We start from the raw sequence: 115,343 nt of genomic DNA on the forward strand, positions 1-115,343 counted from the left end.
TTGCCAGCCAAACAGCTTTCGCTTCTGATGAAACACAAGAATTACGCAAAGTAATTGAACAACAACAAAAAGTCCTTAAAGACTTAGAAAAGCGTCTGCAAGTGACCGAACAACGCGTTGAACAAACGGCAGATGTTGTTGATTCCAGTTCAACAAAAAGTGCAACAACCATTGGCGGCTATGGTGAACTGCATTACAACAACATTTCAGACAATCAAGACAGCAGCAAAGATAAGAAAGAGTTCGACTTCCATCGCTTCGTTCTTTTCGTCGGCCATGAATTTAATGACAGCACTCGTTTTTTCTCAGAACTAGAAGTTGAACATTCAATTTCGGGTGAAGGTCAAAATGGTGAAGTTGAACTTGAACAAGCTTACATCGAACATGATTTTAATCACATGTTCAGCGGTAAAGCGGGTCTATTCCTCATGCCAGTCGGTATTATTAACGAAACTCATGAGCCACCGGCTTTTTATGGTGTTGAGCGTAACCCTGTTGAGAAAAACATTATTCCTGCAACTTGGTGGGAAGGGGGTATTGCTTTAAATGTTAAAGCAACTCCAGGTCTTGCCTTCGATGGTGCGATTACCAGTGGCCTAGCTGTCGATACTACAGGTAGCAAGGCTTATAATATTCGTACAGGCCGTCAAAAAGTCTCTAAGGCGCAGGCTGACAATCTTGCCTACACTGCACGCGTTAAATACACCGCAATCCCAGGACTTGAGCTTGCTGCAACAGCACAATATCAATCAGATCTGACTCAAAGCGCTACTGGTGTAGATACTGCTTCAGCTGTACTACTTAGCACTCATGTTATCTACAGCATTAAAGGTTTCACCGTTAAAGCATTATATGCCCAGTGGGATATCGATGGTATTGAAGCTGAAAACCTAGGGCGTGATGAGCAAAATGGTTGGTATATTGAACCATCCTATCGCATCAATGACAGCTTAGGTCTATTTGCACGTTATAACGAATATGACAACGAAGCTGGAAGTCATGCGGACACAGAAGTCACTCAAACCAATGTGGGCATTAACTACTGGCTGCATGAAAATGTCGTCTTTAAAGCTGACTATGAAACTCAAGGCGGCACTAAAGACACTGACGGCTTCAACTTAGGCGTCGGTTACCAGTTTTAATGCAATAGTAATCACCTGATCTCTATTGAAAGATCATTCATACCCAAACAACTTCGGCATGCTCAACACTGCATTTTGACGTCGTTTGGGTATATACTCAAACGATGAAACCTAGGTTATTTGAGTATATATTCAATCGATAAATGGCAGACGGTACGGTTAACCAAATGAAAAAAATAACGAAATTAATCATTAGCTTTTCCTTCGCACTGAGCTTTTCTGCTGTCGCTCAAAGCCTATATCAAGCGCCACAAGCATTTATTAGCCAAGCCTTCAATACATCGCCTCCTAAAGCTAAGGTATTTTGGCTCGACGACGAGGCAATTGCCGTGATTGAAGAGATTTTATCCCATCGATTTAACAAAATGCGTGTCCGCTATTGGCAGCAACAAGGTGAAACGGTATGGATACTCGATGAAATTGGCAAAGAAGCCCCTATCACGGTTGGCATTCATGTAAAAGACCAGCAAATCGCCGACACTAAAGTATTGGTATATCGAGAAAGCCGCGGTGATGAAGTGCGTCATGACTTCTTCACCGATCAATTCAAAGCCGCCAAACTCAATGCAGATTTAACACTCGATAGACACATAGACGGCATCACAGGTGCTACGCTCTCAGTCAGGGCATTGACCAAATTATCACGTATCGCACTCTGGTTAGATTCACGGGTAACCAAAAGCTAACCGTTAAAATTCAAATAGCAGGTATCGTTAATCTAATATGGTTGTTATGCTATTAACTAGAAAAAATCACTCTCTATTACCACAAGAATAATCATGGCCAATCCCCCTTCCCACAAAAAAAATCTCAGCTTCTCCCTCAAGAAACAACTTCGTTCTTGGCACAGAGGCTTGGGGATATTCAGTGCTATCTTTGTCCTACTACTTGCCATCTCTGGCATACTGATCAATCACAGCCACCAATTCGCTATCGATAACACACACGTCGAACAAGCTTGGTTACTGGACTATTATGGCATCAAGCCTCCCAATCAAATCAACATCTATCAAACCACAGCACCACGACTCGCCAGCTCAGATAATCTTATCTGGGTGGATAAACATCTCGCACTCGAAGCTGACTCACCCATTAATGGCATCGTCACTTTTGGTGATATGCTCATTGCAATCGATAGCGACAACCTCTACCTCATGTCGGCAGCAGGCGAAATGCTTGAAAAACAAGATATCACCACCGGTCTACCCGCTGGATTAAGCGCAATCGCCAATGATGGTCACATCTGGCTAAATGCTGATAATGGCAGTTATATGGCCGATGATGATCTGATTGAGTGGACTCAAGCCATGACGTTTGCGCCATTACCTTGGGCTCAACCTTTAACTGAAACTGTGACTGTGGTCATCGATACTCAAGACATAACACAACTTGCGCGCTCACACCATTTAAGCTGGGAGCGGGTACTGCTCGATGTCCACAGTGGCCGCTTCTTCGGCCCCTTAGGCCCTTGGTTCATGGATCTCGTTGCCTTAGCCTTAATCATCATGGCATTATCTGGTGTGTATTTGTGGGTACAGCACAAGCCTAAGAAAATAAAACGAAAGTAAATTCGTTTTATCCATTAATGAGTAGCTTCTACTTGTCGGATAATAAGTTTCAAATCTCTTTTGTGTTGGGTTCATTTGACAGGTTTGGTATTAGATTAGCCTGCTGATGACCAAAGTTTCATTGGTGTTTATTGCTTGCAGCAGGCTGATGTGCAGATACTCCTGCGGCACGCTGTGAATACTTCCATGTAAGCTCGACGATGGCATCCATGCCATCAACGGCCGCAGCCGAATCTACACCCGTCATTTCAAGCAAGTGTGTTTCTTCGATTGACCATTACAGGGTGAGTTTACTAAATTATTTATGCCCCCTTTATTGGCTAGAACTCTTACGCATTCATAATTATCAATGTTCGTTTAGTCTATATCCGTCGAGCCTGCTTTTTGCATACTTATGCAAAATCAAAACTCCTACTCTGCAACTAAAATTAATAAGGCCATTTCGATAGCAATACAGGAGAATACTATGTGGACGAAAAAAGGCCATTTTACTGGGCAGAAAAAACCATTAAAACTTGATGATATATGGCGGATCCGTACCAGACTGGAGATAGAAGGCAATGTAAAAGAGCTGGCATTATTGAACCTTGCCATTGACTGTAAGCTACGCTCATGTGACCTATTGAGAATGAAAGTCAGAGATATATCTTCAGGTGGTGTCATTCACAGTCGAGTCCTATATCGACAGAGTAAAACAGGAAGGGAAGTTCAATTTGATGTTACCTCTCGAACCGCTCAGACATTAACACTGTGGCTGACGCAAAGCTGCTTAACAACATCGGATTACATTTTTCCTAGTCCGCGTAAACAAGGTAAATCGATGAGTTACAGTTGTTATGCAACCATTATTCGCCGTTGGGCTGCTCAGTTAGGCTACGACCCATATTTATACGGTACTCACTCAATGCGTAGAACCAAGGCTACCATGATCTATGCCCGAACAAAAAATATCCGAGCTGTTCAGCTATTACTTGGGCATGTCAAATTGGATAATACTATTCGTTACCTAGGTGTCGAGATTGAGGATGCGCTAAATATCTCTGAGGGTATAGACTTATAAATTAGCTGAACGGTTAATTAATTAGGAGGTTGACTAATGCCAACATCTTAACTAATCAAATCAATACATATGGTTAAGGTGTTAACTTAATTTATTTTTGTCGTATTTACACTTGATTTCATGCCGTATTTATTCCTATTGACCTTGCGTTCAGTTATACTCATTTTATCGCAGAGTAAGGAGGTTAAAATGACAGCAGCTGATTGTATTTATCAAAAAGTAAAGCGTTCAAGACGTTACGTCTTTGAGCGTAAAGACTTTGATGGTATTGCTAGCTATGACCAAATTGGCCGCGCCCTTAATCAGTTAATTGATCGGGGCGAGATAATGAAACTTGGTTATGGCCTATATACTAAAGCGCGTGTAAACAGCCTTACTGGACGTTTAATGCCAACCAACCCAGGTGGCAGTGATGCGCTTATGCGTGAAATCCTAAAAATGAACGGTGTTGATTTCGTGATGGATAGCCTGTCCTTACAAAGCCTATCAGGTGAAAGCACTCAAATCCCATCATCTGTCCATTACTCGTGGGATCCCAAACAGTTCAATCGCAAGTTGGTTGTAGGTAACAGAGTATTGAACACACCAAGTTCACGATGAAAAAACTAAAACAACAGTTCTTAGAGGTTTCCGATGCATTAGCGCTCGGAAACCCCGCTATTATTGAAAAAGATTACTGGGTGGTCACACTACTCGCTGAACTCGAAAAGCTAATATTTGACACTCATCAAATGGTTTTCTCAGGTGGCACCGCGCTTGCTAAATCCAATGTTAAAATACTCCGCATGTCAGAAGACGTGGATATTAAACTCATCCCTACGGAGATATTTCAGCTTCTTAGTCTAAGCAAGAAAAAAACATCCCGTAAAGCCTTGGTTGAACACATTGAGGCCGCCATTATTCAATCAAGTTACTTTACCATCGAAAAAAAGCAGGTTCGGGATGAATACCGTTATATTGAGTATGAGCTAAAATACCCACAACAATTTAGCCAAGTCCCCTGTTTACGGCCAATCATCAAACTTGAACTGATGAAAAACATTCCGCTCGATGTCGTGGAAGAACGCACAATTCAATCATTGGTATCAGAGCTTTATAAACAACCACAAGAAGTGAATGCATTCGCTTGTATTTCTATTAATGCTACTTTGGTAGAAAAGGTACTTTCTATATTGCGCCGCACTATGTTAGTTAAGCGTAGTGAAAATCGTAAAGATGATACCACCTTGGTTCGTCATATCTACGACGTGCATTGTATCTATATTGCGCAGGATCTTGATATCGAGTTATTAGTCCCACTATTTCGTACAGTATTACAAGAAGACGTTAAGCGCTTTGGCAATCAACATGTTGAGTTTGTCGCAGATCCTGTACACGAGTTGTGTCTTGGTTTACGAGAGTTAGAAGATAACCCTGTGTTTCGTCAGCGCTTTAGTGACTTTGTTACCCCGATGGTGTTCAATCCTCAACCATACGATTTTGATACCAGCTTTGCTTCATTTAAGAAAATAGCACTAAATCTTATTGAATCTTATTGAAGTGGCCAATTACACCAAACAAACATATAAAAATTAAACGGAAGATCACCGATGACAAGTACTGAACAACGTAAGGCACTCCAAAATCAAATCTGGAAAATAGCTAACGATGTTCGCGGCTCAGTAGACGGTTGGGACTTTAAGCAATACATACTTGGTACCTTGTTCTATCGCTTTATCAGCGAAAACTTTGCCAATTATATTGAAGGCGGCGACGATAGCGTTAATTACGCTAAGTTGAGCGACGATATCATCACTGACGAGATCGTCGAGGATGCGGTAAAAACCAAGGGCTACTTTATCTACCCAAGCGAGTTGTTTGTAAATATCGCAGCTAATGCAAATAAGAATCAGAATCTAAATACCGATCTGGCTAACATTTTTAAATCGAATAAAAATCCCCGTGGCAAGCCCTCTCGCTTTGGCTCGACTTCGCGGAGCGAAGCGGGGTATTAATTGTACTGAAAGACTAAAAGCCTACGCAGCAAGCTGCGGGGAATTAAACCCGCAGAGATTAAAAACTCAGCTAATGGCTATCCGTCAGAGGCCGATATTAAGGGGTTGTTTGCTGATTTTGACACCACCAGTAATCGCCTAGGAAATACGGTAAAAGATAAGAATAGCCGCCTAGCATCGGTACTTAAAGGTGTTGCTGGGCTCAATATTCGTCAATTTGAAGAAAATGAAAACGACCTCTTTGGTGATGCCTATGAGTTCTTGATCTCTAACTATGCCGCTAATGCGGGTAAGTCGGGAGGGGAATTTTTCACGCCGCAAAATGTGTCTAAGCTGATTGCTCAACTGGCCATGCACAAGCAAACCAGCGTGAATAAAATCTATGACCCTGCCGCAGGCTCAGGCTCTTTGCTACTGCAAGCGAAGAAACACTTTGATAACCATATCATCGAAGATGGTTTTTTTGGCCAGGAGATCAACCACACCACCTTTAACCTTGCACGTATGAATATGTTTTTGCACAACATCAACTACGACAAGTTCAATATGCAATTGGGTAACACGCTGACTGAACCACACTTTATTGATGACAAGCCCTTTGATGCCATTGTGTCTAATCCACCGTATTCAGTTAAATGGATTGGCAGCGATGACCCAACTCTGATCAACGATGATCACTTTGCGCCAGCAGGCGTACTAGCACCAAAATCTAAAGCTGATTTTGCCTTTGTACTTCATGCGCTCAATTACCTATCTAGCAAAGGGCGTGCGGCCATTGTTTGCTTCCCTGGCATTTTTTATCGTGGTGGTGCAGAAAAGAAAATTCGTCAGTACTTAGTTGATAACAATTACGTAGAAACGGTTATCTCGCTTGCTCCTAACCTGTTCTTTGGCACTACCATTGCGGTAAATATCATGGTGCTGTCTAAAAGCAAGACAGATACCAACATCCAGTTTATTAACGCTAGCGGTGAAGAGTTCTTTAAGAAAGGAAAAAACAATAATGTATTAACAAATAAGCATATCGAACAAATTATGGTGATGTTCGATAGCAAAGCTGATGTTGAACACGTGGCTCAATCCGTTAGTTACGAAGTAATCGCAAACACGGATAACGACTATAACCTCTCTGTAAGTGCTTATGTTGAAGCTAAAAATACTAGTGAACAGGTTGATATCACTCAGCTCAACAGCGAAATAACTACAACGGTTGCCAATATTAATAGATTGCGTATAGATATCGATACCATCATTGCTGAGATTGAAAATGCGGAGAGTGAGGCATGAGCAAGTTGAGCTTTATGGCAAAACTTCTTGATGGTGCAGAAGTTGAATTGAAGCCTCTTGGTGAATTCGGTGAAATTATTCGTGGCAATGGCTTGCAAAAAAAAGACTTTGTAGAAATAGGCTTTCCTGCCATTCATTATGGTTAGATCTATACTAAATTCGGTTTATCAGCAGACAAAACGTTTACTTTTGTATCAGCTGAATTAGCTACTAAATTGAAGAAAGCTAATAAAAACGATCTATTGTTAGCAACAACCTCAGAAAACGATGAAGATGTTATCAAACCGCTAGCTTGGCTTGGTGAAAAAGCCGTTATTTCTGGTGATATGATGCTGTTTAGACATGAGCAGGATGTTAAGTTCCTAGCTTATTTTTTTCGAACAGCTGAATTTCAAACGCAGAAAAAGCCATATATAACCGGGGCAAAAGTTCGCAGAGTTTCAAAAGACAACTTAGCTAATACTAGTGCCAATCCCATGCCCTGAAGACCCTGAAAAATCTCTGGAGATCCAAGGTGAAATCGTTCGAATTTTGGATGCATTTACCGAGCTTACAACCGAGCTTAATGCACGCAAAAAACAATACAAATACTATCGCGACCAATTGCTAAGTTTTGAAGAAGGTGAAGTTGAGTGGAAGACACTAAGCGAAATATCTGAGTATTCCCAAAGTCGTATTATCTTTGAGGAGCTTAATAAAAATAACTATGTTGGTGTTGAAAACCTGTTGCAAGACCGAGCTGGAAAAACAGACTCAAGCCGTGTTCCAGAAAAAGGAAATCTAACTAAATACATCAATCAAGATATATTAATCGGTAATATTCGACCGTATTTGAAAAAGATATGGCATGCAGACCGTACTGGTGGAACAAATGGGGATGTACTTGTTATGCGCACCACTGACTCAGCAGTGAGTCCTCGATTTTTATATCATGTTTTAGCTAATGATAAGTTCTTTGAATACAACATGCAGCATGCCAAAGGCGCTAAAATGCCACGAGGCAATAAAGCAAAAATAATGGAATACCAATTCCAATCCCATTTCCTAGTAGTCTAGAGAAATCAATCGCAGAACAGGAACGTATAGCGACCATTTTGGATAAATTTGACGCGTTCACAAATTCAATCCGCGAAGGCCTACCTCGCGAAATTGAATTGCGCCAAAAGCAGTATGAATACTATCGTGATTTGCTACTTAGCTTCTCTAAAGCAGATGTGACGGAGGCAGTGTAGTATGGGCAAGCCACTAGCTGAAATTGCACAAGACCTCAAAGCATCGACACAGAAAGTACAGTTGATCTATGCCTTTAATGGCACAGGTAAAACTCGTCTTTCAAGAGAATTCAAAAAAGAGTTAGAAAAGGAAATCGAGGCTATAGATGATGATTCATCAGAACTGTCTCATAAGAATATTCTTTACTATAATGCCTTCACTGAAGATTTGTTTTATTGGGATAACGACTTAAATGGTGATGAAGATAGAAAGCTAAAAATCCACCCGAATAGATTCACTAAATGGATTCTTGAAGACCAAGGGCAAGACCAAAATATTATCGAACACTTCCAGCGCCTTACTAGTAGTACGGTGATGCCTGCATTTAATGCTGAATATACTACCAAAGATCAGAATGACCAAGATGTTGTGGTTAAGGCATTCTCGGAAGTAAGCTTCTCGCAAGGGAGCGGAGAACAAATTTTTACAAAAATCAAGATTTCCAAGGGGGAAGAAAGTAACCTAATTTGGAGTGTGTTCTATAGCTTGCTGGAGCAAGTAATAGAAGAGCTTAATACTCCAGATCCTATCGATAGAAGTACAGAGTCCTTTGATAATCTGAAATACGTCTTTATTGATGATCCAGTTAGTTCTTTGGACGAAAACCATCTTATCCAGCTGGCCGTGGATTTAGCTGAGTTAATTAAGTCTAGTGACTATACTGGCGAGCGAGGCCTTAAGTTTATTATTACCACGCATAACCCTCTTTTTTACAATGTGTTGCACAATGCGCTTAACCTCAGCAAGCGCAATAGAAAGGACGGTTGCTACCTACTGGAACGTTTTGAAGATGGTACCTTTGATCTGAATGTTAAGTTTGGAGACTCCAATAAAAGCTTCTCCTATCACCTACACCTGAAACGGTTGCTAGAGCATGCAACAGAAAATAATCAGGTGGAACGTTATCACTTTATGTTGCTGCGTAATTTATACGAAAAAACAGCGAGTTTTTTGGGCTTTCCAGAGTGGGGAGACTTATTAGAATCTGCACCTGGCGATAAGCAAGGTTATTTAAACCGTATCATTCAATTTACCAGCCACAGTACGATTTCAAACGAAGCTATTGCGGAACCAACCCCTCAAGAAAAGCAGATGGTTAAATTACTACTCGATAATTTGGTTAATAACTATAGCTACTGGAAGCTGGAAGCCCAAAATGACTGATTACAAAACCATTGCAGAATCAAACAACTTTATTGTCCTAGATAAGTACAACAAAGAGTGGCAAGTCAATGAATGCTACCAGAGCGAAGCCGATCTTGAGCGTGAGCTGGTTGAAGACCTTCAAAATCAAGGTTACGAATATGTCCCTGGCTTAAATAGCCCTGAGAAGATGCTAGCTAATGTGCGCAAGCAGCTAAAAGCACTTAACAATGTGAGCTTTCTTGATGGAGAATGGCAACGATTTGTTGAGCAGTATTTAGATAACCCTAGTGATAACATCGTCGACAAAACCCGCAAAGTTCATGACGACTACATCTTCGATTTTGTGTTTGATGACGGGCATATTGAAAACATCTACTTGGTGGATAAGCAGAATATTGCTCGCAATAAAGTGCAGGTTATAAAGCAGTTTGAGCAAGCTGGTAGTTCAGCTAATCGCTACGATGTGACCATTTTGGTCAATGGCTTGCCATTGGTACAAGTTGAGCTCAAGAAGCGTGGTGTCGCTATTAGAGAAGCCTTTAATCAGGTACACCGTTACAGCAAAGAGAGCTTTAATGCTGAAAACTCGCTGTTTAAATACCTTCAGTTATTCGTGATCTCTAACGGCACGGATACTCGTTACTTTGCCAATACCACTAAGCGTAACAAAAACAGCTTTGATTTCACCATGAACTGGGCACAGTCGGATAACTCTTTAATTAAAGATCTCAAGGATTTTACGGTTACGTTCTTTCAGAAAAATACCCTGCTTGATGTATTGCTGAATTATTGTGTATTTGATGTAAGTGACACATTATTGGTGATGCGCCCGTATCAGATTGCCGCAACTGAACGCATTATGTGGAAGATCAATAGTTCATATCAGACTAAAAGTTGGGCTAATACTGAGAGCGGCGGCTACATTTGGCATACCACAGGCTCTGGTAAAACACTCACTAGCTTTAAAGCTGCGCGTTTAGCTGCCGAATTAGATTTTGTTTAGAAGGTGTTCTTTGTTGTCGACCGTAAAGATCTCGACTATCAAACCATGAAAGAGTATCAACGCTTTTCTCCTGATAGCGTAAATGGTTCTGATAGTACTGCTGGGTTAAAACGCAACTTGGATAAAGACGATAACAAAATTATCGTGACCACTATTCAAAAGCTGAACCACCTTATCAAGAGCGAAAGTGGCCTATCTATCTTCAATAAGCAAGTGGTGTTTATTTTTGATGAGTGCCACCGTAGCCAGTTTGGTGAAGCGCAGAAGAACATTAAGAAGAAGTTCAAAAAGTATTATCAGTTTGGTTTTACTGGAACGCCAATCTTCCCTTTGAATGCATTAGGCGCAGAGACTACAGGCGACGTGTTTGGTCGTCAGTTACACTCCTACGTAATTACAGATGCAATCCGTGATGAGAAGGTGCTGAAGTTCAAGGTCGATTACAACGATGTTCGCCCCCAGTTTAAGGCGATTGAAACTGAAACCGATGAGAGTAAGCTAACCGAACTGGATAAAAAGAAAGCCTTTTTACACAAAGATCGTATTCGTGAAATCTCTCAGTACATCTTAAATAACTATCGTCAAAAGACGCATCGATTACAGGCGGGCGGTAAAGGCTTTAATGCGATGTTTGCTGTCAGTAGTGTTGATGCAGCTAAAGATTACTACGAGCGCTTTAGTGCGCTACTGAGCGAAGGTGAAACGGGCAAAGCTAGTAAGCACCCACTTAAGATCGCTACCATTTTCTCTTTTGCTGCTAACGAAGAGCAAGATGCGATTGGTGACATTGCTGATGAAAGCTTTGATGTATCTGCAATGAATAGTAGTGCTAAGGAGTTTTTGGGCGTAGCTATTGATGACTACAACACTCACTTTAGAACCAATTTTGGTGTAGACAGCAAAGGATTCCAAAACTACTACCGTGATTTAGCTCAACGAGTTAAGAATCAGGAAGTAGATCTATTGATTGTGGTAGGTATGTTCCTTACAGGTTTTGATGCGCCGAAACTCAACACCCTATTTGTTGATAAGAACTTGCGTTACCACGGCTTAATGCAGGCGTATTCACGTACCAATCGAATTTATGATGCTACCAAGACCTTTGGCAATATTGTCACCTTCCGCGATCTAGAAAAAGCGACCGTTGATGCTATTACACTATTTGGCGATAAGAACACCAAGAACGTCGTGTTAGAGAAAAGCTACCAAGAGTATATGGAAGGCTTTAAAGACATCGCAACAGGGGAAGCTCGTCGTGGTTACAATCAGGTTGTTGCAGAGTTAAAAGAGCGTTTCCCTAGCCCAGATGACATCGTAAAAGAGATAGATAAAAAAGCTTTTGCCAAGCTGTTTGGTGAATATCTACGTATTGAAAACGTTTTGCAAAACTACGATGAATTTGCGGGCCTAAAAGCCCTGCAAAGTGTCGATGTGGAAGACGCAGAAGCGGTTGAGGCATTCAAAGCTAAGTATTACGTCGATGATGACGATCTCAAAGCGATGCAAGCAATTGATGTTCCGCCAGAGCGTGTGGTTCAAGACTATCGTTCAACCTATAACGATACACGTGATTGGCTACGCCGTGAAAAAGCAGTAAACCAACAAAACGAATCGACCATTGATTGGGATGACGTGGTGTTTGAGGTTGACCTGCTTAAATCGCAAGAGATCAATCTTGATTACATTCTCGAATTGCTTTTCGAACATAACAAAAAGCGTAAAGGTAAAGCAGAACTCATTGAAGAAGTGCGCCGATTGATTCGTGCTAGCTTGGGTAATCGTGGCAAAGAAAGTTTGATTGTTGATTTTATTAACCAAACCAATTTGGATTACATTGGTGACAAAGCAAGCATAATTGATGCCTTTTATAAGTTTGCACAAATACAGTTAAAGCGTGAGGCAGAAGAATTAATCTGCAGTGAAAGTCTTAATGAGGAAGCCGCTAAACGTTATATAATGGCATCGCTTAAACGCGAATATGCCAGTGAGAATGGCACCGAACTCAATTCAGCACTTCCTAAAATGAGTCCACTTAACCCGCAATACAAAACGAAAAAGCAAAGTGTATTTCAAAAAATCGTTACTTTTGTTGAGAAGTTCAAAAGGGTGGGTCGACAGGTTTAGTATACAGAGCTCTTTTGACTTAGCTCGGAAACAAGTAGTTGTAGTTATAGTGAAAAGAGCTTGAGCTTGTTTGTATAGACACTGCTTTAGGAAAGGCCAATCCCTTTTTTGACATATGTCACGGATTACTAAATTAAAATGTCTATTTCTTGATTTATTATGCATTTTCGTGTGGAGGAATAATAGATTAATAATCTACGTTTTTACTTACCTGAGAAAAAGCACTAACTGATTTCTGTCCAGCGATGTGTCAGCGGAATGCTGCTGACACGTTCATGCCCCTTTATCCGTTTCGTAATTCAAAAGGCGAGTAAATCTTTGGCTATAGAAAAGCTAATGTGGAAGGTTTTTTTGTATTGTTTATAAAGTTATGACTGTCCCATCTCTTTGTTATCTCTTTCTACTTAAGTCTTAGACCCACAACTTTGAAAATCCTTACCGTTCAACCTTGAACTTTCAATATTAAATGCTACGTTTTATTGGATCTTAATACTCAGTGACAAGGAGTTACACTCATAGATCGGAGTGCCCTTTCTATAATTACGGTGTCCTGCAACTGTTTATACAAAGAGCCCTTTGTTACATATACATATTTATTCGAATCAACAAATGAATAAATATTCACATAAAATAGAACGCAAGGAATAAAATATGACCGCATTGCCAGCAAATCCCTTAGCAAATAATGGAATAATAGTAGGAGATGAAACTTTTCAGATTCATTCACGACATGTTTATTTCCCTTCCGCAGCAAACAAAAATAAGATAGGAGTCAGCATACATATAACAGTCGATGCCATCACAACTCATTCGAGAGAAAATTTCTTAAATTTCTTCGCTTTGCAAGTAAACTTCAATAACAACACTGCGGCGCATGGTGGATTTCAGTCTCATCAAGTAAATTGGGGAGGATTAGCTAATCATGGTGGCGGAGTATTAGATTACAACTCACTTTCATCACTACAAGCCGCTCAGGTCGATATCTTAAAAATTCAAAATGCGCCTGACGAGATTAGAAATCAGCCTTTTGATTATGTAGTAGGTAAAGAATACATATATGAAATTAAAAGATTAGGTCGAGAAAAATTTTCAGCAGGGCAAGAGGTAAAAGTTATTGGTGGTGGTGTTCCAGTCACCCCAACAGTCGAAAGAAATTTGTACGTTTGGGAATTTACTGTCACTCCAGCTGATGGGAATGGACCTTCATTAAGATCTGTGCTGTATAATTCAGCTCCTTGCTTTGATTTCTTTTGTGTGTGGAATGAAATTAGGAATAATGAGGACCAACGTACATCTTGGTCAAACCCAAGTTATACCCAAGAAAATGGAACTGTAGTTACTCCAACAGATTGGTCTCGTTTCTAACGTGAGATAATTGTGAGTTTTAATCAATGGGTTTACTTGTTGGTTTTACCTGATTTATTTATGGTAATTGAGGCCACCAAAAAAACGTAGGTTTTCTTGGTGGCGAGCCCCTTGATCTTATGGTAAATTTTCGCCTTTCCTAAACTCGATATTTTTCATTATTATTCAGTAGGTTATGGCTTTACTGTTAAAGTTAGTTACTACAGTTAAATGGCTGAAACCTTTGCTGTTCATGGGTTTGATTGGGTAAAAGATAGGACAGGCAAGAAAAGAACATAGACATATATGGACGCTCCCGGTTAGTCAAGGTAATACTCATCTAGCCAAGGTATTTTTGACCTTAGTTTCTTTGTTAACTATTACCTCTCGTTACGTGTTTATTGACTGACTCTTTTCGCTTTAAGCGATAGTGCTGACATATATACGGGCTTAACACGTTCTCTTTTTAGAGAAAATGCGCCCCTGATGAATTCCGTACCTACACACCTAAAAGTATTTGAACAGCCAGTCGGGTTATTAACCCTTGTCTCTAACGGGTTTATGTAGGATGAACTGAGTCTTTTGTCATCAATTTAACCACTTCTCTAAGAGGTAGCCTTGTTTCCTAAATCGAGGGAACCTTTTGCCGTTAGCGTGATCTGATCCCTAAAGATAGCTATACGGAAGCTGAAAAGTGGGAAAATCTAAACATAAAATAACCAATTGGTCTCAGTACAATAAGGCGTTGATTAATCGAGGCTCACTCACTTTCTGGATTGATGAGCAAGCAATTAAGTCTTGGTATTGTTGTGAACACCACGGGCGTCGTGGTCGAGGGTTCACTTACTCTGATGTTGCTATTGAAACAGCACTCGTTGTGAAAGGCGTTTTTAACTTGTCATTACGAGCACTTGAAGGATTCACCAACTCTGTATTTCAACTTATGGATGTGCCACTGACCTCACCAAGTTATAGCTGTATAAGCAAAAGAGCTAAGACTGTTGAGATCAACTATCGAGCACCGAGTCGTGGCTCTGCGGCACATGTTGTGATTGATTCAACAGGTCTGAAAGTTTATGGAGAAGGAGAATGGAAAACGCGTAAGCATGGTAAAGAAAAACGCCGTACTTGGCGAAAGCTACACCTTGCAGTGGATAGTAATACCCATGAAATTGTGTCAGCTGAAATAAGCTTAGTTAACGTTGCCGATAATGAAGTATTTCCCACATTACTTAACCCATTAAGAAGAAATATAACTCAAGTCTCAGCTGATGGTGCCTATGACACTAAGGCATGTCATAAACTACTTCAGCGCAAAGGATGCAAGCCAACTATCCCTCCGAGAAGTCATGCTGGATATTGGGAGGATGACCACCCCAGAAATGAAGCAGTAAAAGCACTCAAGGCTAACCAATTAGCGCAATGGAAACAGGATAATGATTATCATCAGAGATCACTATCAGAAACAGCGATGTATCGATATAAACAGTTAATTAGTCCAAAACTGAGTCTTCGGGATTATAACGCTCAGGTAGGTGAAGCGTTAGCGGGTGTTAAAGCAATGAATAAAGTCATAGGGTTAGGAATGCCAGTTAGGAAACACGCTGCCTAATTGGGTGAAACACCTTGGGGTGCTGCGTTTAGAGTCGAGATTTGAGCAACAACGCCCTAAGAGGTGACTATCAAGTGCTCACTACACCCAGTCGGGCTCAGTATCGGCCCTTGTCTTGAACGAGCTTTGCTTGATAGTCGATACCATTAACATTATCAGACGCATGATATTATCTCTGCCGTTTGGCCGCTTTGTGCTTGATAACGTGTTTGTTTTTTTTAATAATATCACATCAGCCTTGCCAGTTTATGTGCTGTCGCTACCGTGGCCTTATTAAAGCCTATTCGCGTTTTTAATTGAGTTATCCATTGGTTGAGTGCGTCATCTTTTTTGTGTGCATGACTAACAACGGTTCTCGCACCGTGGATGAGTTGTTTCCGTAAATAGCTGTCACCACGCTTAGTAATACCATAAATCTGGCTTTTATTTCCTGAGGCATATTGCCTCGGTGTTAGCCCAAGCCAGACAGCGAGTTCTTTAGGGCCATTAAAAGCCTGGCCTTTGTCGATACAAGCTTCAAAAGCGGAGGCTATTACATGACCAATACCCGGTATGCTGAGCAGTATCGGTCCTGTTTCGGTTTGCTCTACCTTCTGTTTTATCAACTTATTGAGGTCTTTGAGTTGCTTAGTTATTTGCAAGTATTCATCATAAACTTGGTTGAGGAGATATCTGAGTAAAGGTCTCTGCTCACTGTCATTGATAATATCCCAGATGTTTTGTTCAAAAGCGGTAAAACCTTGTGGGAAAACAAAGCCAAAATCAACCAATAACCCTCGAATTTGATTGGTGCAAGCAATGCGCTGCTTGATTAACCGGTCTCTTATTCGGTGCATCATCAAGACCTCTTGCTGGGCCTCTGACTTAATTGGCACAAAACGAATATTAGGTCTTGAACTTGCTTCAAAGATAGCTAATGCATCGTTACTGTCATTTTTATTCCCGCGAACAAATGGGGTAACATGTTGAGCGGGTATCAACTTAACGTTATGACCAAATTGTAAACCGACACGGCCCCAATAGTGTGATGAATAACAGGCCTCCATAACCACAGTGCAAGCAGGCGTGTTGCATAACAGCTCTTTAAGCTGATTTCTGTTCAGCCGTTTGTTATAGACTTTCTTAGCATCTGCAGTCATTCCAAGTACTTGGAATACATTCTTTGCAAGATCGATAGCAATAGTGGTAACTTTCATAGTGGACGCTCCTTAATGTAACTGAATGGTCGACATCAGTTTGGCGCATTGACGCCGAATTAGGGAGCGTCCATCTCATCAGCCATCGTTAATTGCACTTCCTATAGCTGTGACTAAAATTTAATCATGGTGATGTGATTGGAGTGAGTTATGCCTCGCCCTAGAAGAACGCTAATCAGTATCGAAGACACGCCTTATTATCATTGTTGTAGCCGTGTCGTGCGCCGCGCATATCTCTGTGGTGATGATAAGTACACAGGGAAAAACTATGACCATCGACGTGGTTGGGTTGAGGCGCAAGTGCTTAAATTATCTGACGTCTTTGCGATTGATGTGGCTGCCTATGCGGTGATGAGTAATCATTTGCATATTGTGTTATATATCGATTTAGATAAAGCCAATGTCTGGTCAGATAGGGAGGTGGTAGAACAATGGCATCAATGCTTTAACGGCACAGCACTCACACAAAAATTTGCTCGAGGTGAAGTGATTGATGAGCACCAAGTGAGTCAGTTAAAACATCTTATTGCGACTTACCGCTCACGGCTGAGTGATATTAGCTGGTTTATGCGATGCCTTAATGAGCCGATTGCTAGGCAAGCCAACTTTGAAGATAACTGCACGGGTCATTTCTGGGAAGGACGGTTTAAATCTCAAGCGCTTTTGGATGAAGCGGCAGTGCTGGCTTGTATGGCCTACGTTGAACTTAATCCTATTCGGGCTAAGATGGCCAATACGCCAGAGAATTCAGACTACACCAGCCTTCAATTGCGAGTCAACGCGGCAATCAATGGAAAGCAGCCTACCAGATTACTTCCCTTTATTGGGAATGAACGACTTAATCAACCCAAAGGCATAAACTTCGCGCTGAAAGACTATCTTGAATTAATTGATGAAACAGGTCGTATTATTCGAGATGATAAACGCGGGGCAATCTCAGCCAATGCAGATAAGATATTAACGAGGTTAAACATTCCTGCTGAAAATTGGCTCAAAATCACCACAGAGTTTGGGCACCTATTTCATGGGCCAGTAGGGACACTGCAAGAGCTAAGTCGCTACTGTGAACACTTAAATAAAAGACGACGGCATTTTTCTACGAGTTGTGAGTATCTGAAAGTAGGCTAGGCGCTGGATTTACGTAATTAGTGCAACAGAGCTCTAATATACCTCCAATAGAATCTTCCTCAGTTTATCAACAGAGCAAATACTCCTTGCCTGAAAATCAACTTTTTACGACAAAAAGCATCATTTTGTTAAGAGCACTCGGTTATATGAGCTTAACATTCCTTCCTTTCATGAGTTGATATTTGCAGAACGTTGAAGGCTCGCGGGGATGTCGGTATGTTATTGATTAATAATGGCTGGCTATGATTTTTATGGCTATGATTTTTATGACGTGCTTCAGTCAATTTTTCTACGGCAGCGGCGATTTTATCCTGCTGCCCCACCACATCAAGGCCATCTTGGCGGTATCCGCCTGATTGAACTCCCCTGCTAACCGACCGATGAAGGCCAGTGTTATGAGTTAACAATTCTCAACAAAGGCAGCTAAATCAAGACAGGCATAGTTAATTGATAAAGTTATGCCTGTCCCATCTCTTTTGTTATCCCACCTTTTCCCCTTTGGGGGCGAGGGTAGACTATAATCATTTTCTAATATTGATTCATCCGAAATTTTATACCCTTTATCAATGTTCTCTTTAGCACAAAGATACAAAATATAGTTTACTGAATCCTGCGCACCATACGGATGAAATTTGAAATCAGCGGAGCAATATCCAACAATATTTCGATCTCTGCTTAACACATCAAGTCTTCCTTCAGCGCACCCGATTAAAAGTGGGAGTAAAGATACCAAGCCATAATGCTTCATGCTATTTCCTTTTTTACATAATGCCACGATAAGAATCGGTTAATAATCAACCGGAATGTTTAGCAAAGCAGAGCTCCATCCACAGCGATTTGATTATGTTGAATAGCTTATGATGTTAATATGGGGCACATTTTTCTTCATAATGTTCATCATTAAAATTGTATATTATCTGAGGGATATTTATGTTCATATTGTTATCAATTAAAACTTGCAATAGACGGCCTCTTTCACTCCAACATAAGTAACCATTAATTATTTCACACCATTCCCAATCTTCCAATGAGACAGTCTCTGTAAAAGTCTCTGTTACTGTTACAATTTTATGATTCTCCCAAAAACGTCCTTTACCTTCTAAACAACGATCACCAGTTGAATCAACCACCTTAATTAAACTAGCCTCGTTATTCAACTGTTTCATATAAGTTGATAGGCCTTTACTTGAACTATCGAGCAACCACCCATCATTTATTAACCTTGCTTCGTAAATGCCATGCTTTAAAATTTGAGCATTCCTAGGAGTAGACTTTAATTCGTTACTTATAAACTTGCTATAACTATCACTACCGTCAAGCAGCATATACTGTTTATTATTTACAAATAAACCACCACCCCAACCTCCAACATTTCGCCAAAAAGATATAGCTTTAATCCAAGGAGAATATGAAATAACCGTGTACCCTTCTCCCTTCTTATTAGCTGAATAAATGAAATATTTTCCATCAGGTGATATGTCACTAAAATATTCGTAAATACGGCCTTTTAGCCATTGGCTCAGTGAAATTTTATTTGTTTTAACGTTCCAACCGTACACCGCTACTTTTGATGCAGAAGCACGCCGAATAACAAGAGCATTTTCACTATTAGAAGGAACTAGAACAAAAACCCTCGGAGGGAATGCTTCAAATTTACTCATCGAATAATACTACCTTTCTAGGAAAAAACATAATGTTCTGCTAACAGACTAAATATAATCAGTTAGAATAATTGATGAAGAAGTGAAAACCAACTGCTATGAGTCCTTTTGAATGACTTACTTGAGCCAATAAACTTTTAAGCACAAAATGATTATCATGCGTTGCAATAATTTTGGATTTGGGATGACTTTTTTATCTTTTGTACTAGCTAGAGGCCCAAAACCATATCGCTCAACTCCAACCTATCGATATAGTTAGGTTAAATGTATATTTTTGACGCCATAATCGTTAGTTAGCTACTCTTACTTTTGATTCCATCCTTAACAGGAATGACTCACTCAGGCATTGGACAATGATGAAAAAATAATAATACTGAAATTTGATACAGACTCTCCTGCTCTGCTATTAAAAAGGACAATTTATCACTAGCTCAGGTTTGTTCAACACTTATAATTAAGCAACATTTAGCACCATGATAGTTTCATCAAACTCATCTTGCTCAACAACACTAAAATCAAAGCGTTCAAAGAAGCCTTTCATTACATCATGTCCTTCAACGTAGCATATTGAAATAGCTTTATAAGCTTCTCGTAATTTGATTTCATCGAGAGCTAACTTAATCGCTTTCGTACCATAACCTTTCCCCTGATGCTGTACATAAATCATAAATTGGTCAATATAAATTTCATTTGGCTTATCATTTTCATCATTAGGAAAGTACTGAATAAAGCCAACGGGGTCTTCATTAGAATAGATTGCTCGATTAACATAGTGTTCGTTAAATTTAGAACCTGCGATTGATTCGGCATTTAAAGCGACAAACTCTTCTTGCTCTTTTGTAATTTCTAGTAAGATAATATCTTTCCAATTATCTTTAGTTACTTCTCGTAAACTAATTGCCATAGCTAAATAATACTCCTTGTTACCTAACGCCACACTAAGAAAGAAATAATTGCTGGTTAAAATAAGCGATGAAGGAGCAAAAGCTCACTGTTATTTGCCCTGCTTGAGTGGCTTGTTGAACGAAGCCACTGTATAGCTTAATTACGTTTTGAAAGTTCCATTATCCAATTGGTTTCCCAACTTTCACCATCATCTTTAGAAAATGCTTGCTCCCATACAGGAAAATCTGGGTTATCTAAAATCCAAGTAAACCTTATCTTTACTGGTACACCACTATATTCTTCATTTGCATAAAAAAGACCTTTTCCATTTACAAATTCGCCTAAAACTGGTTTATCAATTACATCTGGCATCCGCCCGTCAAGCCACCAGATAGCCCATTTTTTAGAATTTTCATTATATGAGCGAATTGCTTTTGCTCGAAATGAAGATTCTGGAAAATCAATAATATGATCTTCTATATTTCCATTACCACCGAGAGTTTTAATGGCTGATGACACTCCTGAAAATTCAACCCACTCATCGCTACCATTTAGAATATCTTTTAATCGTTTGTGTTTTATGTCCCAATTGCCAACTATAAAGTCAAAATCACTTGATGAAGATGCTAATTCTGATACCACAATAATTCCTTATGTATTGGTTTACTTTATCGTTACGATAACACAAACAACTGTATATTTAAACAGTGGCTTATTTACAAATGAGCTAACACATAGTAATATAACCTAAATATAATAGCCTTCATTCGCAAGCCTCTATAATTCAACTCTTTCATATTTTGTCCAAACAATGATATTGCCGAACAGGGGAACCACCCAAACGGACGTTTGTTGATCCTGATGAATCCGATAATAAAACAGCGCTTCATCACGAATATTATCCTTCCTTATTTCTCGATACAAGTCCATAGCAGATGCACTCACCGTCTCAGGTTTAATGAGGTTTTTTTGAGTTAACTTTACATGAAAAACATCCACCTCTAGCTTATCAAACATTCCTTTATATTGCTCAAACTGCCCACGTATTTGATATTTAATCGGTGTTGTTAAACAATCCTCGTCTGTCATACAGGTAGAAGAGTAAAATTGCCCATTACTTTCCCCTTCGTAAACCAAAGATATTCCCAGATCAGCACGAACTAACAGCTCATTAGCGACAGGGAAATAAATGTCGCCATAGTAATGGTGTTCAACGAATTCAGGCTCTACATCTGTTTTTTGCCCTTGATTTTCAAATGTTACATTCGGTGGTATTAACACTCTATTGTAGCGGATCCTATTTTCCATTTTTTGACTTAATTCAATGAATTTACTCATGTCTAAAGCAGCCGGATCCGAATTAATTGCCGCCAGATTAATCATTTGATCAGCAATACAATGTCCCTCATTATTGGTTGGGCAACTAGCAAAAGAATAATGCTGTCCATCAGTAAATGCGAAAGCATCAAAACGGTCAATGGCAGGAATAGAATTGGTCTCGGGAGCTATTTTTTTTTGCCACATGAAAGGATCCAGTTTATCCACCCCTTTAGGGTAAACAAGCACTGCATTCTCATGGGTGCCTCCTATATTAAGAGAGATCGTTTTATCTGCACGCCATTTACTCACCTCTTGCTTAACAGCAAAATAATCGCTGTTAAGCCAGCCAAACATAATGAGTAAGATAACCACAAATATCCCACAGGCTTTAGCCATTAATGGTACTGCAGTAATGGGCTTTTTTATCGCTCCCCACTTGTTTTTAGCCGCCACCTTTACATCAACATTCACTGAGAGATGCAGTTGATACCCACGTCTAGCGATGGTTTTGAGTTGCACTTCGGGATAAGGTTCTAACTTCTTTCTGAGAGTACTGATACACTGAGTCAAGGAAGTTAACGCTACAACACGATCAGGCCATCCAACCTGCAAGAGTTCGTCTTTATCACAAATGGCATCAGGCGTTGAGAGTAGCCTAGATAGTAAGGCAGATTCAGAAAAAGTGAGCTCTATTCTGGTGCTATTAACATGATCAACAAGATGGTTAGCTTCACAATTTAATGTCAAGTAAGGTGTCACTTCTAACAACGTATACCTCTTTTATCACCCTATGGTCTTTAATTGATATGATTAATCTTTTTTTAGGATTACATGCATTATATATTTCCCCAAATTTTACAATACTTTAACGGTTATTGAGCTGGGTAATGAATGAGTATAAAAGGGTACTCTAACAATGATATGTCTTCAATTAAAATATCATAAATAATGTTTCCATTAAAAACAATATCATAATAAACAATGAGTTATGCATTTAACTTATACAACATATCTTAGAAAAAGAACCCGTTATCTTACCAAGATTAACACTTAAAAATAATCAATACACCGACAGTATGGACAACCCTATATGACAAAGCATAACTTGGGTTTCTTTTAATCGGCGATTAAATTAGAATTGCCGCTATTCACATTCGAACTAAGACTTCAAGGCCTATTCATGAAACTTACAGCCCTCACTCAGCCACTTTTCGATCATCTTTATCGTGACATACTCCAGTTCCGTTCAACCTTTGATTTACCCAGTGAAGATGAAACCACATTGGATGATAAAGCTGACACATTGCACACATCATTGGCCATTGAAGAGCTCACCGAACTTGCCGAAGCTGATACTCGTATCGAGCAAGCAGATGCCATTGTTGACTCAGTTTACGTGCTTATGGGCCGTCTCGTTCACCTTGGCGCCTCACAGGTTAACGATCGCATTGAAATTAGCTACATTATAGATCTGCTGTTAAATGTCGCTAAAAACCGTGAAATTGATTTTTTAACTTGTTGGGATGAAGTACATTCAAGCAACATGAGTAAGGTATGCCGCAACGAAACTGAGCTTGCCGAAACGGTTGAGTTTTACGCTAAACAAGGTGTTGAAATTATAGGTAGCCAGCAAGGTGACTTTATCATTGCTAAGTGCGCAAAAGATGTCGATATGGCAGGTAAAGTGGTACGTCAAGGAAAAGTGCTCAAGTCCGTATATTATCGCCCAGCAGATTTAGCTAAATTAGTACAAGCTTAGGTCGTTCATTTTTGGGTGTACTTATTTTTAAAGGCTTTACCGCCTAGAGTATGCTTTCTTTGTGTTATTGATTGCTGAGATCTAGCACCAAATACAGAGAAAGCACCTCATTTTATAGGGTTAAAATAGCTGGTTAAATTAAAAATTAACCCCCTAATCAGCTAATTTACATTTCATTTGATAGATAATCCCTATAATAAGCTTGGTAAAAGTCACCAAATCTGAACGTAAGATTAACTGTCAGCAAGTGATGGTTCAAACTTCTTCAACAAAAAGTATCGATGATGCCCTTTGGGAATGCCCTCCACCTTCCCTACAACCTCATACCCAAGCTTTGCATAAAACCCTGGAGCCTGAAAAGAAAGGGTGTCTAGCTCAGCTGACATACAGCCTCGTTTCTTGGCCTCAACCTCGGCCTGCTCCATCAACCTACGACCAAGACCTGTTCCTCTGACTTTTTTATCTACCCACACAACGCTAATAAGGTAATGATTAAAAATAGTTTGTCCTGCGACTCCACCAATCAGTTTACCATTTTCGTCATGAGCAACCACTGATAATGGTTTTGATTTTTCATCTCCCATCATCTCAGTGTTGTATTCGCGAACACCTGCGACGAGAGCATCGAAACTAACCTCATCAGTTGCATTAATAACGTTAATTTCCATTTAACTATCTCCAAGATTATTACTTATTGAACTAACATCAGTTGCATTTAATATGAGTTAGCCACAGACATTCACCTGCTCTTCATGACGCAATGTTAATACTTCATATCCGTCAGCTGTAACAGCAATCGTATGCTCCCACTGAGCAGACAGTTTTTTATCTCGAGTCACCACTGTCCACCCATCTTTTTTTAATTTCACTTTTGAGGCGCCTTGATTAATCATTGGCTCAATAGTAAACGTCATGCCTTCCTTAAGCACCTCACCCGTATTGGGAGTTCCATAGTGCATAACTTGTGGCGCTTCGTGCATCTCTCTGCCTATGCCATGGCCACAATATTCACGTACAACCGAATACCCATTAGCTGTTGCAAACTTTTGAATAGCATGACCCACATCCCCTAAGGTCACGCCAGGTTTTACAACATTAATGCCTTGCCACATTGCTTGATATGTTTTTTCAACCAATCGTTTCGCAATCGGTGAAACATCATCGATCATATACATTTTACTTGAATCGGCAATGAAACCATTTTTCTCTAATGTAATATCGATATTAACAATATCACCCGATTTTAAAAACCTGACTTTAGAAGGAACCCCATGGCATACGACATCATTGACTGACGTATTTAGCACAAATGGAAAGTCATATTGCCCTTTACTTGCGGGTCTGGACTTTAACTCATTAACAATAAACTCTTCTGCTAAGTCATTAACTTGCATAGTCGACATACCACGAACCACGAGAGGGTCTAGATACGCAAATACTGAAGCCAATAATTGACCTGATTTACGCATAAAATCTAATTCAGCATTGCTCTTTAACACCACTTTACTCATCAGATGCTCCATCCATGTCGACTTCAGCAAGTCTCAACTGCTCACGTATGATCTCGGTATATGTCATATTGGGATTGGTTTCTGCAAGCATGCCAATTTTAATCCAAAATTCTGACTGTGAATTGATCGAACGAACCATCGCAGCACTGGCTTTTCTAATTTCCTCATGCAGTTCATTGCTAATTTTAACGATACCCATAACAAAACCAATATACAAAACATATACACATCATATACTCCAAGTGTAAAAAATAAAACTAACTTCACACGAATCGTTCATGGAAGTGATTAAAAACTCTAACTCACGCATATTTTAATTAAACAAGGCAGATACTTATAAACATGGGCTTGGCAAGAGCTCATTTTTACGAGAAGATGCATTTGCCTTAGGCAGTGAATAAAACTTAATGCTAGATCCAAGTAATTAAGTTAAACATGGATGTGCCACCACTCCTTAACGCAATTTGTGACCCTCATTTAATTGGGTCCAACTAACAACAACTGATAATGAATATCAGGATCAGCTTATCCCAGTGAGAATTTAAGGAAAAATAACATGAACATAAAAATGAAGTATCTCCCGCTTGCAGCAGCGGTAACCGCAGTGCTAACCTCTCAGGCAGCTTTTGCGGTTGATTTTCATGGTTATATGCGCTCAGGTATTGGTGTGTCCGATAATGGTGACATGCAAACTTACAGCAATCATAAAGTCGGTCGATTAGGCAATGAATCTGAGACTTACGCTGAAATCCAGTTAGGTCAAGAAGTATACAATAAAGATGATATGAGTTTTTACGTTGACTCTATGATTGCAATGGTAGCCGGAGATCAGGGCCGCGATTGGGAAAGCACCGCTGATGGCAGCGCAGATTTCGCCTTGCGCCAGTTTAACGTACAAGCTAAAGGTCTGTTTGGTGGCGATGAAACCACTTGGGCCGGTAAACGATATTATCAGCGCCATGATATTCATATTTCAGATACTTATTACTGGGATGTCTCTGGTGCTGGTGCTGGTGTTGAGAACATTCAACTTGGTGCCGGTAAGTTATCTGTCGCAGTTGTGCGCAATGACCCTAATGACTTGCTTGATAGTGATATTCGATACAATTTGGTTGGCGGTGATTATATATTAGTGAACAATGACGGTTCACCTTTCGATGGTTATCCCGTTACTGAACTCGTTTCTCGCGTCAATACCAATACATTAGATATCCGTTATGCTGGCATCTCACTTTGGAGCGATGCCTCGCTTGAAGTCGGCTACGATTATGCTAAAGCAAATTTGACCGATGAGCAAAAACGCTTTAACTCTGATTACAAAGATGGTCACATGTTCACTGCAGAGCTGACTCAATCTATGGTTGGCGGCTTCAATAAAACCGTTGCCCAGTACTTTATCGACGGACTTGCTGCACAGGGCGTAGATTATGGGTCTGGCAGCGGTAGTGGTTTAAGTCAAAGTGCTGGCAGGGGTGATGGTTTTCGTTTGATCAACTTCGGTGTGTTGGCCGTTAACGATAAAATCGAATTCGGCCATCAAGTCTTATATGCTGAAGCAAATGGATTGGGAGAAGGGATCACCAGTGATGTCACAGATCAAGACACCTTTTCAGTTGTTATACGTCCTATGTACAAGTGGAACGATATCATGAAAACTATCGTTGAGTTAGGATACCATAAAGACAACTCAACTTTTAATGGTGATAACATCAGCAATAATGGTAGTAAATATACCATAGCGCAGGCCTGGTCCGCAGGTCCCGGCTTCATGGCTCGCCCTGAGATCCGTGTATTTGCGTCATACATTACTGCTGATGGTCAATTCCGTCCTGACGAATATGGTGTTTTACAAGACAACGCTTGGAACTTTGGTATCCAAGCTGAAGCTTGGTGGTAACATTTAGTTAAGTAAATTCCTAGTGCCCTTTTATAATAGGGCACTTTTTTGATGTTAAGCAGTAAGGTTTACACAATGAAATATTCCACATTCACACTCATGTTTTTTTTTCTCTTTTAACTGGCTGCGCTTCATTTGAATCAGTAATCGCTCCCACTCAGGCCTACAAAAACCTTCTCGACAGTCGTGAAATGGCGATGCAAGAGTTAAACCAAGCCAGTAATTGCTGCAATGCTATGAGCACATTCCAATATACAGAATTAGCTGCCACGAGTGATAAGCTGATTGCTATCGATAACACTTCACCTGTATTTCAATTTCTAGAAGGAAAAAGTTTTTTTAGCGCTTTTCATCTCCCTCTTCACTCTGGTGATCTACAAATAAAAGTCGAAGGCTTGATGGATAAAACAGTATTCAATCCCAGTGTACTAATGCTAGACAGCCAATTCAACGTCACTCGAACAATAGGCAAGGATGTATTTACCTATCAACCAGCTTATCTCTTGGATGGTGATCGAGTAGAGGCTAGCTTTACCGTTGACCGTTCGTATATAGGTAATCCAAAAAATGAAACGTATATGATTATCTACACTGATTATTCACGATTAGCTGATTCAACTCAAGCCATTAGCCCTTCGAAACAAATGACAAAATCATTAAACGTACAAGATTATGGTATGAAAGATCCATTAGTCCCTCATTCGGCATGGGGACTGCTTAAGGTTTCAAGTGATGATATGGGACTGATTAAAGGAGGAGAAAATTACTATAAACCTGTTTATCAAGCCCCCATCAATGGTGGTGCCAATAAAACTGAAACCGTGATAGTAACCGCAACTCAGATCACACCGACATCAGTGATGCTGACCGAAAGTGAAATCTTATATCAGTCAAAAATTAAACAAGCCGTATTGAACCATGATATCGATAAAGCCATGGCATTAGTTAGTGAAGCAGAAAAAGCAGGCTCAACAACCGCTAAGACCACCTTTATTGAGGCCGTAAAGAGTTCTCAAAAAATTGATGTAAAGTAGATTGGATAACAAATCATTTATTAATTAATGAGAATAATACCTTTATTCTCATTAATTATAAAAGGCCATTTGTTCCAGCCCTATCACCGCGAACTAAGCCATCGATCACCAGCATTATTGGGTCATTAGTCTTCAAGCATCTTTAGGTTAAAGAAATATTTTTGAGGTATTTTTTTAAATGCTTCGGTCATATTATTATTATCGATAATAATTCTCACTCTAGAAGATAGGTAAGCTTTTGTAAATAAAGCCTTATTACTTTTGTGATGTTTAAACAATTCAAAAAAACTGCCATTTTCAAAAGATGTGATAAGCCCTATCCTGACCGCATCATAGAGCTCCCTATTATCATGATTCACAAAAAATAGCCGACCAAATGGATAAATTAAAACGATGTTACTTTCTATTGTAAGTTTACTATTTAATTTTTTATTTTTATATGTTTCAAGTAAATAATGAGCCTCATTGGCTCCTAATGGAAAATAATCAAATCTATTACTATCCAGCATTTTGAAAAGATTTATGATGTTAGGGGCTTCAATAACTTCTAACCCTGCATTTTTTAAAATAGACACATCAGACCAACCTCTGCCTTGCCCTGCTACTTTTTCTCTCAAGTTTTCCATTGTTTTTATTCGGTCAAAAATAGACTGATTATCACCGTGAATGACAAATATTCTCCATCCATTCAATCCTAAATCAATTGGGATATAAATGGGCAAAAATTCACTTTCAAACTCCTTACTAGTACCAAAATCAGCGATACTTACTTTATTATCTTTTATTAATTTTCTTATGCGCAATGGGCTTACGCTGTAGTTACTCACCGTAAGTTCAAAATCAACCCCAGAATTTTCTAATGCCAGTTTTAAAGCTGCATAACCAAATAAATTAACCCCATCACCATTCACATTGGGATAGACAACCATTAGCTTTGCCATAGTTTCAATTGAAAAAAAGCTAATGAAAACTAATAAAAACAGATGCCTTAACCTTAATTTCATTAATTTCCCCCTTCGTAGCCACTTATCATAACCTGCATGCCGTATTGAATGCTGTTATTTTAAAATACGCTTTATAATAAACATAGACTAATTCTGATAAAATAAAGTGTTATCATCAATCCACTTGACTTTTTTTACGCACGAATACTAAATGTTCACACGAACAACCACCATCAACAAAAACATATTGTTAACAACCACTTAGTCATAAATATCAACTAAATCATTAAGATAATTAAGCGATAATAGAAATGAGTGGCGACGACATAAAATTGATTATCCAATAGGATAATCAATTAATTTAACACATATGGAAAATTCGAGAAATAAGATGAATGACAGACTATGATATTGGATTACAAATAAGATTTATTCTCCAAGCATATTTAAATTAAAAAAGTATTTTTCAGGGATACGTTTAAACTCTTCACTCATATTACTATTACCTATATTAATTTGTATCCTATCACTAAGATTAGCCTTTTCAAATAGCGACTTATTACTTTTATGATGCCTAAAAAGTTTGAAAAAACTTCCATCTGAAAAAGATTTAACCAGCCCCTTCCTTACTGCATCATATAATTCAATGTTATTTTTCTTAACAAAAAACAATCTTCCAAAAGGATAAATTAACACAATATTTTTTTCAACAATTAGATTATCTAACTTTTCTTTATTTTTATATGTTTCAAGTAAATAATGAGCCTCGTTAGCGCCTAATGGAAAGTAATCAAATCGATGATTATTTACCATTTTAAATAAATTGATAAGATCAGGAGCCTCAACAACGGGTAAATCTGCACTTCTTAAAATATCAGCATCTGGCCAACCAATACCTTGTCCAGCAACTTTATCAGCCAAAGATTCTATTGTTTTTATCTGATCAAACACTAATTGGGACTCTCTATTGATAACAAAAATTCTCCACCCATTCAGTCCCAAATCAATTGGGATATAAATAGGTAAAAATTCGTCTTCAAAATCTTGGCTAGTTCCAAAGTCGGAAATACTGATTTTACTGTCTTTTATTAATTTTCTGATCCTAAGAGTATTTACAGCATAATCACTAACAACCAGTTCAAAATCAACTCCCGATTTTTCTAATGCAAGCTTTAAAGCTGCATATCCAAATAAATTAATCCCATCACCATTCACATTAGGATAAACAACCATTAACTTTGCCACAGCCACCCTTGGGGAAAAACACCAGATAACTGATAGAAATAAATATATAACCATTAATTTCATTAACTTAAATTCACCTATATTGTCAACTTAATGTACAGCTACCTACAATTCACTACACAATAAATATAGTCCAATTTTAAAAATTAACCTTCAGAAGTCACTCATTGAGCATGCTTAGTGATCAAACACATAACAGCTATATTACTTAAATAACTGATTCTATGATTTAAATGAAAATGACATTGTAATGATAGATCATGATGAACCCAGATAATGTGCCGGATGAAGAGACGAAAAGTGTAGCGTGAAATTTAAACGAAGAGTGTCAACGACCTTGAAAACACCGCTTGTGTAGTCTAGTTATTCTACACCAACGAGCGATAACGCAGTAGAAAGGGTTAACAACAAAGATAAATAATACACTCACATTAGCACAAACACTGTAACAAATGACTGTTAATCATTAATAGAAATACATAAATCTATCGATAAAACTTCCATTAAAATCACATACAAGATAGTTAAGAATATTACCCTTTAAAATATAAAACAATCAGTCTAAACAACTTGAAAATCAATATAAAAATAATGCTTAAAACAAAAAATATACACTTTAACTAGTTATATTACCTACACAAAAAAATCAAGGTAAAATATCACCTATTATCTACAGCACTAATTTACAGGCTCCTATGTAACTAGACCAATAATAAAAAATCATTTAATCAACAAAAAATAAATTTATTTTATAAATTTAGCAACAAATATTATTTACAAGCTTTACGTAGTGTGCTTTTATAGTCGGCAGGACTAAAAAACAAACAATATTAAGCACATTTATTCAAATTATTTATATAATTAATAAGGATTGATATGAAAAGAATGACATTAACTTTGCTATTATTGACCGTGAATTTTTTTCCCGTTAGCAGTTATTCCTATGCGCAACAAAAAAACTCTTCTTTAGATTTAGCCGATATCAGCACAAGCGTCTCTGAAGCTAAACGCCAAATAGCACTAGATCTCAGCCGCCAATACAACAAAATAGCCCCCTTTCTTCAATCTAACATTGATCAATATAGTTTAGCGCTTGATGCTAATGAAATATTTCAATCAAGTGGAATCGACTCCAAGTCGATACGACAAGCAGAATTCACTATTCGTCGAGCTAAAGGACTTCAATTAACTGAAAATATTATTATTTCAGATCCATCATCATATCAATCTCAAACAAAACCCATAGCAAATCTACTCCAATTACGCTTAGCTGATGCCACTATGTTAGCCAGTTGGCAAAAAGGAGCATCTCCACTATTTGCATTTGAACCTGAAGGAAATGATGAACAATGGGTCAATATTGAAGCATACGATATTAATGGTAATGTCCACCTTCTAGATGTATACCAACTTCCTAAGCAACCAGTGTTAATCGTTAGCCTTGATAAACAGCAAGCTACCCGTGAGGGTATAGCAGTAATGAAAAAAATATTTTCTTCAAATCAAACTTTAACAAAGTCAAAATTAAACAAGAATAAAAGTTCGATTCTATCTGATACACAAGTTGAACAACCTATTTCATGCACGGTAATAGAACAAATAAGTCTGAAAAATGATCGCGAGCCTTGGGTGTCTGGCAAAGCTGATATCTATGGTATCGTCACTGGGATTAATCCAACTCGCGATGAGCCAACGCTAGATGTGGTTGATATGCATTATTTAGATTATGACAAACAAGAATATTACCCGAATCAAATTATTATACATTGGGAACGTTATCGCTGGTCAGCTGCAGATTTAGTATTAATGGAGCACGACGATGCGACTAATTACAGAGATTTAGCTACTGCCCTTTTAGTCGCTGCTGGAGATATTTTAAAAACCATTCCGGATCCTGAAGTGCAAAGTTATGCAGCGATAACAAAGATCACTAATGGACTCTTAAATGCAATGCCAGAATCTTGGTTTATTAATGATGATGATTACGTTGATGTCTATTATACACTACAAGAAGGTGTGACTTACTCAAGCCATCCAGGCTCTACTGATAATGCAAATACAACCTTTAAGCCACTGATGATTCAACCTAGATAATAATAAAATGATACCTAAATAACATAAAAATCAACTTAAATCGGTTGATTTTTATGTTATCTAAGGGTCGATTCAACGATGCTATGGTCTACACTTTAGTGATAAAACTATTTTTTGAGCCATAGAAGATGTACCGAAAATTTCAACTAGCAAGTTTATTACTACTGCTTGTCAATGCAATGGCACAAGCAACGGATAAACAAGAAATTACTCTAGCTTATTACGTTGAGCCAAACTCCAATTTATACGGTAAGTGGACTGAACTTATTTATACTGATGCTTTTGCTCGCTTAGACATTGTTTTTACATATCGTGTTATGCCCGCCATAAGAGCAAGCAAAATGGCTGATTTAGGCAGAGTTGATGGCGAAGCTGCTAGGACTTTAACATACGAAGCCGAGCATACTAATTTAGTCCGCATAAAAGAGCCTATTATGCTCACCAACATCAGTGCTTTTACTCATAACCCAGCAATTAGTGTTAATTCATGGGATGACATTAAAAATAGCCAATATAAGGTTGAATATTACCGTGGAGTAGTCATAGCCCATCAGCGTCTATCTAGCCACAGCCATTTAGAAAACGTAACGGATTCATCTGTCCCCATCAACTCATTACGTAAGTTAATTCGTGGAAGAATTGATGTTTACATCGACGTTGCAGCGCTCATCAAAGAACTCTTACTCAGTCCAGAATTCAGTAATGAGCACATCCAAATGGTTACTACATTAGAAGAATTTAAAGTATATGGCTACCTACACAAACGCCATACAGCTCTTGCCATTAAATTAGCAGAGGTATTCCATAAAATGAAGTCAGAAGGCCTATTCGAAGTATATTTCAATCAAGCAAGAGATTTTATCGATAGTCAAAATCAACCATAACAAAGTAATAAAAATAAAAGCCAGCTAATAAGGCAGACAATCCCCTTTGAGCTGATGGCACATTTTGGCCATTTGATAACGAATTAAGTTATAGGTGAGTCATATCCTCCATAGCTCCTACTTTACAAGCTCTGGCAACAGGCTTCTCAACATTAAACGATTACCCAACATATAGTGTTCTACTCACGGTAACCCAATTCTATTTCCAATCGATGCACGTATAAATCTGCTACATCCGTAACAGGATACCTCATCGGCTATATTATTGATGTCAAAACAGCGTATTCTTTGCCGTCAACCCTCTTTACAACTCATATGGCAGCGCTGGTCATCCTTTTCTGATATGTGAATACTTTTTAATTGAACGATTTTATCACTACCCGCCAAGCTACGAATAACCTAATATCGGACATTTTTCTCAAGGGAATTCACCAATGTCGCTCGTTACCTGCCGATTACCACTAATAAAAATCTAGGAAATTGGGCTCACATTCTGCATCATCTAAAAGATCAATCGATCGATAAATCACTAAATGATCGGTATTAGCCTTTTAGTGGCGCTTTTTATGCTTCTCAATACAAAAATTCAGATCGTATAGTTAAAGCCAGGGGTGATATTGATAACTGAGTTGCACAGGATGTCAGTGCCTTATTAGGATAAATAATCTAAATTTGAGTCAGATAACACCTAAGTTGTACTCCACATTCGATTTATGTCGTACAATTAGTATTATTCTAAATGATTTTGAGATAGTTATGGCTGGTAAAGAACGTCAAGTCACGTTAAGGTTTCTGGCTGAGCCTGCAGATGTCAATTTTGGCGGCAAGGTTCACGGTGGGGCTGTGATGAAATGGATTGATCTTGCGGCTTACGCTTGCGCTGCAGCATGGAGCGGTAAATATTGTATTACGGCTTATGCTGGCGGCATACGCTTTGTACAGCCTATTCATGTAGGTAATATTGTTGAGACAAGTGCCAAAGTCATCTATACAGGTCGAACGTCAATGCATCTAGGAATAGATGTCAAAGCCGGAGATCCTAAACAGCCTGAACGTCATTTAACGACTCACTGCATCGTGATCATGGTTGCTGTCGATGAAGAAGGCAAGCCTTGCGAGGTGCCTGAGTGGCAACCTGTTTTTGTTGAAGATATTAACCTTAGGGATTCTGCGATACGTTTAATGGAAATGCGTAAAAAAATAGGGGAAGAGATGGAGGCGCACGTTCAGTAGCTTGTTACCTATTTGTCCTTGCTTAATAAGACGCCTTGATGCGTCTTTTTTATGGCTAAAATTCAGTATTTGCTATTTTTTATCTTAAATGTAAAGTCAACAATAATGTCCTAGTCCATTTGGGGTATAGTATTCTCAAGTTTACCGAGATGCAGGATTCAGTATCTTGAAATAACTTTGGCATCAACTTAATTCAATAGGAATAAAAATGGCAAAAGTTGCATTTATAGGCTTAGGCGTGATGGGCTATCCAATGGCAGGGTATTTAGCTAAAAATGGCCATCAAGTGACGGTGTATAACCGTACTCAAACAAAAGCGGATGCCTGGGTAAAAGAATTTGGTGGTATGTCGGAGCCGACACCACTTGCTGCGGCCAAAGATCAGGAATTTGTGTTTATCTGTGTAGGCAATGATGAGGATCTTCGACAAGTCACTATCGATGAAACAGGGGTGTTAAATGGCATGAAAAGCGGCGCTGTGCTTGTCGATCACACCACTGCTTCTGCTGATATTGCCCGAGAAATAGGCACTTTAGCTGCGCTCAAAGGGGTAGGTTTTCTTGATGCCCCCGTATCAGGTGGACAAGCTGGGGCCGAAAATGGCGTACTAACCGTGATGGCTGGAGGAAATGAGTCGACTTTTGCACAGGCTAAACCTGTTATTAACGCTTATGCTCGTTGTGTCGAGTTACTTGGTGAGGTTGGCGCAGGTCAGTTAACTAAGATGGTTAATCAAATCTGTATTGCTGGCGTCGTACAGGGTCTGGCTGAAGGACTTCATTTTGCTCGTAGTGCAGGACTCGATGGCGAAAAGGTTGTCGAAGTAATAAGCAAAGGCGCTGCGCAATCTTGGCAAATGGAAAACCGTTATCAAACCATGTGGCAGGGTGAGTATAACTTAGGTTTTGCTGTTGATTGGATGCGTAAAGATTTAAATATTGCCTTGAATGAAGCACGTAAAAATGGCTCTCAATTACCGCTTACAGCGTTAATTGATCAATTTTATTGCGAAGTACAAACAATGGGGGGAAGTCGTTGGGATACTTCGAGTCTATTAGCTAAGCTTGAAAAAAATAGGCAGTAATATACACCATTACTCAATAAAAAGGATTGCAACGGCAATCCTTTTTATTAAATGTTAAATCGTTCATTCTGGATCTAGCACAATATGCTCCAATTCAACCGCTGCCACAGTATGCAGTGCGTCCATTGTTGCACCCACGAGAGAGATTTTGCCATTAGCAGATTCGATCAAAACAGCTCGCTTAATTTCACTAAAATCCTGATTGTGTCTTACCATCGTTGACAAAGCCATCTGCATCGGCAACATCGATGGATTAAAAGCAGCATTCTCTGCATAACGGCCGCAATAAGTCGAACCATCTTTGGTTTCAAGTACAACAGCTGCGTAGCTGTTTGTATAAGGTGCATAACTTAAGCTGGCGTGATCCAAGGCTTCGATTATCACAGGATCTGCACTTGCCAAACTTAACTCATGTTGTTGCTTAGATAATAATGGCTCAGTAATGCCAAGATCATGTGGGCCAAATGCGTAAGGTAGATAATAGGCTAAAGGCTGGGCTTTTTGCTCAGGGAGGTGAATAACGATCTTTTGCCCCTCTATCATCTCATTCATAAATTGACGACAATGACCGCAAGGTGAAAAATTAATGACGACAGCTAAGATCTGACGTTCACCACTGAGCCAAGCATGACTGATGGCACTTTGTTCGGCATGCACAGTGTGAAACAGTGCTTCGCTAGAGAGTTCTAAGTTTGCTCCCATGTAAATATCGCCACTTTCTCCTTTAACGATAGCGCCGACACGAAATTCACTAATGGGAGATTGAGCAAATGCAGCGGCAATAGGAAGCAGTGCCAGTAAAAGTTGGTTTTCTTCTAATTGAGTTTTCCTCACAAGCATATCCAGTTGCTGAGCATCAATATGCCCAGCAAAGTCAGCATTAAGGAGAGGGATCAGTGCATGTGCTAATGATGTCGGCAATTGAGCGATGCACGTTATAAATCTATCTTGCATATTCTCGATCCTATTAGAGGCTGTTTATCTTTCGAGCTTGAATGTTGCTCAATCTCAATGAATGTAGTGTAAGGCGTCGGGCGATGAGGCTTAATCGGTTAAGAAAAAAGCCTGCAACACAGCAATAATGTCATTGAATTACATTTCAATGAGAGATTGATTATAAGTTGCTCAGATAATGGCATAAAGCCGTTAATAATTTTTGTTTACCTTCATCTTGTGATGTTTCATTAACCAAGTTTTCTAAGGTGAACATATAATCAGGATCATGGAGTCTCTGTTGACAAAACTCTCGCCATTTCATCGATTCTGATTCATCAAACAATTCAGGGTAATTGCGCCCTCGGTATCTAAATAGCATCTCTTTCAGTCGGCTATCATCAAATTGTAGTTCAAGGGCAGCTAAATTTAACGGTAGTGTATGACGGATGATTTCCATTTTGGCTTTATCAGCTGAACTAAAAAAGCCGCCACTGTAGAGCTGTAAATCAGGATCCGTTGAGCTGGATTCATATTCGACATCAAATACAGCGACTAGTTTTTCTCTTAATTCTGGGTGTTGTTTAAGCCGTTGATACTGTTCCCTAGCGAATGCTTTGTTAATATCAAGTCGCTCAGCATTGTCATCAGTTAATATTTTTGTCGATGCAATAAAGGGGCATTTATTGATGTGTATTTGCTTAACACTGATGGGCAGTTCATCGGGGGCGAGATCGGCCCGTTTGGTGTACATGCGCGCTCTTATTTGTTCTACATCGAGCTCAATTAATGGCGAAATATCCATGGCTAAATTGACACAAATGATGGCATTTTTATTGGTTAAATGATGGGCTACTGGGGCTATGATACTGGTGCAGCCATGGCGTGAATGGATTTTTGAGCTCACATGAACCAATGGTTGCATATTGAGCACGTCAATTAACTTAGACACTTCTTGTTTTTTTCTTAGCCCAAAGAAATAGTCAAACAATTTAGGTTGTTTTTCTTTGACAAGCTTAGCCATATCGATAGTGGCATAAACATCAGACATGGCATCATGGGCTTGTTCATGGTTTAAACCATTAGCCCGTGTTAAGTCTTCGAGCTTAAAACTTGGCGAGCCATCTTCTTTTAGTGGCCACTCAATACCGTCAGGCCTAAAGGCATAGCATGCCCTGATCAGATCGATGATATCCCAGCGTGAATTACCTTGTTGCCATTCGCGTGCATAAGGATCATAAAAATTACGGTAAAAACCATGACGAGACACTTCATCATCGAAACGAATAGAGTTATAACCGGCAACACAAGTATTCGCTTGAGAAAATAGATGATGGATCTTGCCAATAAATTCAGCTTCACAGATCCCTTTTAAGTTAGCTAATTGTGGTGTAATGCCTGTGATTAAAATGGCGATCGGTGATGGCAGATAATCATTGGCAAGCTTGCAATAAAATGTTTCCGGCTCACCAATAATATTAAGATCAAAATCGGTACGGATCCCAGCAAATTGTGAAGGCCTATCTTTGGCTGGATTCGCGCCGAATGTTTCATAATCATGCCAAAATATAGACTCTATTTTATCTGGTTTCATCAACCTTTCACTCCATTTATTTTTTCATCTAAAACAGCTGTATTTACAGTACTTCCCATAAATTTCATTTCAATTCTATTCATTTCGTTTCTTGATGCATCCGAATGTGGTGTACATTTCTGTACAAATCTAGTTTTCTGCAATAAAACTAACAAAAATATATACACAGCGCGTCAACTTTCCTCTGTTTTACAATCAGTTATACGTAATAGTGACTGGAATTGATCCGAAAGTGTACCGTAAAAATCGTAACAGTAATATTGATAAAGTCACTATACTACCAACGATATCGAGTATATTAATGATATGAGCCATCTATTTATCGTTATAAATAGCCATTCCAATAAGCAGTCACGCCATTGACTCTAAATTTAATTTACGTTTTATAAGCGTGACGGTTTCAGTGAGAGTATATGCTTCCTCTATTAATTCCAAAGGTAGTAAATCTACAAGGGTTTCAATTTAATGAGGTTTGAGTTGATTGATCATGTCAAAAGCTTGGGTAGCTTGCATAAAAAATCCGAGACCTAGGACTCGGATTCTGAAGCATCTAAAAGATCAGTCAGTCGATCGATAAATCACTAAATGATCGGTATTACAGCGAACTCGCTGGCTTGTTATTTATATCATCCTGCCTACATAAACAGAACTATTACACCGTTGACTGGAAAATAACTTTACCAGCTTTTTCTGTATAAGAAGATATTTTATCAAAGTTAAGATAACGGTAAGTATCAGCTGCAGTTGCATCTAGCTCTTTAGCATAAGTCTGATACTCATCACTCGAAGGTAGGCGACCTAATAGTGCTGCCACAGCAGCCAGTTCAGCAGATGCTAAATACACATTCGCACCTGTGCCTAAGCGATTAGGAAAGTTACGTGTTGAAGTTGAAACAACGGTTGCACCATCAGCAACACGTGCTTGATTCCCCATACACAAAGAACACCCAGGGATCTCAATACGTGCCCCCACTCTGCCGAAGATAGCATAATAGCCTTCTTCTGTTAGTTGATCACGATCCATCTTAGTTGGAGGTGCTATCCACAAACGCGTAGGTAATGAAGTCGCAAACTTATCGAGCATCTTGCCTGTCGCTCTAAAATGACCGATATTAGTCATACAAGAACCAACAAATACCTCGTCTATCTTAGTATCTTTTACATCTGATAGTAGCACTGCATCGTCAGGATCATTAGGCGCACACAGAATTGGTTCTTTAATATCATTTAAATTAATGTCGATAACGGCTGCATATTCTGCATCATCATCTGCTTTCATCAATTCAGGATTAGCCAACCACTCTTGCATTGCAAGGATACGACGCTCGATAGTACGACGATCTCCATAACCTTCAGCAATCATCCACTTCAACATCACAATGTTGGAGTTTAAGTATTCGATGATAGGTTCTTTATCCAGTTTGATACTACAACCTGCTGCACTGCGCTCAGCAGAAGCATCTGAAAGCTCAAACGCTTGCTCTACTTTCAAACTTTCTAAGCCTTCTATTTCAAGTACACGACCAGAAAAGAAATTAACTTTGCCTTTTTTCTCTACAGTCAAGAAACCAAGTTCTATTGCTTTAAGAGGTATAGCATGCACTAGATCACGTAATGTAATACCAGGCTGCATCTCTCCTTTAAAACGCACTAACACTGATTCAGGCATATCCAGAGGCATAACTCCGGTTGCCGCAGCAAATGCAACTAGACCTGAGCCAGCAGGGAAAGAAATACCGATTGGAAAGCGAGTATGAGAATCACCACCAGTCCCCACGGTATCAGGAAGTAACATGCGATTTAACCAAGAATGAATCACCCCATCACCAGGGCGTAATGAAACACCACCACGGTTCATGATGAAATCAGGAAGAGTATGGTGAGTGTTCACATCAATCGGCTTAGGATAAGCAGCGGTATGACAAAATGACTGCATCGTCAAATCGGCACTAAAACCAAGACACGCAAGATCTTTAAGTTCATCACGCGTCATAGGCCCTGTGGTATCTTGTGAGCCAACCGATGTCATCTTAGGTTCGCAGTACTGTCCAGGGCGGATCCCAGCTACACCACATGCCTTACCTACCATCTTCTGAGCAAGCGTATAACCTTTGCCCGTATCGGCAACATCTTGTGGCAATACAAATACCGTTGAAGGCTCTAGTTTCAAAGTTTCACGAGCACGCATTGTTAAACCACGTCCAATGATCAAAGGAATACGACCACCGGCACGTACTTCATCCATCAATACGTCTGTTTTCAATGTAAATTCAGAGATCACTTCGTCAGTACCATGACGCTTTACAAGGCCTTGATACGGATAAACATCAATGACATCTCCCATATCCATCTTGCTGACATCTAGTTCAATGGGTAATGCGCCAGCATCTTCCATGGTATTGAAGAAAATCGGGGCTATTTTACCACCGAGACAAAAACCACCGCCTCGCTTATTAGGAACATTAGGAATATCATCTCCCATGAACCATAGCACTGAGTTAGTGGCAGACTTACGAGAAGAACCGGTACCAACAACATCACCAACATAAACTAATGGGAAACCTTTCGTTTTAAGTTGTTCTATCTCTTTGATTGGACCTATCAGACCTGATTCATCGGGAATAATACCATCACGAGCATTCTTAAGCATCGCTAAAGCATGCAGTGGGATGTCAGGGCGAGACCAAGCATCCGGTGCGGGTGATAGGTCATCGGTATTGGTTTCACCAGTGACTTTAAATACTGTTAATGATATTTTCTCTTCAAGCTTAGGACGACTTAAAAACCAATCAGCATTAGACCAAGATTCAACAACTTGCTGAGCAAATTTATTGCCAGCTTGCATCTTTTCAACAACATCATGAAAAGAATCGAACATTAATAAAGTTTTTGATAATGCAATAACGGCTAATGGCGCTTGTGCATCATTATCTAACTGGTCAATTAGGGGGGAAATATTATAACCACCCAACATAGTGCCAAGCAGTTCAACAGCACGCTGTGAAGATAGGATAGATGAACTCACTTCACTTTTTGCTACTGCATCCAAAAAACCTGCTTTAACATAAGCAGCTTCATCGACTCCTGGTGGGATACGGTTCTCAAGCAGATCAAGAAGAAACGCTTCTTCACCTGCTGGTGGGTTCTTAATTAACTCAACTAATTCTGCTACTTGTGGGGCATCTAATGACTTAGGGACTACGCCCTCTGAAGCACGCTCTTCGACGTGTTTACGGTATGCTTCTAGCACGGCAATATTCCTCTTATTTGGCGTTCTTACAACAAAACAGCACTGCTCATCAACAAAGCTCACACTTCAGCAGGCTCGACCCTCATTACTCACCGTATTATACTACAGCTTGAGAAAGGTTTGAATCTGATCACACTTTCATGGCAATAAACTGAAAAACACATCTACAGTATAAAAAACAATCACTGCGATTTATCCTATTAATACCATCAAGTTAGTTAAACCATAGCTCAAAAATAGAATTAATACCATTATCAACAATAAGTTACGAATAATAAATTTATAGATATAACTATTTGCTCAAATGAAATCACGCTTAAAAAAGGTATTTTAACTACTTATTTATTGAAAAATAAGACATTAGAAAGTACTACTATTCATCATAATTATACTGAACATATTGGAGACATATGACATCCCCCTTACTTAAAACCGTCATTTTCGATATGGATGGTGCGTTAATCGATTAAGGATCTTAACCGCAAACGACAGAATATCAGACGATGAAAAAATATAGACTTAACATCAGTTACTAGTATAACTCGCATCGATACTAGTTTAATTCGAGTAAATCCCATAGATTACCGTACAAGTCCTCAAATACGGCAACGATGCCATAATCTTGCTCTTGGGGTTCTCTGATAAATTTTATACCTTCAAATACCATCCGATGATAATCACGCCAAAAGTCATCTGTATTTAAAAAAAGAAAAACTCGACCGCCTGTTTGATTACCAACAAAATCATGTTGTTCAGGCTTAGATGCACGTGCTAATAATAAGGTGACACCATTGGAACCTGGTGGCGAAACAACCACCCAACGTTTATTTTGCTCTGGTTGATAAGTATCTTTAACCAGCTCAAATTTGAGTTTGTTTACATAAAAATCAATCGCTTCATCATAATCTTTAACGACGATAGCAATGTGTACTATTGATTGCTTCAAACTTACTAACCCTTAAATCTGTTGAAATTCAATTCTCGTATAAATAGGACATGATAAAAATTATAATCATAGTCAGAGCTTTCGACATCATACTGAAAGCGATTGTTAGCTGATGTTATCGAAACGGGAATAGGGGCGCTCCCATCTATAACGTTCAAGTTTCTCAACACTCGTCAAGATTTATCCCTGACCCCCTTATAATGCTTGGATCTAACTCGGCTTTGTGCCCGATAAGTTCTAACTACTTATTCGCATCATGTTTAGTTGCATTCCTTACGAACACTCATTTTTCTCCATTGTTAATAGTTACGCTAACGGCTAACAAATTATTGATTAAAAACAGGATAAAACCCCTGCCCAGTTATTAACTTCTCGTTAACCTACCACTCTTCAGTGATCAATTCTAAATTAATTATCCTTCATAAACCACAAATAAAAAGAACAAACCAGTGACTTAAAGCGCCCAAAAAAAATAAATAATCTAAGGTAAAGACCTGAGAGATAATTTGCTCAAATGTAGCTAAATTACGCATCCTATTAAAAATATTCTGGAAACTTTTATGCTCATTAACAAATGGCTTTGTCTACTTTTATTACCTGCAACCCTGATTTCTGAAACTGTTTTTGCTGAAAATACACTCGTAATCGATGCTGGCAGCTCAGGTTCTCGTTTATATGATTATAAATACCATTATGATAATTCAGGCTCTGATGAGGGATTACCTATCTTTGATAGTAATTCTAGTCTTTCTATTTCAGGGGGAATTCAGAATGTGAATTTAAAAAATCTTGATACGTATTTAACAGAACTGTTCGTAGAAGTAACAACTGAACCAGATAACATTAATTTTTATTCCACAGCGGGCATGCGCCTAGTTTCACCATCCAAAAGAGAGATAATTAACAATGAAGTAAAAGAATGGATTGAAAATCACTATCCCTCTTCCCACGTCAGCGTCAAAACAATCACTGGAAAAGTCGAAGGTGCTTATGCATGGCTGGCAAGTAATTATCTCAATGATTCACTCAAAAATAAACGACAAACAACGGGTGTAATGGACTTAGGTGGGGCTTCAACACAAATCACTTTCGAACAATCAAGTGATGATTCTATGGTAGTACCTGTCAACGAAAATACATATTATCTATCTTCATATAGCTTTCTTGGGCTAGGTCAAGATCAAGCAATAGTACAATATTTAAATGAATCCTCTTGCTTTCCAAAGGGGTTCTTATTACCAAATGGGAAATTGGGTACGGGAAATTTCACCAAATGCACTAAAAAAGTTAAATCACTAGTAAATAATACCCATTTCATTAATCATTTAGTGAATACAGCTGATACTAAAAATGACTTTTACGCTATAGCTGGATTTTATTATACAGCTAAAACACTAGGGATAACAGACAATTACTCACTTACCAAGCTTTCCAAAGAGGGACAAGATTTCTGTAGCACAAATTGGGATCAATTAAAAAATAAGAGTCCTGAATACCAAAAAGACAAATATCTATACACAGAATGTTTTAATGCAGCCTATGAGCATGCATTAATATCTAAGGGATATAAGTTAAGTGAGGACAACAACATTTTAACTATTAACAAAATAAATGGTCAAAGTATTAGTTGGACGTTAGGTGCTATTATTTCCCCTACCTTATAACATTCATTGATGTTACTTAGATGCATGAGAAAATGACAGTGATTGAAAAGGGAACTTCCCTTGTTACACTTAATTCTTAGAGTCCAAGGATAACCGCTACAGAAATGATAAGGAAAACTCAAGAAGCGTAATAGCCACATTTTAGGGCATATTCCATAACATCTCCCCTAAAGGCATTTATGGGCTCAATATACTATATGGAGCCCATATTATCACTCAAAGTTAACCTAATTAGAACATGATGCTTTAGTGTGTACTCCCAACGTATTTTCAACGACATGTTGTACTGCCAACGCCTCGCTAAAACTAGACAATTTATGTGGTAGCCCAGACAGCATTTTAACTATTTCATCAAGTTGCAGCTGCACAGAACCTTGGCTCATATCCAATTTAAGTTCCTTCCAGCCTTCAATCGTTCCAATACTCACTTTATTCCAATCAGCGTATCGAAGGGCACGCTTATCGCTATAAAGCGTCCATTCATTAATGTCTGGGCCCATACCACCAACACCACCGACAACCTTAATCTCAATATCTCCGGTTCGGTAACTCGCCATGACATAGTCTTCACAGCCCTCAGGAACAGAAAATGACACGTCACTATTCATCAGCTCCATGACACCAAATAAACGATGTTGGAGAAAAGCAAAATGAGAAAATATCTCCCGAAGAAAACCACCTTGCTCTCGACTGGAAAGCCAGGCTGCGGCGCCTGATTGCCAATGCCGTGGCCAGCTACTAAAATGAAATCGCATCTCAACCTTAAGTGCACGCCCTTGCTCAGGCTCTTGCATAAGGGTTAATATTTTGTCCAGAACTGGACTACTTGCCAAAGACAAGTTGACTGCAGCAGCGAGTCCTGAAGCTTCTACTTCCCTCACCAGCTGCTCAGCCTCACTAACATCTACCGATAACGGTTTTTCACACCACAACGCTTTCTTAGCAGAAATAACCTGACGACAATAATCAACATGGGTAGTAGGAGGAGTGGCGATATATACCAAATCAATATTATCCATAGCAAGTAATGCTGCGGAGCTTGGCATGATGATAATTCCTTCGTATTCACCACCAACCAATGACTGAGCATGATTATCCTGTAAAGCTGGATCAAAAACGGCCACAACTTCAAACTCTTGGTGCGCTAACATGCCATTGATGACCAAACGCCCTATGGTGCCAAAACCAATCACCCCAACACGAATTTTCAAGCTTAATACTCCATTTAAGATCGTCATTTACTGACCTTAATAGTACAGGATTAATATCGGAGATAATACAGATGAAAAAGAAGTGGCAATGCCACTAAAAATACTGACATAACAATCTCTAATCACTTTGAAAATGTTAAACAAACTGTTATCCGAATACACTTAATAAGCATGTATGATGCTTTTACTTTTTTCTTCTGTTCAAATAATTAGTGAACTTGATCTATTTTGTGGTGATTATGTGTAACTCGTGCAGTAATACGGTGTGAGGATAGTAACTATAAAACATTAACTCTCGCCCTTTAATCACAATATGTATCACATTGTATTTAAAGGGTAAAATCATTTTTATTAAGAGTTTAAAATGGTAATATTACTTTAGATTCAAACAAATGAATCTAAAGATGTTATTTACAGTGATTACTATTTTATAGGTTCAAAAAGTATATGAATACCAGCTCAAAATCAACTCTTCATTCAATGAACGGTTCAGTGCCCTGTACAATATCAGAGCTTTCTAAAAATGATCCAATGTATAATATTATTGAACAGCACTTGATGAATTCTGCAGTATTGAAACCTATCACTTCTCCTAAAAAAGAAGACGTCAGAATGCTACGAGCACAAGCTTATTTAGATCTTCCTACGACAACCGAAGCACAAAAAACTAGGGCACGACTTCGGCTTAAAGAAGGTGATAGAGGTGGAGCGCCTAGGGTAAAAACTGGCCCGATAAAAATAACTAAAATTGAAGTTATTTCTAATCCTTTTCTTGAACAGCGATATCGTGAATATAAACAAAAAATTACTATTGAAGCAGGACAAAAAACGTTAGAAAAAATAAAACCAACGACGACACATTTCACTCATGGCTTGGATCAGAGTATCGGTGAAGTGTTTCTTTTTCATGGGACATCTAATGATATTGTACAAAAAATTGCCGAAGGTGGATTTAGACCTGATTTAAGTTCAAATCATGGCTCCGCAGAAAAACCTAGATATGGCGCTTTAGGGCAAGGAACATATTTCTCTGACTCAATGGGAAAAGTAATTAGCTATACACAGGACCCCTATCTTTTAGATTATGATAGAAGCTCTTCAGTTGAGTCTTTAGTTGTTATTTCTAGTGTTATTTTAGGCGTACCTAAATTCAGACATCCATTCGTGCAAAAACATGAACATATGCGTAGGGATGGTATAGATAATATTAAGAATAATAGACACTCTGTTGTTAGTCGAGGCGCTCAAGCTTATGGAATCAACCCATTTAAAATATCAAGCGGAACTAATGAGTTTTTATTAAAAAAAGCAGAAGCAATGAATCCGAAATACATTGTACACTTTAAACATAGTCATTAATTATTTTTACAATAACACATAGTAAAATTCAGCATGATATATTTACTATGTGTTACCAGCATTATATTACAAATAAAATTATCATCGTCATTTTAAAATTTATTAAAATTATTTTGTTTTCCTCACAGGCTTGAAAAATAATTAATGACACTGAAAAATCAAAAAATCAGTAGGGATTCAATTATACATAACATTAATATCTACATTTTAAATCTCAAAATGCAGACCACATTCACGCTTCAAACCATTGAAGCGCGTTTCTTCTTCGCTCATCCCTAACTCCAGAGGTTTACTTGAGTGAATGTCCCCTACTGAGACATAGCCTTGCTCCCACAATGGGTGATAAGGCAAGTCATGCAGTGTCAAATATTCATGAATATCTTTATTACTGCAATCTAAAATAGGTAATATTTTAAATCGTGTGCCGTGAATCGCCAAAATAGGCAAGGCTTCGCGAGTGCTTGACTGCGAACGACGCAAACCCGCAAACCAAGTACCAACTTGATTATCACTCAGCGCCCGCTGCATAGGCTCGACCTTATTCATACGGTTATATTGATCTAATCCGTCTAGGCCTTTTTCCCACAGAGCGCCAAATCTAGCCTCTTGCCAAGCTGGGCTAAATACAGCTGAATACGTTTTAAGGTTTAACGTAAGACGCTCAGTTAACTCATCAATAAAACGATAAGTTTCGGGAAAGAGGTAACCAGTATCAGTCAATATGACTGGAATGTCGTTTTTTTGCTTACTCACCAAATGCAACATCACTGCGGCTTGAATACCAAAACTTGACGAAAGAGCATGATTACCCGGTAAGTATTCAAGTGCCCATGCAACACGTTGAGCTGAACTTAACCCTAGCAAAAAAATATTGATCCGCTCAAGCTCAGCTTTTTGCTCGATAGTCGATGCGCTAAGTAATGCTAACAGTTCATCGCAAGAAACAATAGAATCAAGCGCTCTCGATTCAGGCATGACTGCTCTGCTCATGGAAATCCTTAGCGGCATCAATTACCGCGCTCACTGCACCAATACGTACCGTGAAGTTACCAAAGGTTTCTTTCTCTTCTCGCTCCGCCACATAACGGGCAAACAAACTGTCGAGTTCAGATAAAATGTCAGCCTCTTGAATATTTTCACGGTATAACTTATTTAAACGTGTTCCTTCAAAATTGGCCCCTAAATACAGATTATAACGACCAGGGGCTTTGCCCACTAAGCCAATTTCAGCTGCAAATGGGCGCGCACATCCATTGGGGCAGCCCGTCATACGAATAACAATACCTTGATCAAGGAAACCGTGTTTTTCCTGCAAACATTCGACCTTCGTTAAAAAATCAGGAAAATAACGCTCAGCTTCAGCCATAGCAAGCGCACATGTAGGCAAAGCCACACACGCAATAGATCGCCCACGGGTTTCCGTGATCACCTTGCCCATCAAACCGTGACTTCTTGCTAATGCTTCAATTTCAGCTTTATCCTCTTCAGCCACTCTGGCGATGATAAAGTTTTGATTCGACGTCATACGAAAATCGCCTTTATGCACTTTTGCGATTTCTCTTAACCCTGTTTGCAATGGCTGGCCAGGTAAATCTTTAATTCGCCCCCCTTCTATAAATAGGGTTAAGTGCCATTGATTATCAACCCCTTTAATCCAACCATAACGATCGCCGCGATCACCAATAACGACATCACGCTTGGGCTCAAACTTGACCCCTGCACGCTTCTCTACTTCTGCTTTAAACACCTCATAACCATACTTTACAATGGTGTATTTCAACCTTGAAAGTTTACGGTTAGAGCGATTCCCCCAGTCACGCTGAACTTTAAGAATGGCTTCGGCAAACTTTAAGGTATCTTCAGCTTTAACAAAACCAAAATCATCGGCGAGACGTGGGAAGGTTTGTACTTCACCGTGCGTCGAGCCCATTCCACCACCAGCCACTAAGTTAAAACCTATTAGTTCTCCCTTTTCAGCAACAGCAATAAAACCTAAATCATTGGTGTAAACATCGACATCATTATCTGGTGGTACAGCAACGGCCATCTTAAACTTACGCGGTAAATAGGTTTTACCGTATACAGGTTCGACATCATCCCCCTCACTTGTGACGACTTTATCATCGCCCAGCCAGATCTCGGCATACGCTTTAGTGCGTGGGAGGTATCGGTCTGATAACTGTTTAGCCCAGTAATATGCTTGCTCATGCAAACGAGATTCAACTGGATTAGGATTGCACATCACATTACGGTTCACATCACCACAAGCTGCAATAGAGTCCAATGCTTTACTGTCTAAACTTTGAATAAGCGTTCTTAAGTTACGCTTAGAGATCCCATGATATTGAAAAGTTTGACGTGTGGTTAACCGTATACTGTTAGAGCTCGTTAATGTCGAGGAAATCTCGTCAACCCCTAACCACTGCTCAGGGCTGCAAACACCACCAGCAACACGGGCACGCAGCATAAAACTATACAAAGGTTCAAGTTTTTGCTCTTTACGTTCGTTACGTAAATCACGATCGTCTTGCTGATAAAAACCATGAAACTTAATTAGCTGCTGATCGCCTTCACTGAAAGAGCCTGTCACTGCAGTATCTAATCCTTGCTTAATCGTTCCCCGCAAAAAATCACTGTCTGTTTTCAGGTGTTCGTTTACTGATAACGCTTCCACTTTTTGTACACTTTTATCATCTGACATGACCACAGCCTCACTCATCTTTTATTCGTGCAATGCATCTTGGCACTGCATCTTTTATCGGTTTATTGCTAAGAATCGTTCTTAATACACATCTTTTTGATAACGCTTATCGCTGCGCAGCTGTGCTAAAAAATCTTCAGCCTCTGTTGCTGTTTTACCACCAAACTTGACCGTTACATCTAATAAAGCTTGATGAACATCCTTAGCCATACGTTCACCATCACCACAGATATAAAGGTGAGCACCTGCTTCCAACCATTTCCACAACTCCTCACCTTGTTCAATAATACGATCCTGAACATAAATTTTATGCGCTTGATCACGTGAAAAGGCCAAATCAATACGCGTTAAAAAACCCTCTTTTAAAGACTGTTGCCACTCTGTTTGATAAAGAAAATCTTGCTCAAAATGTGGATTGCCAAAAAATAACCAACTGTCTCCCCCAGCCCCTTGCGCTGCCCTTTCTTGCATGAAAGCACGAAATGGAGCAACGCCAGTTCCAGGGCCAATCATTATTACTGGAATATCAGGATTTTCAGGCAATCTGAAATGATTATTCGACTCGACATAAACGTTAATTGCTAGGCCTTCTTTTGCTTGAGCCAAAAATTGTGAAGCACCACCAAATCGGGTAACGCCACCACGATCATCTTCAACAAGCGCGACGGTCAAATGAACTTCAGACTCCACTTCTAATTGACTCGATGCAATGGAGTATAAGCGTGGAGTAATAGGACGTAACAACTCAAGTAATTGTTCAGAGCTAATACTGGCAGGATATTGTAAAATCAAATCAGCAACTTGATTATTTAATATACACTGACGCGTCATTTTTTTATCCGCAGCAATATTAAGCAACTCAGCATCACCGCTTAATTCTGCCCAGCCTTTTACTAACCCTGGATAAAGTTGTGTGAGTTCTTTCTTCTCAATTAAGGCTTGCCTCAATGACAATGAGTCTTTACCAAGCGTCACCTGAGACTCTCCATCAAGAGACAGTTTAACCAAGATTTCATCAACCAAATCGACGCTATTACTAAACCAAACACCTAAAGCATCACCCGCTCGATAAATCAATCCTGACTCACCTAAATCAATTTCAACATGACGTACATCACGATCTGCATCGCGACCCGTCAATTTTTGACTCACTAATAATTCAGCGGCATACGGTTTTTGCTTAGTGAATTGACTTTCGTTAATATTGGCAGAAGGTGAAATTGAAACAACACTGGCCCCTCTAATTTCAATCAAGGGCTTAACCGCTTGCAATACAGCAGACTGCCACAATTGAGCTGACGCTTCATAATCGACATCACACTCTACAAGCGGCTGAATCGCTGTCGCACCAAGACCTGCTAACCTTTCATCAAAATCTTTACCTGTTTGACAGAAAAACTCATAACTTGAATCACCTAGCGCTAATACTGAGTAGTGTAGATGCGCTAAACTAGGCGCTCGCTTAGACGCTAAAAACTTATGCAACTCGATGGCATCATCTGGGGCTTCCCCTTCACCATGAGTACTGACTACAACTAACAGTACCGTTTCCTGCTTAAGTTGGCGTACCTTATACTCACCCATCGATGACAAGTTAACTGCATAGCCTTGAGCTCTGGCTTCATTAGCCAACTCATTAGCCACCCCTTTACCATTGCCTGTTTGACTCGCATACAAGATAGTAAGTGTCTGCGCTGGCGCAGCTTCATCGCCAGTTTGACTGGCTCCCTGCTCCGCAGTAGCAGATAAATAGCCACTTACCCAAGCAAGTTGAACGGTGCTCAGCTCAGAGGTGAGCTGTTTTAATTTTTCTACTTGTCCTTGGGACAAAGGAGAAGCGAACGATGAAAGCTCTTTTAACAACATGGAACAGCCCTATATCTGTGTAATGCCTGTTAGCTTAGCCCCTATGTTAAAAAGCAAAAAAGAATAAAATATGATTTTTAATTCCTTTTTGGAATATAGGATAAAATTGACACATCAAATGCCTGTGTCTTTATGATCACCATCATGGTAGGTTTTTGCTAGATACGATTAAGATACGTTCAAACATTGCACAATATAGAAACATCTGCTTATATAGTGTATTGACATTAATAAATAAGCTAATTATGGAGGGGTGTAAATTCAAATGGATTCAATTGATATCACACCAAGTGCCAATAACAAAAGGTTGGAACAACCGGATAGCGAACAACACTGGCATCTATTGTCTACCGCGCAAATATTTGCATTTTATACATTAACAAAAATTGGCTTCCAGCTTCTTTTTGTTAGACAATCCTCAGATGAAAAACTCGCTGTGGCGAGACAAGATCATAAAATAATAACAATCGACAGCACAGGAGAAATAGACTTTAATCCGGTATTAATACTTAGAGAAAACATTAAACAGGTCTAAAAACACCTCTATTAATAGTTAAGTTACATTAATTTCAGTCGCTTGAGACAACATTATTACCGCGCTTCTCCCCAGAAGAACACTTATCATACGCTCCCCTGCTACACCGAAGGCATTAGCCGCTTTTTCGTAAACTAAGCTTATCGCCTTAAACGAAGTCACATCATGAGTTACGTCACCGCATAAACTAAAAAACAACTTGAGAATCATATATATTGTCTTACTCTCTAAAGATGTTAACCATGAATTTTCAAGTGTATCTAAACTGCTAAAATCGAGTTCATCCAAGAAAAGGCAACTGATTTGAGGATCTAGACATGCAACAAAATTGACTTTATGGGGAAAATGATGACTTATTCCAGTACGGCTTATCCCTGTCGCTTTTGATAAAGTAGTATAGGACATAGCGTCATACCCAAGAGTCAACAATTGTTTGAGCGCCTCATTCATAATATGATTAATCGTTTGTTCTGTTTCTATTTTTGAACGCTTGGCCACCTGATGATCTCCTACTCGTGATATTTTTATGACTTAAAAATAATGAGAATAGATCTTAACAAACCACATTAGGGAATTCTTTAGTAACTTGCTCAATAGACGTACTAATAGAAAAGTGTTCAGCTAAGGTTCAGTTAAAAATGTAAAAAACGAATTTATCATTTTATTCAATACTCTATTAATATTTTACCCGTTATTATTGGCTATGTTTTATCACAATAACGCCAGCTCAGAAACCATTGTTCCTCTATTCCTATACACCCCAAAAAATGGGTTATAATATTCAATCTTATTAGCTTCACACATATCACCTCTACCATTAATGAAGTGATGAATAAGAGTCAAAAACAACAATAATTTTTATTTTTTTGCTCATTGTACGTTAGAATAGCCACCTAACTTGTCATTTCTGAGTTTAACGTGGTCGAAAAAGCTGAATTTTCAAATCATCTGTGTCATCCAAGATACTGGTTGCTCTGGCTAGGTGTCGCTCTTATGCGTCTAACTCAACTGCTCCCCTTATCAATGCAAATGAAGCTAGGGGCAATTATAGGCCGTTTAGCAAAAAAGATGATTGACGACCGAGTCAATACTGCCAAGCGTAATTTAGAATTGTGTTTTCCAAACATGAGTCAGCAAGAGCAAAGTCAACTACTGAACCAAAACTTCGAAGAAACAGGCAAAGCGATTTTTGATACCATTAATGCATGGTGGTGGTCAGATGAAAAAATTAAGCGTCATATGAACATGAAAGGCCAACAGCATGTAGAACAAACACTAAGTGATGGTCATGGTGTTATTTTATTCGCAGTCCATTGCCTCCCGCTTGAGATGGGGGCCAGAATATTTGGTCAATTTCAGCCAGGAGTCGGTGTCTATCGGCCTCATAATAATCCGGTCATCGAATACCTACAGGTCAAAGGGCGGCTTAGATCGAACAAAGCTCTAATTCCTAAACGCGATCTTCGTCAGATGGTTCGTTGCCTTCGTAAGCCAGATGTCATTTGGTATACTGCAGATCAAGATTTTGGTCGTTCAAGTGCTGCTTTTATTCCATTTTTCGCCATGCCGGATGCTGCTACTATTACAGGTGCTACCACCTTAGCTAGACTTGGCAAAGCGAAAGTTTTACCCTTCCGTGTTGAGCGAAATGCTGATGACAAGGGTTATAGTATCGAAATCTCACCACCTCTAGATGACTTCCCAACTAAAGACGAAATTGAAGATGCGAAGCGAGGTAATGATATTATCGAGCAGATAATTAATAAGAATCGTGCCCAATATATGTGGCTACACAAACGATTTAAAACACGTCCACATAAAGACGACCCTTCAGTATATAAGTAACATTATCGAAACATACTGTTATCAACGATAAGTTAGACGCTCATATACACACTAAAAATCGATAAGTTTCAGCCGCTCATGAAACTGCATTAAAATATTATCTAATTGATTATTTTTAAGTGAATCCAGATTAATCACAGCACGTAAGTCATATGAACCTTCTATTTTTAATAGAAAACATCCATTCCCCTCGACACCGTCAATTGGCTTTGTTATTTCACCAATAAGTAACCTTGCATTGGTTATTAATAGCTCTTCAGTTGTTGATAATGAAGACCAAATCAACAATCTATCCTCATGTAAAGAAATATTAATAGGCAGACTATCGTACAATGCTATTTCTATAGTAGAGTGCAAATCAAAATTATTTAAGAGCTCATTTTCAACTCCCAGTTCACTTAGTGCATCACGGACTAAAACAGAGATATTTTGATCAATATTTTGTAAAAATGAAAGTGGATTACGGATCATGCTGCATTTCTTTATTCGTTATTTTTATAACCAGAACATTAATACTAAAGGTGATACTTTTCTATCATAATTAGTTGTAATTTTATAAATAGAAAGTGTTGTCTGCAGCAAGAGGGGGGATAACTTCAGGCTGTTCAAAAAACAAGCTGAATTCAAATGAAAAAATAAATATTTGAATTAAAAAGCAAAAAAAAACTAATTGACGACTGACAAAAAAATGCCGCATGCTCCAAAAAAAACTACAAAAACACAATAAAAAGGTTAATATGACCATCATACCACCACAAATCAGAGTAAAGTTTGGCTTAAATGTATCTACTAACGAATTAAAAAAAATAGAAAAACTTGATGTAAAACATATTAAAAACATTACAACATCTCGATTAAAACAAACATTTCGAAAAACAAATAATATAAATAAACAAAATAGAATACGGACTATTCTAAACAATATTTCTCCCAACGAACTAAAAATAAAAAAGACTTCTTCAAACATTGAGCTATATAAGCTATCGCCTAATATTGAGCTAAACCGATACCTAAATGATAAAGCTAAATTGAACGAAAAACCCTCCCAAGAAATAATAAATAGTCTGGTTCGCGCAAATGCGTCAGTCAATGAAACACGATCAGAACTAAGTAATGGCCGCGCAAACGTACCTAGCTCGTATAGTAACGAAGCTAAAAAAATTAACAATTTTAAACCACATCATGATTTGCGAACATTGCGAGGCTATGCTCATAAGTACAACTCAACCACCTCTGATAACTTACCCACTCGAATAGCAACACAACCAGCGGTTGCTATGCTCGCTAAAACAGGTAATTGCGGTGAGCATGCTCAAGTCGTTCACGCTATTCATGCAAATAAAATGGAAGAAGGAGAGGAAATATATCAGGTAAGTAAAAAAGGGTTTGATCATCAATGGGCGCATTTGTCTACCAGCACGAAAGAACACACTAAAGATGAGAATGGAGTGATGAGAAAAATAACAACTGAGAAAAAAATTGTTATGGATCCATGGGCTTATGGGCCTGCAATTTTATCTGAGGACTCTGCATTTGAAAAAAATAATCCCAAAATAGATAAATTTGATATCATAAAATCTAAAGATGAAGGTCATCAATACAATACTAGAGTCATGGCTCAAAAAAGTAAGATTGAACAGGGAGCTACATTAGCCTACGGGCGTTCTCTACAATCCATGTTGAATGAGCCTGTCTCGACAAAAGATCAGGGATTGAGCAGATGGGCCAAGACCAATCTTATCTCAGAAAAATTTAACCAAAAAGTAAAAAATGCTGAGTTACAGCAGGTTAAAAAGTTAGATCAATTAGGTAAAAAGGATCAATTAGACAAATTAGATAAAGAAAGTAAACAACAAGCCGAACATAAAAAGAATGTGATGAATGATATTCGTAAAGTCGGTGTATTGAGAGAAACTATAGTAGACATGCCAATTAAAATAGCGACTGATAAAAATTATATAAAAAAATTATTTTAATAAATATTATCCCACTTTAAGCTCTGCTGATAAACAGTCTCCTTCTTCCTCCAAAAGGAGACTGCTAATTATCTGTCTAACTGAGCCATTGAAAATTAGCTTGCTAAAACAACTCAATATTTGAAAAATGCTCTATAACTAATTAGTATAACGCACATCAAGATCATTTTATAAGCTCTGAGGGTAAACGTATACCCACCTTCGTTGCTACACCCTGTTCTAATTCAAAAATAATCCAGTACAGGGATTGCCACTCAAACTGATCACCGACGACATGCTCACCCACTAAATGTTCACTCATCAGTTCACCTACTGACATACAAGATGTTTTATCATTTAATGTTAAACCATAAATAGGGGCAAGTGCTGACAATTTAATGTCAACATCTAAGAAAAAGTCACCAAAAAAGCGCGGTAATACTTTAGTCATAGGTGCTTCACTAAATAACGTGCCTAATGCATCGAGATCTTTCTCATGACCTAAGACACATAAGGTATCACCAGAGCCTAATATTGTACTTCCTGAGGGGTGTAACATCTCACAACCTCGATACAATGCGGCAATATGAGTACCACGTGGCATATTCAATTTTCTCAGCGGCTCACCAACACACCATTTATGTTCACTAAGACGATAAACAAACAACTCCCACTCACTCTTACGATAAATTTCAACCCCTGAGCGTGATATAGGACTAGGGATTGGAGGGAGATCCACCTTCGCCAACCTCGCAGCACGCCCTAATGAACATCCCTGCACCAGTAAAGAAACTAATACAACAAAAAAAGCAACGTTAAAAATAAAGCTGTGCATTCTCTAACCCCGCCATCATAGGAAATACCGCCAAAATAATCGGTACTGCACCACGTAAACCAACCCAAGAAATAAACCAACGTTCTTTAGCGCTGAAACTTTGAAAGGGCAGTAAACTTAACCAAACAGAGATAGGTCGCGCAAATAAAATCATACCGAAAGCCAATGATAGTGCAGGAATAGCCACATCTGTCAATTCAGAAGGAGTTAACAGTAAACCCAAAACTAAAAACATACCTATCTGGCTTAACCAGGTCATACCATCGAGTACATTTAATATTGCATGGCGTCCACGAGTTGCATTATTGCCTAAAAGTAGACCCAATAAATAGATAGATAGAATCCCACTCCCCCCTAAGTAATTTGAAGTAGCAAATACAATGAGACCACCACTTAACGCTAAAATAGGGTATAAGCCATCAGCCAATTGAGTGCGATTAATCAACTGCCACAATAACCAACCTCCTCCCGCTCCCATAATAGCCCCGATGCCAAATTGCTTAATAAAGCTGATAGCCATAAAACTAACAGACACATTTTCACCCACACTGCCAAGTATCGCAATCAAAGTCACAGTTAAGAAGACTGCCATGGGATCGTTACTTCCAGATTCAATCTCTAAAGTAGCCCCTACTCGTTCATTTAAACGCTTGCCTTTAAGTAGTGAAAATACAGCAGCGGCATCAGTTGAACCAACAATGGCACCAATCAATAAACCTTGTAGTAAATGAAGATCAAATAGCCAGGCAGCCATCAATCCTGTGAGGCCAGTAGTAATCGCCACACCAAAGGTGGCAAGAGAAAGAGCAGGCCATAAGGCAACACGAAAACTGGAAACCTGAGTACGCATTCCCCCATCAAGTAAGATCACAGCTAAGGCTAAATTACTCACTAAATAAGCAACGGAGTAATCATTAAAAGAAATACCACCTAGACCATCTTCACCAGCCAGCACACCGACACCGAGAAAGACTAATAAAATAGGGACACCTACACGAGATGAAACCGCACTTAACAGTACACTGACAGCAATTAAAAATGCCCCGATAAGAAAAAAATGATTGATAGTCTCTGCATTCATAATGAACTCCCTAAGCTTAATAATCCTCAGTGTTAACGTTAACCCCGACAAAGTTAACCTATCATGCCCTGGCTATTATACATCAACAAACTCAACCACAACTAAGGATAACATTAAATTTAATCAATCTAACCACAAAAAACAAACAAGGACAAATTCATACTAAAAAACAAATAAAAAATCATTTAAAATCAAAGTATAACTTATTTTAAAATACAAAATTATTAGCAATAAGTAATGATATCCTGAAAGTATTCTAGATTTTACAGCTTATATAAGCCAATTTCATTGCCAACGTCTATATTTATCATAGTCTCTGTCATTTACAGTTATTATCAGACACAGTCATAATGACGCTTGGTGTCATTATGACTCAATAAAAACCGTGTCATAATGACGTCAGAAATAGAAATAATTAACAACAATTACTTTAAAGTCATAACTTTAATCTATGGCATAAAAAATGCTTACACTCAATATCACCTAAAATACATAACCGCGTAAAAGAGGTAATATGAGTAAACCAAAATTGACCGTATTCGCACTTATTACCGTGCTAATTGCATCCTTCACTGTACTACTAAGTATAGGCAGCGAGATCTACCGTGAAAAGCCCCCCATTCCAAAGGCATTTACCAGCAGCAGCGGTAAGATTGTCTTTAGCCAACATAATATCGAACAAGGTCAATTAGTCTGGCGATCTATGGGCGGGCATCAATTAGGTTCGATTTGGGGCCATGGCGCTTATGTCGCTCCTGACTGGACTGCTGACTGGCTTCACAAAGAAGCCCAAGCTTGGTTAGATATCACTGCCGATAATAGATACCAGCAACGTTTCCAAGATCTCGATAATGAAACCAAAGCCGGTTTGGAGCAGATGCTTAAAGAGGATATGCGTCATAACAGTGTCATTAAAACCAGTAATGGCGATACCTTCGTCCGCCTATCTAATACGCGAATTGCAGCAATAAATAAAGTATCAGAACATTACCTTTCTTTATTTGGCAATGACCCAAAACTATCAAGTTTGCGTGAACAATACGCAATGAAAGAAGGAACGGTTCCAGATCTCAAACGTCGTGAGCAGCTCAATGCATTTCTCTTCTGGGGAGCTTGGGCCGCCATTACTGAACGTCCTGATGAAACATATACTTACACTAACAACTGGCCCTACGACCCACAAATTGGTAACCTGCCCACATCTGATAATATCGTCTGGTCTATTTTAAGTATTGTCACATTAATCGCTGGCATTGGCGCACTCGCCTGGCATCATGCCAGCGGTAAACACGAGCCTTTGCCTACCCCTTCAAAACAAGACCCACTCTTTTTTAATAAACCCACAGCTTCACAAAAAGCAGTGGGGAAATACTTTTTTACCGCGATAGGGCTGTTTCTATTTCAAATTCTATTGGGTGCGATCACGGCTCACTATGCTGTTGAAGGTCAAAATTTTTATGGATTTCCGCTATCAGAGCTCCTGCCTTATTCAATAACACGAACTTGGCACACTCAGCTAGCCGTTTTCTGGATCGCAACGATTTGGCTAGGCACCGGACTTTATATTGCACCAGCACTTTCTGGACACGAGCCTAAATTTCAACGTATTGGGGTTAATGTTCTCTGGGTAGCTTTAGTGATTGTTGTACTAGGTTCGATGGCAGGAGAGTGGTTAGGGGTTCAACAATATTTCGATCTGGATATGAACTTCCTATTTGGTCACCAAGGTTATGAATATATTGATCTTGGTCGTGTATGGCAGGTATTACTCCTCGGTGGGCTACTTATCTGGCTGAGCCTAGTTACCGCCGCGATGCGTCCTGCACTAAAAATAACAGGAGAATTACGCCCAGTAATTTGGGTACTCTATGCTTCATGTGTCGCCATAGGCTTATTTTATGGTGCAGGCCTATTTATGGGTAAACACACTAACTTAGCCATTGCTGAATACTGGCGTTGGTGGGTAGTACATTTATGGGTTGAAGGCTTCTTCGAGACCTTTGCAACTTCCGTCATCGCACTAATGTTAGTCCGACTTGGACTCATCCGTACTCGTAGCGCCAATGCAGCCGTACTATTCGCTACAGTTATTTTCCTAACGGGTGGCTTAATCGGCACATTACATCATATTTATTTCACCGGTACACCCACATCGGTCATTGCTTGGGGGGCGATTTTTTCAGCTTTAGAAGTTGTACCACTGGCAATTATTGGTTTTGAAGCCGTAGAGAGCTACCGCCTTCGTCAAGCAGCCCCATGGATGAGCAGGTATAAATGGGCTATTATGTTTTTCGTTGCCACTGCATTTTGGAACTTAGTCGGCGCAGGTATATTAGGTTTTCTCGTCAACCCTCCTATCGCTCTCTATTTTATTCAAGGACTTAATACAACGGCTAGCCATGCTCATGGTGCCTTTATGGGCGTCTATGGCATGTTAGGTATTGGACTCATGCTCTTTTGTTTACGAGGTTTATGCGGTCAAATGTTGTGGAATGAAAAACTATTAAAGGGGGCTTTTTGGACATTAAACATCGGTCTTGCCGCCATGATCCTGATGTCTTTATTACCTGTTGGTATCATACAGTTCTTCGCCGTAGTAGAGCATGGGTACTGGTTCGCGCGATCACCAGAGGTGATCCATAGTCCACTCGTAGAGCAACTGGTATGGATGCGTATATTTGGTGATGTCTTATTTGGACTAGGTGGCATGTTACTCGGCTGTTTTTTATTTGACATAATTCAAAAAGCCATAAGCAAGGCTAGGCTAGGCTAGGCGAAGAGTATGCAGCAATATCCATGCAAATTTAATACGATTTGCACCAATATTATGATGTTTGCTGCATCGGTAACGATCAACTCAGGTCCAAATAACCTAATAATAATGACATCAGGATTAAATTTTGGCATAAAACGCAGCCTTCCTTATATTAGGCATATGCTTTGGTTTTTTATCCATAGTCATTATTGTTGGCCTAGGTTTCAGTGTGGTATTTGAGCCGTTTCCTATTTACCATCAAATGATCAAAATAACTGGCGTGATCTACTTATTATATTTAACCTGAGTTATCACCTCCTTGACGCCAAACCGCTTAAATAGCCAAGTCATAAAACCCATGAGCTTTTTATAAGCCGCCCCATTCGTAAAGTCCATCTTTGCAACGGTGAGGCTGGTACAACCCATAAAGTGAAGAGTTGTGCCAGCCGAACAACGACCTAAATTCTGTTTAAACAGCACCACTAGTTAATGATAATGAACAGATTCAATATGGCCTTCATGACGAGTAGAATTGTCTGGGGAAATCGGTTTTTTTTGAGGATATTTCACACTATAAGCACGATTTCCTGTAATAGACTTATTCAAATTTTTGCTATAAACCTCTCTACAAGTCACCATATCCACCTCGTTTATTTCAGGGAATTTAGTTTTAATCTCCTGAAAAAGATCAGCTAAGGTTGCCGCATTTTCTCCTCTTAAAGAACCTAGTGAAGCTGGGACCGTCACAACAATCGGTGGTAATTCACCGCGTAAAGCAATATTACGAATACTACCAACTAATTTAGATTGATCGGTTTTATCAAAATGTGAAAAACGATATTTCCCAACAATGACTTCTGTGGAGGGTGATCTCTTACGCAACAATTGATTTTTACGAAATTCAATTGAATTAACTCCAGTTGAATCTTGTGCAGTCAGTTGGAAACGGTGAGTATTCGATAAACTTTCTAAATCTATTTCATTTTTGGTTGAGTAAGTTTCATACCCCGCTTGATAACCACTATACACTTGAGTATGTGGATGCAAGTGCTCCCTGTTTTCAATAAAATCAGGTATGTTCGGGTTACGTAACAAATAATCATCAGGAGACCAGAAATTAAGTTTCATTCCTTTGGGTACTGTGACCGTCTCTCCTTGCAGTTTTATCGATGAATTGGGATTATTAATATACTCTAGAGCCTCAGCTTCCCTTCCACCGTGAGCATCCAATATCAACCGCTTTGAATTCGCAAAAACAGTCTTATCTGCATCCACATCAAGATTCACATAATAAGTGAATTTTTCAGACTCTATTCTACCAATATTGATACTATCATCGGCGAGATCACCACTTAAGTTATAAATCACATCGCCCTTAATATTATCTACCTCAAATTCTGATATTTTACTCAAATCAAGATTAACATCGGCATTTCTTCTTTCACTGTTTAGCCTAAACTGACTGACAGGATCTAAACCACTTTCTCCTTTAGTCGCATTAGCAATATCTTCAGTCTCTTTATATAACCTTGATGTCGCTTTCACTTTAGAAGTAAAACTCATGGCTTCAGGAATAACTTGAGTCATCAATAAAACACCATCAAAAGCAGCACCTCTAGCGCCTAAATATCGCTCATTTTCTGTGTCACCCGTTATCGCTTTATCCATATCTAAACTCACTTGCGTTGCAGATAAAGCAATACCAAGCGGAATGCCAATTTCAGGCGCAATAAGATCAACAACTGGAAATAAATAAAAAACCGTATTGATAACACCTAAAATATAATCTCGAGTTACCTCATTATTAGATTTAATCTGCACATCGCCATCACTGATAAGTCTTGCTTTCATCGCTTTAGTTCTGGCAACAAATACATCTCCTGTGATTAAAGTTTCATCTTCATTCATCATGATATAAGAGCTATCCCAGTCATCATTCCCCATGGCAATACCATATAGTGCAGTATCAACACCATAAAACGTCTCGCCATTCTGACGATTATATAAGCTAAAATGTTGAGAAAATACAGTCCGAATTAATGGTGATTTTAAAGCCATTTGTAACAGGTGTCTTAATTCACTTTTATGACGAAAAGGAATAAATGGTGTGCTCAAACCTGGGATGTACAATAAACCATTTGTTGCATTTTCATCCGTTGATTCTATAACAATAATATCATTTGATTCATATTCATAAATATCAAATTTATGAATTTTAGCCCTAGAACCATTCTCTACCACTGATCGAGCTAAAAAAACCTCATCTAGATTCAATAGGCCTTTTTTATACATTTCAATAGCATGGAATAAAAATGCATCACGATTAAGTCGCGTGTATTTATCAGCATTTAACTGAAAAAATTCAATAACACTCTTGTCATACAAACTTTGAATGTCGACACGGCTAATGATATCCCATATTACACTAGGTAATATTTGAATTTCATTTAATTCATTATAAAGGCCCTCTCCCTTACCGACTTTATAAATGCCTGTAAGCTGGTCTATCTCTCCTGGATAGTAATCATTGAATTCACTAAAAGCATTGTGTACTGCAGCTTGAGTCAAGGTCATAGAACTGACTAATCCAGAACCTGAATGCTGCCAACCAGTAAATGATTTTGAACTACTAAATGCGCCATTAAATTTATTATAAAATGTAATATCCGGATCAATATAAGCATTAACCATATAGCTAAGATCTAGTTTATTAAATTCAGTTAACATGGCTTTTTTGGCAACCGTATTTGGATTAGGTAATTGAGTTAGTAAATCTGAAAAATCAGCTAAAAAATTTGCCCTCCATTCATTAGTATACTTAACTGACATCGCTGATATGACAGGATTATCATCAAGAGTCACAATAACATAATCTGATCCTATAGGCTCAACATCACCATATTCATATTCATATTCATATTCATATTCATATTCATATTCATTAGATATAGCCTTAGTAACACCAGATGACACCATAATTAAAAAAAATAAAAAAATAAACTTACTCATAAAACTTAACAACTTAATTGCTTATATAATATATTCATATATATTATACTCAAAAAAAAGCTCATCACAATGTTAATTATTTTTTATAATGGTAGATAAAAAGTATAAAAATATTTTATATCTGCTATAGAAACATATAAAAAATGCCGTCAGACTCATATTATGTGTGACGGCATTTTGGGTATAAAATATATTAATTTATAAAAATTATCTCTTTTCCAATCGTTTTTTAAGATTTAGTGCAGCATCTGCTGCTAACAAACGCATAAATTCAGAACCATTACTTTGCTCATTTGCCCCTCCTCCGATCATAATTTCAGGGACTAGCCGACTGTTTCCAAGACTGGAGAACAAAGCTGTTTGAATTTGAATTTCGGCCTTTAATGTTTGATCAAAAACATATTTAGGGTCCAATGCAGCTGATTTTGCTCGTTGACGGGCTTCTGCCAATACATCCATACCGAGAGCCTCTAGGCGTTGCTGTTTCAATATCTCCGCTTGTTCTAATGCTAATTCAGCTTTCACTGCGACACGCTGCTGCGCAGAAATAATCGCGTTAGCTTTTACTCTTTCAGCGTCAATTTGTTCCTTAATTTTTAACTTTTCTGATTCAGCTCTTTGCTTAGCAATTGCTTGTTCACCAAGAGCGACTTCAGTACGTGCCTGTTGCTCGGCCTTTTTTAAATTTTGTCGAGCTAACGCTTCATCCGCCGCAGCTTGTTTTTGAGCTTCAAGCCTAGAATTAACCTTGCTCTCATAATCAATATCAATAATACTGGCATCGACAACCGTGATCCCATAGGCTCCTAAAATAGGAGAGTTACGTAGTTTATTTCCTTCAACATCTTGCTTTATTTTAATCGTTACACGCTGCTGTTTACTTAGATTATTTTGATCTTCTGCTTTCTCATCGCGGTTAGAACCAAATATTTGTTCTGTAACAAAAATACCATTGACGAGTTGATCAGCAAAATCTTGGCTTAATTGACCATTCCCACCTGAATAATGTTGTTCAACTGACATCATTCTAGCTGAAGCCTTCACATTCTCTGTTGTCGCGCGCAGTAATAAATTGGAAATTAATGTATCTTGTGAACCAAATTCTTCATGGATTTTAAGTAAGCCCTTCAATTGTCCTAATTCATTAGCAGGCACATTACCGGGTAGTCTAAAGCGTGCAACTCCTCTGGCGTCACCTGTAGTTGTATCAAGAAAACGAATTGGAACTAATGATACCAGTGCATTCGCAGTAGCACCGATATCCCCCGTAAAATTAATTGATATCACTTTTTTATAAGCTGATACAGTACCGAAAGCTTTGAAATAAGGTCCAGCTTGATTGATCACGGTGAGATCACCGGTAAAGGCCGATTGGTGAACTAGCCGTTCATCAGCTTCATTCCAAGCAATCATTTGTGAAAATAAAATAGCAATCACTACCAATACGGTGATCAATGCAGAAATGACAATAATGTTACGGTACCCAATACGAGTGACTAGGCTGTCTTTTGTCTCTTTTTTAGCTTCTTGTACATAACTATCCATGCTTACAACTCTCCATATTTAATTTCTTTTTCACAAAATAGATGATCTCTTCTTCACTCAACTGAGCACAGAAGCTACCCGAACGGTGCAACTCAATAAAAGTTGCCAGTATGTCTTGTTTACTTTGTATCGTTTTATCTTCATTTTCTTGGTTTTGATTTTTTTCGATAAGCAAAGTGATCAATTCATCCACTATTGTATCTTCATCAAATAGCACATTATATTCTTTCGACTTGGTTATTCGACCTCGATGAATATTGCGATAAATAACATAAATAGCCAAACACAAAATAATAATGAGTACACATAACCCCATGATATAAAAAACATAGTAACTACCCGTATTGCTCTAGATATTCGGCTTTTCCGAATGACGCTACATTAGCGCATAAATATTACAACAACGGCCATTTTACATGTTTAAAATGTAAAAAACAGAAGAAAATGATAACAAAATACAGCTAAACAATACACATAATCAGACCTTCATATCTATACCCGAACGTGTCAGTTATTCTTGAAATTTAGGCAGGAATAACGATATATTTTATTTATCAGACAACAAATTTAAAACCTCTTTTTGATTGAGCTAATTTGACATTTAGTTAGCTTACTGATGGCCATAGCATCATTGATATCTAACGCCTTCTTGGCGAGAAATGGGTTGTTCCCCCTTTGAGACGACACAAGTACATCTGACCAGTATTGGCGGCACAACTCTTTTGCTACGGTGATTAAGGCATCGGATCAGAGACCAGATCCATCAAGTAATTTAGAACATCTTGAGTCGATGAAACCTCTTTGCTCTGGTCTAATTCCCCTGTCAGTCCGATCGATAAGGATACGTCGAGCTAAAGTCATCATCACCAACCTGCGCAACGCTAAGTTTAAGTAACTAAAAGGTTAATAGAGGATGTGCTAAAGCAAAAATATATGACTTCCTGACTTCTAACCGCTGACTTTCTGTTACTCACTTTCTTGTCACTGAATTCGAATAATGTATCTCATTGGTATAAAATATAGAATCAGTTATTATTAAAGTTAAGCCAAACAATGATAGACTGTGAATAAAATGAGTCTTATTAAGAAAGTCCTAACTTATCTTTTTTGTTCATTATTAACTTCAGTGACTTATGCTCAAACTGTCATAACAATTGCCACAGATGAAACATCAGGTAGGCCTTGGATTTGGGAAGCAGGAAAAATATTTAACGAGAATAACCCAGGAGTGGAACTGGAACTATATAAACTTGTTGAAAAAAAACTAGACATAAAGTTCAAATTTTTACGTCTTCCTTGGGTAAGGGCTAAGCTTTATCTTCAATCTGGAAAAATAGACGGAATGTTCCCTACCAGCTTTAAAACTGAAAGAGAATATTGGGCTTTCTACCCAAGAAATAAACCATTCGATAATATAGCATGGTCTAACTTCAAAAAATCACCTGAATTTAAAATGGATAATAATCTCGTTAAAGTACTTGGGGAATTATCTCATAGTAAAAAGACCAGGAATATTGGGTATTATCTATATAAACTTAAAGGCTCTAAAATTGATTGGGATGGTCATAAGTTTTTAAATGTATCTAAATTTGATGAAATTGGTGTCACTACAGGTTATTCGATAAACAGTAAATTAGCAGACATGGGCCTTAAATTATCAAAAACGATAAATCCTATGCAGAGTTTACAAATGTTAATGTTAGGTCGCATAACAGGAATAGTTAATATGGAAACAATAATCGACACAAATATAAGCTTACATAAAGAGCAGTTTTCAAAAATAATTAAAAGCCCAATAATAATACAAGAAAATTCATATTACCTTGCTTTTTCTGAGAGTTTTATGATGAGAAATAGCAACACAGCTGAAAAAATTTGGCAGGGGATTGAAGACATAAAAAAAACAGCAGAATTCTCTATAATATTACAGAAATATTCAACGTTAACAGAGAGTAATTGAATATAGTTAGCCTATGCAATAATGATATTGAAGAGATAGCTAGCATAACTGCTAAGTAGCCATGACTAAAGTTTAATCATGGCGATATCATTAGAGTGAGTTACGCCTCGCCCTAGAAGCACGCTGAAAAATAATCATTAAGATTAATACTTCAAAAAATCCAGCAATAACAAACATCTAAAAGCTAACACATAGTTATTGCTTAACCTCTATGCAATCAACTACCACAGTCATTATATTGCGTGTAATTGAACTAAATTTAGTCTCGTCGATTATCTCTACGATCATCTTGGCGGTCATCTTGACGATCATCTTGACGATCATCTTGGCGGTCATCTTGACGATCATCTTGACGATCATCTTGACGATCATCTTGGCGATCATCTCGACGATCATCTTGACGATCTTCTTGGCGATCATTCGCATTCGCATTCGCGTAAGCTGTAATAGATGAAATTGGAGAAATAGCTAAAATAGCCGCCACAATAATATTTTTAATCATTTTCACAATAAAGTCCTATGTTATTTATATGACGCGGATTAAAATTAAGAAAATCGCTTCATAGTATTTAAACCTGCATCAAACTTAACTCAAAAATCTTGACTAAAAATAAATTATATATAACCAATATATTGGTTATATATTGGTTACCAAAACTTCTTAAGCACTTAACTAAAATTTATCGAATATTTAGACTAATAATTATACAACATGTCTTTTATACTATTTTTTAGCGTCTCAAACGTGATAAAAACATGGCAAGATAGCCATTCATATTTGATCTTTTTCCAGAGTAATTCAATGATATTGAGTCCGGGTGAATAAGCTGGTAAATAGATTATAACAGGCCCTTTTAGTAACCATTTATAGCATTTTTCTTTAAAACACTTAGCGCGATGAAATGAGGCATTATCAAGGTAGACAATCGTTAATTTATCAAGACGTTTAGTCGATATGAAGTGCTCAAAGCTTCTATAATAACCTCGGTATGTAGTGGTCAAGTTATATTGGCCACTACACTCTTTCTACCATTCATCGTACGCCACAACTAGGGCAAAATCCTCTACGCTTACAGCGAAATGCGACTAAAAATTCGTTATGACTTTCAAGCCGGATCCTAAAAAAATTAAGAGTGGCCCTGTAGAGATAAAAACTTAAAAGCAATATAAATAAAAATGCCGATGAGGAGTAATCCACACCGGCATTCATCTAAGCTAAATAAAATTAAGCTACAGAGAAATTAGCCTAATCGAATTTACAATTACGCTAACCTCTGCCGTACAGCCTCAAACAAACAGATCCCGCTGGCAACCGAAACGTTAAGACTTGAAACAGATCCAGACATAGGGATTGAAGCTATCGAATCGCAACCCTCACGAGTTAAACGCCGCAAACCTTTATCTTCGGCGCCCATGGCAATAGCAAGTGATCCCTTAAGATCTGTCTTGTATAGGTCGCTATCGGCTTCACCTGCTGCGCCCACAATCCAGATCCCTTTGTCTTGTAGACTCTTCATAGTGCGCGCTAAGTTGGTCACCTGAAACAAGGGCACGACTTCCGCTGCACCACAGGAAACCTTGCTCACTGTTGGCGTTAAACCAACAGAGTTATCTCGCGGCACAATAACCCCATGCACACCAGCCGCATCGGCATTACGCAGACATGCCCCTAGATTGTGTGGGTCGGTAACGCCGTCTAAGATAAGCAAAAAAGGGGTTTCTGTTTTCTCAATCAAAGCCAATAGATCATTGTCATTGAGCTGTTTAATGGGTTTGACTCGTGTTAACACCCCTTGGTGCTGCCCATTATCAGATTTATCATCTAATACTTTACGCGCGACCTTTTGAACTGAAACACCGTATTCTGCAGCCATTTGAACAAGTGTCGTTAGACGTTGATCATCACGACCCGACTGTATCCACATCTCGATCACTCGCTCTGGACTATGCTTTAATACCGCTTCAACAGCGTGAATACCAAAGGTGATATCTTGTTTTTTCATTTATTTCAGTCTCTATTACTTGCTTGCTTTTACTTTGCGTTTAGCAGGGCTCTTTTTTGCTGAAGACTTTTTAGCCTTCGACTTCTTAGCAGCAGTGCTGGTTTTAACGCCTGACTCTTTAGCTCCACCACTGGTTTTGACTTTAGCTGAATCAAGATTTTTGCCGCCAGCGGCTTTACTCACTCCACTTTTTGAGCGAGAGCCGCGCCTTTTAGGCTTATCGCTCTTTTCCCCTTTCCCTAACTTAGCACCTTCTATATTAACACGATCTCTTGCCGTGATCGGTTTTTTGCCACGGCTTGGACGGGTAGGCTTACCCGCTTCGCTTGCCATTATAAGGTCAATCTGACGATCATCTAAATTAACACCAGCCACTTTCACCGTTACCGCATCACCAAGCTGATAAATTTGACCAGAGGCTTCACCCACCAATCGCTGACGCATGTTGTCGTACTGATAATAATCACTGCCTAGGCTTGAAATATGCACTAAGCCATCGATAAACAGTTTATCCAAACGCACAAACATACCAAAGTGAGTCACAGAGGCGATAACAGCTTCAAACGTATCACCCACATGATCTTGCATAAATTCACATTTAAGCCAGTCATTGACATCACGGGTCGCTTCATCCGCACGGCGCTCAGTTGTTGAACACTCGACCCCTAATAAGTCTAACTCTTCAATTTGGTAATTATAACCCCCATCGGATGTCCATTTTTCTTTGGCTTCACCTTGTTCTTTGGCTAATAAATAGCGGATAACGCGGTGTAAAATTAAATCAGGATAACGTCGGATCGGTGAAGTAAAGTGAGAGTAGGCTTCGAGGGCTAAACCAAAGTGGCCTTCGTTATCAGGCGTATACGTTGCTTGACGCATGGAACGCAGCAACATGATCTGAATCAGCTCAGCATCGGGTCTATCAGCTATTTTTTCCATAATCGCCTGATAATCCTTAGGCGTTGGCTCAAGTCCTCCTCCCATGGTCAAACCACGTTCTTTCAAAAAATCTTTAAAGTTAGTGAGCTTCTGCTCCGATGGCGACTCATGCACCCGATAAAGGACTTCACCTTTATGTTTCTTCACAAATTTGGCCGATGCGACATTGGCTAAAATCATGCACTCTTCAATGATTTTGTGTGCTTGGTTACGATGGCTCGGCACTATACTGTCTATTTTTCGAGCAGAGTTGAACACGAACTTGGTCTCTGTGGTTTCAAATGCGATCGCGCCGCGATCAGCCCGGATCCCATCCAAAATTAAATAAAGCGATTGCAACTCTTTAAGATGAGGAAAAATAGGCTTAAGCTCAGGTGAAATTTCGCCACCTTCAAGCATATCGGCCACTTGAGTGTAAGTCAGACGTCCATGTGAATGCATCACTGCAGGATAGAATTTGTAACCCGACAGTTTACCCGTGGCAGCAATCGTCATCTCGGCCACCATGCACAAGCGATCCACTCCTGGGTTTAGCGAACACAAGCCATTAGAGATTTTCTCCGGCAGCATTGGGATGACTTGTGATGGAAAATACACTGAATTACCACGTGCACGTGCTTCTTTATCTAACGCTGATTCTGTACGCACATAATGACTCACATCAGCAATCGCAACCCATAAACGCCAACCGCCACTTTTTTTCTTTTCAGCATACACGGCGTCATCAAAATCACGTGCATCTTCACCATCAATTGTCACCAGAGGTAACTGACGTAAATCGATTCGGTCCACTTTATCGGCTTCTGGTACCTCATCAGGGATGGCACGCAGTTTTTTCTCAATAAGGCTTGACCAAGTATGCGGTAAATCATAATTGCGTAACGCAATCTCAATTTCCATTCCCGGTGCCATCTGCTGACCAAGCACCTCTGTCACCTTACCAGCAGCCTTTACATAACGTCCAGGTCGACGAGTCAACTCCAGAACAACAATATCTCCCTGACGAGCGCTATTTTTGTCTTCATCTGGGATCAAAATTTCTTGGGTAATTCGCCTATCATCAGCAATGACAAATGCCATGCCTGAATCCAAATGGAAACGGCCTACTAACGCAGCAGCTCTTTGCTGAACCAAGCGAACGATTCTGGCTTCACGGCGTCCCTTGCGATCGACACCCGCTTTTTGCGCCAGCACTTTATCGCCATGGAAATACATTTGCATGTCACGATTATTAATAAAGAGGTCATCCCCCCCCTCTTCGAGCTTTAAGAAACCGAAGCCGTCTTTATGCCCTATGATAGTCCCTGTTAACAGGTCCATTCTTTCAGGTAAACCATAGGCTTGCCCACGAGTGAAAACCAACTCACCATCACGCTCCATCGCACGAAGTCGACGTCTTAAGGCTTCAAGCTGCTCTTCACTTTCTAGCTTGAGTGCTGCCGCAATACGTTCACGGTTTAAGGGGGATGTTTCAGAGCGCAAGTGATCTAGAATATACTCGCGGCTAGGAATTGGGTTTTCATAATTGTCTTGTTCACGCTTTAAATGCGGATCTTTGATCATTCAATGTCTCAAATTTATACCTAGAACGCTATCTAGGCCATACAAATAAAATTGTATTATTTATCGGGATTTCAGGTGTTCCAGTTTAATCCTAGCAATGATACTAGGCGGTATTTTTTGCTCAAGCACCTTCAATAATTTGTAAGCTTCTTGTTTCGTCGCCTCATCGCTAAATACGTCGTTATAAAGCCAAAGGTATCCCAACTCAAAATCTCTATAGCTGCCATACCCTTCACCAAACAATCTGACTAACAGCATACGCGCAGGCAGATCACCACTTGCCGCAGCAGGCAACACATACTGAACGGCGCGATCTTTATCTTGAAATACAAACGTACCATGATAATAATATTCTGCAACCCTTACCATCGCCTCAGCACTGCCCTGAGCCACGGCATCTCTCAACAAGCTCATTCCTCTTGGAGGGTTGGCTTCGACACAAATACCATAGTTTAACATTTCGGCCCAAAGATATTGATATAGAGGCTGTTTCAGCACCTCAGCTCTCGCTTCAATATCTTGAACGAGCTGACAATCATCCTCTTTCACACGGGTCAGATATTGTTTAGTGCGAATAAGCCCAATTAACTGCTCTTGGCTATAGATATCTACCGCTTGATCTTCAATTTGTGCTTGGACTTGGCTAGACAAAGAAGCAATAAGCACAAAGCTCATGATAAAGGCTGAGCTGGGTAAATTAGCTATAAAGTTCATCAAGTCTTTTTTTAGCATAACTTTTCTCACCAATATTTATCTGTGATAAGTAGCGATGAGATAAAATACTCGTCAATATTAAGTATTTTATTTCATCCATACTTACCTTTCTCTATTCATAATAGGTCATCGGCAGTATAGCCCATTTCTTAAGGGCCATTAAATTTACCTCCTCAAAATAAAAAGGCCGCTAATGCGGCCTCTGTAATATTAACTAAACGGATTCACTAGAATCATGGTTTCGTTTCTATCTGGGCCGGTTGAAATAATGTCAATGGGCGTTTCTAACAGCTCTTCAAGACGTTTAATATAATTCAACGCTGCTTGGGGTAGTTGCTCTAGAGAAGTGGCCCCAAAAGTGGTCTCACTCCAACCGGGCATGGTCTCAAGTACTGGGGTTACTTGCTCATAACCTTCAGCGGCAAGAGGTGTCACTGTCGCCACGGTACCATCTGGGTACTGGTAACCAACACAGATTTTCACTTCTTCCAAACCATCTAATACATCAAGCTTAGTCAGGCAGAACCCACTGACACTGTTGATCTGTACTGCACGCTTCATCGCCACAACATCTAACCAACCTGGACGACGTTTACGACCTGTGGTGGCTCCGAACTCGTGACCTTTAGTGCCTAAGTAATCACCGATCTCGCACTGAAGCTCAGTTGGGAACGGACCTGCACCAACACGTGTGGTGTAAGCTTTCATGATCCCCAACACATAATCAAGATGACGAGGGCCGAATCCTGAACCTGTCGCAACACCACCAGCGGTAGTATTTGAAGAGGTTACAAACGGATAAGTACCGTGATCGATATCAAGTAATGTACCTTGTGCGCCTTCAAACAGAATTGGCTCACCCGCTTTACGTGCCTGATCCAGAAGTTCTGTTACATCTACACACATACTTTTCAAGTAGTCAGCAATGGCAAGTGCATCTTCCAATGTCTTTTCATAATCGACCGCTTCACACTGGTAATATTCAGTCAACATAAAGTTGTGATAACTCATCACCTCTTTTAGTTTTTCTGCAAATAGCGCTGCATTAAACAGATCACCTACACGAAGACCGCGGCGTGAAACCTTATCTTCATAAGCAGGACCAATACCACGGCCCGTTGTGCCAATCGCTTTATTTCCGCGCGCTTTTTCACGGGCAATATCTAGAGCACAATGGAATGGAAGAATGAGTGGACATGCTTCAGAGATCAGTAGACGTTCCTCTACAGGAATGCCACGCTCTTTCAGCATATTGATCTCAGTCATCAGTGCATCTGGTGCAAGTACGACACCGTTACCAATAATGCATTTAACATTATTGCGTAAGATCCCTGATGGAATTAGATGAAGAACGGTTTTTTCGCCATCGATAACAAGCGTGTGGCCGGCGTTATGGCCACCTTGATATCGAACAACATATTTTGACTGCTCGGTAAGTAGATCAACTATCTTACCCTTTCCTTCGTCACCCCATTGGGTGCCAAGAACTACGACGTTTTTGCCCATGATTTGCTGCACGGTAGTGGTTAAAACGGGATTTTAGCAGATCAATAGGGGCGGTAGGCAAGTAGTTTATGAAAAAATAATCAATAATGTAACACCTGCGGTTACTAAAGCACCACCTAATCGTTGCAGAAGCTGTTGATTTTGATTAGAAATATCTTTTAAATATGCCCTCCAACGATGAGGAAACAAAAGCGGGCCTATTCCTTCAAGAATAAGCACAATTGCTAATGCAAGCATGATGAGTTGAAAAGTCATTAAGTCAGTTCCTAATAATCTATGCCCCAAAAATAGGCTTAGAGCAATATTCAAAAAAGATGAATTTCATCCAATAAAAAACCCAGCATAAGCTGGGTTTTTTGTATTCTGAAAGCGAAAATTAACGCTTAGAGAACTGTGGTTTACGACGTGCTTTACGTAGACCAACTTTCTTACGCTCTACTTTACGAGCATCACGGGTAACAAAACCAGCGGCACGTAGAGATGGACGTAGTGATTCATCAAGTTCCATCAACGCACGGGTAATACCGTGACGAATAGCACCAGCTTGGCCAGTGTTACCACCACCCTTAACAGTGACATAGATGTCTAACTTGTCAGTCATTTCAACTAGCTCAAGTGGCTGACGAACAACCATGCGAGAAGTTTCACGACCAAAATATTCATCTAGTGGTAGCTGGTTAACAAGGATTTTACCAGTTCCCATTTTCGCGAATACGCGAGCTGTAGATGTTTTGCGACGGCCAGTGCCGTAGTACTGAGTTGCAGCCATTAGCTTAATCCTGTTTTAAATATCAAGAACTTGAGGTTGTTGTGCAGCGTGGTTATGTTCTGTACCCGCGTAAACTTTAAGTTTACGGAACATGGCACGTCCTAAAGGACCTTTAGGCAACATACCCTTAACCGCTTTCTCAATAATCATTTCAGGCTTATGCGCTTGCAACTTTTCAAAAGTGATTTGCTTAATACCACCGATGAAACCCGAGTGCGAGTAGTACACTTTGCCTTTCGCTTTATTACCAGTAACAGTAACTTTCTCAGCGTTGATAACAACGATGTAGTCACCTGTATCGACATGAGGTGTATACTCTGGTTTATGCTTACCACGTAAACGTGAAGCTATTTCAGTAGCGATACGACCCAAAGTTTTACCTTCAGCGTCAACAACAAACCACTCGCGAGTGACTGTTTCTGGTGTAGCAGTAAAAGTAGTCTTCATTTTACAAAAACCCAATGTTAAATTCTGTCTCAAATGCTCTACCAATTATTTGATAAAACACAAATAGTGCCATTCCCCGCCCCTTCGAGCAAAGAATTAGGCTTTACAACTTCCGTCATATCGACGGAGTAACGAGGGCAGGTGGCGGATTATAGTCAAAGCTGGGCTAAAAATCACCTAATTTTTACAATCTAAGCAATTTAAATCGATACATCCCCATCACTGGCGCAGGTTAAATCCCAAAACCAGCGATATTAACGCTTATGGAAGGTGTTCTAACGCAAGATAGTCATGAGATTGCATCTCGATTAAACGTGAGCGGCAACGCCTAAACTCAAAGGTTAACAAACCTTCAATATAAATATTATCTAGTGAAACCTCTGCTGATATAATCAGTTTGACATTTCGTTCATAAAATTCATCTACCATGGCGAGAAAACGTCGGGCAATATCGTCCCCTGTTAATTTATCCCCCATTTGCTCTACACTACTGAGCAATACTGTATGATATAAACAGGCAAGCTCCATATAATCACGTTGACTTCTTGGACCATCACAAAGGTCCCTAAAATTAATAAACAACACACCTTGAGCTTGTTGTCTAATGGCGATATTTCGTCCATCAATTTCGATGTCAGCTGTCGATAATTCAGACTCTGGCGCTAATCTATCAAAATAGGTCAATAAATTAGTATCGGCCTGTGTATCCAACGGAAAATGATAAATCTCCGCCTGCTCTAATGTACGTAACCGATAATCAATACCAGAATCAACATTTAAGATTTGACAATGCTGATTAATCAGTTCAATCGCTGGCAAAAAGCGCACCCGCTGCAAACCATTACGATACAATTCATCTGGAATAATATTCGAAGTGGCGACAAGGCATACTCCTTCTTTAAACAAAGCTTGAAATAAGGTGCCCAGTAGCATTGCATCGGTAATATCCGAGACAAAGAACTCATCAAAGCAAATCACTTGATACTGCTCTGACATCTGCTTAGCGATAATAAGCAGTGGATCCCTTTGCCCTTTTAAACCATCGAGATCGAGATGAACTTGATGCATAAATCGATGAAAATGAGCCCTTAGCTTGTTATCACCTGGTAGTGAGTCATAAAAAGTATCCATTAAGTAGGTCTTGCCACGTCCTACCCCACCCCACAGGTACAAACCTTTGACCGTTTGTTTTTTAGCAACAAGAAAAGAAGACAACTTAGCAATACCTGTCGGTTTGCTGTTTAGCTTTTGGATCTCATCAAACACCCGTTGCAAGCTTTTTACAGCCAGCTCTTGCGCCGGATCATGAGAAAAATCATCTCGAATTAGGTCTTGCTGATAATGTTGCCATGGCGTTAGATGGGGCACGTCTAATGATCTCTTCTATCTTTAAAATTCATCTAAATGGTATCATGTCAGGAATCACCAATGTACTATTGTTTTCATCATGACCTTCAAGGTTAAATATAGAGGATCCGTATATGGAATGGCCGTTAGTTGTTGCCACTTTTGTGCTTGGCGTTGTTTTAGGTTATGTGATCAGATCTATTTCCGCGAGAAATAATGAGTCAAATAACAGAGATAAAGTGCTGGAACAAACCAGCTTAGAACTGAGCCAACACAAGCAGGAAGTCACAGATCATTTCGAAGTTCATTACCAACAACTCTCAGAATTAACCGAGCAACTAAATAAAGTCAATCGCCAATGGAATGAAGCAGCAAATATGTTAGCGCCAAAGAACAGCGTTAAACCCTTAGCAACGTTCAGCACTGACAAGACTGAACACATCAAACAAGATAATTGTATTTTAGCCAATCAAGAACCTAAAATGCACAGTCAAGAAACCGAAAGTATCATTATCGTAAATAAACACAATTAACCTTTGTTAATAATAGTGAACTTTCATTACATTTTTTCGGTCGGACTCTGTAACAATTGATTTGTGATCACCTCTTGAATAAGCAATGATATTGCCCAATTATCATTAAGTGATTATATTTCTATATTCGACATTGGAGCCATGAATTGATGAAAACGAAATTAAGCTTACTCTCTGCCGCCCTATTAACGGCATCCCTTAGCTTGACTCCAGCCATATCACAAGCAGCGATCCCAATGGCTGTGAATAGCGAGGCAATTCCAAGTCTTGCGCCTATGTTGGAACGCACAACACCTGCAGTGGTTGCTGTTGCGGTTAAAGGAACACATGTTTCAAAACAAAAAGTACCCGATGCATTTCGATACTTTTTTGGCCCTAACGCACCCCAAGAGCAAGTGCGTGAACGTCCTTTTAGAGGCCTAGGATCAGGGGTTATTATTGATGCTAAAGAAGGGTATATTGTCACCAACAACCATGTAATTGATGGTGCTGATGAGATTTTAATCGGTCTATCTGACGGTCGAGAAGTCGAAGCTAAATTAATTGGCACTGATGCTGAGTCTGATATTGCACTTGTGCAGATTGAAGCGAAAGATTTAGTCGCGGTTAAACGTGCTGACTCAGACAAGCTAAAAGTCGGTGACTTTGCCGTTGCTATTGGCAATCCTTTTGGCTTAGGCCAAACCGTCACCTCTGGTATTGTTAGTGCCATGGGCCGTAGCGGCTTAGGTATCGAAATGTTAGAGAATTTCATTCAAACCGATGCAGCGATTAATAGCGGTAATTCAGGGGGCGCCTTAGTCAACCTTAATGGCGATCTTATTGGTATTAACACTGCTATTGTAGCACCAGGTGGCGGCAACGTCGGGATTGGTTTTGCAATTCCAGCTAACATGGTCAATAACTTAGTCGATCAGATCATTGAACATGGTGAAGTTCGCCGTGGTGTACTCGGCGTATCAGGCAGAGATTTGACCAATGAACTTGCAAAAGCATTTGGACTTAATACTCAGCATGGCGGTTTTGTCGATCAAGTAATGGAAGGTAGCGCTGCCGATAATGCCGGTATTAAAGCCGGTGACATTATCATCAGCGTCAATGACCGTAAGATTAAAACCTTCCAAGAACTACGAGCAAAAGTAGCCACTATGGGTGCCGGTGCCAAGGTTAAATTTGGTTTAATCCGTGATGGTGATTCAAAAACGGTATCTGCAACACTTGGTGAGAGCAGTCAAACAAGTGAAGCTGCCGCTGGTGCCGTTCATCCAATGCTTGCTGGTGCGACATTGGAAAATAACGATGATGGTGATGGTATTGAAATTACTGACATAGAACAAAATTCACCTGCTGCTGCCAGTGGATTGCGAAAAGGTGACATCATTGTCGGCGTCAATCGCAACGCAATTGACGATCTTAATGAACTTAAAATTAAGCTAAAAGAGCAACAAACGACGGTGGCATTAAAAATACTGCGTGGTCATAGCAGTCTTTTCTTAATCTTAAGGTAAGTCACGCCCAGTAACAGCATGAGAGGGGATAATCCTCTCATGCTTATTAACACCAATCGTGTTAATCTAATCCAAATTTCGCTAACACTTTCATCTATGGCTATAAAAGACACACTTTTATATATCGGCAAGGCAGTCACCTTTGGCCTAATAATGGCGGCTGTCTTTATCATTATCACCTCTTTAATACCCAATAATGATGCTTCAAGCATGTTTTTTCAAAAACGTGGCGATAATAGATTCGAACTCTCATTTTCTACAGCAGTAAGACGAGCAGCACCCGCTGTTGTGAACATTTATAGTCTTAGCGTCGATCGTGATCAACCATTAAATTCAGGTTCGCTTCAAGGGCTAGGATCTGGTGTTATCATGAGTGAGCAAGGCTTTATCTTAACGAATTATCATGTGATAAAAAAAGCAGATGAAATTGTGGTCGCATTACAAGATGGGCGTAAATTCACATCGGAAGTGGTTGGTTCAGATCCTGTAACTGATCTTGCCGTGTTAAAAATTGAAGGAGACACACTCCCGATAGCCCCCATTAATTTAGCAACACCAGCTCAAGTTGGTGATGTTGTTTTAGCCATTGGCAACCCCTATAACTTAGGCCAAACAATTACCCAAGGGATCGTCAGTGCCACAGGACGTAATGGCTTAAGTTCCGGCTACTTAGATTTTTTGCAAACTGATGCAGCGATTAATGCAGGCAATTCTGGTGGTGCACTTATCGATACCAGCGGGCAACTTATCGGGATAAACACCGCATCTTATCAAATCAACGATGAAGGTGGTGGCCATGGTATCAATTTTGCCATTCCCATCAAACTCGCTCATAGCATCATGAGTAAATTGATCAAAAATGGCCGCGTTATCCGTGGTGAACTAGGGATAACAGGTAAACCGGTAGAGCAAGTCACCGCACAAATCTTGAATTTACCGAACCTAACCGGCATTGAAATAACTGAAGTAGACCCTAAAGGGCCAGCAGCAAAAGCGCAATTACAAGCTGGAGATATTATCACTCAATTTGAGGGTGAGCGTGTACCTGGAGTGGAGATGCTGATGGACAGAATTGCAGAGTCAACACCGAATGAGCAAATCATTATGACCGTCATACGTCAAGGCAAGATCCACAATGTACCCGTCACTATCCGTGAAAAATCGATTCAAGAAACCAAGTAATATTGGCTAAAACTAACGGCCTACATAATGTAGGCCGTTAGTTTAACTAAGGTGAGGTATAGATTAACTTACACGCACAATTTGCCCACCTAAGCCTTTAAACTTATCTTCAATATGTTCATAACCGCGATCCAGGTGATAAATACGGTCAACAATCGTGATGCCATCCGCCACAAGACCTGCAATAACCAGACTCGCTGAAGCCCTTAAATCTGTCGCCATTACCTGTGCACCATTCAGTCTCTCGATACCCTCAATAATACATGTATTGCCTTCAAGTTCCATTTTAGCCCCCATACGAATAAGTTCAGGAACATGCATAAATCGGTTTTCAAAAATCGTTTCAGTGATCCTTGATGTCCCCACCGCTAATACATTCAACAAACAAAACTGCGCTTGCATATCAGTAGGAAAACCTGGATAAGGCACTGTTTTAATATTCACAGCTTTAGGTCGCATGCCTTTCATATCCAATTCAATCCAATCGCTGCCTGTTGTAATATGCGCTCCGGCATCTTCAAGCTTAGCCAACACAGCCTCAAGAGTGGATGGATCAGCATTAACACAACGTATCTTACCCCGTGTTACTGCAGCAGCAATTAAAAAGCTGCCAGTCTCAATTCTATCTGGCATAACACGATAATGACCCCCTTGCAGAGATTTAACACCTTGAATACGAATAGAGTCTGTCCCAGCACCTTCTATTTTTGCTCCCATCGCGATTAAACAGTTAGCTAAATCGATCACTTCAGGTTCACGCGCAGCATTCTCAATGATAGTCTCACCATCAGCAAGTGTTGCAGCCATCAATAAGTTCTCTGTTGCGCCAACACTAATCATATCCATAAAGATATGGGCACCTTTCAATCGACCATCAACTCTTGCCTTGATATAGCCTTCTTTCACTTCAATCTTTGCCCCCATCAACTCTAAACCATGAAGATGAAGATTCACTGGGCGCGCTCCGATAGCACAGCCACCGGGTAATGACACATCAGCGGTACCAAAGCGGGCCAATAAAGGGCCCAAGATTAAAATTGATGCCCTCATGGTTTTCACCAAATCATAAGGAGCACAAAAATTATTCAATGAACGGGTAGAAATGTGCACTTGACTGTTATCACTACGGCTCACTTCTGCACCAAGGCAGCGCAGTAATTCGCAACTCGTGTTTACATCTCGTAGATTTGGTACATTACTAACCACAAAATCGGTTTCAGCTAAAACACTCGCCATCAAAATAGGCAGAGCTGCGTTTTTAGCGCCCGATATGACGACATTACCAGCAAGCGCTTTACTCGCCTCAATCTTTAATTTATCCACTTTAACTCTCAAATTACATGTTAAACACTTTTTCACGCTTCCATTGTGTCGGCGTGAACGCATTAATGGTTAGTGCATGCAATTCACCACTGGTAATTCGCTCCATTAACGGTCCATAGATTATTTGTTGCTGCTTTACACGTCCCATCCCATCGAAACATTCACCAACAGCAACAATCTTATAGTGAGTTCCAGCTTGAGTGACATGCACTTCATCTAATGGAAGCGCATCGAGTAAAACCTGCTCTATTTCTTTAAGTTTTGCGGTTTCTTTGTTAACTTGTTCTGTCTCGTTAGCATTCATGAAGCTATTTACCTTATCTGGCTTCTTCAATGAAGAAGCATTCTAAATCATATAAATCAATGAGTTTTGAGATTTGCTCTGAAGGAGAAACAAAAAACAATGTCCGTTTTTCAGCTTTTGCCAAGCTCATCAACTCCAAAATAAAAGCGATCCCAGCACTGTCTGTGTATACAAGCGCAGAGAGATCGATGACCTCAATGTCTTCAGCTAGCAGCGAGCGTCTTTGCCGCCACAGTGCTGGCACTTCAACTTGAGATAAACGCCCCTTGATATGACATACTGCCCCTTGTTGAATAAAATCTGCCACTTAAGCCTTCTTATCCGTAGAAGCACGTTTGATTGAAGTTTTAGTACGATCTTCAAGTTCAGTGATCACAGTCTCAATTCCCTTTTGACGGATAAGGTTTGATATTTCTGAACTTTTTGATGCCAGTAAACTGACCCCTTCAGCGACTAAATCAAACGCTTTCCAGCTATCATCTTTCAGACGACGAACTCTAAATTGCAATTTAATCGGTGGTCGACTGCCATCAACAATCTGTACCCCCACATCTACTATTTTTTCTTTGCTGAAGTCAGCAGATTGAGCAAACTTCACTTCTTGATCTGTGTATTCAGTAAATGCCTGCGCATAAGTGGAAATGAGATACCCCTTAAACGCGCCGACAAAACGTTCTCGCTGTTCTTTGCTTGTTTGCCTTAAATAGCTCCCCATTACTTTATAAGACGCATATTTAACATCGATATAAGGCATCAACTCATCGGAGATTATCACTTTAAGATGGTCAGGGTTAGCCTCAATAATGGCAATATCATGATGAAATCTGTCAAAAGTATTATTAGCTACAGTTTCCACCATAACATAGGGATCCATGCTGTTCACTTTTAACTCTTCACTGTGAACCACCGCGCTCATCAACACCAATAATCCCGACGCTACCCATTTATGCATGTAATTGACCATTATTATTCCTTACTTCTCTGATGCACTATACAAAAATTGACCGATTAATTCTTCTAACACGAGCGCTGAGTGAGTATCATCAATACGATCGCCATCAGCTAGCATCCCGATATCATCGTCGACAAAGCCGGGGGTTAATCCTAAAAACTGCTCACCTAATAAACCTGCAGTCAAAATAGACAGACTGCTGGTTTCTGGGAATTGGTTAAACTTCTTATCAATCGATAACTTGACCACGGCAACTAATTGAACAGGATCTAGGCTAATATCACTCACTCGCCCAACCACAACGCCACCAACTTTCACCGGAGAGCGAACTTTAAGGCCACCAGCATTGCTAAATTTAGCATATAAGGTGTAGTGACTACTGCTCGAACTCACTTCAACATTGGCGACATTAAACACCAACACCAGAAATGCAGCTAAACCTGATAAAAGAAACAGGCCAACTAAAACCTCTATTTTTCGTGTCAACATACTTATTTTTCCATTCTTTAATTGCGTATCTTATTTAATGTTAGCTGCCAAACATTCATCTCGTTAACGGCCAAACATCAGCGCTGTTAACAGGAAGTCTAACGCCAACACTGCCAAACTAGACTGAACCACTGTTTGTGTTGTTGCTTTGCTTATCCCTTCAGGGTTGGGGATCACTTGATAACCACGATACAAAGCTATCCAAGTCACCACAATCGCAAACACGACACTTTTAATTAAACAGTTAACGATATCTTGACGCCACTCGACAGAAGCCTGCAAAATTGACCAGAAACTGCCACTATCGATGCCTTTCCATTCAACCCCAACGATATGCCCACCATATATTCCCACCGCAGTAAAAATAAGCGCCAATAGAGGTAAACTCACCACTCCAGCCCAGAAACGTGGTGCGATGATCTGGCGCAATGGGTCGATAGCCATCATCTCCAAACTTGAAAGCTGCTCAGTACTTTTCATCAAGCCTATTTCTGCAGTCAATGCTGATCCTGCCCGTCCAGCAAATAGAAGTGCTGTCACTACCGGTCCTAGTTCTCGAAGCAAGCTTAATGCCACCATCGGCCCCAAACTTTCTTCAGCGCCAAATCCGATAAGAAGCTGATACCCTTGTAGCGCAAGCACCATGCCGATAAAAAGTCCTGACACAAATATCAGCAACATTGATTGCACACCGACAACATACAATTGCTTTACAAATAAAGAGAAATCTTTTGATCTTGGCTTGCGGGCTATCGCCCCCCACAGCATTAACCCTGCACGTCCTAAACCTGTTATCAGATCAATGCTAGCACGACCTACGTCAGCTATTTTATCTATCAAACTCATTTTATATTCCACACCATAAACGATCAGTGAAGCTTATTAAGCATAAATTAACGTTAATCATCTTATCCCAATAAATCCTGTTGATAGTCTTTGGCTGGAAAGTGAAAAGGCACAGGCCCATCTGGCTCACCACCGATAAACTGTTTCAACTGCTCAAGTTCAGAAGCTTTCAATTCTGCCGGGGTTCCTTGGGCAATCACTCGTTTATCTGCCATCACATAAACATAATCGGCAATACTCAGCACTTCTTGGACATCGTGAGATATCACCACTGACGTCAATTTCAATGCTACAGATAACTCACGAATAAGTTTAACCAGCACCCCCATAGAGATAGGGTCTTGCCCTGCAAAAGGTTCATCATACATCACCATTTCAGGTTCAAGTGCAATGGCCCTTGCTAACGCAGCTCGTCGTTGCATTCCGCCAGAAAGCTCACTCGGCATCATAAATGCTGCACCACGCAGCCCAACAGCTTCAAGTTTCATCAATGCAATTCGCTTAATAATGGGCTCTGGTAACCCAGAATGCTCACGCAAAGCAAAAGCAACATTATCGAATACATTCATATCGGTAAAAAGTGCGCCGCTTTGAAATAACATGCTCATGCGTTTACGCAACGTGAACAATTCATCTCTACGGCATTGGTGTACATCAACACCATCAAATAACACCTGGCCAACATCAGGCATTAGTTGCCCACCCATCAATTTAAGCAGTGTGGTTTTCCCTATTCCACTCGGCCCCATGATAGCGGTCACCTTGCCTCTAGGAATAGACAGGCTAATATCATCAAAAATTACATGTTCACCACGACTAAAACCCAAATTATGGATTTCAACCAATGATTTTGGCTCAGCTAACGCCTTACTATCCATCATCATCCATCCCACGAGAGTGAATTAACTGCCCAAAGCAACAGTCTACCCAAACAAAAGAAGCAAATTGTACGTAATTGACCTATTCGGTACAACTGAATCGACACTATCTTGTCGCAATACTTTCAATTTGGCTCAATTACAGCGAAAATGCCCATATAACTCCTCACGGAAGTCATTTAATGTTATTTAATATTTTTATGCTTATCGCCGGATTAGTCGCCTTAGTATGGAGCGCTGATAAATTTGTTTATGGCGCTGCAGCTTTTGCCAGAAACTTAGGCCTTCCGCCTATGTTAATCGGATTAACCATTGTCGCTATGGGCAGTTCGGCACCGGAAATGTTCGTTGCAGCCACCGCTTCAATGGAAGGAATGACCGATACCGCCATTGGCAATGTCTTAGGATCTAATATTGCCAACATTACTCTCATTTTAGGCATTACCTCCTTACTTGGTGCCATCGCCGTGAGTTCACAAACCTTAATACGTGAAATCCCTCTGATGTTAATAGCCACAGGGATCGCAGGTTACTTCCTCCATGATGGCATACTGACACGCATAGAAGGATTTATCTTATTAGGTCTTTTCTTCATGCTAATGGGCTATTTAATCTGGCATGCTATCACCAATAAAAAACCTGATGTACCGGTAGATGAAGCTAACGATGTCATCCCAAAAGATGTTCCAACATCGAGGGCGATAATATGGCTGGTGATAGGCATCATATTACTCCCTCTCTCAGCAGATTGGATGGTTCAAGGGGCTGTAGGGATAGCGAAAGCCTACCATTTATCAGACTTAGTCATCGGCTTAACCATTATCGCAATAGGCACCAGTCTTCCAGAGCTGGCTGCGTGCATTTCAGGTGTGTTGAAAAAAGAGGATGATCTGGCCATAGGTAATATTGTCGGCTCAAATTTATTCAATATTTTAGCTGTATTAGCAATCCCTGCTATCATCGCGCCTGGCGCTGTCGATACGGCTGCTAGTACTCGTGATTTTTACATGGTCATGGCAACCAGTAGTGCTCTTGCGGCATTTATCTTATTAAGTGGTCGAGCAAGATCTTTAAAACCCTGGCATGGTGTGATATTACTTGGTACTTTTGTCGCATATCAGTTAGTCCTATTTCAGATCTAACTTAATCGTATTTTATGGTATTAATAAACTCACAAACTTGGTTAAATTAATACATATTGCCTTGAGCAAATAGAGAGAGAAAAATGATAGATGTAACCCAACTTCGGCAATGGGGCAGGAATGTTATCGACATCGAACGCAATGCCCTCGATAACCTATATCAATATGTCGATTCAATAGAGTTCACACAAGCCTGCCAATTAATCCTTAATGGTACCGGTAAAGTGATAGTCATGGGCATGGGTAAATCAGGTCATATCGGTAATAAAATATCAGCAACATTAGCCAGTACTGGCACGCCCGCTTTTTTTGTTCACCCAGGTGAAGCAAGTCACGGTGATCTCGGAGTGTTAAGTGAAAACGATATTATTATGGTTATTTCTAACTCAGGTGAGGCAAGTGAGATCTTAACCTTAATGCCTGTCATCAAGCGTATGGGTCTGCCTATCATTGCCTGTACGAGTAACCCTAATTCAAATATGGCTAAACTGTCTGCAGTTCACCTTTGCATTGAGGTGCCAGAAGAGGCTTGCCCTCTGGGCTTAGCACCAACTTCCAGTACCACAGCCACTTTAGTCATGGGTGATGCATTAGCCGTCGCGCTACTACAAGCCAGAGGATTTACCAAAGATGATTTTGCTCTTTCACATCCAGGTGGTACGTTAGGGCGTAAATTATTGCTTAAAGTAAGCGATGTGATGCATAAAGGTAAAGAATTACCTTTGGTCAGCCATGATACTTGCATTACTGATGCGCTTTATGAGATCTCTAAAAAGGGGTTAGGAATGACCGCGGTCGTCGATAATGACCATAAATTAGTCGGTGTCTTTACCGATGGTGACCTAAGGCGAGTTATCGATAGCGAAGCCAATTTACGCACCACCTTAATTAGCGATGTGATGTCTCGAGACTGTGCTACTGTGTCTGCGAATATTTTAGCAGCAGCAGCACTCAACGTAATGGAAAATAAAGATATCAACGGTTTGATTGTCATTGATGAACATCAACACCCGGTAGGCGCCTTGAACATGTTAGATATGGTGAAAGCTGGCGTTATCTAATCAAAAGTTTAAGGGGATTTCCCCTTACATGGAGTCAGCTTAGATAAAGATGAGCAGCTTCACTAATGCAAAGCGACAATGGAGATGATTAAATATGGCACATCAAGGCTTTTATGGTCCTATAGAGGATAATATTTGGATCAAAGCGAGCAAAATTAAACTGCTCATCTGCGATGTCGATGGCGTATTTTCAGATGGTTTAGTCTATATGAGTAACACTGGTGATGAGCTCAAAACATTTCATACTCGTGATGGTTATGGCATTAGATCTTTGCTCACCAGTGGTATATCCGTCGCTATTATTACAGGAAGAAAGTCAAAAATAGTTGAAGAACGAATGAGTGCATTAGGTATTTCTCATATTTATCAAGGGATTGATGACAAACTAGTCCCCTATCAAGCACTATTATCACTTCACAATGTGACTCCTGAAGAAGTCGCTTATATTGGAGATGACATGGTCGACTTACCGGTGATGAAACAAGTTGGATTATCAGTCTGTGTTGCTGATGGTCACCCTTATGTCAAACAAAATGTCGATTTTATTACTCATATTATAGGAGGTCATGGTGCATTACGTGAATTGACTGATCTCTTACTTCTGAGCCAAAATAAATTCGAAACTGCTCATGGGATGAGCATATGAATAGAGTGACTCTGGCCATTACCGTCTTTTTTGGCACCGCGCTATTGCTTTACTGGCAGGTACAGTTGAAACGAGGAAATACCGAGTTAACTCTTGATGCGCAATCTCGACCAGATTACATTGTAGATAACATAAAAAGCGTTCAATATAATGAATTAGGTTTAGTCAGTAATCGACTCAGCGCCAAACATATGGAACACTACGAAGATAATAATACCACCCTATTTACTGAACCAATATACCTGATTTACCCCGAGAAAGGCCAAGGCCAAGCTCAATGGCAAGTTCAGTCAGCTAAGGGCATAATGAATAAAAACTCAGGTAAAGTCATACTCGAGGATAATGTGATTATCAACGCCATAGATACTAAAGAACCAATACAGACTGTCACCACCAGCTATCTAGAGTTAGATCTCAATACGAGAATGATGGTATCAGATAGAAAAGTTTATATTACCGGTAGTGACTTTGTCATTGAAGGATTAGGTTTATATGGCGACCTCAATGCTGAAATTGTAACATTAACCAGTCAAGTTCATGGCACCTATGAACCACAGTGATGGCGATCATTTTGTCACCGTAAAACCGGACGACACACGCATCATTAACATCGTCAAATTGAAGGGCTTTATGAAAAAAAATATCAGTATAATAACAGCTTTACTCTGCTTTATCAGCACTCCTAATTTAGCAAAAGTCAATGATTTAACACAGGAAGTCAAAATATCTGCAGCAAGTCAGGAAGCAGATATAAAAAATAATCAAATTATATTTAATGGCCCAGTTGAAGTCACACAAGGCTCTGTCAAAATTAATGCTGATAAACTGCGGGCTTTCACTGAAGAAGGCACCAGCGGACGTATTTTAATCGCGAGCGGCAATCCGGCAACCTACTCACAGATAATGGAAGACGGCAAACCTGCATCGGCAAATGCACAAGAAATCCGCTATGAGCTATCTAAGCGTACCCTAACTTTGAACGGTAATGCTACGCTCGAGCAAGATGGAAGTCAGGTCACAGGCGATCAGATCTTATATAATCTCGCCGAACAAAAACTCATCGCGAAAAGCACAGGCGATGAACGGGTGATCACCATCATCCGACCTGAAAATTACCAACAAGAATCTAAACCTCAAACCAAACCTGAGCAGCCAATTGACCCCATTGACCCGGCATTAAACAGTCAGGAACAAGAATGAAAGATTTGACATTAAAAGCAATCAATCTTGCTAAAAGTTATAAAAATAGAGCCGTAGTACAAGATGTGAGTTTACGTGTTAAAACAGGTCAGATTGTCGGGCTATTAGGCCCAAATGGCGCCGGGAAAACAACCACTTTTTATATGGTCGTAGGACTGGTGCAAAGTGATAAAGGCCGGATATTCATTAATGATGATGATCTCACTTTAGATCCTATCCATCTTCGCGCCCGCAAAGGCATAGGTTATCTACCGCAAGAGGCCAGTATTTTTAGAAAACTGTCTGTTCGAGACAATATTATGGCCGTATTACAAACTCGAAAAGAACTTAATCGTAATGAACGTGAAGTGCAATTAGAGCACCTTCTTGAAGAGTTTCACATTACCCATATTCGCGATAGCCAAGGCATGACACTCTCTGGTGGTGAAAGAAGACGAGTAGAAATCGCGAGAGCATTAGCAGCCAATCCAAAGTTTATTTTACTTGATGAGCCTTTTGCAGGTGTCGATCCTATTTCTGTTATTGATATAAAAAAAATTATTTTACAACTCAAGAGTCGCGGTTTAGGGGTACTCATTACAGATCACAACGTACGAGAAACATTAGACGTTTGTGAACATGCATACATTGTCAGTCACGGAAATTTAATTGCCGAAGGAACGCCTGCTGAAATCTTAGACAATCAACAAGTTCGAGCAGTGTACTTAGGTGAGCAATTCAAGCTATAGTTAATCAAAGGAGAGATTTACGCTAATAAATACGTATCAAATAACATCATGAGTGATACTAATGCAGTGTATTTAGGGAGATGAACTCCACACATAACTCCAGCAGGCTTTCTCATTTTATCAGTACCAAGAAGGGAATAGCAGTACATGAAAGCGTCACTCCAGCTAAAAATGGGTCAACAGTTAACCATGACTCCTCAGCTACAACAGGCTATTCGTCTCTTGCAGCTGTCGTCACTGGAACTACAACAAGAGATCCAGCAAGCATTAGATTCAAATCCGCTACTTGAGTTGGATGAAGAACAAGCCAATGTAAAAAACGACAATGAATCAGATTTAAACAACACTGCCGATACTGACACTGAAGCTGAAAAAGATAACTCCACGCTTGACACGTCCGATGCCCTCACTCAGGATTCTATGCCTGAAGACCTGCCTATGGACACAACCTGGGATGAGGTTTACACCGCCAGCCAAAACTCCAGTTCAGGGGCCATGCGTAATGATGACCTTCCTTTTCAAGGCGAAACCAGTGAAGGGTTATATGAGCATCTTGAGTGGCAAAAAAATTTAACCCCTTTTTCTGATAATGACTTGGCTATTGCTACTGCCATTATCGATGCGATTGATGAACGTGGTTACCTCACACAAAGTACTGACGATATATTAGAAGCGATGGGTGATCCTGACATAGAGCTTGATGAGATTGAAGCCGTGCTTAAGCGTGTGCAACATTTTGATCCTATTGGCGTCGCAGCTCGCGATCTCAGTGAATGTCTATTTATCCAGCTCGCTCAGTATGCTGATACGACTCCTCATATAGACAATGCTAGGTTACTGATTAAGGAATATTTAGATCTCATCGCAGGTCGAGACTTCCGCCTCTTAATGCGAAAAACAAAATTAAAAGAAGATGATTTAAGACAAGCAATAGCGTTGATCCAAACACTAACACCGCGCCCTGGGCTTGCCATTACACGAAGCCGTGATGAGTATGTTATCCCCGATGTCACTGTTACGAAGAAGAAAGGTCGCTGGGTCGTCGAGCTAAACCCAGATCACATGCCAAAAATAAATGTTAATCAACATTATGCTTCCATGGCTCGCAGTACTAAGAGTCAAGTCGATAGTCAATTTATCCGTGGACACTTACAAGAAGCCAAGTGGTTTATCAAAAGTATAGAAAGTCGAAATGAGACTCTTCTTAAAGTCTCTAACTGTATTGTTAAGTTCCAACAAGGCTTCTTTGAATACGGTGAAGAAGCGATGAAACCTATGGTGTTAAATGACATAGCTGAAGAAGTCGAAATGCATGAATCGACTATATCTCGTGTCACAACGCAAAAATATATGCACACTCCTAAAGGCATATTTGAGCTAAAATATTTCTTCTCAAGCCACGTGGGGACTGATGATGGTGGCGAATGTTCATCAACCGCGATTCGCGCCTTTATTAAAAAGCTAGTTGCAGCAGAAAATCAGCAAAAGCCATTAAGTGATAGTAAAATGGTACTATTATTAGCTGATCAAGGTATCAAGGTAGCGAGACGAACCATCGCCAAGTATCGAGAAGCGATGCTAATCCCGCCATCAAATCAAAGAAAGAGTTTATAGAGAATTAACATATTGAGGTTAATCATTTAGGCATATTATTTAATGCATAAATAGCAATATTCACCTCAAGGTAACGAGCACATTTTAACATAATCGAAACTGGAGGAGTATTTCTATGCAAATAAACGTCACTGGGCATCACATTGAAATTACTAAATCATTACGTCAATATATTGAAGAAAAATTTTCAAAGCTTGAACGACATTTCGATCAGATCAATAATGTGCACGTTATTTTAAATGTTCAGAAAATGCAGCAGAAAGCAGAGGCTAAACTCCACCTTGCTGGTGGTGAAGTTTTTGCAACCTCAGAACACACTGACATGTATACTGCAATCGACTCCCTGATAGATAAGCTCGACCGTCAGGTTATTAAACACAAAGAGAAGCAAATAAAACATTAACCATGGAATTAAGTACCATCCTGCAGCCGGAGTGCACAACTTGCGCCACTCCGGGCAGTAAGAAAAAAGTACTGGAACTCATCAGCGATCTTATTGCTGCCCAGTACCCTAGCCTTTCCTCTCAAGAGATTTTTGAAAGTCTTTTAACGAGAGAGAAAATGGGCAGCACAGGTATAGGTAATGGTATAGCGATTCCACATGGAAGGTTAACCAATATTAGTCACCCCGTTGCAGTATTTATTAAATGCGAGGAGCCAATCCCTTTTGATTCAATTGATAATCAGCCGGTAGATATATTATTTGCACTACTAGTGCCTGCTGATCAATGTGAACAGCACTTAAGCACCTTGTCTGCTATGGCGCAGAAACTGAACGATAAAGTAATTTTAAAACAATTACGAAAAACACAAGATGGATCAGAACTTTATCAGGTGATAACACAATGAAACTGGTTATGGTATCCGGCCGTTCCGGATCGGGTAAATCTGTTGTCCTTAGGGTATTGGAGGATCTAGGCTACTACTGTGTCGACAATCTTCCTCTAACATTGATGGACAAGTTACTTGAACAGCTCAAAGGAAGCACTGAGCTTGTCGCTATTAGCGTAGATGTTCGTAATATACACGAGACTGAATTAAAGACACAACTTTCAAAGTTACCTGAGGGCACTGAACTGTTAAGTTTTTTTCTCAATTCTAGAGATGATATTCTGCTTAAACGTTACAGTGAAACTCGTCGCCTCCACCCGCTATCGAGAAGTAAAACATCACTAAAGGAGGCCATAGATCAAGAACGAGTATTATTGGAGCCCGTCTCTAAACTGGTTGATCATTATATCGATACCTCAAATCTCAATATTTATGATCTGAATAATAAAATAAGAGAAATTTTATTAGGTTACGTAGATAAAGAGTTGGTGATCAACTTTGAATCTTTTGGATTTAAATATGGCATGCCAGTAGAAGCGGATTTCATGTTTGATGTCCGATTTTTACCGAATCCACATTGGGAACCCGATCTCAGACCAATGACGGGACTCGATGAACCTGTGCAGCTTTTCTTAAGTCAACAACCGACAGTGAATAAGTTTATTTGGCAGATTGAAAACCTGCTGGAAACCTGGCTGCCACACCTAGAACGCAACAACCGTAGCTATCTCACGATTGCCATTGGATGTACCGGCGGTCAACATAGATCTGTCTATGTCACTGATCAGCTAGCTAAACTCTTTAGTAATAGTAAACATACAGTCCAAGCCCGCCACCGTGAATTAAGCAATGACTAAACTAGAGCGTCAAGTCACAATATGCAACAAATTAGGGCTTCATGCCCGTGCGGCGACTAAACTTGCCATACTGGCATCAGAATTTGATGCCCAAGTAACCATAATACAAGGTGATAAAAAAGCCTCCGCAGCAAGTGTATTGGGCTTATTAATGTTAGAAACAGGCATAGGTAAAACCATCACCCTAATCGGAGAAGGTCGAGATGCCAATGCAGCACTCGATGCTATATGTGCTCTGGTTGATGCCAAATTTGATGAAGCCAGCTAAATAGCAGCGGTACTTTTACTGCCCAAACAGACAGCTCTAGGGCCTATTATTATGCCAATTGAAATATTAAACAATGAGCTCACGGATCACCGACTAAACCAACTCACTAAAGCACTAAGCAGCGGTATGTTTGTCCACGTCAGAAATATGCTCCATGCCATGGCAACCTCTGACATTGCTTTTATTCTGGAATCATCACCACCTAAAACACGCCAGGTTTTATGGCAACTTATCGACCCAGAGCAAACGGGTGAAGTGCTCGATGAACTTGGTGAAGATCTCAAAGATAACTTGATCAAACAGATGAGCCCTGAGCGTCTTGCAAAAGCAACCGAGGGGATGGACACAGACGATCTCGCCTATATTTTACGTAGTCTACCCGACAGTATATTCAATCAAGTACTTCACTCAATGAGTAGCCAAGATAGGGATAGAGTAGAGCAAGCACTTTCTTATCCCGAAGATACTGCTGGCAGCATCATGAATACCGACACTGTCACACTTAGGCCCGATGTTAATATCGATGTGATCTTACGGTACTTAAGGATCAGGGGAGAACTTCCTGACGCCACAGACACCTTATATGTGGTCGATAAGCAAGACAGGTTACTAGGCGGAGTTAAGCTATCGGCCCTGCTAACCTGCGATCCAAATTCATCAATAAAAGACGTTATGGATGCCAAACACGAAGCAATTCATGTTGATATGTCAGATACTGAAGTCGCACAACTCTTTGAACGCCATGATTGGATATCAGCCCCAATTATTGATTATAATAACAAGCTATTAGGTCGTATAACCATAGATGATGTCGTTGATGTTATAAGAGAAGATGCTGAACATTCAATGATGGGCATGGCAGGTATGGATGATGATGCGGACACTTTCGGTCCGGTACTAAAAAGTACATTTCAACGCTCACTGTGGCTTACCATTAATCTATTTGCCGCGCTCTTGGCTGCCTCTGTGAGTAATATATTTGAAGCTACTTTAGAGCAATTTGCTACCATTGCAGTATTAATGACCATAGTGCCAAGTATGGGCGGTGTGGCTGGCAACCAAACTTTAGCACTCGTCATACGCGGAATTGCCTTAGGACAAATAGGCCCAAGTAACTCGCGATGGTTGATTGGTAAAGAACTTGCTATCGGTTTCCTTAATGGCCTTCTCTGGTCAGTATTTGTCTTTATTGCTATTTGGGTGTGGAAAGAAGATCTAGCCTTAGGTGCACTTATTGGCGGTGCCATGTTAATCAATATGACCATAGCAGGCTTTGCAGGTGCATGTATTCCTTTACTGCTTAAGAAAATGAATATAGATCCTGCACTTGCTGGTGGCATGGCACTCACCACCGTCACCGATGTCATTGGTCTATTTGCCTTTCTAGGATTAGCTACACTTTTTTTGCTTCATTAAAGAGTTAAAAAAGCTATCATCAGACAGCTTTTTTAACGCAGAAAAACATAACGCTTACGTCAGTGGGCTAAGCACAATTTCAACTCGACGATTTTTAGCCCTTCCCTCTTCGTTAGCATTAGAGGCTATAGGTCTTGCTTCACCCACACCATCTGATTTAACTCTAGAATATTCAACCTTTTGAGAAACTAAATAATCTGCGACTTCCACTGCACGTACTTTAGATAGCCTCAAATTATAAGACTCAGAACCTGAGCTATCAGTATATCCAAGTACATTTAAGCGTGTTTCATCGTATTCTTTAGCAACAAGAGCGACACTATTTAGTACATTTTTAGCCCCAGCGCTCAGATTCGTTTCATCAACACCAAATGTCACTTCATTGGGCATGTTTAGTACGATATTATCGCCACTGCGCGTCACGCTGACACCTGTAGATTGAAGCTTCTTTCTTAATTCGGCTTCTTGAGTATCCATGTAGTAACCAATACCCCCACCTAATGCAGCACCTGACGCTGCGCCGATTAATGCCCCTTTACCTCGGTCACTCTTACTCGAAGAGGCTACACCTATCGCAGCCCCTGTGATCGCACCAATAATACTACCGTTCATCGCTTTCGCATTTTGCGATTCATTAGTGTACGGGTTTGTTGTCTGGCAACCAGGCAACGCGATAAGTGAACACGCTAACACAGCCTTCACAGCAAAATAATTTTTAGAAATAAGCATGTATACTCCAAGCCTACCAGTAATTAACTCTGGTTATCAAAAGACATAAATAGCCATATAGCCTAACCCATTTAGGCTATAGCTAGCCTAGCATTATCTCATATCGACTGCCTATTACCAGTAATACCAATCAATCTATACATTCCTAAATACCAGATAGTTTGCGCCAACCCAGTTAATCACCAACCCTGATAATACACCTAGTGCCAGATAAATAGGGCTGGTCAATGCCGTCGGTGGGCTCCACTCACTCAGTAAATAAAAAACACTAAGGTTAATCAAGCCAGCGATACAAGCAAGAATAAGCACAGTGATAAATTGCTTTCTTTTGGGGAGTTGCTGCCGATAAGAGAAAGTAAATAATCGGTTCCCCAACCAAGTTAACGTCAAAGCAGCACCAAAAGCGACCAGTCTGGCTTCCACAATAGGAAACCCAAGATATTGATACATTAAGATAAATATCAACACATCAACAATAAAACTCGCTCCACCTACCATTAGGTACTTCAATTGCGTCAAAGTCAGCCACCTTCTCACCTTGGTTGATATCCCTTCTATGTACCGCATAAAAGTAAACGCTTGTCAGTAACTTTCTTGGTCATCGCGCATGTAGAAAACATCTTTAAATCATTCAGATTTTCTGTTTTCACCACTAAATAGAAAGGGGCATCAGACACTTTTGTCAACTCGTCTTCAGTCTTCAATACAGCAGCTTTTCCCTGACTATAGAATCTTGATGAGAAGCGATTTTCTCGCCAATAATACGTCGCAATATGATTCATCCGCTGAGCGAGCAACCATTTATCACTCTTCTGCTTTACAGGCCCAAGATTGAGTACAACAACAGCCACGAGCATCAATACACTGACACATAAGCCAATGACCTCAAGCTGAGGGATCCTTTCATCACGCCATCCATAAGCTAAGAGCAAGCCCATGCCCGGTATTCCCGGTAACACGTAGGCGGGTAATATATTACCAGCAAACGTAAACAAAATAAGTGGTGATAACATCCAGCAAATAAAGAACTTAGTTTGCTTATCAAACCCTGGGGTTACTTGCCATAGGCGCCATAATGCCCTTGGAATAAATAAAGACCATGGCAAGGCCGATACGATAAAGAATAACCAGATTGTCCCTCTCACTTCGTCATGAGCAGAACCATAAAGATCACCCTGCCAGCCACTATCAACAAACCTTAGCCAGTGCTCTCCAATGATAAAATACTGTAAAAAACCCGGTGTAGCCTGCTCAGCCATAAAAAACCAAGGTAAACTTAATAGTAACAAAAGCACAGTCCCGCTAAGCAGTGGAACCCTTAGATACAGTTGCTTCCATGGCTTAACTAATCCATATTGCCATATTAACCAAGGCCCTACAGCCAATCCCATTAAGACCAAAACAACCGGCCCCTTGGCCAATAAACCGATAGCTAAGCCAACAAAACCTAAGTAACCCCAAGCATACCTTCCCTGCCAGCACAGATAAAAACCAACCATAGCTAAGGTCATGCCTAAAGTCAGTGCCATATCGGTCATAACAGCACCAGCACTAACGTAAAAAACTGAGGTTGTCGCCAGTAAAATGGCAAGCTGTATAGCCGATATTTTCATTTGTTTAGCAAAGTAGCCAAGCAAAAATAATACCGCAATCGCCGCCAACCAATGAGGTGAGCGCACAGCAAATTCAGAGAGGCCAAATAGCTCAATTCCCAACGCACTCATCCAAGTATGTAAAGGAGGCTTGCCCCAAAAAGGTGTTCCGTAATCAAACAAGGGAGTGAGCCAATTACCAGTCTCCACCATCAATCTGGCCATTTCACCGTATCTCGCCTCTGTCGTATCCATCAGGGGATATAGCCCAAGCGATATCAAGCGTGCACATAAAACAAACAATAAAACAATCAAGGAATGATGAGTCAAGGATAGTGATTTTACATGTCTTATCATCGCATCGATTCCAGATAGCTGACGTTCTGCGGTGAACGATCCTTGTGGCAACTGAGTTGTTGTTCCACTTCGCTTATTAAGTAAACAGGTCTACGTTTTACCTCCATAAATACTCTTCCCAAATACTCGCCAATTAGACCTAACGCTAAGAGTTGAACACCAGCTAAAGCGACTTGAACTATCATTAATGAAGGGTAACCAGCAACAGTCTCCCCCCACAAAACTGTCTTCAAAAAAACCCAAGCACCATAGGAAAATGCAGACAGTGCAGTCAACACTCCAGCCCAAGTGGCTAACCTCAGCGGCTTGATACTGAAAGAGGTTATACCATCCATAGCAAGCCCAACAAGCTTGCTGTAATTCCATTTAGTGCTCCCCAAATAACGAGGATCACGATCAAACAATATTTCGGTCTGAGAAAACCCCGGCCAACTCAAGATCCCTTTCATGAAGCGGTTTCTTTCAGGTAAAGCCGTAATGCTGTCTACGACTTGTCGACTGATCAATCTAAAATCTCCCACATTCTCAGGTACAGGAGATTCCGACATTCTATTAATGATTCGATAAAAAACAGCAGCAGAGAGACGCTTAAACCAGGACTCCCCCAAGCGTTTTCTGCGTTTCATATTGACCACATCAAAACCTGCTCTCCATGCCTCTATCATCTGCGGGATCAACTCTGGTGGATCTTGTAGATCGGCATCAAGTAAGATAACGGCAAGCCCTCTTGCCTGCTCTAAACCAGCAGTCATGGCGGCCTCTTTACCAAAATTCCGGCTCAAACGAATACATTGGTGCTCACTGTATGAGGCAGGTAACTGCTGTAATAACTCCCAAGTATTATCGCTACTACCATCATCAATAAATACAATTTCAGAAGACTCTGGAATATTTGCTAACACTTGGCTTAAGCGAGAAAATAGCGGCTGAAGTACTTCAGCTTCATTGTAAACAGGAATAAGAATTGAAAGACAAATCTGGCCATCATTACTATGTATTGACTTTGACTGTGTCATACTAAGAAACCTTCAGTAAAAAAACTAAGGTCAATATACTGCTCACGATGTGAATTTATTGTCATCGACATTTTTTCGACATCATAATGTTGATAATTAAATCCATACTCAAGCCACCTCGCCACAGGCGTAATCTTGTATTTGACCGTAGTTTCGAGATAACAATAAACAGAGAAAGCAATGGCACTCACACAACTACTCATTATTGAAGATAGCCCTGATGTCGCGGGGATACTGGCAGATTTTTTTGAGGCGCAGGGAGTTGAAGTCGATTTTGCATCTAATGGTGAGCTCGGCTATAAGTTGGCACTCGAAGGATGTTTCGATGTCATAATCTTAGATCTCATGCTGCCTAAAATGGACGGCTTAACAGTGGCCAAAAATCTTAGGCGCATGGGCTGTACAACCCCTATTGTGATGTTAACCGCACTGAACGATAAACAGGATATGTTATCTGGTTTTTCTTCTGGAGCCGATGACTACCTCGCCAAACCCTTCGACTTAGATGTACTCAATGCAAGAGTAACTGCTTTAATTAACCGTCATCAAGGCAAAGTAGCTCAAGCCGTACTGCAATTTGGCTCACTAACACTCGATACCGCGACCCATCAAGTGCATCGCAATGGCAAAAAGCTCGTACTCACACCTACATGCTATCAAATATTACAGTACCTTATGCACAAAGCACCTAATATCGTGAAACGCGAAGCACTTATCGAAGAACTATGGGGCAATACGCCACCAAGTAATGACATTTTACGTAGCCATATGTACCAGTTGCGAAATCAGATCGATAAGCCTTTCGATACCCCAATGCTGATGACAATCCCTAAGGTTGGGTTTAAACTAGAGGCAGCAGAATGATGAAATTTTCAAGCCAGTCAGACAAACGCTCTGTCAATACCTTAACGCAAAAAATCAGTCTTTATTTTGCCACCATTGCCATTGTCGTGGCCGCGCTACTGTTTATCTTTAGCCAATCGGTTCTATCTTGGTTAGAAGATGAATTAAATAGAAGAGTATTAGAAAAAAGTGCTGATCCGATCATATCGCAATTTATTAAAGGAAAAAAATCACCTTTAGTCGTTGCAAATAATATAACCGCTTACAATAATTTACATTTCTTGCCCGCTGAATATGCTTATTTAACACAATATCCGGTGGGCTTTCTCGACGAGATAGAAAATAATGACAGCCACGGCTTATTTATCTATCGCACTGAATACTTAAATAATCAGCAGCTCACTCCACTTCTTTTACTCATGGACGCTGAACAAGCTGAACTTTCAGACACTGAATGGCGTAATATTAACCTCGCCTCTATTTTAGTGATGTTACTGCTTTTCATCCTATTTGGTTATGCTATTGCCAAGCTCACCAGACGCTTAATTACACCTGTTAATCAATTAAGCAAGCAACTAAAATCAGAAAATAGTAGTCACCCATTTTCAGTACCAACTGGCTCTGTGACTGAATTTAAAGAATTAGCCTCTAGCCTTAACTATTATCGCTCTCAAAACGAACTGTTAATTAGTCAAGAACAAGCCTTTGCTAAATATGCTAGCCATGAACTCAGAACCCCATTAACCATTATTCAGGGTGCGACTAAATTACTTGAATTGAAAGGCGATGCCGACTTTAATACGAGGCAAAGAAAGAGAATAGCTAAAGCTGCCACTGATATGAACCACACCATCGAAGCATTGTTAAGCTTAGTCAAGCATGAGCAAGGCAATGAATCGAACAGTAACCGAATATTTAAGCAAACAGAAATTGAACACATCATTGAGTACATACAACCTTTAGCTGATTCCAAATCAATCTCTATTACATTAATTTTAAACGCTGAACCAAGTATTCAACCGAGCATAGCTGTCATGCGCATGTTACTTAGCAACTTACTCAGCAATGCCATCAACGCCAGTGATTCAGGCGAAATTATCATTGTCATTAATAAGCATGATATCAGTGTCCTTGATACGGGTAATGGCCTCAATCAAAATGAAAACCAAGAAGGTCATGGACTCGGCTTATTAATTGTTGATGCCTTATGCCAACGCTACCACTGGAAATTTAAGCTATCGTCAAAAGATCCCATAGGTTGCATTGCCAGTTTGAGTTTTTGAGTCTTGAGATTAGCAGCTATGATTGTTGACGTTTGAAATGATGACCATTAAATTGCTCATACTCAATGAAACAAAATGATCCTAAATTGGGACAATAATTGTGCCTCATCCTGACGTCCATATTTAATCAATATGTCATCTTTACCATCCTCATTAAGATCAAATATAGTGAGCATATCTCCCTCTTTTGGTAAACGAACGTCAAGCTCATCACTGCGTTTTTGTAATAATGATTGTTCACCCGTTCCTAGGAATATGTTCAAGCTCCTGTCACCTTCTGACAACAAAATATCTTGTCGTTCATCACCGTTAAAATCGGCAAATTTAACAACAGGGCTACCACTGTGACCAGAGCTTAAACTAAAATTTAATTCAACTTGTTTGACAATATTCGGTTTTTTAGTAAAACGATCTTGGTTATTCATCTTAAATAGGTAAACATCTTGATCTATACTCCCTGATAGCAAAGCCCCAATAATTTGAGCTACACCAATATCAAATCCAGCAACCATCACCTCTAATTTGCCATCATTATCAATGTCAATAAACTGTAAATCTGTTAATGTCCCCTCTGCGTGAATAACACTACTGGCCTTCTTTGGAAAAACCAGTTTCCCTTCTTTTTCCTCACCGAGCAGTATTTCGTAATCATTGACTCTATCTAATACACCTGTACTTTTTGTGTAGCGTAATACTAAATCTGTAAGTCCATCATGATTAATATCCCTGATCGTTTCAACTTTTCGATAGGTCAGTTCACTTTGATCTAAAGATTCACCAAACGCATCACGTTTTAACCACCAATCGATACCGCTAATCGCTTGCCTAATGGGAAAAAAGGTCGCTATTTCTTCGAACATACCCTCCTTAGTTTGCCGATAAATCTCTAACTCACCTTCGCCAATGTTAATAATATCGCTACGGCCATCTAATGTCATATCAGCAATATAAAGAGTAGGATTGGTATAACCTATACTATCTTGAAACATATTAACGTCAGCTTTTATCATTAATTTTTGTTGTTTAAACCCTCCGTCCTCTTTGGCCATAAAGACCCTAGCATGATCAAAATCCCCCACTAAAATATCGGCTAGACCATCACCATTTAAATCACGCACAAAATCAATATGGCGAAGATAATCAGTCCTAGACTGTTTGATGATCGAAGCAACATCGCTAATGACTTTAAAAGGAATTTCTTCATTCCTTGGGGTGTACTTAAAAACTTGCTCATTTGATAAAAAGTACAGTGCCTGTGCTCCCTTAATATCTTTAACTTCGTCACTGAGATCAAATCCATAAAATGAAGCAGGGATCGCCACTTTATGGGCTAAGATATATTGTTTTTTTACGCCATCAAAAGCATAAACTCCTAACCATTTTTGCAGGCGTTCATCAATACCAAAAACGATCAACTCTTTACCTTGAGTTGAAAGTAGATCTGCTGCGAGCAAGGAATGTGTCAACTGAAAAGGCGCTTGAATAACTTGCTCTACTTGCATAAGATCGCGCTTACCTGAAGCAGCATCTAGCTCACAAGAAAAAATGACCATACCAACCAATATCGAATATAAGAAGGATAAATAAGATAGATTCATTTATTCACCAAGCAAAATTTACACTTTCCAAGCACGTGTCATCTCCCTTCTCCCTAATACTCCAGGGTAAGCTTTCACAGTAAAACCCGATGCCTTTAAATTGCGTTTAAATTGTCCGTTTGCACAATAAGAAACAAACAAGCCACCTTGCATCATCATTGGATAAAGTCGTTCAAAATTATCTGCCTCCCAAATTTCCGCTTGCTTATTCGGCGCAAAACCATCGTAATAAACAAGATTAATACTCTCTTGCTCGCCAATAAAGTTAGCTAACTTGCCATCCACCTTATGCAAAGTAAAACCGGGAATGATTTCTACATCACAATCCCAAGGAGCTTGATGGAGTAAATCAAATAACTTGCCCAAATAAGGAGTAAATTGCTGTTTATAATTTAATTGCTCAATTATCACACTCGACAAAGGAAAAGCTTCAACAGAGGTGTAATGTATAGGCCGTTCGATTTTCCCCGTTGATGCCAGTGCACTTTCTAGGGTCAAAATAGCATTCATCCCTGTACCAAAACCAAGTTCTAATAAATTAACCTGTCGAAAATCTTTCGATAAATGTTCTAAACCTGCTTGTATATACACGTACCTAGATTCACTCATCGCACCATTATGCGCGTGATAACTATCATCAAAAAGAGAACTCATTAAGGTATGAGATCCATCACTTGTCATTAACACTTGGATCTTATTTTCCACTCTATACCCAACCTCTTTTTATACTTAGTCACTATAAACTTACTATCGCCACATACTTGAAAAGGTGCCTATAGAATATAGGCTACTTATGACAGTTTCACTGCCAATTGTTAAATGCAACAAAATATTATTCACAAAAAAAATCAATATGCCACAAATTATTTTCAAGCAGTACCATGGTTAAAAATAATTCACTTTATAACCCATATAGAGTGATCACGATCACATTCTTATCCCTTTTTCAGTGAGAGAATGCGCGCCTTTAAAATAGACCACTTTAATTCAAGTTAATTTTTTATGCATTCCACAACATCAAACTCGACATCGTCTTCATTTAAAGGTAACGCAATCGCTGCCTTCTCATTTTTGTTATGGGGTTTGATGCCGCTCTATTATCAATTTCTTCCCAATGCTAATATTAATGAATTATTGGCATTTAGAATATTATTCTCCGTCCCCTTTATGGCCTTAGTGTTTTTACTTCTAGGGCGTGGTATACCGTCACTTAACGAAATTAAAACCGACAAAACCTCCGTCTTACTATGTGGTATCGCCGCCCTTATCATGTGTATTTCTTGGTATAGCTTCACTTGGGCAATCACCCATGAGCAAGTATTAGCCGCCAGTTTAGGTTTTTTTATTAATCCCCTATTCGCTATTGGACTCGGCGTCCTGTTTATGGGTGATAAATTAACTCCAGCCCAGAAAGCAGCAGTCATTCTCGGAGCAGTAGGGATTAGCTACATGGTCTATAACTATGGCGAACTGCCGTGGCTCGCATTAAGCATGGGCGTTTTTTTTGCCCTTTATGGCCTATGTAAGAAATTTATCCGCTTCGATTCACTCACCTCTGTGACACTGGAAGCCATCTTATTGATGCCATTTGCCACAATATATCTGATCTGGTTATGGAGTACAGAGCAAAGTGTTGCATTATCAGGACAAACATCGATATTACTGCTTTACATTGGTACAGCACCTTTGACTCTGCTGCCTTTAATTTTTTTTGCTCTGGCAGTCAGGGCCACCAGTTTATCCATGATAGGTCTCATGCAATATATTGAGCCTAGCTTACACTTTCTCTTAGCCGTTATATTGTTTAATGAACATTTCGATCATGTTAAAACCGTCAGCTTTGCATTTATCTGGACCGGACTCTTGCTATGTTCATTAGAAGCACTCCCTGCACTCAAACACCGATTTTTAACCAATAGGCAAGTTCAGTAGTAATATCAATTATAACAAGAGATATCTGTTATTATGCGACCTTATTACATGCAAACATAACGTGTTGACTCGTCAGCACTCAATACGAGCCAAAACTATGTCTATTTCATCTCTATTAGCGAGCGCGTTAGCAAAACGTCAGCCCTTTTTAACGGACACTAAGTTAAATAAAACCAACTGTTTTCGCGTTTTTCACGGTACGGTTGAAGGACACAAGGGCTTGAATATCGACCGATACGGTGACGCATGGCTAATACAAACTTTTCATCACACCTTAACCCAAGATGAATTTAACACAATAGAGGGTCTACTCGTAGAGTTAGCCCACTTACCGATAGTCTATAATGATCGATCAGATAAAAACTCTCGAGTGGTTAACACCCTAGAGTCTAAAACGGATGAATTTGCACAGTCAACACAAGTCATACTAGAAAATGGCATTAAGTTCACCTCAAAATTACGCCATGAAGGACAAGATCCGCTACTATTTTTAGATATGCGCATTGGACGTGAATACGTTAATGCTAACAGCAAACATAAAACGGTCCTTAACCTCTTCTCTTATACCTGTGGTATTGGAACAGCAGCAGCTGTAGGCGGAGCAAAACGTGTCACCAATATTGATTTTTCATCATTTGCCTTAGAAGCTGGCCGCAAAAATGCTGAGCTCAATGGCGTAGATGATATATGTCAATTTATTCAAAGTGATGCATTCCCAGCACTTAGGCAGCTAGCAGGACTTAAAGTCGCTGGACGTCGTAATCAAAAGCTGCCATCCTACCCAAAAATGACCGCCACCCAGTTTGAACTGGTGTTTCTCGATCCCCCCCGCTTTGCAAAAAGTGCCTTCGGTACGGTCGATCTCATCAATGACTATCAAGGTCTTTTTAAACCCGCAATGTTGGCCACCAAGAAAGGCGGTACTATCGTCTGTTGTAATAATGTCGCTAAAGTCGATCGCCACATGTGGTTTGACAGCTTAGTCAGATGCGTTGAAAAACAGGGTCGTAAGATCACCCACCACAGCTGGTTACATTGCCATGAAGACTTCCCATCATTTGATGATAACCATCCACTTAAAATAGTTGCCTTAACCTTAGGCTGATGTGAGTTTATCGAAATTGAGTATGGGATCACTTACAGTACCTCGCATATTTACTGGATCCTGAATCAATAGGCTTCAGTTTCAAAGCACCCAAAGCAATCGCTCTAAGCTCAAGAAGAGTGTAAAAAACTAAAATTTAAAACGCTCAAAAGATCCCTATCAATGTCAGTCTAGATGAGTCGACTTTTGCTTTGAAGATGAAGGTTGTTTTAGCCAACAAAATACCAGCATAAAGTTATGGACATAGAAAGGTAGCCGCCCTAGAACACTACAGCAACAACAGTTTGAGTATGACTACATATGCGGTACGGTTTGCCCATCCACAAGGCAACTGAAGCCCTTGAATAAAGATCCCATGAGAGAGCATCTACGGCAAATTTCAGCTGCAACTCCTGAGGAACGATACGTAGTCATCATAATGGAGGCACAAGCTGGAATATTTTAACGCAGCTCGATGGTATACCATGGACACGGCACAGCCATTTGATCATTTATCTTTGCTCAAGTTAACACCCTATTCGCCAGCATTAAATCCCATTGAACAAGTTTGGCAATGACTAAGACAGAGATATTTATCTAATCTAACTTTTTCAGGTTTTGATGACATTGTTGAGCAAGTATCCATGGCGTGGAACAGTTTTATTTCAGATCGAAATAGGGTCAAAAACTTGTGAATGAGAGATTGAATTAAGTTGGTCGATTAGCTAATGCAATTGTTATAACGCACTCGCATTTTCAAAATGGAAAGTCCCATCTAACATGACGAAATATGCTAAAGCGATTAAACCTGCATTGACAGCCGAGTGAGTGTTTTGCAACATTTAAAAAGAAAAAGTGAAAACGAATTAGGCGCCTGGAAATGACCTACTCTCACATGGGGGTGAAGAAGTAGTGATTTGAATGCATCGCATTCAGCTGCTTTGTAACGACGCACTGTCGCTGAACTGGGGAGTCCGCTTAGCGGCGGGTTGAGATCGAAGTAGGCATTGTACGTGCTTAAGTGGATAAGCCACCTGCCTAGAATAACATTAGATACGCCAAATGAAGTGTCAAACTATTAACAGTCCAAACGCAAAAAAGCCACCTTAATAAGGTGGCTTCTCTACTTAAATAGGCGCCTGGAAATGACCTACTCTCACATGGGGAGACCCCACACTACCATCGGCGCGATTGCGTTTCACTTCTGAGTTCGGGATGGGATCAGGTGGTGCCACAATGCTATGGTTTCCAGACAAATTCTTACTGGTTAATTATTCGTCTAACGGCATTGTTTCCTCGCTCCAGTGCTTGTGTACTAAAGTACACGCAGCGCTTCGCTCGTTACGGCTTTGTCAGCCAAACAATTTCCTGCGTAATTAACCAAATAACTAAATTCGAAAAGCTGTTAAATAAATATAATTGGGTTTAGTACACGGATGTACTGTATGTCATAAATGCAGGAGCATTTTATGACCAACTTAAATCAAATTGGTATTCTTTTGTGCTCTGTAATCACTCATTAACCACAAACTTCTTAGAAGTAAAACCCATCTGGGTTGTATGGTTAAGCCTTACGAGTCATTAGTACAGGTTAGCTCAACGCCTCACAACGCTTACACACCCTGCCTATCAACGTCCTAGTCTCGAACGGCTCTTTAAAGGGATTAAATCCCTAGGGATGACTCATCTTAGGACTCGCTTCCCGCTTAGATGCTTTCAGCGGTTATCGATTCCGAACGTAGCTACCGGGCAATGCTATTGGCATAACAACCCGAACACCAGCGGTTCGTCCACTCCGGTCCTCTCGTACTAGGAGCAGCTTCCTTCAATCATCCAACGCCCACGGCAGATAGGGACCGAACTGTCTCACGACGTTCTGAACCCAGCTCGCGTACCACTTTAAATGGCGAACAGCCATACCCTTGGGACCGACTTCAGCCCCAGGATGTGATGAGCCGACATCGAGGTGCCAAACACCGCCGTCGATATGAACTCTTGGGCGGTATCAGCCTGTTATCCCCGGCGTACCTTTTATCCGTTGAGCGATGGCCCTTCCATTCAGAACCACCGGATCACTATGACCTACTTTCGTACCTGCTCGACGTGTATGTCTCGCAGTTAAGCTGGCTTATGCCATTGCACTAACCGTACGATGTCCGACCGTACTTAGCCAACCTTCGTGCTCCTCCGTTACTCTTTGGGAGGAGACCGCCCCAGTCAAACTACCCACCAGACACTGTCCTCAACCCCCGATTCAGGGGCCAGAGTTAGAACATCAAAACTACAAGGGTGGTATTTCAAGGTTGACTCCATCAGAACTAGCGTCCCAACTTCATAGTCTCCCACCTATCCTACACATGTAGGTTCAATGTTCAGTGCCAAGCTATAGTAAAGGTGCACGGGGTCTTTCCGTCTAGCCGCGGGTATACGGCATCTTCACCGCAATTTCAACTTCACTGAGTCTCGGCTGGAGACAGCGTGGCCATCATTACGCCATTCGTGCAGGTCGGAACTTACCCGACAAGGAATTTCGCTACCTTAGGACCGTTATAGTTACGGCCGCCGTTTACCGGGGCTTCGATCATGAGCTTCTCCGAAGATAACCCAATCAATTAACCTTCCGGCACCGGGCAGGCGTCATACCGTATACTTCCTCTTGCGAGTTTGCACAGTACTGTGTTTTTTGATAAACAGTTGCAGCCACCTGGTATCTGCGACTCCCGTCAGCTTAAAGAGCAAGTCTTATCACCAACAGGAGCGTACCTTCTCCCGAAGTTACGGTACCATTTTGCCTAGTTCCTTCAGCCGAGTTCTCTCAAGCGCCTTGGTATTCTCTACCCAACCACCTGTGTCGGTTTGGGGTACGATTCCTACTAACCTGAAGCTTAGAAGATTTTCCTGGAAGCATGGCATCAACTACTTCATCACCTTAGTGACTCGTCATCAGCTCTCAGCATCGCAATTTAATGCGTATTCCCGGATTTGCCTAAGAATACTGCCTACTACCTTAAACGCGGACAACCAACGCCGCGCTAGCCTAGCCTTCTCCGTCTCTCCATCGCAGTTAGCAGAAGTACGGGAATATTAACCCGTTTCCCATCGACTACGCCTTTCGGCCTCGCCTTAGGGGTCGACTCACCCTGCCCTGATTAACATTGGACAGGAACCCTTGGTCTTTCGGCGAGGGAGTTTTTCACTCCCTTTATCGTTACTCATGTCAGCATTCGCACTTCTGATACCTCCAGCGTGGGTTACCCCTTCACCTTCTACGGCTTACAGAACGCTCCTCTACCGCGTACATCAAAGATGCACACCCGTAGCTTCGGTGTATTGCTTAGCCCCGTTAAATCTTCCGCGCAGGCCGACTCGACTAGTGAGCTATTACGCTTTCTTTAAATGATGGCTGCTTCTAAGCCAACATCCTAGCTGTCTAAGCCTTCCCACATCGTTTCCCACTTAGCAATAACTTTGGGACCTTAGCTGACGGTCTGGGTTGTTTCCCTTTTCACGACGGACGTTAGCACCCGCCGTGTGTCTCCCGAGTAGTACTCATTGGTATTCGGAGTTTGCAAAGGGTTGGTAAGTCGGGATGACCCCCTAGCCTTAACAGTGCTCTACCCCCCAATGGTATTCGCTCGAGGCGCTACCTAAATAGCTTTCGAGGAGAACCAGATATCTCCCGGTTTGATTGGCCTTTCACCCCCATCCACAAGTCATCCGCTCATTTTTCAACATAAGTCGGTTCGGTCCTCCAATTGATGTTACTCAATCTTCAACCTGCCCATGGATAGAATCACCGGGTTTCGGGTCTACACCTTGCAACTAAACGCGCAGTTAACACTCGGTTTCCCTACGGCTCCGCTATTCGCTTAACCTCGCTACAAAATGTAAGTCGCTGACCCATTATACAAAGGTACGCAGTCACGGTCTCAAGGACCGCTCCCACTGCTTGTACGTATACGGTTTCAGGTTCTATTTCACTCCCCTCACAGGGGTTCTTTTCGCCTTTCCCTCACGGTACTGGTTCACTATCGGTCAGTCAGGAGTATTTAGCCTTGGAGGATGGTCCCCCCATGTTCAGACAAGATGTCACGTGTCCCGTCCTACTCGTTTTCATCTATGGTTAGTTTTTCATGTACGGGGCTATCACCCTGTGCCGCTGTGCTTTCCAACACATTCCACTAACACCCCATAGACTTAAGGGCTAACCCCCGTTCGCTCGCCGCTACTAGGGGGATCTCGGTTGATTTCTTTTCCTCCGGGTACTTAGATGTTTCAGTTCCCCGGGTTCGCCTCACGACACTATGTATTCATGTCGTGATACATGCTTATGCATGTGGGTTTCCCCATTCGGATATCGTTAGCTCAAATGCTTGTTACTAGCTCGCCAACGCTTTTCGCAAGTTACTACGTCCTTCATCGCCTCTGACTGCCAAGGCATCCACCGTATACGCTTAGTCACTTAACCATACAACCCACATAGGTTTTTATTCGCTTGCTACTTTGCCCTTATGCGGCGTTACTCAAGTTCGCTTGTCAGTTATGTAGCGCTGCTACATGCTTTTCTCGCTCACTTTCGCGCCTTGCCTAAGACCAAACTCGCTGCGCTAATATTATCTATTGTTCAAACGGGTAGTTTGAACGAGATGTATCGCAACTAATGGTGTTTACTTTCGCCAAAAGAATACTCTTGAACTCATTACCCTAAGGTAAATCATTCCGCACTTGATTTAAGTGTTTGAGAACTCAATTATTTATTTTCGCATTAATGCTATTAACAACAAACAACATAAGCCATTCACTGTCCCTTTCACATTAACACTATCAGCTTTCCAAATTTTTAAAGAACAAGCATCACCGTAAAGGCGTGCCACTCGCTCTAACAAGAACAAGTAATCTGTGTGAACACTCAGCAAATATTGAGTTAGTCGTATAGGTAAGGAGGTGATCCAGCCCCAGGTTCCCCTAGGGCTACCTTGTTACGACTTCACCCCAGTCATGAACCACACCGTGGTAAACGCCCTCCCCGAAAGGTTAAGCTATCTACTTCTGGTGCAGCCCACTCCCATGGTGTGACGGGCGGTGTGTACAAGGCCCGGGAACGTATTCACCGTGGCATTCTGATCCACGATTACTAGCGATTCCGACTTCATGGAGTCGAGTTGCAGACTCCAATCCGGACTACGACCGGCTTTGTGAGATTAGCTCCACCTCGCGGCTTTGCAACCCTCTGTACCGACCATTGTAGCACGTGTGTAGCCCTACTCGTAAGGGCCATGATGACTTGACGTCGTCCCCACCTTCCTCCGGTTTATCACCGGCAGTCTCCCTAAAGTTCCCGGCATGACCCGCTGGCAAATAAGGATAAGGGTTGCGCTCGTTGCGGGACTTAACCCAACATTTCACAACACGAGCTGACGACAGCCATGCAGCACCTGTCTCTCAGTTCCCGAAGGCACCAAACCATCTCTGGTAAGTTCTGAGGATGTCAAGAGTAGGTAAGGTTCTTCGCGTTGCATCGAATTAAACCACATGCTCCACCGCTTGTGCGGGCCCCCCGTCAATTCATTTGAGTTTTAACCTTGCGGCCGTACTCCCCAGGCGGTCTACTTAATGCGTTAGCTTGGGAACCCAGTAACTAAGTTACCAAATTCCGAGTAGACATCGTTTACGGCGTGGACTACCAGGGTATCTAATCCTGTTTGCTCCCCACGCTTTCGTACATGAGCGTCAGTCTTTGTCCAGGGGGCCGCCTTCGCCACCGGTATTCCTTCAGATCTCTACGCATTTCACCGCTACACCTGAAATTCTACCCCCCCTCTACAAGACTCTAGTTCCCCAGTTCCAAATGCAATTCCCAGGTTGAGCCCGGGGCTTTCACATCTGGCTTAAAAAACCGCCTGCGTACGCTTTACGCCCAGTAATTCCGATTAACGCTTGCACCCCTCGTATTACCGCGGCTGCTGGCACGAAGTTAGCCGGTGCTTCTTCTGCGAGTAACGTCACAGCTAGCCGCTATTAACGACCAACCTTTCCTCCTCGCTGAAAGTGCTTTACAACCCGAAGGCCTTCTTCACACACGCGGCATGGCTGCATCAGGCTTTCGCCCATTGTGCAATATTCCCCACTGCTGCCTCCCGTAGGAGTCTGGGCCGTGTCTCAGTCCCAGTGTGGCTGATCATCCTCTCAGACCAGCTAGGGATCGTCGCCTAGGTGAGCCATTACCTCACCTACTAGCTAATCCCACCTAGACTCATCTAATCGCGGAAGGCCCGAAGGTCCCCTCCTTTCCCCCGTAGGGCGTATGCGGTATTAGCAGTCGTTTCCAACTGTTATCCCCCACGACTAGGCAGATATCTAGGCATTACTCACCCGTCCGCCGCTCGACGCCTGATAGCAAGCTATCTTCGTTTCCGCTCGACTTGCATGTGTTAGGCCTGCCGCCAGCGTTCAATCTGAGCCATGATCAAACTCTTCAATTAAAGTTTTTTGCTAAACCCCGTTAAGGACTCAGCGGCTCAATGAATTCTGATGTCATTTACAACACTCATAAGAGCATTAACAACGATTGTACATATTGATTCAAACTAGGTTCGAATCTATGAACACTCATTCATTGAGAAATTTTTTGACTGCCTCACTTTTTACTAGAAAAAAGAGGCAGTTTCGAATAACTCAATACCTGTGAGTGTCCACACAGATTTCTTGTCTCAGATTGTTAAAGAGCGTTAGTACCAATCTTTCAGATACTGCCGTTAGACGCTAGGTCGTTGGCTTGAGGAGGCGTATTCTACACGCTCCATCGTTGGCGTCAAGCGCTTATTTTAAGAAGATTTTCAATTGACGTTTTCTTGTACACTTTCGTGTTAGGCTACATCAATGAACCACTTAAACCGCTTTTCACCTGACTAAGCTTTCTATTGAAAGTTCAATCTCTAACACTGCTGCAAGTCCCTTACTCCTTAGCGTTTACGCTATCTCGTTGGCCTGCTGTGCCGTGTCAGTGGTTGCGCATTATAGGGATATCACCGCAGAGTACAAGCGCTTTTTTCACTTAAATATGATGTTTTTTGCAATAACATCGTTAGCCACATCATACTCACTACTTACCCCCTAACTTATCCACAATTAAGGTTTTTATCATGAAATAGAGCCATATTCATCATTCATATTGACCGACTTTTACGATAGTAATATGACATCAGTCAGTATTAGACATAAGAAAGCCCATTTAATAATGGGCTTTCTATTGCTCATTATTTACTGCCTACCAAATTTTAACTCTATCTGCTGGCGCTAAAAACATTTTATCACCCTCTTTCAAATCGAAAGCTTGGTAAAATGCAGTGATGTTCCTTGGTGTTCCCATTGCTCGAAAATGACTAGGTGAATGTGGATCTGTCATTAAACGACGACCTAACTCTTCATCGCGGTAGTTGCGGCGCCACACTTGTGACCAACCAATAAATAACCTTTGCTCTGGTGTTAATCCATCAATCACTAATGCTTCATCGCCATTATGACTGAGGTGGTATGAACGAGCTGCGACAGTAAGTCCTCCAAGATCACCTATATTTTCACCTAAAGTCAAATCACCGTTTACATATTGACCTGGTAATGCTTCATATTGTGAGTATTGAGCAGAAAGTTGATCACTACGTTTTTTAAACTCTTTACGATCAACATCAGTCCACCAATCACGTAAGTTTCCGTCACCATCATATTTTGCCCCTTGGTCATCGAAGCCATGACTGATCTCATGACCAATAACAGCACCTATAGCCCCAAAATTTATCGCATCATCAGCATCAATATTAAAAAATGGTGGTTGAAGTATTGCTGCTGGGAATACAATTTCGTTCATTACTGGACTGTAATAGGCATTAACCGTTTGTGGGGTCATATGCCATTCAGTGCGATCTATCGGTTTACCCAACTTATCAAGCATGGTCTTATATTCAAACTGAGCATAACGCTTAAAATTGCCCACCAACTCATCTGACTTAATCGTTAACGCCGTGTAATCTTTCCATTTATCTGGATAACCTATTTTATAGGTGAATTTAGCGAGCTTTTGTTGTGCAGCAACCTTAGTTTCTGCTGTCATCCACTCAAGTTCATTGATACTCACCTCAAAACCTTTAATCAGATCTTTAATGAGTAACTCCATCTTATCTTTAGCTTCAGGTTTAAAATGCTGTTTAACATATTCTTTGCCTACCAACTCACCAATAACTTGATCTGCGGCATTAACCGCTCTCTTCCAACGTGGTTTCTGAGCTTCAATCCCCATCAATGTTTTACTGTGAAAACTAAAATGTAAGTCGACAAAGTTCTGGCTTAGTAGTTCAGCGTAACTATCGACTAAATGAAATGACAAATAGTCCTGCCATTCATTAACGGTAAAATCAGTAAAATGTTGACCCAGTTTTTCTAAATAGGATTTTTGACGAACAATGGCTTCTTCTACTCCCGCTATACTTGCACTCGCTGCAAATGTCACAAAATCAAACTCAGGCATGCTTGACTGTAAATCAGCTCGATCCATCTTATTGTAACTTTTATTAGCATCACGCGATTGAACACGGCTCCATTGACTTTCGGCAATAAAGTGTTCAATTTTAGCCACGCTCATCGCAATACGTTTCGCATCGGTGCTACCAGCCTGAGTCATAATAGCAGTCACGTAAGCATTTAATGCTGTTCGATTAGCAACAAACTTATCATCATCTTTTAAATAATAATCGCGATCTGGGAGAGTCAATCCTGACTGCTGTAAGTAAACAGCATATTGAGTCGAGTTCTTAGCATCATTGTTGACGTAAAATCCCAGTGGGATTTTCACCCCACTTAAAAGCAAGCTCCCCATTAAACTTGCAATGTCATTATGAGTTTTAGCCAGAGCAATACCTGAAAGCTGTTCGCTCAATGGTGAAATCCCTAACTGTTCAACAATATTAATATCCATATAACTAGCATAAAAGTCACCAACCTTTTGCTCACTCGACCCCTCAAGTTTATTTGGTTTTAACATTGCATCATCTATGATTTTTTTCAATGCATCTTGACTCTGTTCATAAAGAACTGAAAAAGCACCGTAATTAGATTTGTCATCAGGAATAGGAGTATTCGCTAGCCAATGTCCATTAACGCTGTAATAAAAATCATCTTGATGGCGTACGGATGTGTCAAAATTCACTTTTTCAACACCAGAAATTGGGAAATGGGGTTCTGGTCGAGTAGGTTCATTGCTACTACAAGATATTATCCCTAAACTCAAACCAATAAGAACTGCCTGTTTACTTGCTCTTTTCATTATAATTCTCGCTGAATAAATGTTGGGTGTTATTATTTGGACTATCAGAATTGATTAACGGTATAACATAGTGCCTATCCCATATCCAATTAGTTTTTTGTTACTTTTTATGACTTACCAACTTTTACCTAAAAATAAGAAAATAGTCATGTCACCACTGTCGGCCCAACCAACACCTAATGCAGCTGGCCCCATCGTCGTATCTGTACCAAAATATAAACTACCTGAATAAATAAGATCGTCAAGATCGACACTTTCTTTATTACTCCAGACATTGCCCGCCTCTATACTTGAACCAAGATATAGAGGGTAATCGGTCATCCCCAACACATCTCGACCTAGATCATATTGGTACACAAAAGCACCAAACACCTTATGGGTGCCCACTAACGAGTTTTTGTGATAACCAGATAAATTAAGAAAGCCACCTAACTCAGTTAAATGAGGACTAAAGCTGTTTTCGCTATCCACTGTCGCAAATGAACCAATGCCTACGAACGCATGATTACCTAGACTCAATGCACCTCGCCAATCAGCTTCTATCTGCAAAGAGTGATCTAAATGACCAATCAGCTCTGACAGCTCTGAACAGTTAATCAATTCAAAGTCACCTGAACAACCAATCAATTCAGTTTCGCTTGAACTTTCGTTTCTATAATACATATTCAAAGTAAAACGATTACCGGAAGTTGGAAAGCTCATACTATTAAGATCATCGAAACCTAATTTAAAATAGGCACCATAAGATTTATACTTAAACTGACCAAGCAATATATCATTTTTTAATTTTCCTTTTTCACCTATCAATCCAACTTCAACCATTCCATTTTTGGTATAATAGTAACCAATACCAGCATCTGCTGTGTATGTCGTTTGTACCATTCTTAACAGACGAGTGTTATTCAAGTACACATCTTTATCTTGTAGCTCATAAGACAATTTAGTACGCGTATAGAAATCTTGTTCGTAATCTAAAGGCTGATAAAACTCGGTCGATAACAGTTTTTCTAAGCCTAATCGGATCTCATTGCGCCACTCACCTCCAGTATCTGTGAGGTTATTCATAGTATAAGAAAAATCTAATGCTATATTCGAATCCTCAGAAAGATCGTCTTCCCAGCTAAAGCCAATATCAAAATAATTTGGCCCCCACGATTTAGCCTTAGTATTGACAGTCAGTACCCGACCTTGATCTGTATCCATAAACTCAGCATTAACGTGCTCAAATTTATCCAACGAATAAACATTTGCAATCGCTTTATTAAGCTGCTCTTTTGAAACAACATCGCCTTCATGAAGATCTAAGCTCTCTCTTAATAAAGACTCACTGACTTTCGAATCATTGTTAAATACTAATTTAACTAACGGTCGCTGACTACTATCGAGCCAACGCCTGCTAATACGCTGTTTATTTTTGTTATAAATAGCATATTCAACCTCACCAATACTCAGACCTTTAAGGCTTAATACATGCGTTAACGCCGCCTTTTCACCTAAAGAAAAAGCCTGAGGCATAATGTCAAAATCAGTGGTACTCATATCCCCCACTTCAGGACGGATTAGAATATCATCCTCACTCAGTAATAATTTCTGCCTTGCAGTACTCGCATTCGTCAATATAGTTGATAGCTGATTAAGCACAGCAACCGTACTATCAAGCTCATTTTTTTTAACGAGAGATGATCCAATATCAACAGCAATAACGATGTCAGCACCTAATGCTTTGACCACATCAACTGGCATATTGTTGGCAATTCCACCATCAACTAAAAGTTTGCCATGATATTCAATGGGCTGCAATGCACCTGGTACCGCTGCCGATGCCTGCATCGCCTTGACAATACTACCTTCAACAAGAATAACCGCTTCGCTAGTTTCTAGATCCGTTGCAACAGCTCGATAAGGAATAGCCAGTTCATCGAAATGTCCGAATTGATGCACTAAGCCAGTAGAGCGTTGCAGCAGCTGGGACATGGTCTGACCACGGAGAAAACCGTTAGGCAACTTGACTGTTTCATCGCTATATCCCATATCTAATGGAATATTAAATCGATCC

General features: G+C 40.1%; 100 protein-coding genes, 3 rRNA genes and 4 pseudogenes (2 of these 107 only partly in view). 50 read left to right on the forward strand and 57 right to left on the reverse strand.

The features are described from left to right. The 3 genes from HQQ94_RS19840 to HQQ94_RS19850 form a co-directional block, all read left to right on the forward strand. Positions 1 to 1,142, forward strand: partial view of a porin gene (locus HQQ94_RS19840; RefSeq protein WP_173296046.1) — the 3' portion only. It extends 46 nt beyond the left edge of the window; only the last 1,142 of its 1,188 coding nucleotides appear in the window; its start codon lies off the left edge, out of view; it ends in the stop codon at positions 1,140 to 1,142. A gap of 167 nt (positions 1,143 to 1,309) precedes the next feature. Further along, a complete protein-coding gene (locus HQQ94_RS19845) occupies positions 1,310 to 1,828 on the forward strand; it encodes an FMN-binding protein (protein WP_173296047.1) in 519 nt (172 codons plus the stop codon). A gap of 93 nt (positions 1,829 to 1,921) precedes the next feature. Then, on the forward strand, positions 1,922 to 2,710 hold the full coding sequence (locus HQQ94_RS19850; protein WP_173296048.1) for a PepSY-associated TM helix domain-containing protein: 789 nt from the start codon (positions 1,922 to 1,924) through the stop codon (positions 2,708 to 2,710). Positions 2,711 to 2,828: 118 nt separating this feature from the next. On the opposite strand, the gene HQQ94_RS19855 is transcribed toward HQQ94_RS19850, so the two are convergent. Continuing rightward, entirely contained in the window at positions 2,829 to 2,966 is a 138-nt protein-coding gene (locus HQQ94_RS19855) for a hypothetical protein (RefSeq protein WP_173296049.1), read from the reverse strand. Positions 2,967 to 3,176: 210 nt separating this feature from the next. Between HQQ94_RS19855 and HQQ94_RS19860 the strand changes: the two genes are divergently transcribed. The 13 genes and pseudogenes from HQQ94_RS19860 to HQQ94_RS19900 all read left to right on the forward strand — a co-directional run bounded on the left by HQQ94_RS19860 (position 3,177) and on the right by HQQ94_RS19900 (position 15,552). Then, a complete protein-coding gene (locus HQQ94_RS19860; RefSeq protein WP_173296050.1) occupies positions 3,177 to 3,770 on the forward strand; it encodes a tyrosine-type recombinase/integrase in 594 nt (197 codons plus the stop codon). A gap of 189 nt (positions 3,771 to 3,959) precedes the next feature. After that, positions 3,960 to 4,370, forward strand: coding sequence for a DUF6088 family protein (locus tag HQQ94_RS19865; protein ID WP_173296051.1), 411 nt, complete (start codon positions 3,960 to 3,962; stop codon positions 4,368 to 4,370). Then, positions 4,367 to 5,308 carry a nucleotidyl transferase AbiEii/AbiGii toxin family protein gene (locus tag HQQ94_RS19870; RefSeq protein WP_173296052.1) on the forward strand — a complete coding sequence of 314 codons (942 nt, stop codon included), beginning with the start codon at positions 4,367 to 4,369 and terminating at the stop codon, positions 5,306 to 5,308. Before HQQ94_RS19865 ends, HQQ94_RS19870 begins: the two co-directional genes overlap by 4 nt. A gap of 51 nt (positions 5,309 to 5,359) precedes the next feature. After that, positions 5,360 to 5,764, forward strand: coding sequence for a type I restriction-modification system subunit M N-terminal domain-containing protein (locus HQQ94_RS23150; RefSeq protein WP_217274076.1), 405 nt, complete (start codon positions 5,360 to 5,362; stop codon positions 5,762 to 5,764). 33 nt (positions 5,765 to 5,797) lie between these two features. After that, on the forward strand, positions 5,798 to 7,051 hold the full coding sequence (locus HQQ94_RS19875) for a type I restriction-modification system subunit M (RefSeq protein WP_217274228.1): 1,254 nt from the start codon (positions 5,798 to 5,800) through the stop codon (positions 7,049 to 7,051). Then, complete coding sequence (locus HQQ94_RS22360) at positions 7,048 to 7,197, forward strand: hypothetical protein (RefSeq protein WP_217274077.1); 150 nt, start codon at positions 7,048 to 7,050, stop codon at positions 7,195 to 7,197. Before HQQ94_RS19875 ends, HQQ94_RS22360 begins: the two co-directional genes overlap by 4 nt. A gap of 69 nt (positions 7,198 to 7,266) precedes the next feature. Then, the gene (locus HQQ94_RS22365) at positions 7,267 to 7,536 is read left to right on the forward strand and encodes a hypothetical protein (protein ID WP_217274078.1); all 270 of its coding nucleotides are present in this window, start codon (positions 7,267 to 7,269) and stop codon (positions 7,534 to 7,536) included. Beyond that, positions 7,517 to 8,107, forward strand: coding sequence for a restriction endonuclease subunit S (locus tag HQQ94_RS22755; RefSeq protein ID WP_254304112.1), 591 nt, complete (start codon positions 7,517 to 7,519; stop codon positions 8,105 to 8,107). Before HQQ94_RS22365 ends, HQQ94_RS22755 begins: the two co-directional genes overlap by 20 nt. An 8-nt stretch (positions 8,108 to 8,115) precedes the next feature. Beyond that, positions 8,116 to 8,283, forward strand: a complete 168-nt coding sequence (locus HQQ94_RS22375; RefSeq protein ID WP_309247288.1) for a hypothetical protein — start codon at positions 8,116 to 8,118, stop codon at positions 8,281 to 8,283. 1 nt (position 8,284) lies between these two features. After that, complete coding sequence (locus tag HQQ94_RS19885) at positions 8,285 to 9,487, forward strand: AAA family ATPase (RefSeq protein ID WP_173296053.1); 1,203 nt, start codon at positions 8,285 to 8,287, stop codon at positions 9,485 to 9,487. Beyond that, positions 9,480 to 12,596: pseudogene (locus HQQ94_RS19890) on the forward strand (HsdR family type I site-specific deoxyribonuclease). The gene HQQ94_RS19885 and the pseudogene HQQ94_RS19890 overlap by 8 nt, the downstream one beginning before the upstream one ends. 651 nt (positions 12,597 to 13,247) lie before the next feature. After that, the gene (locus tag HQQ94_RS19895) at positions 13,248 to 13,961 is read left to right on the forward strand and encodes a hypothetical protein (RefSeq protein ID WP_173296054.1); all 714 of its coding nucleotides are present in this window, start codon (positions 13,248 to 13,250) and stop codon (positions 13,959 to 13,961) included. A gap of 673 nt (positions 13,962 to 14,634) precedes the next feature. After that, positions 14,635 to 15,552 (forward strand): IS5 family transposase, encoded by a 918-nt coding sequence (locus tag HQQ94_RS19900; protein WP_173293111.1) that lies wholly within the window; start codon positions 14,635 to 14,637, stop codon positions 15,550 to 15,552. A gap of 227 nt (positions 15,553 to 15,779) precedes the next feature. Here HQQ94_RS19900 and HQQ94_RS19905 read toward each other — a convergent pair whose 3' ends face one another. Further along, entirely contained in the window at positions 15,780 to 16,748 is a 969-nt protein-coding gene (locus HQQ94_RS19905; RefSeq protein ID WP_173296055.1) for an IS110 family transposase, read from the reverse strand. A gap of 150 nt (positions 16,749 to 16,898) precedes the next feature. Between HQQ94_RS19905 and HQQ94_RS19910 the strand changes: the two genes are divergently transcribed. Continuing rightward, positions 16,899 to 17,876: a transposase gene (locus HQQ94_RS19910; RefSeq protein WP_173296056.1), complete on the forward strand. Its 978-nt coding sequence runs from the start codon at positions 16,899 to 16,901 to the stop codon at positions 17,874 to 17,876. Positions 17,877 to 18,276: 400 nt separating this feature from the next. Here HQQ94_RS19910 and HQQ94_RS19915 read toward each other — a convergent pair whose 3' ends face one another. The 5 genes from HQQ94_RS19915 to HQQ94_RS19935 form a co-directional block, all read right to left on the reverse strand. Next, on the reverse strand, positions 18,277 to 18,624 hold the full coding sequence (locus HQQ94_RS19915; RefSeq protein ID WP_173296057.1) for a hypothetical protein: 348 nt from the start codon (positions 18,622 to 18,624) through the stop codon (positions 18,277 to 18,279). Between the two features lie 115 nt (positions 18,625 to 18,739). After that, a complete protein-coding gene (locus HQQ94_RS19920) occupies positions 18,740 to 19,537 on the reverse strand; it encodes a hypothetical protein (protein WP_173296058.1) in 798 nt (265 codons plus the stop codon). A gap of 454 nt (positions 19,538 to 19,991) precedes the next feature. Beyond that, on the reverse strand, positions 19,992 to 20,441 hold the full coding sequence (locus tag HQQ94_RS19925) for a GNAT family N-acetyltransferase (RefSeq protein WP_173296059.1): 450 nt from the start codon (positions 20,439 to 20,441) through the stop codon (positions 19,992 to 19,994). 137 nt (positions 20,442 to 20,578) lie between these two features. Continuing rightward, the gene (locus tag HQQ94_RS19930) at positions 20,579 to 21,064 is read right to left on the reverse strand and encodes a DUF1579 domain-containing protein (protein WP_217274079.1); all 486 of its coding nucleotides are present in this window, start codon (positions 21,062 to 21,064) and stop codon (positions 20,579 to 20,581) included. 135 nt (positions 21,065 to 21,199) lie between these two features. Beyond that, the gene (locus tag HQQ94_RS19935) at positions 21,200 to 22,510 is read right to left on the reverse strand and encodes a winged helix-turn-helix domain-containing protein (RefSeq protein WP_173296060.1); all 1,311 of its coding nucleotides are present in this window, start codon (positions 22,508 to 22,510) and stop codon (positions 21,200 to 21,202) included. A gap of 412 nt (positions 22,511 to 22,922) precedes the next feature. On the opposite strand from HQQ94_RS19935, the gene HQQ94_RS19940 reads away from it, so the two are divergent. Further along, entirely contained in the window at positions 22,923 to 23,501 is a 579-nt protein-coding gene (locus HQQ94_RS19940) for a nucleoside triphosphate pyrophosphohydrolase family protein (protein WP_173296061.1), read from the forward strand. Positions 23,502 to 23,734: 233 nt separating this feature from the next. Here the strand turns inward: HQQ94_RS19940 and HQQ94_RS19945 are convergent, their stop codons facing one another. From HQQ94_RS19945 to HQQ94_RS19955, 3 genes are read right to left on the reverse strand one after another with little or no spacing between them, the layout of a single operon-like run. Beyond that, positions 23,735 to 24,169 (reverse strand): GNAT family N-acetyltransferase, encoded by a 435-nt coding sequence (locus tag HQQ94_RS19945; protein ID WP_173296062.1) that lies wholly within the window; start codon positions 24,167 to 24,169, stop codon positions 23,735 to 23,737. A 57-nt stretch (positions 24,170 to 24,226) separates the two neighbouring features. Next, entirely contained in the window at positions 24,227 to 25,012 is a 786-nt protein-coding gene (gene map / locus HQQ94_RS19950; RefSeq protein WP_173296063.1) for a type I methionyl aminopeptidase, read from the reverse strand. Further along, on the reverse strand, positions 25,005 to 25,211 hold the full coding sequence (locus HQQ94_RS19955; protein WP_173296064.1) for a ParD-like family protein: 207 nt from the start codon (positions 25,209 to 25,211) through the stop codon (positions 25,005 to 25,007). The genes map and HQQ94_RS19955 overlap by 8 nt, the downstream gene beginning before the upstream one ends. A gap of 357 nt (positions 25,212 to 25,568) precedes the next feature. On the opposite strand from HQQ94_RS19955, the gene HQQ94_RS19960 reads away from it, so the two are divergent. Both HQQ94_RS19960 and HQQ94_RS19965 read left to right on the forward strand, forming a co-directional pair. Then, positions 25,569 to 26,909 carry a maltoporin gene (locus tag HQQ94_RS19960; protein WP_217274080.1) on the forward strand — a complete coding sequence of 447 codons (1,341 nt, stop codon included), beginning with the start codon at positions 25,569 to 25,571 and terminating at the stop codon, positions 26,907 to 26,909. Positions 26,910 to 27,106: 197 nt separating this feature from the next. Then, complete coding sequence (locus HQQ94_RS19965) at positions 27,107 to 27,943, forward strand: MalM family protein (protein ID WP_173296065.1); 837 nt, start codon at positions 27,107 to 27,109, stop codon at positions 27,941 to 27,943. 125 nt (positions 27,944 to 28,068) lie between these two features. Here HQQ94_RS19965 and HQQ94_RS19970 read toward each other — a convergent pair whose 3' ends face one another. Both HQQ94_RS19970 and HQQ94_RS19975 read right to left on the reverse strand, forming a co-directional pair. Further along, entirely contained in the window at positions 28,069 to 28,947 is an 879-nt protein-coding gene (locus tag HQQ94_RS19970; RefSeq protein WP_173296066.1) for a transporter substrate-binding domain-containing protein, read from the reverse strand. 369 nt (positions 28,948 to 29,316) lie between these two features. Next, positions 29,317 to 30,195, reverse strand: coding sequence for a transporter substrate-binding domain-containing protein (locus HQQ94_RS19975; RefSeq protein ID WP_173296067.1), 879 nt, complete (start codon positions 30,193 to 30,195; stop codon positions 29,317 to 29,319). 813 nt (positions 30,196 to 31,008) lie between these two features. On the opposite strand from HQQ94_RS19975, the gene HQQ94_RS19980 reads away from it, so the two are divergent. Then, positions 31,009 to 32,226 (forward strand): DUF3103 family protein, encoded by a 1,218-nt coding sequence (locus tag HQQ94_RS19980; protein ID WP_173296068.1) that lies wholly within the window; start codon positions 31,009 to 31,011, stop codon positions 32,224 to 32,226. 128 nt (positions 32,227 to 32,354) lie between these two features. After that, the gene (locus HQQ94_RS19985) at positions 32,355 to 33,110 is read left to right on the forward strand and encodes a hypothetical protein (protein WP_173296069.1); all 756 of its coding nucleotides are present in this window, start codon (positions 32,355 to 32,357) and stop codon (positions 33,108 to 33,110) included. Positions 33,111 to 33,137: 27 nt separating this feature from the next. On the opposite strand, the pseudogene HQQ94_RS19990 reads toward HQQ94_RS19985, so the two are convergent. Then, positions 33,138 to 33,565, reverse strand: a pseudogene (locus HQQ94_RS19990) (IS4 family transposase); the annotation flags it as partial. A 301-nt stretch (positions 33,566 to 33,866) separates the two neighbouring features. Between HQQ94_RS19990 and HQQ94_RS19995 the strand changes: the two are divergent. Further along, positions 33,867 to 34,343 (forward strand): acyl-CoA thioesterase, encoded by a 477-nt coding sequence (locus HQQ94_RS19995; protein WP_173296070.1) that lies wholly within the window; start codon positions 33,867 to 33,869, stop codon positions 34,341 to 34,343. A 208-nt stretch (positions 34,344 to 34,551) separates the two neighbouring features. Beyond that, positions 34,552 to 35,427 carry an NAD(P)-dependent oxidoreductase gene (locus tag HQQ94_RS20000; protein WP_173296071.1) on the forward strand — a complete coding sequence of 292 codons (876 nt, stop codon included), beginning with the start codon at positions 34,552 to 34,554 and terminating at the stop codon, positions 35,425 to 35,427. 63 nt (positions 35,428 to 35,490) lie between these two features. Here the strand turns inward: HQQ94_RS20000 and cdd are convergent, their stop codons facing one another. The 5 genes and pseudogenes from cdd to HQQ94_RS20025 form a co-directional block, all read right to left on the reverse strand. Beyond that, positions 35,491 to 36,381: a cytidine deaminase gene (cdd, locus tag HQQ94_RS20005; RefSeq protein ID WP_173296072.1), complete on the reverse strand. Its 891-nt coding sequence runs from the start codon at positions 36,379 to 36,381 to the stop codon at positions 35,491 to 35,493. A 160-nt stretch (positions 36,382 to 36,541) separates the two neighbouring features. Next, positions 36,542 to 37,954 carry an exodeoxyribonuclease I gene (gene sbcB / locus HQQ94_RS20010; protein ID WP_173296073.1) on the reverse strand — a complete coding sequence of 471 codons (1,413 nt, stop codon included), beginning with the start codon at positions 37,952 to 37,954 and terminating at the stop codon, positions 36,542 to 36,544. Positions 37,955 to 38,272: 318 nt separating this feature from the next. Next, a pseudogene (locus HQQ94_RS20015) lies at positions 38,273 to 38,416 on the reverse strand (transposase domain-containing protein); the annotation flags it as partial. Positions 38,417 to 38,606: 190 nt separating this feature from the next. Next, entirely contained in the window at positions 38,607 to 41,204 is a 2,598-nt protein-coding gene (gene acnB / locus HQQ94_RS20020; RefSeq protein WP_173296074.1) for a bifunctional aconitate hydratase 2/2-methylisocitrate dehydratase, read from the reverse strand. Between the two features lie 553 nt (positions 41,205 to 41,757). Further along, the gene (locus HQQ94_RS20025) at positions 41,758 to 42,150 is read right to left on the reverse strand and encodes a VOC family protein (RefSeq protein WP_173296075.1); all 393 of its coding nucleotides are present in this window, start codon (positions 42,148 to 42,150) and stop codon (positions 41,758 to 41,760) included. Between the two features lie 560 nt (positions 42,151 to 42,710). Between HQQ94_RS20025 and HQQ94_RS20030 the strand changes: the two genes are divergently transcribed. Continuing rightward, complete coding sequence (locus tag HQQ94_RS20030) at positions 42,711 to 43,814, forward strand: hypothetical protein (protein ID WP_173296076.1); 1,104 nt, start codon at positions 42,711 to 42,713, stop codon at positions 43,812 to 43,814. A gap of 227 nt (positions 43,815 to 44,041) precedes the next feature. Here HQQ94_RS20030 and HQQ94_RS20035 read toward each other — a convergent pair whose 3' ends face one another. Further along, positions 44,042 to 45,052 (reverse strand): Gfo/Idh/MocA family protein, encoded by a 1,011-nt coding sequence (locus HQQ94_RS20035; RefSeq protein WP_173296077.1) that lies wholly within the window; start codon positions 45,050 to 45,052, stop codon positions 44,042 to 44,044. Between the two features lie 420 nt (positions 45,053 to 45,472). Here HQQ94_RS20035 and HQQ94_RS20040 point away from each other — a divergent pair, with 420 nt between their 5' ends. Beyond that, positions 45,473 to 46,384, forward strand: a complete 912-nt coding sequence (locus HQQ94_RS20040) for a hypothetical protein (protein WP_173296078.1) — start codon at positions 45,473 to 45,475, stop codon at positions 46,382 to 46,384. A gap of 207 nt (positions 46,385 to 46,591) precedes the next feature. Here HQQ94_RS20040 and HQQ94_RS20045 read toward each other — a convergent pair whose 3' ends face one another. From HQQ94_RS20045 to HQQ94_RS20055, 3 genes are all read right to left on the reverse strand, one after another. Continuing rightward, entirely contained in the window at positions 46,592 to 47,374 is a 783-nt protein-coding gene (locus tag HQQ94_RS20045) for a phosphoadenylyl-sulfate reductase (RefSeq protein ID WP_173296079.1), read from the reverse strand. After that, positions 47,352 to 49,085, reverse strand: coding sequence for an assimilatory sulfite reductase (NADPH) hemoprotein subunit (gene cysI / locus HQQ94_RS20050; RefSeq protein ID WP_173296080.1), 1,734 nt, complete (start codon positions 49,083 to 49,085; stop codon positions 47,352 to 47,354). Before cysI ends, HQQ94_RS20045 begins: the two co-directional genes overlap by 23 nt. A gap of 81 nt (positions 49,086 to 49,166) precedes the next feature. Beyond that, on the reverse strand, positions 49,167 to 50,951 hold the full coding sequence (locus tag HQQ94_RS20055) for an assimilatory sulfite reductase (NADPH) flavoprotein subunit (RefSeq protein ID WP_173296081.1): 1,785 nt from the start codon (positions 50,949 to 50,951) through the stop codon (positions 49,167 to 49,169). A 265-nt stretch (positions 50,952 to 51,216) separates the two neighbouring features. Between HQQ94_RS20055 and HQQ94_RS20060 the strand changes: the two genes are divergently transcribed. Beyond that, complete coding sequence (locus HQQ94_RS20060; RefSeq protein WP_173296082.1) at positions 51,217 to 51,486, forward strand: hypothetical protein; 270 nt, start codon at positions 51,217 to 51,219, stop codon at positions 51,484 to 51,486. An 18-nt stretch (positions 51,487 to 51,504) separates the two neighbouring features. Here the strand turns inward: HQQ94_RS20060 and HQQ94_RS20065 are convergent, their stop codons facing one another. Beyond that, positions 51,505 to 51,984, reverse strand: a complete 480-nt coding sequence (locus HQQ94_RS20065; protein ID WP_173296083.1) for a TetR/AcrR family transcriptional regulator — start codon at positions 51,982 to 51,984, stop codon at positions 51,505 to 51,507. Positions 51,985 to 52,404: 420 nt separating this feature from the next. Here HQQ94_RS20065 and lpxL point away from each other — a divergent pair, with 420 nt between their 5' ends. Next, positions 52,405 to 53,331, forward strand: coding sequence for an LpxL/LpxP family Kdo(2)-lipid IV(A) lauroyl/palmitoleoyl acyltransferase (gene lpxL / locus HQQ94_RS20070; protein ID WP_173296084.1), 927 nt, complete (start codon positions 52,405 to 52,407; stop codon positions 53,329 to 53,331). 51 nt (positions 53,332 to 53,382) lie between these two features. On the opposite strand, the gene HQQ94_RS20075 is transcribed toward lpxL, so the two are convergent. Then, entirely contained in the window at positions 53,383 to 53,802 is a 420-nt protein-coding gene (locus tag HQQ94_RS20075) for a hypothetical protein (RefSeq protein WP_173296085.1), read from the reverse strand. 224 nt (positions 53,803 to 54,026) lie between these two features. Here HQQ94_RS20075 and HQQ94_RS20080 point away from each other — a divergent pair, with 224 nt between their 5' ends. After that, complete coding sequence (locus tag HQQ94_RS20080; protein WP_173296086.1) at positions 54,027 to 55,307, forward strand: hypothetical protein; 1,281 nt, start codon at positions 54,027 to 54,029, stop codon at positions 55,305 to 55,307. Positions 55,308 to 55,470: 163 nt separating this feature from the next. Here HQQ94_RS20080 and HQQ94_RS20085 read toward each other — a convergent pair. Then, positions 55,471 to 57,202: pseudogene (locus HQQ94_RS20085) on the reverse strand (potassium/proton antiporter). A gap of 514 nt (positions 57,203 to 57,716) precedes the next feature. Here HQQ94_RS20085 and HQQ94_RS20090 point away from each other — a divergent pair. Beyond that, entirely contained in the window at positions 57,717 to 59,975 is a 2,259-nt protein-coding gene (locus HQQ94_RS20090; protein WP_173296087.1) for a nitric-oxide reductase large subunit, read from the forward strand. Here HQQ94_RS20090 and HQQ94_RS20095 read toward each other — a convergent pair. The 4 genes from HQQ94_RS20095 to HQQ94_RS20110 form a co-directional block, all read right to left on the reverse strand. Further along, positions 59,972 to 60,109, reverse strand: coding sequence for a hypothetical protein (locus HQQ94_RS20095; RefSeq protein WP_173296088.1), 138 nt, complete (start codon positions 60,107 to 60,109; stop codon positions 59,972 to 59,974). The two genes, HQQ94_RS20090 and HQQ94_RS20095, sit on opposite strands and share 4 nt — an antisense overlap. Positions 60,110 to 60,443: 334 nt before the next feature. Beyond that, positions 60,444 to 62,966 carry a dermonecrotic toxin domain-containing protein gene (locus HQQ94_RS20100; RefSeq protein ID WP_173296089.1) on the reverse strand — a complete coding sequence of 841 codons (2,523 nt, stop codon included), beginning with the start codon at positions 62,964 to 62,966 and terminating at the stop codon, positions 60,444 to 60,446. A gap of 207 nt (positions 62,967 to 63,173) precedes the next feature. Next, positions 63,174 to 64,511: an SPFH domain-containing protein gene (locus tag HQQ94_RS20105; protein WP_173296090.1), complete on the reverse strand. Its 1,338-nt coding sequence runs from the start codon at positions 64,509 to 64,511 to the stop codon at positions 63,174 to 63,176. Then, a complete protein-coding gene (locus HQQ94_RS20110; RefSeq protein ID WP_173296091.1) occupies positions 64,504 to 64,827 on the reverse strand; it encodes a methanolan biosynthesis protein EpsI in 324 nt (107 codons plus the stop codon). The genes HQQ94_RS20105 and HQQ94_RS20110 overlap by 8 nt, the downstream gene beginning before the upstream one ends. Before the next feature lie 747 nt (positions 64,828 to 65,574). Here HQQ94_RS20110 and HQQ94_RS20115 point away from each other — a divergent pair. Continuing rightward, complete coding sequence (locus HQQ94_RS20115; protein ID WP_173296092.1) at positions 65,575 to 66,471, forward strand: transporter substrate-binding domain-containing protein; 897 nt, start codon at positions 65,575 to 65,577, stop codon at positions 66,469 to 66,471. A 259-nt stretch (positions 66,472 to 66,730) separates the two neighbouring features. Here HQQ94_RS20115 and HQQ94_RS20120 read toward each other — a convergent pair whose 3' ends face one another. The 10 genes from HQQ94_RS20120 to zapE form a co-directional block, all read right to left on the reverse strand. After that, positions 66,731 to 66,979 (reverse strand): hypothetical protein, encoded by a 249-nt coding sequence (locus tag HQQ94_RS20120; protein WP_173292470.1) that lies wholly within the window; start codon positions 66,977 to 66,979, stop codon positions 66,731 to 66,733. A 188-nt stretch (positions 66,980 to 67,167) separates the two neighbouring features. Next, the gene (locus HQQ94_RS23155; RefSeq protein WP_173296093.1) at positions 67,168 to 67,473 is read right to left on the reverse strand and encodes a transposase; all 306 of its coding nucleotides are present in this window, start codon (positions 67,471 to 67,473) and stop codon (positions 67,168 to 67,170) included. 260 nt (positions 67,474 to 67,733) lie between these two features. Then, positions 67,734 to 68,474: a 23S rRNA (guanosine(2251)-2'-O)-methyltransferase RlmB gene (gene rlmB / locus HQQ94_RS20130; RefSeq protein ID WP_173296094.1), complete on the reverse strand. Its 741-nt coding sequence runs from the start codon at positions 68,472 to 68,474 to the stop codon at positions 67,734 to 67,736. 15 nt (positions 68,475 to 68,489) lie between these two features. After that, positions 68,490 to 70,976: a ribonuclease R gene (rnr, locus tag HQQ94_RS20135; protein WP_173296095.1), complete on the reverse strand. Its 2,487-nt coding sequence runs from the start codon at positions 70,974 to 70,976 to the stop codon at positions 68,490 to 68,492. 60 nt (positions 70,977 to 71,036) lie between these two features. Then, on the reverse strand, positions 71,037 to 71,651 hold the full coding sequence (locus HQQ94_RS20140; RefSeq protein WP_254304227.1) for a tetratricopeptide repeat protein: 615 nt from the start codon (positions 71,649 to 71,651) through the stop codon (positions 71,037 to 71,039). 249 nt (positions 71,652 to 71,900) lie between these two features. After that, complete coding sequence (locus tag HQQ94_RS20145) at positions 71,901 to 73,196, reverse strand: adenylosuccinate synthase (RefSeq protein ID WP_173296096.1); 1,296 nt, start codon at positions 73,194 to 73,196, stop codon at positions 71,901 to 71,903. Between the two features lie 66 nt (positions 73,197 to 73,262). Further along, positions 73,263 to 73,451 carry a DUF2065 domain-containing protein gene (locus HQQ94_RS20150; RefSeq protein WP_173296097.1) on the reverse strand — a complete coding sequence of 63 codons (189 nt, stop codon included), beginning with the start codon at positions 73,449 to 73,451 and terminating at the stop codon, positions 73,263 to 73,265. Between the two features lie 121 nt (positions 73,452 to 73,572). Continuing rightward, complete coding sequence (gene rpsI / locus HQQ94_RS20155; RefSeq protein WP_173296098.1) at positions 73,573 to 73,965, reverse strand: 30S ribosomal protein S9; 393 nt, start codon at positions 73,963 to 73,965, stop codon at positions 73,573 to 73,575. A gap of 15 nt (positions 73,966 to 73,980) precedes the next feature. Beyond that, complete coding sequence (rplM, locus tag HQQ94_RS20160) at positions 73,981 to 74,412, reverse strand: 50S ribosomal protein L13 (RefSeq protein ID WP_173296099.1); 432 nt, start codon at positions 74,410 to 74,412, stop codon at positions 73,981 to 73,983. Between the two features lie 261 nt (positions 74,413 to 74,673). Then, positions 74,674 to 75,780 carry a cell division protein ZapE gene (zapE, locus tag HQQ94_RS20165; RefSeq protein WP_173296100.1) on the reverse strand — a complete coding sequence of 369 codons (1,107 nt, stop codon included), beginning with the start codon at positions 75,778 to 75,780 and terminating at the stop codon, positions 74,674 to 74,676. Between the two features lie 113 nt (positions 75,781 to 75,893). Between zapE and HQQ94_RS20170 the strand changes: the two genes are divergently transcribed. The 3 genes from HQQ94_RS20170 to degS all read left to right on the forward strand — a co-directional run bounded on the left by HQQ94_RS20170 (position 75,894) and on the right by degS (position 78,982). Continuing rightward, the gene (locus HQQ94_RS20170) at positions 75,894 to 76,292 is read left to right on the forward strand and encodes a ZapG family protein (protein ID WP_173296101.1); all 399 of its coding nucleotides are present in this window, start codon (positions 75,894 to 75,896) and stop codon (positions 76,290 to 76,292) included. Between the two features lie 149 nt (positions 76,293 to 76,441). Continuing rightward, the gene (locus tag HQQ94_RS20175; RefSeq protein WP_173296102.1) at positions 76,442 to 77,800 is read left to right on the forward strand and encodes a DegQ family serine endoprotease; all 1,359 of its coding nucleotides are present in this window, start codon (positions 76,442 to 76,444) and stop codon (positions 77,798 to 77,800) included. A 96-nt stretch (positions 77,801 to 77,896) separates the two neighbouring features. Continuing rightward, complete coding sequence (gene degS / locus HQQ94_RS20180; RefSeq protein WP_173296738.1) at positions 77,897 to 78,982, forward strand: outer membrane-stress sensor serine endopeptidase DegS; 1,086 nt, start codon at positions 77,897 to 77,899, stop codon at positions 78,980 to 78,982. Between the two features lie 63 nt (positions 78,983 to 79,045). Here the strand turns inward: degS and murA are convergent, their stop codons facing one another. The 7 genes from murA to HQQ94_RS20215 form a co-directional block, all read right to left on the reverse strand. Beyond that, a complete protein-coding gene (gene murA / locus HQQ94_RS20185) occupies positions 79,046 to 80,305 on the reverse strand; it encodes a UDP-N-acetylglucosamine 1-carboxyvinyltransferase (protein ID WP_173296103.1) in 1,260 nt (419 codons plus the stop codon). A gap of 13 nt (positions 80,306 to 80,318) precedes the next feature. Continuing rightward, positions 80,319 to 80,609, reverse strand: coding sequence for a BolA family protein (locus HQQ94_RS20190; RefSeq protein ID WP_173296104.1), 291 nt, complete (start codon positions 80,607 to 80,609; stop codon positions 80,319 to 80,321). 13 nt (positions 80,610 to 80,622) lie between these two features. After that, entirely contained in the window at positions 80,623 to 80,916 is a 294-nt protein-coding gene (locus HQQ94_RS20195; RefSeq protein WP_173296105.1) for an STAS domain-containing protein, read from the reverse strand. Next, positions 80,917 to 81,525 (reverse strand): phospholipid-binding protein MlaC, encoded by a 609-nt coding sequence (locus HQQ94_RS20200; RefSeq protein WP_375335724.1) that lies wholly within the window; start codon positions 81,523 to 81,525, stop codon positions 80,917 to 80,919. A 57-nt stretch (positions 81,526 to 81,582) separates the two neighbouring features. After that, the gene (gene mlaD / locus HQQ94_RS20205) at positions 81,583 to 82,050 is read right to left on the reverse strand and encodes an outer membrane lipid asymmetry maintenance protein MlaD (RefSeq protein WP_173296107.1); all 468 of its coding nucleotides are present in this window, start codon (positions 82,048 to 82,050) and stop codon (positions 81,583 to 81,585) included. Between the two features lie 63 nt (positions 82,051 to 82,113). Then, positions 82,114 to 82,896, reverse strand: a complete 783-nt coding sequence (gene mlaE / locus HQQ94_RS20210) for a lipid asymmetry maintenance ABC transporter permease subunit MlaE (protein ID WP_173296108.1) — start codon at positions 82,894 to 82,896, stop codon at positions 82,114 to 82,116. Between the two features lie 62 nt (positions 82,897 to 82,958). Next, positions 82,959 to 83,774, reverse strand: a complete 816-nt coding sequence (locus HQQ94_RS20215; protein ID WP_173296739.1) for an ATP-binding cassette domain-containing protein — start codon at positions 83,772 to 83,774, stop codon at positions 82,959 to 82,961. A 182-nt stretch (positions 83,775 to 83,956) separates the two neighbouring features. Between HQQ94_RS20215 and HQQ94_RS20220 the strand changes: the two genes are divergently transcribed. The 12 genes from HQQ94_RS20220 to mgtE all read left to right on the forward strand — a co-directional run bounded on the left by HQQ94_RS20220 (position 83,957) and on the right by mgtE (position 93,537). After that, positions 83,957 to 84,916, forward strand: a complete 960-nt coding sequence (locus tag HQQ94_RS20220) for a calcium/sodium antiporter (protein ID WP_173296109.1) — start codon at positions 83,957 to 83,959, stop codon at positions 84,914 to 84,916. A gap of 83 nt (positions 84,917 to 84,999) precedes the next feature. Further along, complete coding sequence (locus tag HQQ94_RS20225) at positions 85,000 to 85,977, forward strand: KpsF/GutQ family sugar-phosphate isomerase (protein WP_173296110.1); 978 nt, start codon at positions 85,000 to 85,002, stop codon at positions 85,975 to 85,977. Positions 85,978 to 86,071: 94 nt separating this feature from the next. After that, positions 86,072 to 86,623: a 3-deoxy-manno-octulosonate-8-phosphatase KdsC gene (kdsC, locus tag HQQ94_RS20230; RefSeq protein ID WP_173296111.1), complete on the forward strand. Its 552-nt coding sequence runs from the start codon at positions 86,072 to 86,074 to the stop codon at positions 86,621 to 86,623. Beyond that, positions 86,620 to 87,183, forward strand: a complete 564-nt coding sequence (gene lptC / locus HQQ94_RS20235; protein WP_173296112.1) for an LPS export ABC transporter periplasmic protein LptC — start codon at positions 86,620 to 86,622, stop codon at positions 87,181 to 87,183. The genes kdsC and lptC overlap by 4 nt, the downstream gene beginning before the upstream one ends. A 70-nt stretch (positions 87,184 to 87,253) precedes the next feature. Further along, positions 87,254 to 87,823 carry a lipopolysaccharide transport periplasmic protein LptA gene (lptA, locus tag HQQ94_RS20240; RefSeq protein ID WP_173296113.1) on the forward strand — a complete coding sequence of 190 codons (570 nt, stop codon included), beginning with the start codon at positions 87,254 to 87,256 and terminating at the stop codon, positions 87,821 to 87,823. Continuing rightward, on the forward strand, positions 87,820 to 88,551 hold the full coding sequence (lptB, locus tag HQQ94_RS20245) for an LPS export ABC transporter ATP-binding protein (protein ID WP_173296114.1): 732 nt from the start codon (positions 87,820 to 87,822) through the stop codon (positions 88,549 to 88,551). The genes lptA and lptB overlap by 4 nt, the downstream gene beginning before the upstream one ends. Before the next feature lie 147 nt (positions 88,552 to 88,698). After that, positions 88,699 to 90,165 carry an RNA polymerase factor sigma-54 gene (locus HQQ94_RS20250; protein WP_173296115.1) on the forward strand — a complete coding sequence of 489 codons (1,467 nt, stop codon included), beginning with the start codon at positions 88,699 to 88,701 and terminating at the stop codon, positions 90,163 to 90,165. A gap of 115 nt (positions 90,166 to 90,280) precedes the next feature. Continuing rightward, positions 90,281 to 90,568, forward strand: a complete 288-nt coding sequence (gene hpf / locus HQQ94_RS20255; RefSeq protein ID WP_173296116.1) for a ribosome hibernation promoting factor — start codon at positions 90,281 to 90,283, stop codon at positions 90,566 to 90,568. A 2-nt stretch (positions 90,569 to 90,570) separates the two neighbouring features. After that, on the forward strand, positions 90,571 to 91,014 hold the full coding sequence (gene ptsN / locus HQQ94_RS20260) for a PTS IIA-like nitrogen regulatory protein PtsN (protein ID WP_173296117.1): 444 nt from the start codon (positions 90,571 to 90,573) through the stop codon (positions 91,012 to 91,014). Further along, the gene (rapZ, locus tag HQQ94_RS20265) at positions 91,011 to 91,853 is read left to right on the forward strand and encodes an RNase adapter RapZ (protein ID WP_173296118.1); all 843 of its coding nucleotides are present in this window, start codon (positions 91,011 to 91,013) and stop codon (positions 91,851 to 91,853) included. Before ptsN ends, rapZ begins: the two co-directional genes overlap by 4 nt. After that, complete coding sequence (locus tag HQQ94_RS20270; protein ID WP_173296119.1) at positions 91,846 to 92,121, forward strand: HPr family phosphocarrier protein; 276 nt, start codon at positions 91,846 to 91,848, stop codon at positions 92,119 to 92,121. Before rapZ ends, HQQ94_RS20270 begins: the two co-directional genes overlap by 8 nt. Positions 92,122 to 92,172: 51 nt before the next feature. After that, complete coding sequence (gene mgtE, locus HQQ94_RS20275; RefSeq protein WP_173296120.1) at positions 92,173 to 93,537, forward strand: magnesium transporter; 1,365 nt, start codon at positions 92,173 to 92,175, stop codon at positions 93,535 to 93,537. Positions 93,538 to 93,591: 54 nt separating this feature from the next. Here the strand turns inward: mgtE and HQQ94_RS20280 are convergent, their stop codons facing one another. The 4 genes from HQQ94_RS20280 to HQQ94_RS20295 all read right to left on the reverse strand — a co-directional run bounded on the left by HQQ94_RS20280 (position 93,592) and on the right by HQQ94_RS20295 (position 97,231). After that, positions 93,592 to 94,266, reverse strand: a complete 675-nt coding sequence (locus HQQ94_RS20280) for an OmpA family protein (RefSeq protein WP_173296121.1) — start codon at positions 94,264 to 94,266, stop codon at positions 93,592 to 93,594. A gap of 135 nt (positions 94,267 to 94,401) precedes the next feature. Beyond that, positions 94,402 to 94,785: a GtrA family protein gene (locus tag HQQ94_RS20285; RefSeq protein WP_254304114.1), complete on the reverse strand. Its 384-nt coding sequence runs from the start codon at positions 94,783 to 94,785 to the stop codon at positions 94,402 to 94,404. Between the two features lie 35 nt (positions 94,786 to 94,820). Then, the gene (locus HQQ94_RS20290) at positions 94,821 to 96,215 is read right to left on the reverse strand and encodes a glycosyltransferase family 39 protein (protein ID WP_173296740.1); all 1,395 of its coding nucleotides are present in this window, start codon (positions 96,213 to 96,215) and stop codon (positions 94,821 to 94,823) included. After that, a complete protein-coding gene (locus HQQ94_RS20295) occupies positions 96,212 to 97,231 on the reverse strand; it encodes a glycosyltransferase family 2 protein (protein WP_173296123.1) in 1,020 nt (339 codons plus the stop codon). The genes HQQ94_RS20290 and HQQ94_RS20295 overlap by 4 nt, the downstream gene beginning before the upstream one ends. 180 nt (positions 97,232 to 97,411) lie before the next feature. On the opposite strand from HQQ94_RS20295, the gene HQQ94_RS20300 reads away from it, so the two are divergent. Together HQQ94_RS20300 and HQQ94_RS20305 are read left to right on the forward strand one after the other, a co-directional pair. Continuing rightward, positions 97,412 to 98,095, forward strand: coding sequence for a response regulator transcription factor (locus HQQ94_RS20300; protein ID WP_173296124.1), 684 nt, complete (start codon positions 97,412 to 97,414; stop codon positions 98,093 to 98,095). After that, a complete protein-coding gene (locus tag HQQ94_RS20305; protein ID WP_173296125.1) occupies positions 98,092 to 99,357 on the forward strand; it encodes a HAMP domain-containing sensor histidine kinase in 1,266 nt (421 codons plus the stop codon). The genes HQQ94_RS20300 and HQQ94_RS20305 overlap by 4 nt, the downstream gene beginning before the upstream one ends. Positions 99,358 to 99,419: 62 nt before the next feature. On the opposite strand, the gene HQQ94_RS20310 is transcribed toward HQQ94_RS20305, so the two are convergent. Both HQQ94_RS20310 and mnmD read right to left on the reverse strand, forming a co-directional pair. Beyond that, positions 99,420 to 100,955 (reverse strand): VCBS repeat-containing protein, encoded by a 1,536-nt coding sequence (locus HQQ94_RS20310; RefSeq protein WP_173296126.1) that lies wholly within the window; start codon positions 100,953 to 100,955, stop codon positions 99,420 to 99,422. 18 nt (positions 100,956 to 100,973) lie between these two features. Then, positions 100,974 to 101,660, reverse strand: a complete 687-nt coding sequence (gene mnmD, locus HQQ94_RS20315; protein WP_173296127.1) for a tRNA (5-methylaminomethyl-2-thiouridine)(34)-methyltransferase MnmD — start codon at positions 101,658 to 101,660, stop codon at positions 100,974 to 100,976. A gap of 297 nt (positions 101,661 to 101,957) precedes the next feature. On the opposite strand from mnmD, the gene rarD reads away from it, so the two are divergent. Both rarD and HQQ94_RS20325 read left to right on the forward strand, forming a co-directional pair. Continuing rightward, positions 101,958 to 102,887, forward strand: a complete 930-nt coding sequence (gene rarD / locus HQQ94_RS20320; RefSeq protein ID WP_173296128.1) for an EamA family transporter RarD — start codon at positions 101,958 to 101,960, stop codon at positions 102,885 to 102,887. Between the two features lie 97 nt (positions 102,888 to 102,984). Continuing rightward, entirely contained in the window at positions 102,985 to 103,992 is a 1,008-nt protein-coding gene (locus HQQ94_RS20325; protein ID WP_173296129.1) for a class I SAM-dependent rRNA methyltransferase, read from the forward strand. A gap of 1,116 nt (positions 103,993 to 105,108) precedes the next feature. Here HQQ94_RS20325 and rrf read toward each other — a convergent pair. From rrf to HQQ94_RS20350, 5 genes are all read right to left on the reverse strand, one after another. Further along, positions 105,109 to 105,224 (reverse strand): 5S ribosomal RNA (gene rrf, locus HQQ94_RS20330). Between the two features lie 307 nt (positions 105,225 to 105,531). Further along, positions 105,532 to 108,439 (reverse strand): 23S ribosomal RNA (locus HQQ94_RS20335). A gap of 469 nt (positions 108,440 to 108,908) precedes the next feature. Beyond that, positions 108,909 to 110,453: ribosomal RNA gene (locus HQQ94_RS20340) — 16S ribosomal RNA — on the reverse strand. The 16S, 23S and 5S rRNA genes sit together here, the layout of an rRNA operon. 785 nt (positions 110,454 to 111,238) lie before the next feature. After that, on the reverse strand, positions 111,239 to 113,287 hold the full coding sequence (locus HQQ94_RS20345) for a M13 family metallopeptidase (protein ID WP_173296130.1): 2,049 nt from the start codon (positions 113,285 to 113,287) through the stop codon (positions 111,239 to 111,241). Between the two features lie 114 nt (positions 113,288 to 113,401). After that, on the reverse strand, positions 113,402 to 115,343 hold the 3' portion of the coding sequence (locus HQQ94_RS20350; RefSeq protein WP_173296131.1) for a patatin-like phospholipase family protein. 326 nt of this gene lie beyond the right edge of the window; only the last 1,942 of its 2,268 coding nucleotides appear in the window; its start codon lies beyond the right edge, outside the window; the stop codon is at positions 113,402 to 113,404.

Source organism: Shewanella sp. VB17 (assembly GCF_013248905.1).
In the GTDB taxonomy this organism is placed as follows: Bacteria; Pseudomonadota; Gammaproteobacteria; order Enterobacterales; family Shewanellaceae; genus Shewanella.

What these genes read in the sequence shown, in the direction of transcription:
- HQQ94_RS20170 (WP_173296101.1), top strand. Translation starts at nt 75,894, where the DNA reads ATGGAATGGCCGTTAGTTGTTGCCACTTTTGTGCTTGGCGTTGTTTTA.
- HQQ94_RS19980 (WP_173296068.1), top strand. Translation starts at nt 31,009, where the DNA reads ATGAAAAGAATGACATTAACTTTGCTATTATTGACCGTGAATTTTTTT.
- mlaE (WP_173296108.1), bottom strand. Translation starts at nt 82,896, where the DNA reads ATGAGTTTGATAGATAAAATAGCTGACGTAGGTCGTGCTAGCATTGAT.
- cysI (WP_173296080.1), bottom strand. Translation starts at nt 49,085, where the DNA reads ATGTCAGATGATAAAAGTGTACAAAAAGTGGAAGCGTTATCAGTAAAC.
- HQQ94_RS20225 (WP_173296110.1), top strand. Translation starts at nt 85,000, where the DNA reads ATGATAGATGTAACCCAACTTCGGCAATGGGGCAGGAATGTTATCGAC.
- HQQ94_RS19910 (WP_173296056.1), top strand. Translation starts at nt 16,899, where the DNA reads ATGCCTCGCCCTAGAAGAACGCTAATCAGTATCGAAGACACGCCTTAT.
- HQQ94_RS19960 (WP_217274080.1), top strand. Translation starts at nt 25,569, where the DNA reads ATGAACATAAAAATGAAGTATCTCCCGCTTGCAGCAGCGGTAACCGCA.
- HQQ94_RS19955 (WP_173296064.1), bottom strand. Translation starts at nt 25,211, where the DNA reads ATGGGTATCGTTAAAATTAGCAATGAACTGCATGAGGAAATTAGAAAA.
- HQQ94_RS19995 (WP_173296070.1), top strand. Translation starts at nt 33,867, where the DNA reads ATGGCTGGTAAAGAACGTCAAGTCACGTTAAGGTTTCTGGCTGAGCCT.
- HQQ94_RS20215 (WP_173296739.1), bottom strand. Translation starts at nt 83,774, where the DNA reads ATGGATAGTAAGGCGTTAGCTGAGCCAAAATCATTGGTTGAAATCCAT.
- HQQ94_RS19905 (WP_173296055.1), bottom strand. Translation starts at nt 16,748, where the DNA reads ATGAAAGTTACCACTATTGCTATCGATCTTGCAAAGAATGTATTCCAA.
- HQQ94_RS20140 (WP_254304227.1), bottom strand. Translation starts at nt 71,651, where the DNA reads ATGAGCTTTGTGCTTATTGCTTCTTTGTCTAGCCAAGTCCAAGCACAA.
- HQQ94_RS20250 (WP_173296115.1), top strand. Translation starts at nt 88,699, where the DNA reads ATGAAAGCGTCACTCCAGCTAAAAATGGGTCAACAGTTAACCATGACT.
- HQQ94_RS20040 (WP_173296078.1), top strand. Translation starts at nt 45,473, where the DNA reads ATGAATACCAGCTCAAAATCAACTCTTCATTCAATGAACGGTTCAGTG.
- HQQ94_RS20075 (WP_173296085.1), bottom strand. Translation starts at nt 53,802, where the DNA reads ATGATCCGTAATCCACTTTCATTTTTACAAAATATTGATCAAAATATC.
- HQQ94_RS20045 (WP_173296079.1), bottom strand. Translation starts at nt 47,374, where the DNA reads ATGAGCAGAGCAGTCATGCCTGAATCGAGAGCGCTTGATTCTATTGTT.
- map (WP_173296063.1), bottom strand. Translation starts at nt 25,012, where the DNA reads ATGAGTAAAGTGGTGTTAAAGAGCAATGCTGAATTAGATTTTATGCGT.
- HQQ94_RS19850 (WP_173296048.1), top strand. Translation starts at nt 1,922, where the DNA reads ATGGCCAATCCCCCTTCCCACAAAAAAAATCTCAGCTTCTCCCTCAAG.
- HQQ94_RS20090 (WP_173296087.1), top strand. Translation starts at nt 57,717, where the DNA reads ATGAGTAAACCAAAATTGACCGTATTCGCACTTATTACCGTGCTAATT.
- HQQ94_RS20305 (WP_173296125.1), top strand. Translation starts at nt 98,092, where the DNA reads ATGATGAAATTTTCAAGCCAGTCAGACAAACGCTCTGTCAATACCTTA.
- HQQ94_RS19925 (WP_173296059.1), bottom strand. Translation starts at nt 20,441, where the DNA reads ATGGCAATTAGTTTACGAGAAGTAACTAAAGATAATTGGAAAGATATT.
- HQQ94_RS19845 (WP_173296047.1), top strand. Translation starts at nt 1,310, where the DNA reads ATGAAAAAAATAACGAAATTAATCATTAGCTTTTCCTTCGCACTGAGC.
- HQQ94_RS19940 (WP_173296061.1), top strand. Translation starts at nt 22,923, where the DNA reads ATGAAACTTACAGCCCTCACTCAGCCACTTTTCGATCATCTTTATCGT.
- HQQ94_RS20200 (WP_375335724.1), bottom strand. Translation starts at nt 81,525, where the DNA reads ATGAGCGCGGTGGTTCACAGTGAAGAGTTAAAAGTGAACAGCATGGAT.
- rlmB (WP_173296094.1), bottom strand. Translation starts at nt 68,474, where the DNA reads ATGAAAAAACAAGATATCACCTTTGGTATTCACGCTGTTGAAGCGGTA.
- HQQ94_RS20060 (WP_173296082.1), top strand. Translation starts at nt 51,217, where the DNA reads ATGGATTCAATTGATATCACACCAAGTGCCAATAACAAAAGGTTGGAA.
- cdd (WP_173296072.1), bottom strand. Translation starts at nt 36,381, where the DNA reads ATGCAAGATAGATTTATAACGTGCATCGCTCAATTGCCGACATCATTA.
- HQQ94_RS19975 (WP_173296067.1), bottom strand. Translation starts at nt 30,195, where the DNA reads ATGAAATTAATGGTTATATATTTATTTCTATCAGTTATCTGGTGTTTT.
- HQQ94_RS20190 (WP_173296104.1), bottom strand. Translation starts at nt 80,609, where the DNA reads ATGAATGCTAACGAGACAGAACAAGTTAACAAAGAAACCGCAAAACTT.
- HQQ94_RS19965 (WP_173296065.1), top strand. Translation starts at nt 27,107, where the DNA reads ATGCAAGAGTTAAACCAAGCCAGTAATTGCTGCAATGCTATGAGCACA.
- hpf (WP_173296116.1), top strand. Translation starts at nt 90,281, where the DNA reads ATGCAAATAAACGTCACTGGGCATCACATTGAAATTACTAAATCATTA.
- HQQ94_RS19945 (WP_173296062.1), bottom strand. Translation starts at nt 24,169, where the DNA reads ATGGAAATTAACGTTATTAATGCAACTGATGAGGTTAGTTTCGATGCT.
- lptB (WP_173296114.1), top strand. Translation starts at nt 87,820, where the DNA reads ATGAAAGATTTGACATTAAAAGCAATCAATCTTGCTAAAAGTTATAAA.
- HQQ94_RS20280 (WP_173296121.1), bottom strand. Translation starts at nt 94,266, where the DNA reads ATGCTTATTTCTAAAAATTATTTTGCTGTGAAGGCTGTGTTAGCGTGT.
- lptC (WP_173296112.1), top strand. Translation starts at nt 86,620, where the DNA reads ATGAATAGAGTGACTCTGGCCATTACCGTCTTTTTTGGCACCGCGCTA.
- HQQ94_RS20105 (WP_173296090.1), bottom strand. Translation starts at nt 64,511, where the DNA reads ATGGATAGTTATGTACAAGAAGCTAAAAAAGAGACAAAAGACAGCCTA.
- HQQ94_RS20000 (WP_173296071.1), top strand. Translation starts at nt 34,552, where the DNA reads ATGGCAAAAGTTGCATTTATAGGCTTAGGCGTGATGGGCTATCCAATG.
- mgtE (WP_173296120.1), top strand. Translation starts at nt 92,173, where the DNA reads ATGCCAATTGAAATATTAAACAATGAGCTCACGGATCACCGACTAAAC.
- HQQ94_RS20110 (WP_173296091.1), bottom strand. Translation starts at nt 64,827, where the DNA reads ATGGGGTTATGTGTACTCATTATTATTTTGTGTTTGGCTATTTATGTT.
- HQQ94_RS20055 (WP_173296081.1), bottom strand. Translation starts at nt 50,951, where the DNA reads ATGTTGTTAAAAGAGCTTTCATCGTTCGCTTCTCCTTTGTCCCAAGGA.
- rpsI (WP_173296098.1), bottom strand. Translation starts at nt 73,965, where the DNA reads ATGGCTGCAACTCAGTACTACGGCACTGGCCGTCGCAAAACATCTACA.
- HQQ94_RS19985 (WP_173296069.1), top strand. Translation starts at nt 32,355, where the DNA reads ATGTACCGAAAATTTCAACTAGCAAGTTTATTACTACTGCTTGTCAAT.
- HQQ94_RS20295 (WP_173296123.1), bottom strand. Translation starts at nt 97,231, where the DNA reads ATGACACAGTCAAAGTCAATACATAGTAATGATGGCCAGATTTGTCTT.
- rplM (WP_173296099.1), bottom strand. Translation starts at nt 74,412, where the DNA reads ATGAAGACTACTTTTACTGCTACACCAGAAACAGTCACTCGCGAGTGG.
- HQQ94_RS19860 (WP_173296050.1), top strand. Translation starts at nt 3,177, where the DNA reads ATGTGGACGAAAAAAGGCCATTTTACTGGGCAGAAAAAACCATTAAAA.
- HQQ94_RS20290 (WP_173296740.1), bottom strand. Translation starts at nt 96,215, where the DNA reads ATGATAAGACATGTAAAATCACTATCCTTGACTCATCATTCCTTGATT.
- HQQ94_RS20080 (WP_173296086.1), top strand. Translation starts at nt 54,027, where the DNA reads ATGCTCCAAAAAAAACTACAAAAACACAATAAAAAGGTTAATATGACC.
- HQQ94_RS20100 (WP_173296089.1), bottom strand. Translation starts at nt 62,966, where the DNA reads ATGAGTAAGTTTATTTTTTTATTTTTTTTAATTATGGTGTCATCTGGT.
- HQQ94_RS20220 (WP_173296109.1), top strand. Translation starts at nt 83,957, where the DNA reads ATGTTATTTAATATTTTTATGCTTATCGCCGGATTAGTCGCCTTAGTA.
- HQQ94_RS20035 (WP_173296077.1), bottom strand. Translation starts at nt 45,052, where the DNA reads ATGACGATCTTAAATGGAGTATTAAGCTTGAAAATTCGTGTTGGGGTG.
- HQQ94_RS20310 (WP_173296126.1), bottom strand. Translation starts at nt 100,955, where the DNA reads ATGAATCTATCTTATTTATCCTTCTTATATTCGATATTGGTTGGTATG.
- mlaD (WP_173296107.1), bottom strand. Translation starts at nt 82,050, where the DNA reads ATGTTGACACGAAAAATAGAGGTTTTAGTTGGCCTGTTTCTTTTATCA.
- HQQ94_RS20145 (WP_173296096.1), bottom strand. Translation starts at nt 73,196, where the DNA reads ATGGGCAAAAACGTCGTAGTTCTTGGCACCCAATGGGGTGACGAAGGA.
- HQQ94_RS19870 (WP_173296052.1), top strand. Translation starts at nt 4,367, where the DNA reads ATGAAAAAACTAAAACAACAGTTCTTAGAGGTTTCCGATGCATTAGCG.
- HQQ94_RS19895 (WP_173296054.1), top strand. Translation starts at nt 13,248, where the DNA reads ATGACCGCATTGCCAGCAAATCCCTTAGCAAATAATGGAATAATAGTA.
- HQQ94_RS19920 (WP_173296058.1), bottom strand. Translation starts at nt 19,537, where the DNA reads ATGAGTAAATTTGAAGCATTCCCTCCGAGGGTTTTTGTTCTAGTTCCT.
- HQQ94_RS20270 (WP_173296119.1), top strand. Translation starts at nt 91,846, where the DNA reads ATGACTAAACTAGAGCGTCAAGTCACAATATGCAACAAATTAGGGCTT.
- rapZ (WP_173296118.1), top strand. Translation starts at nt 91,011, where the DNA reads ATGAAACTGGTTATGGTATCCGGCCGTTCCGGATCGGGTAAATCTGTT.
- HQQ94_RS20150 (WP_173296097.1), bottom strand. Translation starts at nt 73,451, where the DNA reads ATGACTTTTCAACTCATCATGCTTGCATTAGCAATTGTGCTTATTCTT.
- HQQ94_RS20030 (WP_173296076.1), top strand. Translation starts at nt 42,711, where the DNA reads ATGCTCATTAACAAATGGCTTTGTCTACTTTTATTACCTGCAACCCTG.
- rnr (WP_173296095.1), bottom strand. Translation starts at nt 70,976, where the DNA reads ATGATCAAAGATCCGCATTTAAAGCGTGAACAAGACAATTATGAAAAC.
- ptsN (WP_173296117.1), top strand. Translation starts at nt 90,571, where the DNA reads ATGGAATTAAGTACCATCCTGCAGCCGGAGTGCACAACTTGCGCCACT.
- HQQ94_RS23150 (WP_217274076.1), top strand. Translation starts at nt 5,360, where the DNA reads ATGACAAGTACTGAACAACGTAAGGCACTCCAAAATCAAATCTGGAAA.
- HQQ94_RS19915 (WP_173296057.1), bottom strand. Translation starts at nt 18,624, where the DNA reads ATGAAGCATTATGGCTTGGTATCTTTACTCCCACTTTTAATCGGGTGC.
- rarD (WP_173296128.1), top strand. Translation starts at nt 101,958, where the DNA reads ATGCATTCCACAACATCAAACTCGACATCGTCTTCATTTAAAGGTAAC.
- degS (WP_173296738.1), top strand. Translation starts at nt 77,897, where the DNA reads ATGGCTATAAAAGACACACTTTTATATATCGGCAAGGCAGTCACCTTT.
- HQQ94_RS20095 (WP_173296088.1), bottom strand. Translation starts at nt 60,109, where the DNA reads ATGCCAAAATTTAATCCTGATGTCATTATTATTAGGTTATTTGGACCT.
- HQQ94_RS19885 (WP_173296053.1), top strand. Translation starts at nt 8,285, where the DNA reads ATGGGCAAGCCACTAGCTGAAATTGCACAAGACCTCAAAGCATCGACA.
- HQQ94_RS20175 (WP_173296102.1), top strand. Translation starts at nt 76,442, where the DNA reads ATGAAAACGAAATTAAGCTTACTCTCTGCCGCCCTATTAACGGCATCC.
- HQQ94_RS19970 (WP_173296066.1), bottom strand. Translation starts at nt 28,947, where the DNA reads ATGAAATTAAGGTTAAGGCATCTGTTTTTATTAGTTTTCATTAGCTTT.
- HQQ94_RS19865 (WP_173296051.1), top strand. Translation starts at nt 3,960, where the DNA reads ATGACAGCAGCTGATTGTATTTATCAAAAAGTAAAGCGTTCAAGACGT.
- HQQ94_RS20300 (WP_173296124.1), top strand. Translation starts at nt 97,412, where the DNA reads ATGGCACTCACACAACTACTCATTATTGAAGATAGCCCTGATGTCGCG.
- HQQ94_RS20325 (WP_173296129.1), top strand. Translation starts at nt 102,985, where the DNA reads ATGTCTATTTCATCTCTATTAGCGAGCGCGTTAGCAAAACGTCAGCCC.
- kdsC (WP_173296111.1), top strand. Translation starts at nt 86,072, where the DNA reads ATGGCACATCAAGGCTTTTATGGTCCTATAGAGGATAATATTTGGATC.
- HQQ94_RS22360 (WP_217274077.1), top strand. Translation starts at nt 7,048, where the DNA reads ATGAGCAAGTTGAGCTTTATGGCAAAACTTCTTGATGGTGCAGAAGTT.
- lptA (WP_173296113.1), top strand. Translation starts at nt 87,254, where the DNA reads ATGAAAAAAAATATCAGTATAATAACAGCTTTACTCTGCTTTATCAGC.
- sbcB (WP_173296073.1), bottom strand. Translation starts at nt 37,954, where the DNA reads ATGAAACCAGATAAAATAGAGTCTATATTTTGGCATGATTATGAAACA.
- HQQ94_RS20345 (WP_173296130.1), bottom strand. Translation starts at nt 113,287, where the DNA reads ATGAAAAGAGCAAGTAAACAGGCAGTTCTTATTGGTTTGAGTTTAGGG.